This window comes from Paenibacillus sp. J31R30 (assembly GCF_059692115.1).
This window is the reverse complement of the sequence record NZ_JCAUAV010000002.1, coordinates 863,812-979,154: the sequence shown is the minus strand read 5'-3', so window position 1 is coordinate 979,154 and position 115,343 is coordinate 863,812. Positions and strand designations below refer to the sequence as shown.

Below are 115,343 nucleotides of genomic sequence, written 5' to 3'. Positions count from 1 at the left end.
GTCCGCGGATGAATTGGATCAACTGAAACGGTTGAGGGGGCACATGCTTCGGATCGTCCAAAAACTGACGGTGAATGAGTCCACGGACCCTATCGACCTAGAGGCGCTGAACCGAGCGCTGTCCGACGGACCGATGATTCTGCGCATCGCGGAATCGGCTTCGGTGTTTCGGTTGGAATCCACTTACTTACAATCTGGCTGGTCCCGTATTAGAGCGGAGATAGCCGCTTCCTTCGGTCACCTACTTGCGGAAGGTGACCCCTCCCGCTTGCGCATTTGCGGCAATCCGGATTGCCGTGCGGTTTACTATGACGAAACCCGTAACCGTACCAAAAGGTTCTGCGCCGATAATGTTTGCGGCAACTTAATGAAGGTCCGGCGGTTCCGCGCACGCCAAAAAGCTGCCAAAACCGAAGGCACCTTGACACAAGACTCGATCGAAACCTGAATCCATTAAAAGTGCAAGCTACGAATAGATAAATGTCAAAGATGCCTTGGTGGGGAATTATCCCTACAGGGCTTTTTTTTGTTAGAACGTGTAATTCACCTGATTCCGATTAGCGCTGCAATTTGAATGCCGCTGATGTTCGTTCAAGCCTTGATAGTCTGTTGATTCAAGAATTTTGTATTGGTGTCTATATACATATTTGTAGAATTTATGGTTCATATTATAGCTAATGTTAATTTCAGAGGTAGGTACTTACATGGTGCGCTTTCGAACAAAAATCAAAAAAATTATCCTAAAGGATACAACTACAGATATTAGGAATCCACATCATATGCATGAGTCGAATAATAATATAAAAGCTTCTAATGAAAAAACAAAGACAGAAGCTAATATGGAAAAGACACTTGCGAAATTCGAGGATAGTTTTGACCTTGTTCACCGTTCATTTCATCAAGCTACTATTCACCTTATATATTTAAATTCATTAGTAGATTCCAGCACATTAGAGTGGGAAATACTTTCACCATTAAGAGAAATGTCATTCCAAGATTTCGGAAAATCCCTTCAACAATCCCTTTATAAACGAGTAAATAATCAAGAGGAAATCATACAAGGAATATTAGACGGCAATGTGACCATGTTCACTGGGGAGTATATCTATTTAATAAATGTGTCTGGATTTGAAGAACGTGCCATTTCACAATCTGAAACAGAAACTGTAATCAGTGGGCCACATGACTCTTTTAATGAGGCATTAAAAACGAATGTATCGTTGATAAGAAGACGAGTCAGAAGTTCTCGCTTAAAAATGATTACGTTATCTGTCGGGGAAATTTCAAGAACAAAAGTTCTAATCATCTATATTGAAGGTATTGCAAAAATGGATTTTGTAAATCATCTGAAAGAAAGGATTCAATCGATTAAAGTTGATTCCATAACTGACTCCAATGTTTTGGTTCAAATGTTAGATGATCATCAAAACTCCCCATTCCCTCAATTTTATACCACGGAAAGACCAGATATTGCTGTGACAAAACTATATGCTGGAAAGATAATTGGACTTGTCGAGGATAGTCCAAACATTTTTTGTACGCCTTCCAGTTTCTCTGATTTTTTCGAATCACCAGATGACTATAATCAGCGTTGGACTATAGGAACAGCGGTTAGGATTCTACGATACTTCGCATTATTTATTACCTTAGTACTTACAGCTTTTTATGTCTCTATTTGTACATTTCATTACGAGATGATTCCACAATCCCTTCTACAAAGCCTTATGCAGTCTAGAAGTAGAGTGCCTTTTGCCCCTTTCGTTGAAGCTATGTTTTTAGAAATAGTAATTGAACTTTTAAGAGAAGCAGGTGCGAGACTGCCTACAAAAATTGGTCAAACAATTGGAGTAGTAGGCGGTATTGTGATCGGCCAAGCAGCTGTTGAAGCTGGGGTTACCAGTAATATCTTAATCATTGTTGTTTCTGTATCGGCCATAGCTTCATTCATAGTACCCAGTTATATTATGAGTTCTTCCGTTAGAATCATTAGGTTCCTATTTATTGTAATGGCAGGATTTTTGGGTAATATCGGCATTTTCTTTGCATTAGGAATATTTATCATCCACTTAACCGGGTTAACAAATTTATCAGCACCTTATGTTAAGCCTGTTTCTGCAACCTTCTTCAAAAATTTGATGAAGGGCATTGTGAGAGGGCCTTTTTATAAAATTAAAAAGGGGCAACCGGTACATTCTTTGATGCAAAACGATGGTGAAAATGAGAGGAATTAAAGGTGACAATATGAAAGAACGGCTCAATCTACTTCAACTGTCTTTACTTTTCTATAGCATCCAAAATGGGCTTGTCTTGTATACATTACCTCGAGTAACTGCCGAATATTTTGGAACAAATGGTTGGTTAAGTATTATTTTCATTTTCGTACTCGTAACTATGAATATTACGATGATTGCAATCAGTTATAAGCTGGGTAAAGGAAGGTCAATTTTTGAAATCATTGAGGAAACAGTTCCCAAGTGGGTAATGGTGCCCTTCTATTTGTTTATCATTTGTGTTTGGATTGGAATGGCAAGCATGATTATGAGGGAATATATCTTCATCATGAAAATAATGTTTTATCCAACATTACCTGCCATATTTTTTGTCATATTCTTTACTATTCTTAGTTTTCTATTATTAAGAGGTGGTATCTACCATATTTCTAAAGCACTTGTGGCGTTATTCTTCATCGTGATTCCAATGATTGTTTTGCTTTTTTATCTGATTCCAGAATTTGATTTTGCACGTTTCACGCCTTTCATTTTTAAAGGAGAAACAGATTTTTTCAAGGGGACTCTTCGTGTTTATTCAGCATTCTTAGGTATTGAGGTTGCCATTCTTTTTTTCCCTTTTGTTGAAAAAAAATGGACGAAAGCACTTTTTATTGGAAATATTCTCTCAACGTCCATTTATTTAATTATCACCTGTATAAGCTTTGGCTTTTTTAGCTTCGATCAAATATTAAATGATCTATACCCTGTTATGACATTGTTTGAATATACAGAAGTTTCTTTCATTTCACGCGCTGAGAATCTTTGCTTTTGTGTTTATGCCTTCAAGGTATTATCAACAACTATCATATATTATTGGGGAGCTCAGCAATTTTTCGGGAATATGGTAAAAAATGTAAAATCCAATGTTTGGATTATTATCATACTAGCAAGCGGTTTTATACTTGCATTGATTCCAGATTCTATGTTGGATGTTAAAAAAGCGTTGAACTTATTGAGTAATTATTCAATCGGAATTGCTTGGGCATTACCTATATTCGTATTATGCAGCCTGTCTATTCAAATTTATAAAAAAAAGATGACTAGGGAGACAGATCATGCATAATAAAAAACTTGTATTGATCGCAATTTGCTGTTTGTTAGTAACAGGTTGTGCAGAAAGAAATATTATTGAAGAATTGGCCATACTTGAAGCAGGTGCTTACGATTTGTCGGAAAGTGATGTAAATCCAATAAAAACAACAGTCCTTTTTCCCACTGTTACTAAAGCAGGATTGGTTGATACAATGACGCTTACTGCTAACGGTAAATCCGTTCATGATACTTTCCTAAAAATCCAAAATTTAACCAATTTAAAGTTAGTTGGAGGACAGGGTACGATTCTCTTTGGTGAGGAACTGTTGAAAAAAGATCTTATCAATGTTGTGAAGTCATTTACAAGGGATCCAGAAATCGGAACTCGCGTTAAATTTGCTATCGTGGAGGGAAATGCAGGGAATTTACTAAAAAAAAAGTTACCCTCTGTCGAAGATAATGCTGAGTTTCTTTACACGTTCTTGGATAAGGCAGGCAAACAAAATAAAGCTTTAGTTACAAATAAATATCGTTTTTTAAGAGATTATTATGACGATGGTATTGATCCGGTACTACCCGTTTTTTCATCTGAAGGCGAGAACATTGAATTAAAAGGATTGGGTATTTTTAAAGGAGATCACTATGTTACACGCCTAAACTTAAGTGAAACACAGATCTTTAATTTATTAATGGATGACATCAAAAATGGCAGATTAATGATTAATATGACGACTGAAGAGTCAGGAGAAAATTATCAGCTTTTGTTAAATGCTATTAATTCTAAAAATGATAAAAAAATGAACACAGGAAATATGTCGGTCGAAATCACTTTAGATGTAAAAGGAAGCGTCCTTGAATACACAGGCACCATGGATATAACTCAAGAGAAGTATCAAAGAGAATTGGAAAAACAGGTTGAAAAATATATAATAACCAGTTCAGAAAAGCTGTTAGCCAAATTACAAAAAGATCAAACAGATCCTATCGGAATAGGAAAGGTGGTACGCAATCATTTAACATATGAAAGATGGAACAACATGAACTGGAATATGACTTATTCAAACTTGAATATTAAAGTAAAAGTAAAGGTAGATCTGACTCATATCGGAAAATCAAAATGAACTGAAAAACCTTGAAATCATTTGATCGGAAAAAACATAAAATGCAGCCCCTATTTTTTCATTTTAGGGGCTGCCTTTAATCCGTTAAATTAACTGATAGGTACCTTGTAATTAGCCGATTCGATCCATGTCTGATCGGAAAACTCTCGACCACGAACCACCACTTCGTTGTTGTAGACCTGAACGTACATGCCTTGTGCTACATTTGGGTTGTCGCTACTACGTGTTTTGCCGACAGAAGCATTATTGAACCAGTGAAATGAGTTCTGTGTATTATAGTGACTCTCCGTCGCAAAGTTACGGTGGGTGTGCCCAGACAGCACATAAACATTCTTATACGGCGCTAAGATTGCCCGAAACTCCCTTGCTCTGAGCAATTGGGGCGGTTTCCCATCCGTATCCGGCGCCGGTAACGGCTGATGGATGAAGATGAAAGCGGGCTTTCCATCCGCATGGGATTTCATCGAATTCTCGAGCCAAGCAAGCTGCTCATCCGAATACCATGCGCCCTCCCCGACCTCTGGTTTCTCCTGCACATACGTCTCTTGGGACATCATAATCAGATGAACATCATTGATCCAGACATCCTTGTACGGCTTATCCTTGTAGCCGAAGAACTTCATGAACCGTTCACGGGCCATCGCATCGGTTTTCCCATTGGGCACCGTTTCTGCGGACCAGTCTCCCTTACCGTTTATCCAAATGTCGTAATAGTCGTGATTGCCCATATTTGCGTATAGTGGCGGCAGCTTGTAGTTATCCAAAACTTTTCGAAAAAGCTTATAATCCTGTTCCCGGCCTACATCTGTGATATCTCCTCCGAAAACAATCGTATCTACCGGCGACTCGAAGCGACTAATATCTTTCAACGCCGAATGAAGCTTATCCGTAATCGTAGAGGTTCCATTGTTGGAAATATGCACATCACTAAGAAGGAAAAAGGATAGCATTAGTCGATTGTCTTCAGAGGCGACCGGATCTGGTTGAGCGGATTCTTGGGGGATTGCTTCCTGTCCCGCAGCCTCAACTACGGGTCCGTTCGTCTCCCGGCCTTTCAAGATTTGCATAAGCAGAGTCCCACCACCGGTTAATGCAACAGCGGCTGCAAGTAATCTTTTGACAAACTGTCTTCTAGAGATCATATGAACCTATTTCCCCCTCTTTCTGTATGCCGTCATTGTTTACTCATAAAAGCACGCAAGCACGGATCGTCTTGTATATTAAGTTTATATAAATTTTATCATATTGTAATCTCAATTTTACTAAATTCATCAAATTTTCTACGATCATTCAATCCTGTTTTCAGACTTAGCTGCACTAAAGATAAATAAAAAAGACTGTCGATCGTGTCGACAGCCTTGACGCAATTCAAACGATCCCGACAGCTTCCCATACCTTCCAATCTTCAAAGGAGGTTTTTACACGGTCTAAGCATTCTTCGATCATTCGAATCTGTTCTTCCGTATTAGTGAAAAAATATCCACGAGCCTCTAACATCCTAAATCCACAGTAAAAAAGCGCAATAGAATAATCGCGGCGAAGCTCGTGCATGCTGTATCCAGTCACACCGCTATCTCTCAATTCGCTATGATAGTGATTTAGCAGGTTATGTTCGGTTTCTCGACGGAGCTTGGAGGGTATTGATTTGCCGAGCAAATTAGCCAAATCGTAAGCCCCTTTGATCCTTGCTGTCATTTGCCAGTCAATAACAGCGGCTAACTCATCGTTATCATCAAAGAACAAATTTCCAAAATTACAATCCCCGTGGATAAAGGTTACATGTGCTTCAGTCTCAGAACTTTGAAGACGCCTGGCCGCTGCTATGATTTTGTCGATATTCACTGATACATAATCTAAGAAATCATCTTGCACAGCTTGGGAGAGTTTCAGAATGCCGGGCTTGAAGTACTCGCGGGTTGCGATAGACAGTTGACTCACGTGCCCTTTTATCCATGGTGCATCTGGAATTGGCTTTTCCCACCACTTTCCGTGAAGCCGTGCAAGGAATGTGACCGTATTCATCAAGCGTTGCTCAATGACTCCATGTTCCGAGCTTCCAGAGTGATACTGACATAGGTCTTCAAGCACAAGAATGAAGGATCTCTCCTCTGGATTGCAGTAACTGAAGTAGCATTTAGCAAGCGGAAATAGGCTTGGTTCTGCAAGGTCGGATTGATAAAAGCCATGCTCAGATGCATAAAAGTAATGATGAATGAAATCAGGCACCGTTTGCGATGCGAATTTTACAATCACAGACTTCGGAGCTCCTGATTCGGCGTTCGAATCAAATGTTAGACGGACTCGTTTAAGCGGAGCTGTCATCCCCGTGTTTTCAAAAACAGGTTCAACCTCGAAATCAGAAAGCGTCCCATAATCACTAAAAATCTCCTGCAGCCACTGAGCAGTCAATTCTCTTTCGTTTTTTGGAATCTTCATGTACATGTCCTCCTTAAGCTCAGCTAAAGATGGCTAAGGTTTGCCACGATCGCAACATTATAGATTATTCGTCTGACTGATCGAATAGAATGGAAATAGCGGCTTACATGACTATCCACCTGAAGTATCCTAAAGGATCGATATAAAATCGCCTTCCGAATTATCTGATCTAATATCCACGGCTTACTTCCACCGAATGGCTAATTCGTTCTTGTCCGCTATCCATTTCTCCTAGCACGGCGAGCAATTCGTTCATCGCTTCATCCAATCCGGTAATGGCAGAAATATGCGGTGTAATAACCACATTCGGATGAGACCACATCGGCGATTGTACGGGCAGAGGTTCCTCACGAAATACATCAAGAACAGCTCTGCGCACCTGACCTTGTTCAATCGCCCCAAGGAGTGCATGTTCATCTACAGAAGCTCCCCGGCCTACATTAATAAAACCTGCACCATTCATGCAGGAAAACAATCGCATTTCGAATAATCTTTCGGTCATTGGTGTTAAGGGCAGCGTGTTAATAACCCAGTCGGCTTGTGTTAACACTGCGTGCACCTCGGTAATCGGAAGGACCCTATCAAAATGACAGTTCGAAGCGCCGCTGCGAGAAATTCCGTATACGGTTACCCCGAATGTTCTAAGCATCCTTGCCACTTCCGTACCGATCGTTCCGGTACCGAAAATGACAATGTTCAGCTGCTGCAGTAGCTTCTGCTGTGAAGGCAGCCATTGTCGTTGGGTCTGATACTGTTGAAAATTATCATGAAGCTGTACATCGGCAAGGATATAACTTAAGCAATATTCGCCTATTTTTCGTCCGAAGCTGCCGATCGTACGCGTCAATAATACATCCTTTTTCCATTCACGATTATATAAAAATGAGTCCACGCCAGCTCCGAGCGCATGAACCCACCGTAACCTACCAAAATGAAACGACTCCGTCGGTTTAAATGCCACATAACCATCAGCCCAGTCGAAGTGATTCGGACTTACCTGCGCCTCTGGAAGAAACAGATACTCCCTCTTCGTGTCTAATAAAGCTAGCCTCTCTAGATCTTTGTACATCCGTCCAGTCACGATAATTTTTTTAATATCCACAACCTTGCCCCCTCAGAATCCGTTAAACTCCGTGATAGTAATCTATTGTACCACGGTAGGTTCTCTTTTTTAATAGACCGAATATATATTGGGTTCAAGCAATTGAACGAAACTGGACTGGAGGTAATCGCTTATGGAAAATTCTATAACCGCACCATCTAAGCGGATATCAGATTTGATTACACTTGTTAAGAAGACCTATGATATTCTTCACCGAGAGTCGGATCTAACCCCTTCAAATCCCGCGATCACGAAAACAATTTCTAACCTGGCACAGGTGATCAGGCAACCATACACACCAGAAGAAATCAGGTATGTCATAGGTAATGTAGACATCGCCATTTTGCAGAAAAGTTTGCTTGAGAAGCTGTCTGAAGCCGAGTTCCAGATGGAGTTGTTCGACTCCCGTCACCTCTGCAATCAGTTCGAACTTGGATTAGCCAGTCTTTTCCGATATAAAAACTGGGGGAATTATGAAATTCTTGTTGGTGAAGAGCTAAAGCAACTCGGCAGGCTCAGTCGGCCGGAAGAGATATTTTCACCTATCGTCTTTGTCGGAAGTGGACCTTTACCGCTGAGTGCTGTGATGCTCCATTTGAGGCTGAATATGAGCGTCATTTGTGTGGATATTGATCCGTACGCATGTGAGGCTGCGCGTTTATTGTTGGAACGGATCGGCCTAATCGATAAGGTGCATGTTGTACTGGAAGACGGAGCGTTGTTCGATTATGCTTCGTACCAGCACGTGTTTATCGCAAGCCTTGTATCGCGTAAGGACAAAGTGCTTGAGCAAATCCGCCGCACGAATGCGGACACCTTGGTGGCAATTCGTACGGCGGAAGGCACTCGCCAACTGATGTATGAAGCGATAAATGAGCAGGATATGTCCGATGCCGGATGGCGTCTGCTTGGTCGGACATCGCCACTGGCAGACAGAGTTATCAATTCAACTCTGTTCTACCGCTAAGAATGCTGTAGGATTCTACTATCCTATACCAATGACAATCCCGTTGAATAACAATAATATCTGCCTTTCCACCTCAATAAACCAAGCAGGTCGCCGCGGCGCCTGCTTGGTTTGTCTGCCTTATTAAGCTAACGTTCCGCATAACTTAATGACTAACTAGCTTTACCAATTTATCTACATGTTATCAATCGTCCTCAGGGATAAGTTTGGTTATTGCTGCTACTTCTTCCGGCGCCAAACGGATGCTCACAGCTGCGAGATTCTCCTTAAGGTGATCAATACTGGTTGTCCCGGGGATTGGCAGCATCCGCGGCGAACGATGCAACTGCCAAGCTAGGGCGAGTTGCTGGATTGTGACGCGATGTATCTCCGCTATGGGGCCAAGAACGTCTTGGAACCTTTTGCCTTCCTCGCCCGATGGCACGGCAGCCGGATGCCGCGGCGAGAAGATGATACCGGCTTCATCTGCCACCTTGAGCAATGCTGCGCCGAGCCGGGTACCAATGTTGTAATGAGCCGTGACAGCGGCGATCTCGGTGATGCTCATTGCCGTCCGAAGCTGGTCAGCACTGATGTTGGACAGGCCAATGTGCCGGATTAGACCTTCCTTTCGCATTCCTGCAAGTGTTTCGATGATCTCCTCGAAAGGCACGTCTGTCATCGTCGGTGTATGCAAATAGTAGAGATCGATGTGATCGACACCCAGACGCCGCATACTCATGAACGCGCACTGACGTAAGTAATTCCGATTACCCACAGCGCTCAAGTCGGTGTACTCCGGACCGCCCCTTACGAAACCGCCCTTGGTGGCGATCACAAGATTCTTTGGATAAGGGTGAAGTGCTTCGCGGATGAGTTCCTCGTTAGAGTGTGGACCGTATACGTCTGCGGTATCAATGAAGTTGACGCCCTGATGGATCAACTCGTGCAGCAACGCAATCCCTTTATTGCGATCAGGATAGTCGCCCCAGACCTTCGGTCCGGTCAACTGCATAGCGCCATACCCAATCCGGTTTACAGTCAGTTCACCACCGATTGTTACCGTAAGCGGAATCTCATTAGGTGTTTTTTTCATAGTTCAAATTGACACCTTTGTGTAAAACCTTATCTGTGTCGAACGACTGTTTTTATTTTTTAGTCTCCCTCCATCTCACCAAGTTATTTGTTCTATTCTAATGAGAATCAATCGAGACTCCGAGAAATCGTTCCACGAGGAATGTGCAGCAGATCTTCACTGATCGTCCAAAGCTTTTCTGCCATCACTGGATCGATAGCCCACGAACGGACTCCACTTTGCAGCGGGCTATCGTCCGATACGACCTCCGCGATATCACCGTCTTCGCAATAAACGCCTCCTTTGCCGTTCAGCATCGGACTGACTGCGCACCATACGGAAGTAGCCGCGCCTTGCTCAGCGGTTTTGAAACCTCCAGAAGACTTATAGGTGCCATCTTCGTTCCGTTCTACTCCCCAAGCGGCTAAATCCTCATTGCTCAAGTGTCGGGCCAAACCCGATAGGATGGCACCAGGATGAACCGCAAAAGCGCGCACTCCGTGTCCTCTTCCTCGTTTGTCGAGCTCAATGGCAAACAACGAGCACGCGGTCTTCGATTCGCCATAGGAGACAACCTTGTCGTAATGCCTCCTATTGAAATGCAGATCGTCAAAATCAATAGGTCCTGCCATATGGCCGATCGACGAAAGAGCAACAACCCTAGCGTTCCCCGATCGCTTCAGCGATTCCCATAAACCGATCGTAAGTTGAAAATGTCCTAGGTAATTCGTCGCGAAATGGGTATCGAATCCCCGCTCATCTTTAATCGTCGGAGGGAAACTAACGCCTGCATTCAAAATTAAAATGTCGAGAGCACGATTGGAACTGCGGAATACGGCGGCAAACGCGTCGATTGAGGCAGGATCCGCAAGATCGAGTCGAATCACCTCGACATTTTTCAGCGGTTCGAGCACTTCTTGCGCTTTATTTATATCACGGGCGCCGACAATAACGGTTGCACCGGCTTCTACAAGTGCGCGCGTTGTTTCCAGCCCGATGCCTCCATGTCCGCCTGTGACGATTGCCAATTTTCCAGTAAGGTCTTGTCCAGCCAGTACCTCTTGCGCAGTCGTTTTGGGTCCAAATCCCGACAGCAACGGTTTTTGTTCGGTTGTCATGTTGTTTGCTCCTCTGAAATTTAATTAGACACAAAACATAAAATGTCTATGTGTCTATACTATACAACTGGACAAAGTTTGTAAAGTGTATAAAATGGATATATGGACAATAAAAAGAAACTGGATATTATTGCAACGGCGTTAGAGGTGTTCTTCAAGTACGGATACAAACGGGTAGCAATGAATGAAATTGCGGAGGCCGCGGGCATTTCGCGTGCAGGTCTCTATTTGTACTTTAAGAGTAAGGAGGAAATTTTCAACGCCGCGATTGTTCACCACGGCGATATCCTCATAGAGGAGATTGAGAAAGGGCTGTTGTCCCAAAAAACTACGAAAGACAAAATTTTATTTGCCCTTGAAGTATGGGCGATCCGTAATTTCGACGAATCGCTGCACTCTCCGGAATATAAAGAAATAACGGACAGCTCATACCAATTTGCCCGGGAGGCGCTCGACACAAGCTACGGCAAATTGGAAGTCTTGCTTGCCGCTTTGCTGGAAATGTATCCTACTACCGCAACCGCTATTCCTCCAGTGAGATTGGCACATCTGGTAACAAGCGCATTGCGCGGTTTTAAAACGGTCGCCAAGAGCTCGGTCGAACTTCGCCATATGATTCAGGATTTACTTAAATTCGTCTCTTCCGGTCATTAGGGAAAGTCATCGTTCATCACTCCATATGGAGCGCGGTATTGTAAGAGGTTAGCCAGTTTTTACTGGTTGACCTCTTTTTTTATGGTGAATTTATCCGTAGCCACATCGTTAAGACTCTGACCAATAGTCGGGTCCTTACATTGAATAACTTAAGTTCAACTAGTAAATACTCCCATTAAGACTTTGAATCACTCTGACTCGGCAAAGTGGAAACCAAATACAAACGGATACAATCGATCCTTCAGTTGCTCGGAATGTGACCAATCTTCGGCCGCGCGTTTCGTATGTAGGTGAAGATCCTCGTGAATTTTCGGGACAATATGTATTTATCCTTGGGTACACTAGGCTTTAATCTGTTCAAAATATCCTCGTTTCCTTTTTTTCAATCCATCCAGTTGGTCAAATTCGGAGAATACCTGGAACGAATTGAGATTATCATTATCAGCATTTGGACCATTTTTACACTTTTTGAGATCATTATTGTTCAATATGTTGTTATAAAAATATTGAGCAAAATATTCGGTTTAAAGGATACGAAATCCCTCATTTTACCTGTAGGAGCATTACTGTTTGCTATATCCATGAAAAGTTTTCTACACCTGACAGATTTGATTACTTATGACACTGAGATCCTTCCATTCTCAATTATTTTGCCGGTCATTAGCGTTAACCTTTTATTAGTGGTGCTATCCTGGATGAGGAAGCGCAAGACGAGACCGACCTTACAAAGGACAAGCGAGTGAGGTTGAGTAAAATTTTGTAACTATCTCCCGTAAGCGGAATAGTCAATTTAGTTTTACAGCCTCTGATTTCGGCTTGACAAGCTGGCCGGATATTTTCTGAGCGACCGCATCTGCGATCGCACGGTAACCTGCTTCATTCGGATGGATTGTATCCTGCATGAATGGATGCTCAGGCCGAACCTGACGTCCGAACACGAGGCTAGGGATATCGAGAATATCGACTCGCGGATCATAATCCTTGAAGCTACTATACACGTCCCAAAGCTGATCCGAGTAAAGCTGCGCTTTTTCAATGTCTATATGAATATAGCTCCAGCGATTCACTGAGAGGAATGGATTCGGTATACGCAGCAGAACCCCACCATGTGTTTCTTTCAAGAGCCTATCCACAACGAGCTTAAGATCGGTTTTAATCTGCGTAGGACTGCTTTCCCGAATATCGTTGATCCCATAAGAAATGACATACAAGTCTGCCTGGTCTCTTATCACATTGTCGAGCGTATTGCCGTGGGTGGCGATTTGGTTAACAAAATGATGCAGCGTATTGCCGCTTGAGCCGCGGTTGCGGATTCGTGCCCCTTCGAGAACGCCTCCGGGAGCCACATAGAACTCGGCCAGCTGTTCATATAGTCCCTGCGCGGCATCTGTCGTACTATCACCGACGAAATTGATCTGCTTACCTGATTTGGAACTCTGATAGAACGTTTGAATCGAATCGATCGTCTTCCCGAAGGATGAAACTGGGAGCAGAAGCGGCAGCGAGAAGAGCAAGGGGAACGCCAAACCAAGTTTCCACCAGTTGAGTCTGTAATGTATCATTCTAATCATTCCTTTCTGTGCAAAAGGTGAAATGCCATTATATTACTTATGTAAATATGCTTCCTCCATAAGGTTCCCAGTGTAACTCCCTTCATTCACTTCCAAGGTGATGCGAAAATCATTTAAAGAAGAAAAATGGCACCCATTTAGGTGCCATTTGTGCTTGTTATGTTTGAAGTAACTGTTCTTGATATTTTAATTCCTATAAAATGGAAACTACCCATAGAGACCTCCTGAAAAAGTAATCGGAATCATATATGTTGCTCACTCACTCCGGTAATGCTCTCCATAATGATTTCGTGTAAGCAGTCCGCAACCCTATACGCTCCATATTAGCCTTACTAATTGACCCAAAACTCGCCTGACTTACGATCAGATCACAGTCAAGTTGTGCTGCTTCATTTATCCGTGTAGACAGTAAAGCAGATTGACAACCTCTTCCCTGAAAATCTGGCAACGTTGCCGCAGCAGCAAGTGAGCCTACTCCATCTTGAACAAACAGAACTGCTATAGCTGCAGGTATGCCATTATAGCTAGCTAAATAAAAATGCCACCCCGTTTTGTTATAAAGAATATGATTGTTTTTAGCTACAGCAACTGATAAAAATTCAGGCATTTTGAAGGCTTTTGTGTATATTTTACCAAATATACTGAACTCATTTTCGTTAAGTTTCCGTACGGTCAATGCATCATTTAAATCGCTCATGTGCTCTTTAGCCTCTGCAATACCATATAACGATGAATGGAAACCATATTGATAGAATCCCCGTTCAGCCAATTTTATGAAAAGTTCTGAGTTAACATCACATGGAGTAATGTCAATTCTGCAAGAGGCGTTATAGTTACGATAGAATTTTATGATGTCATCTAGAACATCAATTGTAGAACTATCCAATCCCCTAACAGAATTGAAATAAGGATCCGGAATTCCTTTAACAATAAAGGCAGTAGCACTGCCAAATTTCTCGATATGTACATCCTGTGGGTTTCCATCTAGATTCTTAATGGCAGATAAACGTGATTGAAGTGTATTAGTTTCAGCTGTTTCCACTCTTTTTGCTGTAGAAATTGTAAAAGGTGTCATTTGCATCTCCCCCATCATTTATTACCTAAAGCTACTACAGATTTACCCTCCAAAGTCTCTCTGTTTAGTTAATATTCCTTCATCAATTTCCATCCACAATATTCCACAAAATTAATGAATTATCCTGCCCTTAACATGAGAAAAGGCCACCGATCTACCGGCAGCCTTGTCTGGTCGATTATTATGTTATAGTCACAAGTTTGGCAGAAGCTGATTAAAATCGCGTATCCCTCACGCCGCAAAACGCATCCACAGGACTGACTCCTTTGAAGGGAGAGTCCCCCATAATCTTCGATATCGTTTGACGGATGATGTTCCGGGAGGGCTCATAAGCGTTGATATAGGTTTTAACCATCGGCACATCATACAAATGGAAAGGATTGTGCAGCGAAACGAATACCGTCGGCAACGAGGCGACGTACCAAGGAATTTCCGATCCCATGGGAGAAAGCCATTTGATTCTGGCATAGTTCTCTTGCGCAAATTGCTGGACATTTGCAAACAATAATACCACATCGTACGACTCGATGAACTCCGTTACCTTTTGCCGTTTGAAGAACTGTACGGCAACTGGCTCGCCGGGTCTCTCCCGCTTTATTCGTTCCGCTTCAGCTGTCGGAGATTCATAAAGCGTAACCTCAAAACCAGCCCGCTTGAGCTCCTCCGCAATTAGCGTACGGACTCCGTCCTGCTTAAGTCCGAAAAACATCACCTCGTCCCCCAGAATGTATACCATAATCCGCGGATGCGTTTCCGGCCGGATTGGTAAGTCGGGGCGAGTTTGCTTCACCAATGTAATCGAGCGATCTGCCACTTCCTCCGCAACGGTCAAATGCTCGCCGCAGCCGATTCGGCTTAACGCCGACTTTGGAGGAACCAGCGTACCCTCCTGTTGTTTGCGATGCAGGCCGATAGAAGCCTTGAGCCCGAGGATACGCCGCAGGGCGTCATGCAGACGCTGTTCCGTAATGACGCCGTTCTTATAGCCGTCCATCATGAACTGATAATCCTCTTCCGGATCGTTAAAAAACAGGAACATATCGCAGCCCGCCGCAATCGCTCGCGGCAGTATATCAGAGCGTTTCATAGCGGAAGTTAAACCGATCATTCGTGAGGCATCGGTAAGCACCAGCCCATTGAACCCAAGCTTCTCCCGCAAAAGTCCCGTCACAAGTTCCGGCGACAGCGTGGCCGGAAGCAGATCTTCCTCCGCCAAATTCGGATTAAGCCGCATCGAATATGCAGGCAGCTTGATATGGCCGACCATCACGCTTTGCACGCCCTCTTCAATCATTCCCTTGTAAACTTTGCCGAAGGTTTGGTCCCACTCCTCGCAGGACAGGGTGTTGACACTTGTCAGCAAATGATGATCTCGTTCGTCAACCCCGTCACCAGGGAAGTGCTTCATTGCCGCCGCGAAACCGCTTTCACCAATGCCTTTGAAATAGGCTTTCGACATTGCCAACACATCGTCTGGATTATCCGCGAAACAGCGTGTCATCGTGACCGGGTTGCGCCAATTATAGTTAATGTCGACCACGGGGGCAAACGTCCAGTTGCAGCCTACCGCCGCCCCTTCAACCCCGCTTACATACCCCATTTGGTAAGCATAATTCGGATCTCCGGTTGCACCGATCTGCACATGCGTACCGATCATCGTTCCGTCTGTGCAAGCGCCATTGCCTCCCGATTCCATATTAGCTGCGATCAGGAGAGGAATTTTACTATGAGTGTGCAAATATTTATTCTGCTCATAGATCTTCTCCGAAGTATTCGGATTGTAGCGCACGCCTCCAATATGGTATTTATCCAGCAGCTCCTGCAAATAAACCGGATCATGACGATTTCCTAAATTAATAAAAAGTTGCCCAATTTTTTCTTCCAGGTTCATGGAGGCGATAGTTTGCTCTACCCATTGGATGTCTTCATCCATCAAATGAAACGGTGCCGTCTTTAAGTTCAACATATTCCGTAACCTCCCGGGTTCTCTTTTGATTTTACGCTTAAATAGTCCTCTACTTAAATTCTATTGAAATTATCTTATTTCCTTGTTGCATTCGTATAAAAATTCAGCATCATATTATTTTGCTGTATAAAGTAAACGCTTCTGTAATCCTATTTCTATTTGACTAAGCCATCCTTTATCATCAAATTAGAAATATCCTCCTGCGCATGAGAAAGTCCATCCTCGACTGTATATTTTCCGTACAACATACCGTTTAGGTAATTGCACAACGTATCGATGATTGCTGGATTGTTCGGATATGGAGCAAAAGCGTCTGCACCTGTTACCGCCTCTAGGCTACCTTTCCAATTTGGCGTTTGGGAGGTAAATCTCTCATCAGACCACAATTTGGTAATACCTGGACTGTGACGGCCATTTAGTTGAACTTTCAATTGCACATCTTCGCTGGTAGCCCATTGCACAAAGCGATATGCCGCTTCTTCTTTGTCCCCTTTGACGACTGAAAAAGACCATCCCCCAGTGTCGCCTGTACCATGTCGCTGAACATCCGGAGATGGGGTCGGGAAGGAAATCGAGCTGTATCCTTGTACCCAAAAGGCGGTTACTTCAAGCGCGAAGGCCACCTGCTTTTTTTTCATGTAGTCCATGACCTCGTCTCCCGTAATGTTCAGGGATTCAGGCGGCGCATACTTTTGAATAAGATCCACATATAATTGGGTCGCTTTTTGAGCCTGCTCTGTGTTTAGCTTGGGGAGATTCTGCGGATCAAAGCCTTCGACACCTGCCGAATAAAGTACAGGGATCCAGGTATGCGGAATCCAACCTTCCTTCGACGTAGAGGAAATGAAACCCCATTGATTTTTATTTCGATCTGTCAGCTTCGCAGCCATGTTCACAACTTCATCCCATGACTTCGGAGGTTCCAAGCCATTTCTCTTTAATAGCTCTGTGTTATAAAAAAGGACTCGTGTATCCGGTTGAAATAAGATGGAATAGGTTTTTCCGTCTTTTTTATATAAATTTTGATAACTTTGAATATAATCATCCCTATTTATTAGGGGCACATTCGGATATTTCTTCTCCAAATCATCAAAGGAAGCCAGCCAATTACCAGAAATAACCGTTTGGATCATTTGCACATAGGGCTGGATAACATCATACTCCTTGCTTCCATTGGAAAGCGCGGCAATCGAGGTTTGTGCCATGTTGACATAGGCTTCCTTTACAAAATGAACGTTTATTCCCGTATCCGGTGTAAATTTTTCTTTGGTCAATTTCTCCAAATAATCGCTGTCAGAAGATTGTAAGGCAAGGACATTAATCGAAATTGGAGCTGCACTCGACAGGCTTTCTGAAGGCACAGATGGATTTGATATCTGGCTAGTTTCACAGCCAATGGTTAGTGCCGCCAATCCAGCGATCAAGAAACATGCTGTAGTAGTCTTGACTTGGCCCATGCAATCCCCTATCTTTCATTTTAAAGTTAGAATTTAAGCACACTCCGCAGTTTTTGAGTCATCCACTTTTCGATTTCGAAGTAAGCACTAACCTCTGCAAAGTGGCGAACAATTGTGCTGGCTCGATTGGCTTTGTAAGGTATGCGTCCATACCCGACTCGAGTGCTTTGTCTTCTACGCCTTTCATAGCATCCGCAGTCATTGCTATGATTGTCGATTTGGGCAGTCCCTCTTCTTCTAATTGCCGGATTGCTTTTGTTGCCTCAAAACCGTCCATAACTGGCATTTGCACATCCATCAAGATAGCGTCGTAGGTAAAAGCCGATACTTTATCCACAGCTAATTTGCCGTTTTCCACGACTTCGACAATAATTCCGGCATCCTCGAGAATACTTTTAGCCACATATTGATTGATCTCGTTGTCTTCGACAAGCAGAATGCGAACCCCCGATAGAACGGTGGATGAACTCTCTCGTTTATCGTTTGTTCGGACTGATACATCTGTCATCAAAGGCAAATTAATTTTCGAAGCGATCGTGTCAAATAGCTGTGATGAGCTAACAGGATAGGGAATTCTTCGAATCTCTTCATTTTCGATAGATGCGGCAATTTGAGAATGCCCCCCGACTGCTTCGATCAAGAGTAACTTCCGTTCAGTTAGCGGCACGTTCTTAACATGATCCATTCTGGCATCGATCAGCGCTAAATCGAATTCGTCAGACTGCTGTATAATGTCGATAGCCTCAGCGACTGAATACGCCGGACGGACCACGAATTGAAATTGCTCCAATTGGTTCTTCAATACAAGCTGCATTTCTGTGTTCTTGCTTACTGACAAAATCCGCAAAATCCTCAGATTATCCCTTGGTATTTCCCTCAAAATGGCATCCGATCCAAATCCAAAGTTAGCGGTAAAGATAAATTTACTGCCAACGCCAACTTTACTCTCGACGCCTATGGTTCCGCCCATCATCTCGAGCAGTTTTTTGCTAATGACAAGACCAAGTCCTGTCCCTCCATATTTACGTGTAGTGGACATATCAGCCTGAGAAAACTCTTTGAACAGAAGCTCTTGCTGTGACTCCGATATGCCAATTCCTGTATCTGTGATTTCGAACTGGAGCATGATGTCGTTATCCGAGGGCGTTGCTGCGATCCGGTTCACATCAATCTGTATTTCTCCATCGGCTGTGAATTTCACGGCATTGTTCGCCAGATTTAATAGAATCTGGTTTAGACGGAATGGGTCTCCCTTTAACACTTGTGGCACATCCGGATGAACGAAAATGTGAACTTTCAATCCTTTATCCATCGCTTTCAAGCCAATCATGCTGGAAATGTTGCTCAATACCCCATAAAGATCAAAATCAATCTTCTCGATCTCGATTTTCTGTGCCTCGATTTTCGAGAAATCCAAAATATCGTTAATAATCGTCAATAAGGCTTTGGCGGTCTGTATCGACGCATTGACGTATTCCATTTGTTTGTCGGACAACGGTGTTTTTTGCAATAAATAGTTATATCCCATGATCGCATTAATCGGAGTTCGAATTTCATGACTCATATTGGCCAAAAACTCACTCTTAGTGCGGTTAGCCTTCTCCGCGAGTTCCTTGGCTTCATTAAACTGACAAGTTCGAGTGTCTACCAGTTCTTCGAGATGTTCTTTAAAATGATGAAGCTGTCCAGCCATTTGTGTTATCGCAGCCGCCATCTGCCCCACTTCGTTATGTGATTTGACATCGATTGTAACCTGCAAATTCCCTTTGGAAATTTCTCTGATTTTCGCCAAAATTGCCGGTATTTCCTTGAGCATCGACCTCATTAACCAATACACAACTGTTAAAAGCAGCAGCCCGGAGACAAGAAAATATAACAAGGTTAATCGGCTAAAGTGCGTGAGCAGCTGTTGTTCCTCGGATTGCGGAATAGCAACCGCTACAGACCAACCCGTGGATACGACTGGACCATAGTAAACAAACTCATTACGGTTATTAACATTCACCAATTGAAAGCCTTTGTCTCCAGCGAGCATTTGTTTGGCTAGAGCTCCCAATGCGTTAGGCATCTTGTCCACATCATCTTTCATCGACGTAACGGGATCTGGGTGATACACCATTTTCCCATTCGATGATAGCAGGAATGTGTATCCGTTTTCACCAGGGTTATATGACTCCATGATACGAGGAAAATCTTTCAACAATACTGAAATTCCGACATATCCGACAATGTGATCTTTATCATAGACTGGTTTGACAATATCAACGTTTAACTTACCGGTCGCTGCGCTGTACGCAGGGGATGAATAAAAAACTTCCTGATAGCCACTAAGCCGCGTTGCCGGATCGTACCACTCGCGATAATTTTTATTCCAGTCTGTGCCCGTGAGCAGTGAACCATTCGCTAACAAAAAGTTCCCACGATCACTGACAATCCAGACTGTACCTAGTGTATCGTCAGTTTGCATAATGCCATTCAGAGTTGACATAACTTCTTTGTAATACGGATTTGTTCGGGCATCGCCGCGTTCTTCAACGGTTTTCAAATAATACAATATTGTAGAGTTAACCCCCATTTGCCGTACAATCGAGCCTTTCTCTTTAAAAAAATCGTTGATCCGCCAAGCTATTGCATCCCCATCGCTAGTCAGCTGTTTTTCCAGATTGTTCAGAAACATCTCTTTCGTTTGCCAATAAGCAAATAGTCCGGAACCCGTGAACATCACAGCACTCACGAGTAAAATATACAAAATTAACTTTCGAACAATGCTTCTCTCTATCCAATTTACGATTACACGATACATTTCAAGCACTCTTCTCAAGTAGGTCCCCCCCACGCAAGTGCAAATTTTCCAAATAACTCGATGACCTTCATTTAATAAGCAGCTTCAATCTCAAGCAGGGAGCAGTTGCCTCGGCGATCTGCTCCCTGCTTGTTGCGAAATAGTTCTCTATTAGTTCGTAATTGTATGTTGATAAGGTAAAATAATTCGACAGATACTCACAAAAAACCTTCTCTGTTGGCGAAAATTGCCCCTCTGCTTATCGTCGAAAAGGCTACCGATTAACCCGGTAGCCCTTTCTGACATACATATTCAACTATCGTTCACAGTGAACACAATGGATTCACTTTACATCCATGTTCCCAGCTAATACTTCTAATTGAAAAATAAAGGAAAAGTAAATGCAACGAAAGCTGCCCACAGCCCGTAGATCGGCAAATACTTCGTAACGGCATCTTGGATGGCCAATAGTCCGGTTTTATTTCGCAGATACGGCCAATAGGAGAGCATGATCCAAACGAGATTGGCCCAGATCAGTAGGTTTACACCTAGAACTGCAAGTCGGTTGGGCGTAATCCCATAAGAAGAAAGCCTGAACACGATGGCGGATAAAGCAACACTGTCTATGATCAGAGCAAGGACAATGAGGGCAAAATGGATATAATCCGAAATGCTCTTTTTCTCGTCTGTGCCGCTTTCGGTAATGGAGAATATGGTAACGGCCAACACACCAAGGAGTATTCCGTTGAACGATAGAAGGAAATCTCGATCCAAGAATGGATTTTTCCCGACCACAATAACCGTTATCAGATAGACCAACAAGGTTGCCAGCACAAGAGGACTAAAAATTTTGGCTATATAGGGAATAATACTTTTGGCAAGTTTAAGGTTCCTTGATACTAGGTATGTAGCCACGATAGAGAGACCGGCAGCCCCGAATACAACAACATTTCTAAAATAAAAATCTTCTATATTCATACCGAGAAATGTAAATAACTGCATAGTTATTCCAAATAGCAGCATGCCGCAAACTGCTATGGGGGCATAGAGTATGCCGAATTCTCCGTTAAATTTAAGAAAGGCTACTCTTGTTCTGCCATTGCGATAGTCATTTCCTGTAAATGCAAGCCCCACGACTACCCATAAGAATATGGGTAAGTGTATATAGGCCAGAATAATACTGTCAGTCCACTCTAGTGGCAACAGATTCAGAAATATTCCGGAGAGTAGGAATGACGATGCTAAGGTGTACAGAACCTTTTTATTCGGCATATTCTTGGTTACAAAATAGATGGCAATGAAGGGAAGTACACCAAATGCAAGATTAATTGGGGCTATAGCTTCCTTTTCGACAAAATGAAATAGGATCCTTGTCATGATCCCGGCTAGAATGGCTAAGATGCCCATGGATATGAAATCTTTCTGAAACAAGGAAGCTTTCTCCTTATGTACCTTCTCCTTGAAATGCAACCTTTCATACCAAACGGCAAGTACATGCGAATCCGGATTTTGTTCCCAGGCGTGAGAAAATGATTTTTTAAAAACTTCGGGTTCTTCTCTAAACATTCTCTCCAGCTCATGGGGGTTAGCGATATTATCAATAATCGGATTATTAACGTCCATGGTTAACCCTCCCCTATTCAGGTATACTTTCCTCTCGGTATTCTAAAATATCACCAGGCTGACAATCTAATGCCTTACAAATCGCCTCTAACGTGGATAATCGAATGGCTTTTGCCTTTCCATTTTTCAATATAGATAGGTTAGCCATTGTGATTCCAACTTTCTCCGCGAGCTCTGTTACGCTCATTTTTCTTTTCGCCAACATCACATCAATATTAATAATTATCGCCATTGTTATTCACCTCAGACTGTCAAATCATTTTCAGATTTTATATCAATAGCCTCTTTTAAAAGCTTTTGGAGAACTGCAGCAAACACGGCAATCACCATGGCGGCAAAAATCATGACCATTCCGATTACTATGATACCTGGGGCATCATCTCTCTCCGCAAGGAGATAAAAAAGTGGCATCCCTAACACATACAAGCTGCTGATCGTGAGTGCACAGTACTTTATTATCTTTAAAGACTCTACAGATAAATCCGAAAAAGCTTTATTCTGGTCAATATACTTTAAAAGTTTAAACGCTTGATACAGAGCAATGTAAAAAGGTATCGCCGATGCATACAAATCGATGATAAAAAGATATTTTAAATACGTATGATCTGGATATAATTCAACTGCAAAATTCGCGATCTCAGGCACTGCAAATATGCACAAAGCAAGCACTGGGATTCCCATAAGAAAAACAGCTGCCTTTAAAAAAAGTGTTGATCCACGTTCCATAAAAAAGCCCCTCACTTATCATTTAATTTTGAATTGAATTTATCACATAATTTATCGTTTTGCAATAAATAAATAATGATATTTAACACATTGTTGTTGTTATACTAAACAAAATCGAAATACTTTCCACAAAAAAAGCTATCTCGTTGGTCTTTTCAGACCTTCTGAGACAGCTCCTTTGTTTTCTGTAATTTGTCTGAAAGTGTGGCTATGCCCAATTTATGAGCAAATGATCAAGATGCTACTAGAGCAGATTCCGCAATCGTGCAGGATAATCGGTAATAATCCCCGAAACACCCGCTGCAATTAATCTTTTATAATCCGCAGCCTCATTGGCTGTATACGGATAAATGGCCAACCCCGCAGCCGCGGCTGCTACTACATCCTCTTTTTCAATGCAGTGGTGATACGGATGCAAAGAATACACGTCTACCCCCAATTGCCTCGCATATGCCGCGTGATCCATTAAGTTGGCTGCATACAGCAGCCCTACTTTCGCATTTGGCTGCGCTTGCTTGATCCTGTGAATCACTTTGTGATCGAAGGATGAAATCACGGTATCCTCCCATCTGTCTACCTCGTTCAAAAAGGCCAATAGCGCCTTCTCCATTCGCCCTTCATAAGCATGCTTTACTTCCACATTGATGAGATAGCCTCGAGGTATAAGCTCAAATACTTGGCTCAATAATGGGATTCTCTCTCCCGTGAACGCTTCTGAAAACCAAGAACCCGCATCCAGGGACTTCACATCTTCCCAGTTTTTCTCACCAATAAACCCGGAGCCATTCGTCGTTCGATCCAATGTAAGATCATGACAGACGACAATTTCACCGTCTCTCGTTATTTGAACATCAAGTTCAATACCGTCAGCCCCTTGTTCTATCGCTAATGCGAAAGATGCCAGTGTATTCTCTGGTGCTTCCCCAGCTGCTCCGCGATGTCCAATCACAATCGGTTTCTGTGTGTTCATAGTTCACTCTCCTACAATTATTACTAGCAAAGTATCCACAAATTATAGAAGAGTTGACCCGATTTTGCCCAGTAGGTGAATCTATCTATTTTGTAAAGATCAATAAATATATACAAATTCTTCACCTGAATTTAACGTAGGTCAAATAAACGAGCGTTACGCTAGAAAGTATAGTACTTGCCAATATTGTTCATGGAGGAGCTTGGAATGAATGTCTTAGAAAGAGAATTACGTCAAGCAAGAAAAACAAAAACAAAGACAAAGGTAGAGCAGCCACGCAAGGCTATGCTCAGCCATACTTGGATGGAAACGATTTTGGGTTATGTCTTTTTACTCCCTTCCTTGTTGCTGTTTGCGATCTTTTTGTTTTATCCCTTGATTCAGACCTTTTATCTGAGTTTGCACGAAACCGATCCGCGAGGCAGAGTTGCCTCCTTTGTTGGATTCGATAATTTCACGGCGATTTTCACCTCAGAACGATTTTATCAGAGTTTAGGCGTGACTGGCCTTTTTACACTTTTAACCGTCCCTACTGTCATTGTAATCGCGCTGATGCTCGCCGCTTTTACACACAATCAGCTCAAAGGGATGCGTATCTTCCAATTCATTTTCTCACTGCCTGTCGTTCTGTCCGTAGGTACTTCCGCTGTGATCTGGATGATGCTGTTTCACCCGAGTGTTGGCATGTTGAATTATCTGCTGCACCTAGTCGGCTTAGAGCCTGTAGCTTGGTTGACCGACCCTAGATGGGCGCTGCTCTCCGTGTCCATGATGACCATCTGGATGAATCTCGGCTTTACTTACATTGTTCTGCTTAGCGGCTTGCAAGGTATTCCAGATGAAATCTACGATAGTGCCAAAATCGATGGATCTGGTCCCATTCGAACCTTTGTTCAAATCGTGCTGCCCTTGCTTTCCCCTACCGTGTTCTTCGTCACAATTGTGTCGATCATCGGTGCGTTTCAGTCCTTCGGACAAATCCATATTCTGACCAAAGGTGGTCCAGTAAACTCTACAGATGTACTCGTATATTCCTTGTATCAGGATGCTTTTATCAACTTCCGTTTCGGAACGGGAAGCGCTCAAGCACTTGTCCTTTTCACCATTATTCTTATTTTCACTGTCATCCAATTCAAAGTTTTTGAAAGGAAGGTGCACTATCAATGACCTCTCGTTGGCAAAATTCATTCGTTTACATCCTATTGATCGTTTGCGCCGCGATTGTTCTGTATCCCATCTTCTATACGTTCTCATCCGCATTGATGACACCAGAAGAAGCATCCGCTTATCCGCCCCGCTTCTTGCCTAGCAGCTTCTATCTGGGCAGTATAATCGCTGTCTTCAAGCTTGTGCCTATCGCCAAATTTGTTACCAATAGTTTAATTGTCTCCATCATTATTACCCTGGGACAACTCATTACTTCGAGCATGGCCGCCTATGCTTTCACCAATATTCGCTTTAAAGGGAAAGCATTCATCTTCGCGCTTTTCATGGCTACGATGATGATTCCATGGGAGGTCACCATTATTCCCAACTATTTGACGGTCAAAAAGTGGGACTGGCTTGATAGCATGCAAGGCCTAACTGTGCCATTCCTGGCAACTGCTTTCGGGACCTTCCTCCTGCGGCAATTCTTCTTGCAGCTGCCGAAGGAGCTTTTCGAAGCAGCTCGAATCGATGGCTGCGGACATTTTCGCATGTTCCTCCGCATTGTGCTGCCGCTCGGACGCCCAGCTCTTGCAACTTTAGCTGTTTATGCCTTCCTAAATGCATGGAACATGTATCTATGGCCTCTGCTCATTACGAATAGTGAAGCCATGCGAACCGTGCAAATAGGCATCGCGATGCTCCAATTCGAAGAATTAACGGTTTGGAACTTGGTGCTGGCGGGGGTAACAATCATCTTGCTACCTTCCCTCTTACTGCTTGTACTCGGATTAAAACAGCTCGTCCGCGGACTTACGGCCGGCGCTGTGAAAGGTTAGCCCCATCCTAGATGGCTACGCTATTCAGCCTAATAGCTGAAATAGATTTCCATATATTTTTAGAAAAGAGATAAGGGAGAGAAACGAAGCATGAAAACATTGAAAATGAGAAGCTCCGTCCTTGCAATGACCGCAATTATGGTGCTGTTAACTAGCGCTTGCGGCAAAGCAGAAACAACCACTTCAGGAAGCACGACTGAGAGTAAGCCTACCTCAAGCGCAGCTGCAGCAGATGTCAAAAAGCCAACTGAACCCGTTAAAGTGATCTGGTGGCACTCGATGAGTGGCGAACTTGGTAAAGCTGTCGATAAATTAGTCGCAGATTTCAATGCCTCCCAGAAAAATGTACAGGTTGAAGCCGTTTTCCAAGGCACTTATGATGAAAGTATCAACAAAATGAAAGCATCCATGGATACCAAAAGCGGCCCATCCCTCATTCAAGTTTACGAAATTGGCTCCCGCTTCATGATCGATTCCAAAGCCATTACCCCTGTCCAAAAGTATGTCGATGCCGATAAATTCGATCTTTCCCAGCTCGAAGAGAATATTCTGAACTATTACAAAGTCGATGGCAAACTGAATTCCATGCCGTTCAACACCTCTAACCCTATCCTTTATTACAACAAAGATATGTTCAAAGCAGCAGGTCTTGATCCTGAGAAACCACCGACAACCTATGAAGAAATCACGAAAGCGGCTGCGGCGCTTAGCAAAGATGGTAAATCCGGCTCTTCCTTTGCCATTTACGGCTGGTTTATGGAGCAATTCTTTGCTAACCAAGGTGTAGAATACCTCAATAACGGGAATGGCCGTACCACAGCTGCAACAGAATCCATGGTCAACAATGAAGCTGGCGTCAAAACGCTGACATGGTGGAAAGAGATGGTCGACAGCAAAACGTCAGCAAACCTCGGTCGTAAAACAGACGATACGAAAAAAGCCTTCTTAGCTGGTCAAATTGCCATGACCTTGGATTCCACAGCTTCACTTCGCGGGATTGTAACAGGTGCTGAAGGCAAATTCCAAGTTGGAACTAGCTCACTTCCGAAGCCCGCAGATGCCAAAGAAGGCGGCGTGGTCGTCGGCGGCGCGAGTCTTTATATCTTGAATAATAAGTCCGAAGCCGAGCAACAAGGCGCATGGGAATTCATTAAGTTTCTAACTACACCTCAAACACAAGCATGGTGGAACGTGAATACTGGTTACTTCCCAATTACGAAGAAAGCTTATGATGAACAGATTTTGAAAGATAACCTAGCGAAATACCCGCAATTCCAAACAGCCATCGATCAATTGCACAAAACAAAAGCAAACACAGCGACCCAAGGTGCTGTAATGGGCGTATTCCCAGAAGCTCGTCAAATCGTGGAAACAGCCATCGAAGAAGCTTTAACTGGCAAGAAGGCTCCAAAAGACGCGCTCGATAGCGCAGCAAAAAGCATTACAGAAAAAATCGGTGCTTATAACAAAACAGTGAAATAAAGCAACCGAATGATAGGAAGTAAAAAATAACCGATGTTTCCCAAGAAAATGGGACATCGGTTTCTTATTTATTATTGGAGACGCGAAGCAAGCCCCTCAACTATAGTTTGGAGTCTAGAACACCCATCTCAGAGAGGATCTGCCCCATTTTCATTTAAATTGCCTTGACGATTCTTGATACCATACCCAATTTTCTTAAGCAGCACAATAAGTTCCAGCTTCTCCTCATCTGTTGCAAAAGACAAATTGTCGGAAATGGTCTGCACATGCTTAGGGAAAATTGTATCGAAGTATCTACGTCCATCCCCAGTTAATGCTACATTTGTTTTACGACGATCACCTGGTATTGGAAGACGTTCTACGAACCCCTTTTTCTCTAGCTTATCTACTACATAAGTGATACTCCCGCTTGGAATTGAGAAAGTGTCACTAATTTTCTGAATGGATTGCGGACCTTTATTGTATAGAAACTCGAGAATTTGAAAGGTTTCCATACTGAGGCCATAGCTGTCTATGTCGCGCTCTAAACTCCCGTATAGAGCGTTCACCATGTTTCTAATTACGCGTGTTAGCCTTAAATCAAGAGCTTTACCCTCAGCATCGCGTTCAGTCATTCTTTAACCACCTTATCTAGCTTTATTATACAAAGGATAATCGACTTCGGTAGGAACTTCAATTAGAAAAATTCGAAGCGTCTTTGCTGCAGCACGGATGTTGATGTCTACCTCTTGATCAGATCGAACAATCGCAAAATCTTTATTCATAAATGAGACGGATTCTTGTTCCGTTGTAGAGATGGAACCGCCGTTACCTCTAATCGACAATCCGGCTAGCGTGCGGTTCGGTAATAGCCGGTGGACATACGATGCACCTGCCTCAACTTCGACGTCAAACATGCGTGCATCTGTCACGAGTTGGCGGACAGGTGAGCCTTCACCCAAGATCGTCTTGACGTTAACGCCATCCTGGCGTGTCTGCGGAAACTCCTCGTGTTTGAACAATGAATACATTGGCTCTCGCCTCACAGCTTCATTCAAATATGGTTCAAGCCAGATTTGAAAACTTTCGAAGCCTGCTTCAACTTGCTCGGCATGATGCATACCCGAGCCCGCTTGCATGAGTTGAATGTCACCTGGTTGAAGTATGCTTTCAGTACCAAGCGTGTCACGGTGAAATCCTTGACCGGTAATGCCATAAGAAAGGATCTCAAACCCTTGGTGAGGATGGAACCCAATCCCTCCTGCTGCCTCTGCCTTTCCCCAAGCCCAATAGAATAGCGGACCAAGTCTAACCGTAACTGCCCCTTGGCCCGAGAAACCTATAGGTTTCTGCGCCATTATTTTGCCTCCATCGAATTCTTCTTTCCCTTGATCTTCAGGGCCTAATATTTGAATATTCATTTGAATAGCTCCTTTTTATTATGGATATTTTAATTTTTAAATAATTCAATATACTAAAATTATTTAATCTAATAATATTTAATATAGTAATATTATAAGTAACAGTCAACATGTAAAAAATAGCAGGAATCTCTCCTAGGAGGATCCCTGCCTTATCGATTCACGCTTATAAATAGCTATTACACGCAAGAATCCCCCATGGTTGCATAGCTAATGATATGCTGCTGCAAGAATTCTTTACTTTGCTGCCCAACCCAAGTCTCTACTCTATATCCATCTTTAAACAGCATAAAGGTTGGAACGCTAGACACACCGTATTCAGCTGCGAGTTCTTTTTCCTGATTGATATCAATTTTAGTAATGGTAGCCTGAGATCTTACTTCTTGAGCCAACTTCTCATCAATGGGAAGCTGTTCTTGACATGATTTGCTGCTAGGCTCATAAAAGTCAACGAGTGTGATCCCATGATCGATCTGTCCCCTAAATGTTTCTTTACTTAATGAATGGATTTCCATCCCGTAACCTCCTCATAATTAATTTCATATCAATCTCATCCACTTCGGAGAATTTGCAGCTTTAAGACAATGAAAACCCCGCTTTCAGCAAGCGGGGTTTTTGAGAAATGAAACGTCAGCCAATCACATTCGATATGACTTCAATATTGCCATGAGTTGCTCTGGCATAAGGACATACATTATGGGCTTCATCGACAATTTCCTGAGCCACATTGATATCTACGCCTTTTACTGAAATGTCGAAATGGACTGCAAGTACATAGCCGTCATTCGCATCCTTTCCCAGTGAAACATTTGAAACTATCGCAATGCCTTCCGTTTTAATTCCTTTTTTCCTAATAATAGTTCCCATTGCACCTTCGAAGCATGCAGCAAATCCAGCAGCGAACAGCTGCTCTGGATTGACTCCGTTACCTGGGCCGCCTAGCTCCTTCGGATATCTCAAGTCTAAGTTAAGATTGCCATCGCTCGAAACTGCTTTACCATCTCTTCCACCTTCAACATTTACAGTAGCCGTGTACAATTTCTTTTCCATTTTAATAATAGTATCATCTCCTTTTGACTGGTATATTCTTTACACTTTGTGAGCAGCTTATCCTTACATTCTCTTCAAATTTATTATTGGTTTCTTTCATGGATCTTATGTCTTGAAACTTCCATCCTACCCCTATTCCTTGAATGAAAATATAGCATGATTAGATTTCTCTGCTTTTATCACTTAACGGAGCGTTGCTTGCGATATTCAAGAGCTGGTAGTCCGCCCCATCCCCAATTGTCCAACTCAACTTCCTCAATAATTACATGAGTTGATTCTAATGGCTTGTTAAGCACATTGAGAAGAAGCTCGCTGACACCTTTGATAAGTGCTGCCTTTTCTTCTGCCGTAACAGACTGATGATCAGGGGTGGTTCCCTCACGGGTTATTTTAATATTAACGATAGGCATAGTTAATGACCTCCTTGGAAATACTGATGAGCTAATGTCGTAATCGGCGTATATTTATCTTATTCCATATTAAATTTTAAGCCGTAAGATAGGTTTTCAATGTCTATCGGAACCCTCGTAGAAGTATATGCTTCCCCCTATTTTTGTTTAATATGTTTTCTATAACATTCACTTCTCTTATATATCGACAAAGGTAATTGTAAATCCTAATTGGTGATGCATATTCCATTTTGATGACAAAAAAAGCAGACCAAGTGTAATGGCCTACCTTATCTGTTGGACATCATTATGCTTTATTCAAGAAACGATTCACTTCTCCAGCAAATTCGTGTGGGTACTGGAACAAGAAGCCATGATTGGCATCTGGATAAATGATTAACTCCGCGTTAGGGATGTGACCTGCGAGTAAATATGAGTTCACGGTCGGAACCATAATGTCGTTGTTGCCATTAGCAACAAGTGTTAGTTGCGTGATTCCCGCAAGGCGTTTTAATTTGCCCATATTGGGAATACCCCAGCGAATAATAGCCTCGTCCTGCGCATCACGCGTTGCCAATGATGGCGTCTCATCTCGATCTTCTGATCGAGTAAAGATACGTCCCACGAATTCTTGGCCCTTGGCTTGACTGTTCTGCGTTTGAGCAAAAAATAGGTAGTAGATGTCTTCAGCACCTTGAACATCTTTAATCGCATGACGGCGAGTTTCATCCTTCCAACCATGCATGTCTCTACCGCCTTCCGGGCCAGTTCCAGCTAGAATTAAACGCCGAACAAGATGAGGACGTAGAAGTGCAACTTCTTGCGCAATAAAACCACCCAACGAGAAACCGAACAGGTCGACCGTAGTCAAGCCTAGAGCATCTATGAAACCCAATGCGCCCTGGGCCATTTCGGTTATCGTCCGCGGCGTCGTTCCTGTAGAACGTCCTACCCCGCTGTTATCAAAGAGGATGACTTCACGTTCAGCGGCAATGTCATCGACTAACGCCGGATCCCAATTGTCAATATTGCCGCGAAAATGCTGTAGGAACACGACAGGAGTCGTGCCAGCTTTGCCAAATCGGCGATAAGCATAGGTAGTTTGGTTATTAGATGTGATCGTTAAAGTTGGAACTGTGTATTGGGACATGGATGTAGTCTCCTTTATTTTGTAATAGATAATAGGCAAACTAAGCAATTGAGCGATTAAGCGATCGTAATATCGTGGATATCGACGATAATCGGGATAAAACTACGGTCTACAGTACCGTCTGGATTACGCGGGTAAACAAGGCGTAGGGTTGGAAATACCATTCCGTCGAACGTTTTGTATTCCTCAATGTAGTGAGCGATAACTGCATCACCGTTTACGTCAACTGTGTAGTCCATACGTTTTAGCATACCTTCGCTATCATAATAAAAAGTTTGTTCTGACGTATGTGTAGCAATGGATTTAGGGAAGGTTACGTGCAGTCTGCGCCATGTTTGACCATCCTCATCCCAAGGCTCGATCTCGTGTGTCTCTACACCTGGGAAAGTGAACAAGTATGGTGTAGTAAGGTAATTCCACATCGCGTAGCTAAGGAAATAACCGACTTGCAATTTGTCCCAAGGCGTGAACATGTCGTAGCCTTCGTATGAAGCACGTGGGTTAGTACGGCTTTCTACAGTCTGACCGTCGGCATACTGCAAGGTAACTCGATCAGCTTCACCGTTAAAGATTAATTTCTGGCCGAAATCAACCCATGGTGTAAAGATGCTGTGCTGACGTTGGACGTCGATTTCCAAAGTCTCTTCCAAGAAAGCGTCTTTGTATCCTTTGAGTTCCCAGAATGGGCCGCTTGCAGCGAGTTTTGTCGTAAGTGTTTGAATATTCGACCACCGTTTAAGTCCTCCAGATGCCTCGAGTACTAGTTCTAGTAAGTCATTTTTATGTGGAGTGTTGTTCTGTGGATTCGTCATGATTAATTTCTCCTTCTAATTAAAAAGTTTGTTGTTTCTAGAACGATCGGTCTACAATTGTCAAAAAAAATTTATTTCTTCTTTATCATAAACATTGTCGTTTCGATAATTTTATTTAGTTTCTCTTTGTCATCTATCGTCTTCGACATCACTAGCAGCCCGGTATACGCATTGTTAAAATAGTAGGACAACATTTCGGCATCTAGTGATTTATCTAATTCGCCCGACTGCTGACCTGCTTCAATTAATTCACGTATCAATTGTTCTGAGCTTGTAAAGTTCTGTGTTACCCATAATTTGGACTCAAGATCATGAGTTGCCATCTCTACGGCCGTATTTACCATTAAGCAGCCTTTAGGAAGTTCATTTTTATCCTGATTGACAGCCGTTTTTAATAATAAACGAATACCTTCTTCGGCTGAACAAGCGCTATTTACCAGGCTTCTTATGGATTTCTCTATCATTTCATTGTAGCGTTTTAACGCTTTGATATATAAAGAATGTTTATCGCCATAGGTGTCATACATACTTCTCTTGTGAATGCCCATTTGTGAGACTAGGTCCATCATCGATGTTTTCTCATAACCCTGCTCCCAAAATAATTGCATGGCTTTAAGCAAAACGGCATCTTCATCAAACTCTTTGGATCTGGCCATTCCAACGCCTCCTCCTTCTGAAGAGTATCTTAACATATTGAGAACAATCGGTAAAGAATTATTTTGCACCGATCGTTCTTAAAATATTTGCGTAAACAATTGGAAAACTCCATCATTCAAATGTTTAGTTCTTACCTGCTAGCAAGGGAGGACCAATGATCCATGTGTCATAGCTTTCCGATAATTCCTGCCAACCTTCTGGCGGAGTAAGCCCAATTTTGGTGAAGAAATCGTCTATCCCGCCAGGTGCAAAGGTAAATAGAATGCGTGCCGTTTCAGTTCCGATATTTGCCCATGTATGAGGAAGTCCGCGAGGAACAACGACGCTAGTTCCTGGAGTAACATCGAATTCTTCGTCGCCGCAATGAAAGCGGAATGTTCCTTCTAGTACTTCAAAAATTTCTTCCCGATCTTTATGAAAATGCTTAGGTGGTCCGCTTAAAGCTGGTACTCGTGCTTCCATTATCGTTACGGCCCCGCCAACCTGGCTGCTATGAATTCGTATTGCCATTTGCTCCCCCGGCATTGTAGTAAACCATTCTAAATCTTTACCATGCGTGATTGCCGCTTGCTTTGTTTCGTTGTTCGGATTCATAAAAAATAAGCTCCCTCATATTGCTGAATTTAAGTGAACCGAGGTTGTCTCGTTCGCTTGCCACACAATATAACTGGGTTTTCTAGCATCCGTCAACTGGGAGGAATTAACGCAAATGAATAACATACACTGAGTTTGATCGTTTTATTTTCAAAGTACATATAGTAGATTATCATTCAATTTCGATAGGTTTTCACTTCGTATTTTCCCATTATTTACAACCCAAAATACTTCTCTATCTGAGTAGAGTTTGACATTTGAGATATCAAGCGAGTACCGCGGAATTGCGGTATTCGTTTATTTTATTCATTGCTGACAATTACATGAGAATTGTTGCGTTATACCGAGTTTATTTGTATAAATTTGTAACGAAAAGTAAATACTTGGAGCAACCTCTGTGAGGTTAGGAGAGGGAGTGTACAGATGCAGCCTACAGAAAAAATTACGGTTAACCAGTTTGGTATTATCCTATTCTCTTTTGTCGCTTCTACGATCGTCTTAACGCTTCCCGGATTGATGGCGATGTATGCCAAGCAAGATGCTTGGATTTCAGTATTCCCATCCACGTTGACCGGATTATTAAGTATTTGGGTGATGATCCTACTTTCGAAACGTTATCCTGGTTTGACGATTATCCAATACAGTCAACGAATTCTCGGGAAATGGTTAGGAACATGTCTGGGCTTATACTACATCTATTTTTGGTTCATGTCGATTTCAGTTATGACCATACAGCATACCTTTTTCATTAAAGCGCTGTTATTACCAAGAAGTCCGTCCATCATAGGTAGTCTGACATTATTAATCCTTTGCGGTCTAGCCGTCTATATGGGAATAGAAGTCATAGCAAGATGTACGGAGTTTTTGACACCGATGAAATTGATTTTTTTGATTCCGCTCTTGATATTGACGATAGGTGCTGTAGATCCCGAACAACTCAAACCAATTCTAGGAGACGGAATTCTGCCGGTTTTACAAGGAGCAATCCTTCCGGGAGGCGCATTTATGAATCAATTGTTTATATTGGGGTGGCTTCTTCCTTATTTGAATCAGCCGAAAAAGGCATTCAAGGTCTCTCTCTTTGCACTTTTAGCCATATTCATTTTTATTTTTATCGTTGTCATATCGGCGATTATGATTCTCGGTACATTAACTGGTCAACTGAACTATTCGTATTTAAGTGTCATGCAATACATTGGCATTGAAGGTTCATTTGAACGTCTAGAGGCAATCGCTGTCATGATATGGGTTATTGGAAGTTTTGCAAAAGTGTCCGTGTCGTTGTTTATATTGTGTATTAGTATAAGCCAGATTTTCCGCATCCAAAACTATCGTGATCTCGTTGCACCGATAACCCTATTGTGCCTCATTGGATCGGTCTGGGTTTTCAAGAATGGTGCGGAACTTCAAACGTATCTGACTTTGATTTACCCTAGTGCTGGTTTTGTCACACAAAGTCTTATCCCACTGCTACTTCTCTTGATCGACACGATTAAAAGAAAAGTGAACCATTCACTGCATTAACAGCATGGTTCCAATGGGTTCAAATATGAATTTGAACGGGACAACCATGCTCGGCAGGTTGACCCGGCAAATTAATAAAGAACCGACAACTGAGGATACACCAATTAAAGTGCCGAATACAACCGCTTCTTTGTTTTTTTGCATACTCAGGAAAGTGCGAATTCTAACAAAAGACCACACAAGCAGGAAACCTACAAATACGATTGTATAGAAAATCATTTTTTGATCTCCTTTCTCTCCAAGTGTAAAGGAGGCCCTGCCATCCCGCTGCCTAAAATATTAATCGACACTTCAAGGGAAACGTCTACCTCTGGAAATCTATCGTTCCACCCAGCTTTCAACGCTTTCCACTGTTTTGGTTTATTGCGGTGAATTTCTCTGCCAAACCCTACACTATCAACCTTGTACTGCGATTGTATTTTCGTTAATGTATCTTTGACTTGGTTTTCGACGGAGGTCTCCAGTGCCTTCTTAATAAGCTTGATGTTCTCTGGCTTACGAATATCTAAATTAGTCGTATTTTCCCAAATGTTACCTTCCCCACGCATCTGGATCTTGAATGTAACCTTATCACCAGTGATCTGCGGGGTGATTTTTCGCTTTGCCTTTGCCAGAATCATCCCCACTGTTCCTTCAGTTTCAGGTATACTGGCGTTAAGACTGCCATACTTCATTCGATCTGTCACCCATAGGAGCCCATTGGTTTCACTCTCATTTAGAAATCCTACTAATTTGAAATCTTTAAAAATGGCTGACCCAGCTAACTTAAATATATGGCCTTCTTTTAAACCTTCCGTTATGCCATCTGGGGTTATAGCTCCCAATACGGGACTGATTCCCTCTCCAGACGAAGCTAGAAAAAAGTCGCGCAATGTAATCGCCAACTCGTTATTTAAAGCTTCCATTTCTTTAATTGCCTCGCTGGGTACTTGTTCAAAGGGGTATTTGACTTTAAATATGTCCCGTCCTTCTCCCCCCTTAACCACCATCATGTATGTTTTTAAACGTTGTTTCGAATCGTGCGTGTAAATGTCGAGAATATCTTCAATCCCACTTTTGGATAACCGCTCACCAATAAAAATAACAACGCGATGTGCTGTAAACAACCTCCGTGAACTCTTCTTCTGCAACCTATAGAATGCTTCGTTAATACTCTTTCCAACTGCTGATATCACAAAAAACTTCTCATTGCTGCTTCCACCACTCCCTGGCCCACCCTGAGAGGACGAAGGGATCGCAATTTGATGTGATAAGATATAGTCCCCATTATCCGCTATGTCAAATGCCGTCCCCATAATGAAGGCAAGATCATTAATCTCCGTACGATCCCAACATCCACTTGTGGTCAATAGTGTGAATAGCAAACCAATGTAAAGGAATGGTTTCATTCTGAATCCCCCTTTCCTTTCCGCGCATATGGACTTGGTTTTTGACCTGCCGGCTCACGATCCGGATTGTTAGATCCTGTTGATTGCGGACGCTGCGTTTTCGCCCATATCGGCAGCCGGATGAAGACATCCTTCAAATCCGAGAAATTCATCGGGGCTGCTGGCGTGAAATAGGGGATACCGAATGATCGAAGCGATGTGATATGTAGCACAATGGCCATAAACCCAATGACAATACCATAAAGTCCAAGCGTACCCGCCAGCAATAGCATGGGGAACCGTAGTAATCGGATGCCATTCGCAAAGCTATAACGAGGAATCGTAAATGCGGCAATACCTGTTATCGATACAATAATAACGACCGGAGCGGAAATAATACCCGCAAGCACAGCCGCTTGACCGATAACCAATGCCCCAACAATGCTGATGGCTTGCCCTATCTGTTTCGGTAATCGAATACCTGCTTCCCGTAAGGCTTCAAAGATAATTTCCATAATGAAGGCTTCGATCACAGCTGGCAAAGGAACAGGCTCTCTAGAGGAGGCAATACTTAACACCAGATTGGTCGGAATCATTTCCTGATTGAAGGTCGTAATCGCAACATAGAGCGGAGGAGCAAATATGGCGATACTGATGAAAAGGAATCGAATCCACCGTACGAAAGTTGCAATAGGCCAGCGAACATAATAATCCTCACTCGCTTGAAGTCCAGTCCAGAACGTCATGGGAACAATGAGTACAAATGGAGAGGTATCAACGATAATAGCTACTTTCCCTTCCAATAATTCGGCAGCAACAACATCTGGTCGTTCTGTACTGTGCACAAGTGGAAAAGGGGAGTAAGGACTATCTTCAATAAATTCCTCCACATACCCGGAATCAATAATGCCGTCTATTTGAATCCGAGATACTCGCTCTCGAACTTCCTCAATGACCGTTTCGGAAGCAATACCAGCGATATATGTAATGACAACTTCGGTTTGGGTAAGCTCACCGATCGTTATACATTCCACTTTAAGTCTTGACGTTTTAATTCTGCTGCGGATTAACCCAATATTCGTTGAGAGATTCTCAATAAAACCTTCCCGCGGACCACGAATGACAGGTTCAGATGAAGGTTCTTCAAGGCTTCGTTGTGACTTACTATTCACTTTTACCATCATGGCATCACTGTTCCCGATGGTAAACACAGCTGCTTGGCCTTTTAACACTTGTTTGACAATTTCACTTATTTTGGATGTAACACACGTCAACCCAATGGAGATAATATGATCATCCAGCGATTCTGTTGGCTCAATGACGACGTGTTCCTGATTGTCAGATTTAGCTATCATCGGTTTCAATACATAGTCATCAATCAGAACTTCATCAACAAGCGTTGCAATGTAGATCACCAGCCAATGATTTTGTCCACACATTTGGACTTTGCGAACAACAAAATCCTGACTGTTGTTAAATATACGTCTAAAAATGAGTTCATTGTGCTCTAAATCCATGGTTAATTCGGAGTTCTCTTCTTCTTCAGATAGATGATCCTCAGGTATAATGGGATACCCAGGTTTCTTGCGCAGCCATTTCCTGAACCATTTCACTGAATGAGCCTCCTAAAGAATACTAATATTACTAATTTTCCATTTTCTCACCAAAAATATTCGGAAGATCATGTTCTCGTTATCTGCGTCACATAAAAAAAGAAACCTGCCTCATGAGCAGATTTCCTTATCAGCTAACAACCCAACATGGTATGAATCCTCAGTTTTGAGCCCATCTATGAGATTAATGGTAGTGCATTCATTTTGATCTCACCGGTATTCACGAAGATCTCCACCGTTCGACTAACATAGCCGCCAATTTCTGTCTTGCACGGCCGAATGTTCAAGCTCCGTAGCACACTTTGCACACGCTCCAGGTTTTGACTCCCGATTTGGAAGAGAGAAAGCTTCTTCGAATTCGCGCCGCCATAAAGGTGAATCCGCAGATTTTCTTTTCGACATCCATACCGTTGTGTCATTTGGTTGATGAACAACGGAACACCCGTCGTTGCGAAATGCCCAGGCCGCGTGCGCCCTTCAATGTCTGAGCGGGGCACAGGCAATACGATATGTATCATGCCCGCAGTCTTTGTATAGGGACAATAGGCGGTTACCGCCACACATGACGAAAGTCCGAATGTCTTGATCGTCTCTGCTGTGTTGTTGCTGCAAGCCCACTCTCCGAGTCCGACAACCGTACTCATTTTATTCCTCCTACACGATATACGATGCAATTTTTCTCACTATCCTCAACCAACGGTTCGTTGGTGGTTAGCTAGAACAGCATCTCTCTAACTTTCATTTCCACATCAATTAGCGAGAACGGTTTAAACATATAGGCATTTGCACCCAGTTGTAGACCTTTGCTCACATCCTCCTCTTTGTTTCTCCCGGAAAGCAGTATAATTTTGGTTTTTGCAGGACGTGTTCCTTCCAGTCGCATACGTTCAAGAACTTCAAATCCGCTCATTCCGGGCATAATGCAATCCAAGATACACATATCTGGCTGTTTCTCTACTAACATCTGATAGGCTGAAATGCCATCTGCTGCTTCGATCAACTGATAGGGCTCTTTCCTGAACCGATCTGCGATCATTGTGCGAAGCGTACGGTCGTCATCGGCAATCAGAATGGTCTTGGTTTCTTGGGCTGGCGACTCTGCATCCGCATTCCTTTTGTCCGCAATTCTGAACGATGTCTTAACGATACGGTTTCGTCCGGTCTGCTTAGCTTTGTATAGAACATAATCTGCTAATTCCATCCATTTTTTAACTGATTTGCTTGGAATCCATGGCGCGATACCTGCGGAGAAAGTGATAAAATAATCAAGCTTTTCGCCGTGTGCGATCGGCTCGCGTTGGACTTGCTCTAGGATGCGTTTGATCATTTTTTCTGCTTCCTGATCCGTCGTGCCTGGCATGATGATACCGAACTCTTCCCCTCCCAAGCGGGCAAGAATATCTGTTTGACGCACACTCTTTTGAAGCAAATGTCCAAAGCTCTGAAGAACGAGGTCGCCGACTGGGTGACCATGCTTATCATTAACTTCTTTAAAGTGATCGATATCGATCATAACCATCGTCAGCGGCTCATCGAATTTCTTTGCACGATTTACTTCTACTTGAAGCTGGAGGTCAAAATATCGCCGATTATGGATACATGTCAACGGATCGTTAAATGCCACGAGAGCAAACTCCATATGTCGCACCAACAGTCGTTGAATACGAGCGCTTAGTTCCTCATAGCGAAATGGTTTGGTGACAAAATCATCTGCTCCCAGACGAAAACAACGCGTGACATCCGTGATATCGTTACGGCCGGATAACACGATCATCGGGAGCCATTTAATCATCGGATCTTCCTTCAGAACCTCGAATATTTCGTAGCCGCTATGCGGATACATCATAAGATCAAGGGTAATTAATTGATAGTCACGTTCCCTGAGGAGATTAATTGCAGTAACGACATCGGAGGCCTCATCTACTTGATATCCTTCAAGTCTAAGCTTGCGGGCCAGATAGGTCCTTAACACACTATCATCGTCAACGATTAGCAATCTGCTATTACGAAGATGATGGGGGAGAACCTCTCGGAACTGTTCCTGCTTTTGTTCCAAAAGGAACTCCTTACAGTTGATTTCATATTCCATTTCAAGTTCATTCATAATAGGACGACTGACCAAGATACAATCGTCATACCTTATCCGTATATTGCCTATATCTAAGACACTAACTTCATAGCTCCATTCCCAGCAATCGGCAACTTGGGCAGCGAGTACTCCAATCCGTGCCAGTCCCAGAATAGGAGCCGTACCTTTCATTGTATGAGCAATCCGATACCATTCCCTAGCTTGCCCGATGATTTCATCGCGCCCCTCTTTCAGAACATGTTGCTTTAAAATGTCAAGTTGCTGTCGCAGTTCGTCCATATATTGCTTTCTGCTTTCGAATTCCAAACTCATGTTAGCATGATAATAGTCATCCATACCGAACTCATCCAAGCTTGCTTCCTCCTCTCCGAACATACATTAATCTATCTATTCATCCTAACTTGTTCAATTTAGATAAAAGTTCTCCAATCCGTTCAGCTTCGACGGGAGGACTGAAATAATAGCCCTGAACGAGTCCACAGCCGTACTCTCTTAGCAGTTGCAGCTCCTCTTCTGTCTCCACACCTTCAGCAACGACGATAAGATCCAGATTTTTCGCCATTGTAATCATCGTATTGACGATCGCAGCATTCACAGGACTTTGCTTCAGCCCCTTGATAAAGGCCTGATCAATCTTCATTTTATCGATGGGGAAGTCTTTCAAATACCCGAGTGAGCTATATCCTGTGCCGAAATCGTCCATGGCTAGATGAACGCCTAGCTTCTTAAGTTCATAAAGCGTATCCAAGGCCACTTTGACATCCATCGTCATGCTCTCCGTTATTTCTAGCTCCAAATACTGAGGGGACAAGCCCGTCTCCTCCAAAATACGCTGTATCCCCCTGCTTAACCTCGGATCATAAAACTGGCGGCTGGACAAGTTCACCGCAACGAATAATTTGGGTAAGCCAGCATCCTGCCAGCTTTTGTTTTGCCTGCATGCTTCCTTTAACACCCATTCTCCGATCTCAATAATGAGTCCTGTCTCCTCAGCTACTGGTATAAAGTCTGCCGGTGAGATGTAACCAAGCTGCTCATTGTGCCAACGGATAAGGCTCTCCATCCCAACAATTTGTCCCGTGTTCGAATCGACAACCGGTTGATAGCAAAGACGCAGTTCCTTGTTTTCGATCGCCTTACGCAAGTGGTTTTCAAGCTCCATCCGTTTCTGAAACCGTTCATTCATTTTACTGCTATAAAATTGATAGCTGCTGTGCGCCTGCTCTTTGGCGTCGAACATAGCCATTTCCGCAGCTGCCATCAAGCCTTCAACATCGGTTGCGTCCTGCGGAAACTGGCTTATTCCAATGCTAAGATGCGTATGAATCTCTTGTCCGTTCAATTGTATCGGCATGTGAATGGCATTCGTAATTTGCTCTGCAGTCGCTGCAATTCGCTCCGGATTGGTGAATGGCAGGATCAAGACGAACGTATCTCCGCCTACACGCGCGACCCTTCGTCTTCCTGGATTGCAACGCTCAAGCCTACGGGCAACTATTTTTAAAATCCAATCTCCTGTCTCATGTCCCAGCTTATCGTTAATCAACTTGAAATGATCTAAACCTATATAGAAAACAGCTAAACTATGTATTGACGATCTCGCCATTTCCAAGTTTTCACTAAGAAGTTCAGAGAGGTACATGCGGTTAGGCAGACCTGTCAGTTGATCGTTATTCGTCAAATAGTTCATGCGCTCTTCCATTCTTTTTTGCTCCGTAATATCGACACTCAAGGAAATCACCTTCATTACTTTTTCATCCCGAACGACTGGTCTTAACAGGGTTAAATAAGTAATGTTATTCCAATTGGTCTCATACTGGATATTCGTTTGTTCGAACCATGCCTTGGTGTAATGGATCTCATGATGCTTTGCAATCTGTGCAGGATAAATGTCATGCAGCTCTTTGCCTATGATTTCATCCTGTTTCAACCCCATCCGAATCAGGAGTTCCCCCTCACAACTCGTATGTATGAAGTTACCCCGCTCCTCCATGAACTGAATGATCATGCCATTTTGCTGAGTAAGCACCTTTCTCAATTCTCGCTCTGCAAACCGCAAATCTTCTTCTAATTTAAGCGTATAATTCATCCAATGAATGAGAACATGTAAAGCCATTTCTTTGGACGTTGCGAATGTTCCACGGAAGCCGTCAACGCCGTTTTTGATTGCTATTTTGCAGCGATGCAGGAAATCTTCCGTTATCATCTGGTTACTCGGTTTTTGAAACAGCATATCTTTATGAAAAAAATCCGCAGCTCCTGTCCGCATGGCCTGAATCGTTTGCAGTGAGCCCTCCGAGGTGTAACTGCTGAGCATAACCACAGGAACATGACAATGGTTCATGATAAACTCAAGTGCAGTCAGTCCATCCATTTCCGGCATCTCGACATCCATGACAACCAAATCTGGCCTAAACTCCACAATGCAGTCCAACGCTTCCATACCATTCTCCGCAGTTCCCACGATAAAAAACTGTTCATCCTGCTCAAAAAGCGCCGTGACCATTTGTCTCATCAAGCTGGAGTCATCAACAACCAGAACGCCATATCTATCAATTGGATTCATCCCACATCATCCCCTACTGCAAACCATCTATTTACGAATCCAGAAATAAAAATATACCCACAATCAATGCCTACCTTCGCATTGCCGGGGTTATTATTCGACAATATTTTTAAAAATACCTGCAATTTTCGACAAAATATCGGATTTTCATTAATAAATGATCCAAAATAACTACTTCACCACTCGGAATTATTGTATAGTTAATATAGATGATAGTAAAACCAGTATATTTACACACTATGTACACTAATACTTAACGTATGAGGAGTGAACTAATGAATTTAGAGCAACTTGGATATCTTCTAGAGGTGGCCAAAGAAGGATCAATCCGAAAAGCTGCAAATAATTTACATATAACACCCTCAGCAATAAGTCAATCTATTTTATCCATAGAAAAAGAACTGGGTATTACCGTCTTCCAACGATCCAACAAAGGAACGATCCCAACCTTGGAAGGAAAACTAGTACTTGCCAAGTCACTGGAAATGCAAAACAAATATAAAGAATTATTCGAAGATATTTCGAGACTGAATAGCCAGAATAATTTACATTTAAAAGTTACCTTCTCTGGTGCTTTTGGCCATATTATCTATGACGCATTAGTATCCTTTAAAAGAGACAATAAAGATGTTCAAATTGAACTCCAAGAAAAAGTGCATCAACAAATTTGTGAAGATATAAATAGTAATAGTATTGATCTCGCTTTTATTGGTGAAAATAAGGAGCTCATGCTGAATCAGAATATTCATATTGAAACGATGTACAGGAGTTATATTTGTATTTGTGTTGGAAAAAATTCTCGTTTCCGTTACAGAGATTCTGTATCATCGCATGATCTTGCTAACGAAAGTATCATATTGTTCGAGTCTACTACGCATAAAGAAATGGTCAGAAGAGCAAATTTAGACAATAATCCAGTTTTTGCAACATCTATTAATTACTCGCTTGTAAGAGAGTTCATTATGGCAGATTATGCATTTACCATCATCGATGATTTCTCACTAAAAAACCATCCTGATCTTATGGAAGGTAATCTGATATTAATTCCATTTAAAGATCCGGATTATCTGTATCGAGATTTATGGTCTGTTCATTGCAGTCCCCATGGTATTACCGAACACGCCAAGGAATTCTCGAAATATGTTAAGGCTCAATTCAGGAATTAAATAGTTGAAGTACGAGCTGGCAAAAACTGGCTGTTTATAATATTCCTTAGATGAGTACATTATTTATGTTTCCAATTCCTTAGATGGGTAGGTTAATGTCATGAATACACACGATAAACAGCGGGAAAATCACGCGAAAGACCAGCAGGATAACAAACCAAATCATGGTAAAAGCAGGAAAAAGGGAAAGTAAGGAATTAGGTTTATAAAAGCACAAAAAAAGCCCTGGGATTCCCTTCCCTCAGGGCTTTTTTCTTTATTTTCATTGATGATACGCAAACGCTCGAAAGAACCTGAACTACTACTCGAAGAATAAACCCATAGACGCCCTAAACATCAAGCCGCCTCTTTTGCCCCTTTTTTCACTAAAAGGAAGTAAGACAGCATCGCAGCAGCGCTAGTGGATAAAATAATGACACCCAGCGGAACAGCCGTGTCTTCCCCGGCAATGCCGACTAGCGGCGATACGATCGCACCGAGCAAGAATGGAATAACGCCCATCAGTGCAGCCGCACTGCCCGCTCTATGCCCTTGGCTCTCCATTGCCAGAGGAAAAGCTGCCGTGGATGTAATACCGATGGCCCCTACAAAGAAAATGAGCGGAATCACAAGTGCATACAGCGGCCCGTGGAAAATAGCCACCAGTAAGACTGCGATACTAGCTGCGCTAGCAAGCAGTAGACCGAACAGCAAGAAGGCGTGTTCCGACACACGGTGAGCCATGCGACCGACCAACTGCGACCCGATGATTAAGGTGATGCCGTTCGAACCGAATAATAGAGCAAATACCGTAGGGGAAACCCCGTAAATATTTTGATAAATAAAAGGTGTTCCGGAAACGTACGCGAAGACCCCCGCGATCATGACCCCCTGTGCGAGCATATAGCCCGTAAATGTGCGGTCTCGCAGAAGCGATCCATAGTTTCGCAGCTGCTGAGCAGTATTGCTGGGACTGCGTCGATCGACCGGCAGCGTCTCTTTGAGACGCCATTTTGTCATGGCAAGAAGGAAGGTTCCTAGCAGCGCCAAAGCAATAAAGACGCCGATCCAGCTTGTGAGCGCGAGAACACCGCTTCCCGTCACCGGTGCCACTAACGGTCCCAAATTCCCGACTAGCAAGAGCATCGAGAAAAATTTGGTTAGCTCGTGTCCGCTAAACATGTCGCGTGCGATTGCCCGGGAAATAACAATACCCGCCGATGCAACAAACCCCTGCACGAGCCGTGCAAAGATCAGCAGCCATATACTCGGCGCGATCGCACAAGCTATAGAAGCAGCAACATATAGAGCCATGGAAATAAGCAGCGGTTTACGCCTGCCGTAGACGTCGCTGAGCGAACCCATGACCACTTGACCGATACCTAGCCCGAGTAAACAGGCGGTTAGGCTAAGCTGGACGAGAGATGCTGTCGTACCGAATTGTTCTACAATCTGTGGAAAGGCCGGTAAATACATATCGATGGTAAAAGGGCCGAGTGTCGAAAATAAACCGAGCAGCAGCGCTAGTCGAACGGTATGCTGTTTGTTCGTGTTGGTCATCGTATGAAGTTCTCCTATTCTTCATTCCATATCCGGAACTCTTCTCTGTTTTTGTTACACCATAACATAACTGTATTGTTTTTGACAACAGTTATATTGTGAGATCACAAATGTAAAAAGCAGTCGATCCAGGAGTTTCCTGTACCAACTGCTTCTCAACTGTTAAACCGGCAAGCTACTCTCGTTCTCTTGTTTGGATCAAAATAGTTTGACGATATTCATTTGGAGTTATGCCGTACTGTTTCTTAAATAACTTATAAAAGTTCGCTTCATTCGAGTAGCCGACCTTGAAGATGATGTCTCGAACACTTAAATTAGTATGACGAAGAAGATCCATTACCTTCTCTAATCTCATATCGTGGATATATTGTGCGATGGACTTGTTCATAGCTTCCCTGAAGATTTGCCCCAAATAACCAGGAGACATTCTAAACGCAACTGCGATTTCCTTTAGACCAATATCCCCCTTCTCATATTCTTCATGAATATAATCCAAAATCGAATTGACTAAAATGCTGTGCTTTTTGGAAGTGTCTACCTTTAGCTTCTCAGCGATATACAGTAATAAACTGTTGAATTGTTCTTGAATGCCATCCAATGTACCTTGATTCATCAACTCACTGCAAAAAGAACTGACATGAAACTCAATGGGCTCCATACGATTCAAATTTAATTCTTGCAAGGCTTTATTTATGCTGAATACAAGTCGAACCAGGAACAAAATAAGTTGATTACCATCTCCATTTGATACTAGATTTACGATCTCCTCAAATTGTGTCTTTGTGCTTTCGTAGTGTCCGATTTTCAAATTTTCGATGAATTTATTAATCTTGTCCTCTGGGATTTCTTCACGTACAGAACTGTCTCTCTGATTGATATTACTGGTTAAGAGTATCGCGCTATTCCCATGAAAGATCCGATATTCAAACATTTGCACAGTCTTCATGTAAACCAGATGTAATTGTGAAGGATCATGAATCAGATCACTTATAGCAGCAGAAATCGTAATTCCCGGCGTAATTCTCTTTGTTATGGAAAGCATACTTTGAATTTGCTCTACCCAATGATCAGAAGGATAAACAGATTCAAGTAGATAGACGAATTCTCCGTTCCCCATACTTGTTTTCATATAGGCGTGCTTACTGCCAAAAACCTCGTTAGCTATGTTGGTAAGCGCAAAATAAATAAGACGTTTTTCTTCTTTATTCATTCTATCGAACAACCGCATTTGATCAATCTTAAACACGATCAGCAGCAAGTCGGTTGGACCGCTCAGCCACTCATCCAGCTTATCGTTCGGGATATCACTGGATTTCTTATCATTGCTTTCTAGTAAAATCGACTTTAAATGATTATCCGCAACGATATCTAGTGTAGACGTTTTATATTTCTCGAAATCACCACTCATCGCGAAGCTTATATCCATGGCTCTGGTTAAGAATTCCGACTCACTATTAAAATGAGATTTCACCAGGTCGATATTGCCCCATTTCTGAGCCATTTTGACTAAATTTCCATAGGGTTTATAGATCCTGCGGGAAATATAAATAGCCAGAACTATTCCGATCGTTAGAAAGATTAGTGTAAAGCCTAGTGTTTGCGTTCTTATTTTACGAATAGGCTCGAATACCTGCTTATACGGTTCCTCCGCCACTAACATCCAGGTCGTTTGGGGAATTGAGAAATAACTAACGACTTTGTCGTCATGAATAAAGCTATTGCCGTTATCTTGATTCTCACGGATCTTGGTCATGTAGATTTCACTAAATGGGCTAAACATTTCTTGCTGACGGCTGCTATCTACAATGACCTTTCCTTCGTGATCAATAATCGTTAATTTCGTGCCCTTGCTGCTAGATTTAATCAAATTGTTTCGTAACCACTCCGATTTAACGTTGACAATCAACGCTCCATCAATATCACCATTGCTGGTCATATCGTCATAAAGAAAATAGGTAAAAACATCATTATCAATGCCATAAACATCCTTCGGTAATAAACGTGGTATGGGTTGGAGAACTTTGATTTGCTTAGGATTCTTAATTAAACTCTTTAACTGCTCATCATAATTGTCAGCGCTTCCATAAAATGTTGAAGCATATTCAGGAATTTGACGATTATACAAAACAGCACTCGAAATCATACTATTGCTGGTCACTGAATTTCGAAATTGGTTAATAAACTTCTGTGTATCAAAAAAATTATTATTTGCTTCGCGATGCATGATCTGCTGATTCCCTGGTGATTGAAATTGAACAATCATAAAACTTTTTACCATGTCATTCATATAACTAATATCATAGCTGAGCTGCGTTAATACTTTCTGATTGTAAGTATAGGCAATATTCAACCCTTCTTTCTCAAAACTTCGATACAGAATCTGAGAAAGAATAACGACGATGAGTATCATGGATATTGCTATGTAAAAGAAGATTTTGAACAAGATTTGGAATCGAAGCTTCTCTATTAATTTCAATGCTTTCAACTCGGTAGCCCCCAGAAGAATTTATTCTTCATGATAGCATAACTTATTCCCTAAGGGTGAATATATCATTCAGCCGCTCGAAAACTTCGAGCGGCCAAATGGCTTGTCACTTGAATGAATGAATTACTTGCCCGCTTTCCATGCATCTAGTTGCTTTTGTTTCTCCGCAATGATTTTATCTGCTCCCGCAGTTTGTAGCTTAGCTAGGAACTCAGGTAGGAATTTCTCAGGATCTACAAATCCGGTCCACAATCCAGGCAGATATTCATCGAATACAGATTGGCACTGCGCGATTTCCGTTTTCACCGGCTCTTGATCGAATACAAATCCTAGTAGTTTGGATGATGTTGCTTTTGCATTTAAGTCAATCGTTTGTTGCCAAACATTATCATCTTGACCTGGTTGGAGATAAGCATTGAATTGATTACCAAACGCCCAAGCTTTATTTGGATAATATGCGCTATCTTTAACCAACTCGATTCGATTGTCTGACAGCTTCTTATAATGTTTGTCTTGGATACCAAAAGTAATTAAATTATATAACTGCTTATCCGTGTTCATTAATTCAATGAGCATCATAGCTCTTTCTGGATTTTTAGACTTTTTGTTAATCGCCTGAAGCGTTGTGGAGACATTTTCGTTCGTAACAAAAGGTTTATCTAAGATCTTGTAAATCACATCATTACCGTTATTAAGCGCTTTACCATCAGCATCTCCACCCGGCTTCCAATTGGACCAGCCCGTCATGGTGTTACCTGCTTTGGTGTAAGTTGTAAGTGCAGAAGGAAGCGTTGCTGCATCTTTATTAATAAATCCTTTTTTAAACCAGTCATTCAACAAAACAATATGTTGCTTAAATGCAGGGTCAGCATACTGGTTAATGACTTTCCCATTCGCATCATCAATCTTCGTCATCCCCACAGTATTGGATGCACCGACAGGTTCAAGACCGTAATAGGTGAGCATATTATTCCAAACACCCAATTTATCCAAAGTTAAAGGGATTTTCGACTTTGGTTCGCCATCTCTAATTTTAACTAATAGCGTTTCTAAATCTTCAAACTTCGTTAGTTTAGTGATATCGACATTGTATTTATCAGCAATATTTTTCTGTGCGATAATCCCATTCTGACGGGCAACGATTTGATAGTTGGGAACTCCATACATCTGCCCTTTTACCGTGACCGATTTCCAAAATGATTCAGGAATCTGAGCATACGTCTTTGGCGCATATTTCTTAATCAAATCTGTTATCGGGAGGAACGCTCCTTTGGAAACGGATCCATAGAAATCACCATATACTAATGGACCTCCTGTAAACATAATATCGTAATCCTCATCAGCAGCGATCATGGTTTTCACTTTCTGGTCATACGGTGCGCCAGGATCGATGAAGGTTAATTCAACCTCCGCGTTAATTTTCTCTTTCAGGATTTTATTCATTTCATCCTGAACGAGCTGTTGATCCTTTTGAGGTGTTGAACGCAGTATCCATTTCAGCTTCACAGGGGCTAATTTCGCTGCCTGTGTAGCTACTGCGGTAGTGTCCTTTGAAGGAGTCGTAGATGTAGTGGAATCACTTTTCCCACAAGCGGCAAGCACTGATACCGAAGTCATTGCTGTTAATATTAAGAGTGAAATGCTTTTTACTTTGTTATTCATGTTGCAAAACCCTCCCTATTTTTCGATTATATGCTAACCCATTCGGGATATAGCCATGCCTTATTGTTACCCTTTAATTGCGCCAACCGTTAAGCCTTGCACAAAATACTTTTGGAAGAAGACAAAGATGAAAAGCATAGGTCCTGCAGCAACAACAGCCATTGCCATACGTGCAGATTCGGATGGAAACTCAATATTTTGCACCAACCCGCCATTTTGAGCTGCCTCGTTCGCGATCTCTTGAATATTGTTAATCATATTGCGCAGTAATAACTGGAGCGGAACGAGATTAGCCTTATCAATATAGAGTAAGCTCAGGAACCAATCGTTCCAATACCGCAATACACACAGCAAACCTACCGTTGCAAGTGCGGGTGTGGACATGGGAAAGATAATTCCCCATAAAACGCGATATTCATTACACCCGTCCATATGCGCTGCCTCAATAATTTCTTTGGGGATCGCCGAGAAGAATGTCCGCAGTAAGAGCGCATAAAACGGTAGTACAAGGTATGGCAATATGAGCGCCCATATGGAATCTTTCAAATGATAATATTGCGTAACCACGATGTAGGTAGGGATGAGACCCCCATTAAACAACATCGTGAAAAATACGTAGAAGCTTAATTTGTTTTTATACTTGTAATCGTTTCTCGATAGTGGGTAGGCAATCATCGACAGGATGATGACTGACATACTTCCCCCTACAATTGTTACAAAAATGGAGACACCGTAGGATTTCAATATTTTCGACGCGTCGGCAAACAAATAAATATAGGCATCCCAACTGATTTTGTGAGGAATAACAGAGTATCCATAATCATAAATGGACTTGAATTCGGTTATCGATATGATACTTATAAGAAGAACTGGATAAATACAGGCTAGTGCAATGATGATAAATAGCAAGTGAGTAAACACCTGGTTCGATTGATTAAGAGGTTTAGCAGCTTTCATGCATGTTCACCTTCTCCCTAGATTTAAAATAGCGCACTATCTGAATTCACCCTCCGAACAATCCAATTAACCGTGATGACAAGCACAAATCCAACAAAAGCTTGGTATAGGTTAGCAGCTGAAGCCATCCCAATATCACCTACAACACGTAATGAACGATATACATAAGTATCGATGACATCTGTCGTGGAAAATAAGGATCCTGAGCCCTGTGTAACTAAGTAAAACAATCCAAAGTCCGAATAAAAAATACGGCTTAGATCTAGTATCGTAATAATAATGACAATTGGCATTAACAAAGGAATGGTAATCTGAAGTCTCATCTGCATGCGTGATGCCCCGTCCACCTCAGCTGCTTCATAGTAACTGCGATCAAGCGCCATTAAGGCTGCATAGAAAATGATCATATTGTAACCAATTGATTTCCAGAAGTTTACGATGGTCAAAATATACGGCCAATAGGCAGCCTCAGCATACCATTGAATGGGTTCTACCCCGAACTTGATAAGCAAGCGATTCATCACGCCTAAATCAATATCCAGAAATGCGAGTACGATGAAAGCTACTACAGGCATAGAAAGGAAATAAGGGAAAAACATCGTCGTTTGGTACCATTTGACCCACTTTTTCTTCGTAATTTCACTGAGAAGAATAGCGAAGATGACAGCTCCTAAGATGACTGTAACAATAAAAATCAGGTTTAGGCCTACCGTATTTCGAGTAATTCGCCAAGCATCTTGGGATAAGAAAAAAAATTCAAAATTTTTGAATCCTGACCAATCACTCCCCCATATCCCCTTATCAATCCGATAGTTCTTGAATGCAAGGATAACGCCTGCCATAGGGATATAGTTAAATAGAAATAGCAACAATATGGCTGGCAGAGCTAGTATGGTTAATTGCCTTGTGTGCTTTGTATGAAACGTTCGTTGCTTTGACATTGCGTCACTCCTTTTTATCCAAGCTGTGTTTGTAGCCTTAATTTAGCATGTAAATACCCTGCCCGAACACTAATAAATAGGTAAATCCCTCTCCATTTTCACTATTCTTTTTATGAATTTCTGTGATTTTAACGGATTCTGGAACAATTCCTATGCTGTGTTGAGATTACAGTTGAATATTCATAAACGGATTATCAAAAAATGCCCGTAAAAGAGCACTTTTTAAAGTACATCTTACGGGCATTTTATCGTCAATATTGATCATAAACCAGTTCTTTGGTTGTGAACCCGCATAAGGAAGGAAAGTTTTTCAACAGCCGCTCAATTTCTGAATCTTGTACCCCTACATGGCGAAGTCTCCGGGCACGAACTTTTTCCTGAACCGATTTAGCCGTCTCAAAATCTTCTATATGTTCAAACAGCTTTGCCCCCCACTTCTGTCCAAAATCCACATGCATACGCTCATCTGATATATCAAATTCAGATTGAATAGCAGAAAGCGCATCACCGAATTTCCAGAAGGCGTCAATGGATTTACGTTTTTTGAAGAATGAGCATGGTTCGGCCACCATCGTCAAGGTTGCATAAAATTCCGGGAAAATAGTCGGAAGGTTCTCTGACGTCAGCGCCTGAGTTCCTGCCCAGAGAAACTGCTCTGTTTGATATCCGAGCTGTTTCAAGCGGCGGACCCCCATTTGGCTGTGCCTCACTTCATCCCAAGTATGACGGGCAACATCGATATAGAAATCCATGGGCATGTTTTGCACGCCGTAATACAGATAGGCCATAGATTCCGCCGAAGTCATTTCAGTCGCATTGATATAGATCATTTGCTTCACACTGTCATTGAGCGGGCTGCTAGAATCTCTAAGCAAATTGGCTTCCCCATGAATCTTTGGGTCATGTAGTGGAAATCTGGCATCCGGAGCTGCGACAGCCGGTACAGGTCCTATCGCTTCTAGGGCTAGCGGAGTCGGCCATTTCACCTCTTTATCCCCTGCATGCCGCAGCATGGTGAAGATGACTTGATTGGTGTAGATCGTCCAATTCGTATAACGTTGATTCAACTCTGGTTGTTCCGAGTAGGCAAATCGTATAAAACGTTCCGGCCACTTCAGGTGAGTACGGGTATCTCTTTCAATTGATCGAAAAACATCAATCGAAGGTGCATCCAGAATAGGATCCATTTCCAATTCAAGCTTGCTGTATGCTTCCAATAAGGCATGAACCAATGCTCGGTAAGCATAGGCAAATTCAGCTAATCCAGGAGCTAACGACAAGCTTTGAAACCCTTCGAGAAAGCAAGCAGGCGTTCGCGCACGGTCATTAATTCCACTACCAGCCAATTCACCAATTCGCTCTTTCAAAGCTTTCATATGAACAGTGTGCAGGTAGGCTAGCCGAATAAGTTCACCTTTGATATCCCAATCAGGGAAACAAGGTGCCCATCCCATGGCAAGCCTCGATAATTCAAACTCCAGCCAGAACAATTGCTTTAACCTGTGATTGGAATCAACAGGTCGTAAATAAACATGACCATGTTCAGCAACAGTTAGTGGTAATACTTTTTGATCAATATCAATATCGAAAGACTCTTGATCCATTTGCTCGGTCATATAACAACCTCCAATGAGTGGGTTTCATATTATATGCTAATCATAAACATATTTTAAGTTGTAATGTAGCTGATATCCCTGATAAAATACGGTTATTCTCAGATATGAGGTGAGCAGTTCTATGAAGCAGGTTCAACATATTGGTCTGCACAAATTCCCTTTCTATTGGAGCTTTCAGACAGATCAGCAATACGGACACGATATATTTCATTCTCATCAAGGCTTGGAAATCTTCTATCTCCACAAGGGCGGGGGATCCGTGATTTGTGATGGTGCTCATACGGTATTACAACCAGGAATGGTTCTCATTTTCCAGCCGTTTCAGCTTCATCGCATCCGCTTTGACATCGAGTCTGAAGCAATTAGATCCTTTCTAGTCATCGAACCCATAGCCTTTCAATCGATGCTCATTCCTTATCCAGTACTGCAGAATTACCTGAAGAAGCTGCTCACTTCCCCATTAGACTTCCCATTTATCACCTATCTAAATGAATACCATCCCCTGATTCAAAGTATTCAGCTATTGAATCCTCGTATAGAGTTCTGTAAAGTAACAACAATAGCCATGCTGCAATGGCTGGAGCAGCAAGTTCCTCTTTCTAGCGATAACAAGATAACATCTGCACGTGTAAAAGGCCATTCCGAAAGAGCAATGGAATGGATTGAGGATCACTTCATGGAGGACAGTACGATAGAATCTGCGGCTAAAGCCCTTCATCTTAACGCCAATTACTTATCCACATTGTTTCAGAAGGACATTGGTTGCAGCTATAGTGAATACGTAGCCACACGAAGAGTCAGCCTAGCCCGCAAGTGGTTATTGGAAACCAATTGGCAGGTCAATGAAATCGCAGATAAGCTTGGCCTTGCGAATGTCTCCTACTTTTGCCAACTCTTCAAGAAACACACTGGCGTTACTCCTTACCAATTCAAAAAACAAATGTCTTGCTTCTCTATTTCTGACTCCGAAAATTAAACATATAAAAGGAGGAAGGGCCTTTGAGAACAAAGCCCTTCCTCCTTTTATCAAAATGTATATACAGCAATGCGATTCTTATCCAATCGAATCGTGGTACTCCCCCCATTCGCAGGTACATAAATAGCTGCAGAATCGCAACCGATCCATTTCCTCATCTCGCTGCTTGTCGACATCTGGCATTCGACTTGCTCATTGCTGAAATTGGCAATGATTGCGTAATGCAGACCATCGCTTCCTTTCACTGTCATCCACCTTACCCCTGGAGATGATGTTTGTACCTGCAGATGTGATTGACTTGAACTAGCAGAAGCCATTGCTGTTTGTTGAGCATCCGCGTTCGCAAGTATAAAAAATCCATTGTCTAGTATCGTTTGCCCTTTATCTACCGCTTGAAGTGTGTTTGAAAATTCCTGTACAATTTGATCCGTTCGCAGTAAGCCAACGTCCATAGATTGATCCACCCAAGGATATTGCTTCAAATGTATATTGCGCTTTCCAGGGCAGTATAGTCCCAGCCTAGGGCCATATACCCGGCCAACGCCAATCTGATTGTCGATATTCAACCAGTTCGAATCCAACGCCTCAAAGCGCTCTACCGTTGATTGACCATCGATGTCTATCTCGATTGAATCCGTTGTGTATGTGCGGGAGTATTGATTATACACGTCGTTAGGAACATGTAAATGCAACCCGCGCAATTGCCGGACATAGGCTCTGTTTACAGCTACTGCATATTGCATGACAGCTACAGTCTGATCATCAGGCAAGGCCACATAAGCGATATGATGCAGAGCCGTCATGGCGGACGATTCGCCTTCCGCCACGAATCTCTCAGTTTTGACAGCTAATGTGCCGATTGTCGCGAATCCTCCTGGAAAGGCATAGTCATGAAACTGCGTCACTTCAGACTTATTCACCGATCCAAGTCCGACGATCGAGCCAGCAAGATTACATCTCCATTCAGCCAAACTGCTGGCCTTTGGCGGCAAACATAGGCCAGTTGGCTTCTCTGCTGATTTCCACACCCAGGAAGCGATGCGCTGATCTGACCGAATAAGAGAGGCGCCATGGAATTCATCATGCCAATAGGTAGGTTGCCTAGAAAGATCAACCCGCTCACGTTGACCACTCACATTCTCCTCTTTTGGCAACTCACCGACACAACGCTTCCAGGCTGCACCCATCGACAAAGTCACTGCCCGGTCAGATTCCAATCGGGTGTAATAGACAGGAGAGCGTTCAGCCAGTCGGTTCAAACGACCGGATAAAAACGATCCATCCCTGTTGGATTCCGCTTCTTCACTTAATTGAGCCAACCAGCCTGCTTCCATTTGCGAACAATCCTCTTGTAAATAATCCTCGATAAATAGCCACATCGGGATCGCGTAATCCTGACAATAGCAATACGGAACACGTGTATCACCACCTATCCGCAGCAAGCGACCGTCTGGAAATATCATTTGTTTCAAAACGCGCCATAAATCCGCGGCGTGATGATACAAGGATTCAGGCGCACGCTTGCCTTGAGCACGATAAGCAAAATGCAGCATACCGATATTGGACAGGCAAATAACCATATAGCCGACATTTAAATAGCTGTGATGATGAAGCGCGTAAGATTCAAAGAAGTTTGCTCCTTCATGCCATTCGGAAACGGGGCGCCCCACGTATAGGCGTGTAGATTCTGAATCGCTGGGAATAGAGATGCCATTCAAGAGAAAATGAGTCCCCTTCTCCAAGTATTCTGCTACTCGCTTGGCTTGTGGAAACAGCATTGCCGTGCGGTGCAGCAGCGCACCGTTCCATAGATTGCTTTCAGGCTTATTACGGCTTTTGCCATCCAACATATCAATAAGTCCAGCTACGACCGTGTAGTTATCCAGCAGCCAATCCGCTTCTGATATCAGCATGGATTCCAATCGAAGCTGATCTTCCTCGCTCATATATGGCCTAAGTGCTTCTACGCCATGCATCATGCGTTCAATGCCAAGCGCGCTAATCCAGGTGTGGCCCCACTTTCCTCCATCCAGACAGTGATAATCCCCTGTTTGATGCGAAGCCAGATTGAAGCGTAGCATCGCCAAGGCAAGCGAGCGTATTTCTTCCTGATCCATCGCGGTTTCAGGATTCAGATCGGGGGCGGTTCCCCAAACAGCAAATGCCGCCAATGCTTTCTGATGGGTCTGCACACCCCAATCATTGTAACCTGTACCGTAGCAAACCAGATCCGGACGATCCGGACAACGATACAACCATTTCTTCGCATCCCGTATCCAGGATCCAATCAATGTCAAATACGCTTGATCTGATGTTTGATGCATAGCTATCTCTCCTGTTAGTGTGATATATGGATTAGTATACTTTGATCGTATCAAAGTAAGCGGTTCCGAGATCGGATTGATAAATGCCTACGCCGATTTTGGCCAAATTGCTTGTATTCGCCATAAAACTGACTCCGGTAGTGTACAAAGTTCGATTAACATAGAGGTTATAGGTGTCAGTAAGGGTATCAAATATGACTCTGAAGTCATACCAGGTACCTGCCGTGTAACCAATCGTTGTATTTTGCCAGCCGCTGCTGTTTCTGTATTGTATAAATCCATTATTTCCAAAAGCGATCTGAATGGCTGAAGTATCGCTGCTATCCTTGGCTATGATGACGTAGCTAGTCGCATTGGTTTGCTCAGCTCGTGCCTTAGTTTCAATCGTTCCCGCAGTCAGGTTGGCTGTAAAATTACTGTAGGCTGTCATAGAGGATGCACTGGCTGCTGTCTTATTGGCCTTCAGGCTTTTATCTGCTGCACTTGGCATCGCCTCTACGGTCAGCGTCCCCCCGCTAGAAGTCGTTGTCCAGTCGGTTGGCGCTGAACCTGTTGTCATGGCATCAAAATTTTGATCCAATACACTTGACTCCAGAATGATCTTGTCAAATGACAAGTTGTAGCTTGAAGATGCTGCATTCTTACCCGTAACTTTAAATCTAAGTGTTTTATCGCCGGTTGTATCATAAACCTTATTACCTACAGTCCATACGCTGTAACCGCCTGGTGAACCATACATGTCTAGTGCAGCTCCAAAGTTCGTTCCAGTCGGACTTTCTGTTTGCATGACGCCTCTACTGGTGAACTGCTTGTAAACCAACTTAATGCTGTATGCGCCAGCAGCAACATTCGGTAAAGTAAAGTCAATGTAGTCTCCCACTCCGTCTGCGCTTAGCAATACCCACTGCGCACTGCTCGCTCCATCTAACTGCGTTTGCACACTGGCGCTTGCTCCTGACGGGGTATAAGCGATATTCTCGCTTTCAAATTCATACACAATACTGGGTTCTGCATACCCTGCAATTACTCCTGCATAGCTGATGACGGATGCGTCCGATGTTCCATTGTTTATCCAGGTGTTGTTCTGCGTGTGTCCACCTGGATTATAATGCTCACCTTTGTTAACATTTGCAAACACATTATGCTCTGCTGTAATAAATTCACTGTAGTTATCCAGATAAATAGCCGCTACCTCAAAGCTCATGGCCCAGGTACTTTTTACAATATCATGAATGTAATTCTCAAATATCTCGGTATTCGTTTGTCTGCCTAACGTATAAATGCCACCGCCATCATCGTGGTTCTGCATCACATGATGAACCTCATTGTATCGGATCTTATTATTGCTCATCCCAACCTCAATATTAGCAAATGCTTGATTCCCGATCTGCATCCCCATATAAGGACCATAACTGATCTCGTTATGCTCAATAATCGTGTCTTTGACAAAGCCCGCTAGAATCCCTATGCCGTTCGTATAGACCTGCCCATACCGAGAAATCGTATTATTGCCAACTAGAATATTCTTGGTTTGCTCCGCTGCAGTCGGGTTCTTCTTACTGTACCCATCCAGATTTATCCCATTGCCCGCCATATAGGTAAGGGTATTCCCCACAATTTGGCTTTCGCTAACGCCTTTGAAAAACTGCAGCCCATTGGCTCCCGCAAATCTAAAGGTATTATTGATAAAACGAAGATGGTTGGCGTAAGAAGCTCTGACCATTGCTGGAGGTACGGATGCATATCCGGTCGCTGTATCAAACGGTAATGGCTGAAGACCTTGCGTTGCGACCAGCCCGGCCGAGCTTGGGGTATTCCAGCTGGAATACTTAAAAGTAATGCCACTAAACTCAATATCGTGAATATTGGATCCGGAAGTTCCTACGAGGTCAAATAATACGTCTACTTTAGGAGCAACAACGGATACGGTAGCCATGTTCTCGCCGGTACGTGGTTTGTAATACAGGTAATCAGTTACCGTATTTAAATACCATTCGCCCTCAGCATCCAGAAGCTCATAGGCATTCTCAAAATAGTACGCATTGCCGACAAAGAAGCTGTCATCTTTTTTAAACGCAAGTGCTTTTTCAGATGCTTGAAATGTGACATAGGCATAATTGGCATCGGAAGTATAGGCTGCAACTCTTAGATTATTATGATACCAGTGGGGTTGAACGACCATTTCCACTTGTGTGGGGTTAGCCCAGGCCGCTATTTCTGCTTTATTAATTTTATATTTGCCATCAACGCGATCTGCCGGAGCAGGTGCAGGTGTTGTCAGCGGCTCATAACCGATCGTCTGGTAATAAGGCCCCAAGGTATCGAGGTTCGTAGCATTAGGAATGCGTGCCCTTGTCGTCTGTAGATCATTTACATACAGCTGACGGAATTCAAAACCGGCCGTGACACTTCTTCGGTATATATTTTTCGTTGCATCATACAGGGTCCAACTGCCACTCAAATTTTCCCCGCCAGATACGACAGGCACTTCTGATGCATATGGCTTGTAGTAAACTTTATAACCATTTGTACCCGAGTCGCTTGCATCGAACATCACGGAGCTGGTTAAAGTATGTGTGCCTCCGCGAAGGAAAACATAAATATCGCCTGTCATATTATCATTAATGATATCTACTGCTGCTCTTGCCTTTTCTATCGTTTTAAAAGGAGCTGCAAAAGTACCCGCGTTCGTATCAAGCCCGCTAGTAAAATCTACATAATAGCTTGCTTGTGTGCCTGCAAAAGCATGCTTAGTCGGTAAAGCTCCGAATAAAACAATTAGGATAGATGCAATTAGACTTACAATTACTACTTTGCGAAAATTAATTTCCGTTGTCATTGAATATCACTCCTTATATGTAGTGGTCATTTCAATAGCCATGTAGCAATACTTTTTCATTCCTTTTGTTTCGCTATATACCCCCTATTTGTAAGCGTAATCATTCAAGATTTATCACCACCTCTTCCGTCATAGTTCTCTACCTATTTCCTTTTCTCAAACATGCTTCAAGCCTTCGACTAATCCCAAAAGTGCCATCGACTGGCCGTAGGGCATAGGACAAATCGGGATATCCTTGTACGCCTGCAGTGTCAACCCCATTCCTGTTCCATACGAAACACCTTGCACGATACCCTGTTCATCAATTTGTCCAATAGCCGCTTGAAGCGCCTTTAAGCCAACGGTCTTAAACTGAGGATCCAAATATCCTTTACGGACTGCCTTAAGAATACCATAAGCAAAAGCTGATGTAGCGGAGGTCTCTTTATAGGAAGTAGCGTCATCGAGAAGCGTATGCCACAGCCCATCTTCCGCTTGCCAATCCTGGAGTGCGCTAACCTGTCTTTCTAATGAGGAAATAAGAAAGTCCTGAACACCTTGCGGCAACTCTACAATATCAAGATAATCGACCAACCCTGCGGTATACCAACAATTCCCCCTCGCCCAGAGCGCTTTGGCAAAGTGATGCCTCCCTTCGAAGGTCCAACCATGGAAGAACAACCCACTTACCGGATCGGTTAAATACTTAAGATGGACGAGAAATTGGCGAATACTCTCTTGGATATAGCGCTCATCCTCAAGAATTATGCCCATTCGTGCTACAAAAAGAACCGTCATGTAGAGCGTATCATCCCAGAGCTGGCCCTCATTCAGCTGCCCCGATACCGCATGCTGAATGCCAAATTCGACTGTTCTTGGCATCTCCTCCAGCACATAGCTGGCCCATTCCTTGCATATCTGCAAATATTTATCATCCTGTGTTTCATCGTACAAGTAGCTCAGCGTCAACATCGGGCACATCGTGTTGACGTTCTTTGGCGGCAAGCCTTCAGCTATACGCTTATCGAACCATTCCACCAGATAAGCAAGCAGCTGTGGGTTACTAGTTTCCTTGTAATACAAATAGAGCGAGAACAAACCGACTCCCTGCGGCCACTCCCAGTTATCCATTGAGATAATTCCAATCGGACATGACTCGTCTATCGAGCTCTTTAAATCCTTCATCTGCAGAATCAACTTGTCAATATGCTGCTCCATAGTGATTCTATCTAATAGTTGCATCGTATAGTTGGCTCCTTATGATTTATTGATTGAGAATGGGTCGACCATTAGCGCAACCGTATTACTCCCGTCTGTCATTTCCATTTGGTGAATCTCATGATAGCTGATTCGCGGAACCTCGCCATCTGGCCTGGATAGATCTGTGATAACCACCTTCATCAGGCGCTGCCGAATATCCCCTTGATCCGAGATATTATCAAGAAAGAGTATAGCCCAGGCCGCTTCCAGCCGTGGATGCTTCAGGGTCTTTTCTTCCCCGTTGTATAATACTTGCCGGATATACAAACTTTCTCCCACCTGCTTGAGTTGAATCCCTTGAGCTGCCCGCGCTAGCTGTGAATAGGAAATTCCACTCAAAGCTCTTATTGCAACAGCTGCTTGCTTATCTTGCAGAACCAGCCAGTCTTCGACGTGGATGATCTGCCCTTGAAAGCGATGGATAACCCATTCATCAGCTAGCTCAGCAACTTGATTGTTAATTCCGGTCATCGAACGACAGACAAGCAGCATATGCTCCAATTGTGCACTTTGGGTTTGCACATCGGGAAACCATGCCTCCCCAAATAGCGCAGGGCTTAAATACGTTTCTTTGTTTCTGGCTGGGTGAGTCCGCTGTCTTCCGTTTTCCATCACAGACCAACGAAGATACCCCAGCTGAGCGCCTTCAATACGGAAGCTGACCGGAAACGATTGCCAACCAAGCCCCCAGGTAGGCCATTGATAAGAACCCGGAATAACCGGAAATTGGTTAATACTGCCCAATCTGCCCGTATGTCCCACCCACGTGTACGAATAACTCTGATCAAATATGGGCTCTTTGCGAGCTCGCGGAGTTTCGAGCTGAACCGTATGCGGTTCTTTCCAGTTTTCTTCAAACAGAAGCAAGCTGATCATCGCAGTTAAAGACCAATGATTAACGATCGAATCCTGCTTGATTTCGTCCATAACATTGTGCTTTAAACCAGCAATGACCCATAAGAAGCTCGCCTTCTCCGCTTTCCCTTCGAAGTTGTAGCTTCTAATAGAAGGCACCAGTTCGCCTGGCCCTTGAAAGCGAATATACGCCAACAAAGCATCCATCTGCTTCTGTAATTTACACTTCAACTCAGCTTCTGCTGGCTTTAATGCCTTGCAAGCTAGACCCAAGGCGTTGAGAATAATTGGCAAATAATGCAGGCTGATGTTCTCGCCCCAGCCCCACCCTCTGCGAATCGTGTAATCTTCCCAATTCTCAAAGAAGTCTACCGCCTTGCGATAATATATTTCGTGGCTACGAATACGGCTCAGAGTGAGCAGCAGTGCGCCGTCACTAATTATTTTGTTAGGATAATACAGAATGGGGTCTGTACATTCATGGGCAAACCATTCCATACCCGCATCCATCATAGTATCGAGCATCCTAATATGGCTTGCCGGAAAGGATTCCGGGAATAAGAAACGTATCGTCGTTAAGGGCATTAGAATAAAAAAAGCCGCATTGGTATCATTAATGACGGTTTCTTCTTTATACCACCGCATCCCACCATACTGCGGATGCTGGGGATCACTTACCTGAAGCTTGCTTAATTCCGTTAGAATCTTCTTTCCCTGCAACTCTTCAATTTGTCCTAGGAAAGATCCAACCGCATAATAATCAGCTGACGTCCGCCCTTCATGGCATTCCGTATGCTGCGAAGCTTCCCTTGTATGTCCAGGTTGGGGTATCCGAACAAGCCCGTCACTCCAGTTAATGTTTTTGGCTAATTCATTATAAACATTGGAAATCACGCTTTTCTGATAGGCATGCATGCTATCTAACCTTCCATCTCCGTAATTTAAAATGCATCAATTCATTTGCCACATTTATCAAGTTCAATCTTTCTCATTCCCCCAAAGCGTACCTGAACCACCCCTAGCTTGGCGCCACTCATGTCGCCAAGTGTGCACGTCCTTTATACTGATTTCCGGCATATTGGCTCTGGATGCCTTCACTGGAAGAGGGGGGAATATCTTGTGCGGCTCCGTCTGGTACCAGTAAGAAACGGTGCTGATATCCAGAGCCAGATTGTTATCATGGCCATGTTCAATGCTGGCTCTCAGCGATTTTTCGAAGTAAATGGGGTCTTCCAGCAGAAAACGGTAGACATGAGTACGGCCCATCCATCCGAGCTTGTTCGGAACCTTTGCGCAGCCGAAATATGGATGGGTATACAGCTCATTAGGGCACCAAGCTGTATTAAAAAAATCCTCCGTACCGGTACCATGCAAGGATCCAGGCCAGTCTTCACCGTCTATCATCCACATGTCGTCACCTTCTCCATACCACATAGGTCCCGGACTATCGACATAGTAATTGATTCCAACAAAATGTCCTTTGCCTTCAATCTCAGCAAACAAGTAATTGTTGGCATCGGTCTGATTACGGCCAATCCACTCCATTTCACCTTCAGGTGGATGAACCTCTGTCGTTGACTCTCGGTTCCACCAGGCGTGGAATCTTCCCATGGATACCGGAATGGATGGGTGCACTTCATAATCCACATAGTAGAAGAAAGCACGGATATCGATATCCGACTGATTCTCAATGGAGATTCGGGCTCCATTGTTAAATGGCATTGGAAAGTAGCAGTTAAGCGCTTTGCCCTTATGAGGTGCTGCAGCAAGCGGAAGCGAAGTGAACGAATATTCCTCTCCCCAGCCTTGGCCAAAGAAATCTCCTAATGGCGCCTCTACACTCGGATGCTCTTCCCCGTCCCAATACATGCGAATAATGGCATTCCGCCGCATAAAAGCATCCTCTGAAGCGAGTGTAATCCAGATGTGTTTGATAATGCCGGCGCCTGATATATCAGCAATATCTGTCGTATCTCCTGCAGCAATACGCACGTAATCGGCGTTACCTCCGCTGCGATCGTAGCTAGACTCTCTTTTGGATTTAATTCCCTCACGCAATTGAAATAGCTGCCCCAGTAATCCACTCATTACGTTCACTATCCTTCCAGTTCCGATAAATTCCCCTTAAGTATAGTTTTGAAATAACAGAAAATATTTAGCCAAACAATATGAACATTTATCATTTATTGCTATAATCGTAAGTATCTTTTGCTCACCTGAAGGAGGAAAAGCTTATCATGAACACCATCTCTCCGTATATTCGTATCGCGATGGATATCTATCAGCTCCCGTACTGGCGGGTATTGGAGCGTGTCATTTGGGACTATGAATTCCTGTATTTAAAGGAAGGGGAATTACTGGTTACCGTGGAGGATCAGATATATCATGGTCTCCCGGGTGATGTGTTTATTTTCAAACCTAAGAAGAGGCATTCAATCAAGGTGAGTGGTGATAAGCCTGTCCGCCAACCGCATATTCATTTCGATTTGATAGAGCAAGAGGACAGTGTGGATGTGGGAACTTCTTTTATGATGGATACTCATATGTCAGAGCATGAAAAAACGTTATTCCGAACCGACCTCTTATCCGAGCCCCCCTATAATTTGCCTGATTTCGTGAGGTTAAACAATCCGGATTTGTTTGAGAAGCTGCTGTTTGAGCTTATTACCGAATTTCAATTAAAAGCTCCTCTCTATGAGATCCATATTAAAGGGCTGATGATTAAACTAATCATTCTACTTGTCCGCGAGCATCATTGGAACCAATCGCCACAACTGCAGTACAAATTAGACGAGCTGCAATTGATCCAACGATATTTAAATGACATTACCGATCGGGAAGTTAGCCTCGAGGAGCTTTCCAAAGTATTCAACATAAGTAAATATTACCTCGTCCGCTTATTCAAAACAGCCTTTCAGATGAGTCCAATCCAATTTCACCGGTTGGTTCGGTTTGAGAAAGCCAAGCAGTTAATCCAATATACCAATCTCCCAATAAAGCAAATTGCAGATCAGACCGGCTTCCAAAACATTCATGCTTTCAGCCGCGCTTTCAAGAAAATAGCCGGGGCTGCTCCATCTTCATATCGTCGTTAGAGCATTTATGCAAAAGAGAAAAACCGAGCAGCCGCGCTAGTCTAACGGCAAAAAGCAGCCAATCCAGGAGTTTCCTGTACCAGCTGCTTCTCGACTGTTAGTTACGGTAGATCACCTGAGACGCTCAATACGAATCGCGTGGTGCAGCCCGATGTAATATCCTAATGAAGCCGCGTCTTTGCCGACTACCTTGAAAGCAAGCGTATGTTTGCCATTACTCAGTGATAGCTGGCCAAGGGAAATGCGTATAACAGGTACAGAACTCTCCGTATCACAATATTGATTACACGGATCGCCAATGGGAGTACCGTCTACATACGCTTGAACGATTCCCCTGTCCCGTCCCATCGAATAATCCGCAAACAGCTCGACATTACATGTGCTGTCAGGCCAGTCGAAAGCCATCTCAACAAATTGTCCCACTTCAGTAGCCTTACAAACCCGACCTTCCCCGATATGCTGCTCTGGCTCAAACGGCAGTCCACTTGTATGCCATGGGAATAAGCTTTGAACCGGGTACACACACAAGGAAGATTCCGCACCCTTCATTTCTTCCTGCACATAGGATTCCGGCTCAGGCCATGGACTCTCTATCACTTTCGCCGCTATATCTTCTGAAAATGGAAACAGCAGTCTTGCTCCGAAAGAAAGAAAATTGGAGCTATTCAACTGTGATTGTAAAGATAAGGGCAGCGCATAACTATGGGGACGGTCACCAAAGCTTCCTGTTGTTGTACGGACAAATACGGATTCCTCTTTGACATGAAGCCAACACTCCAATTCGCTATCTGGATTCACTGCCTCACTCCGATCAAAAGTCTGATCGCAATGTGCCCCGTAACAAATTTGATAGGTTTCACCGGTTTGCAACTCAAATGGCAATCTGATGCCTTCCATCAGCTGCTTCCTTGTGATCAGGATCGTTCGGTTCGTTTCGGGATCAGGCCTCCAATCGGAAATATGTTCATCCGGAGGCAACAATCGGCTTACCCGAATAGGGAATTCGTCCGACACGGAAAGACCCGCTGCTAGGTTATCCTTGAAAAGAACGTTCTGCAAAGATGGGCCCGTTACGTGGAAAAAGGTGCTGAACATCAGCTGATTTCCTGGCGCAGGCTGACCATCGTAAACTTTAGCCATTTTCAAAAAAGCTTTGCGCTGAAAGAGCCCGGACATGACCGCGTATTTGGCCTCCATATCCGTCAGACTGCTTACGAACGGAGAGATGTCGGCACCTGCTTTGTAGAGATACACCAGCGCAATCATGCTACACACGATACAGACGATATCATGGGATCTGTATTTCCGCTCGTTCATCGGATTCTCCGCCCCATCGTAAAACCATCTTCCGTCCGTCTCCCATTCCCGGATCATGTACCATAACAAGCCACGAGCGTATTCCAACAATTGGCCCTTCGTTAGAGGATCAGATTCGTGGAATCCGGCTTTTGCGACAGCCATAGCGACTAAAGCGACTACATTATCGGTAGCGTCTACGACCGGATTTCCTTCCGAACTACCCGTAGGATTATACTCGGTCCAATAATAAACGCGGCCCTTCCAAACCCCTTTATGAAACCCGTAACGGGGAATTTGGTTCATGACAAAAGACTTTGCGTCATCCAAATAGTGACGTAGACCGGTTCGCTCATACATATGGATATGAAGGGAGGCGATGGCTGAGCATACGTGGTGATCGGGCTCGTGAAGACTCCAGTTATAGCCGTATCCGTCTAACCATTCCCAATCGAACACATAATCCCACCCTCCAGCCCAGTCGGGACGTGGGTTTGACTCCTGCGGATAGAACTGCTCCACAAATTCATTTGTTCCGTCTTCTTTCCAACGCGTAAATCGGAGAAAGGCGAGAAGTTCTTTAGCACGACTCCAAATGCGTTGATCCTCGGTCAATACGTAAGCCGGCAAATATTCCTGCAAAATATAATCATGCATGCGTCTTGGATAGTAACGATTGCTGTAGGTGAGGGATTGCTTGTCATGACCCGTCATGAACGGTTGGAATGGCATCGCTTCATCAATGATTAAGCGTTCCTGGACAGTCTTTCCTATGACATTCGAGACGACTGGTGTTTCCGCATCCCTATTAAGGGTGTCATCTGCCACTTGGAACGTCACATGCTTTTCTTCCATTTCCGTCAAACCCCAAAAAAACGAGCGAAACAATGGAGTCGTCCATACCTTTTGATTGGATGGTTGCAGATGGAGAACAGGCAGCTTATTCCAAAATTCCTCTGGAGAAAGAACCTCATTGATATCTTCCACATCGAAAACTAAATAGGATTCGCCATATGCGTTCTTTAATACTGAACTTTTCATTCCCTCTCCTCCGCATCGTTTATCACATCAATATCATGCCTAATACTTGTATCATACTTGTATTTTATTTGTGTCGCAGTTAAATTACTAGTGAAAAATGTTATTTATTTTACTCTATAATGAAAGCAAGAAAATAAGAATGGAAGAATGATAAAAGTTTAATCGAGAACAGACTCTCCCGGCTTTGGAGGAAGCATAAGCGCTTGAAATTGTTTTAAAAATTGAACGATTGTTAATATTATAGATATATAATTAAGTTTGTGGAGGGTTCTTATGAAGGCGGTTGAGGAGAAAGCAAGATGCATACATTATCTGCACCAGATTGATATCATTGGAGCTGATAAAGAGGGACAGCTTCTGTTTGCATGTGTCCAACCGGAAAGACAAAAGCTGCTTTCCAACACGTTGCTGATCTTGAAAGAGATGATCGAGGAGATATCGCATGTTGAGCATCCATACTTCACGTTTTGGACACCTGACTCATGTTTGTTTCATGCTTTATCGGTGCAAAATGATAACGAGAAGCTCATACTCATTTTAGGGCCTATTGGATTGACATCCCCTGAGAGCAAATTCGATAAGCTGATCCCTGCCAAAAATAGAAAAGATCTCGAATATCTTGGCCGATTATTCTACTGGCTGTTCGTCAAAGATGAAGAACATCGTATTCCTATACCAAAAACGTACAGTATAACATATACTCCTTCTCCCCTCGTAATCCCACAGCTTTCTCTGGTCAACCTGTACTACGAGCAAGAGGCTTTGCACATTACGCTAGAGGAATACAAAAGGTTAAAAGAGAAGATGCAGACCGGCGACGTCTCCGTCGTTCAAAGCCACTTGGACACACTGTCCAGCTTCCAAGAGGGGGTCAACCGATTCGAGCTTGCGAGCGGGGACATCCTTCGATCTGCCAAAAATCATTTCATTTCCACATGCGCGATCGTTTGCCAAATTGCGGTGGAAAGCGGTGTAGAAAATGAATATGCAAGAACAATTGCCTACAAATTTATCGTACGAGCTGAGAATCTAGGTACAAAAGCAGAAATTGTACTACTCATGAAAGAAATGATTTTACAATTTACGGCTGCCGTCAAACAATTTGCCAATCCACAATACTCGACATTAGTGAGAGATATTATTCACTATATGAATTTACATTTTTTCGAAAAAATCACTTTGAACGAAGTGGCAGTTAAATTCAGTAAGCATCCTTCCTATATCTCGAATAAGATCAACATGGAAACAGGACTTTCTTTTAGCGATAATTTGAATGAAATTCGCATAGCCGAGAGCAAGCGACTGCTAACTGACACTCAAAAGTCGATGAATGAAATTGCCATCGCAGTCGGCTTTGACTATCAGAACCATTTTTCGAAGGTGTTTAAGAAAATAACGGGTGTCACGCCATCCGAGTATCGGAACAGAGGGTGATTACTCCTGAACGCTCTAACAAATGAAAAAGCGGGGCAATATGCCCCGCTTTTTCATTTGTTAGAGTACCTGTGCGTCCGCTTCGTAACCATTCCTTCACGGCTAATTGTGCTGTTCGGATCGAATGTATGCCTATCTTCACCAGCAACAATTATTGTAATTGCATTTGTAATCCTCAGCAGTAGCTTTCGGATTTTCGTTAACCTCGATGATCCGGATCTCGTCGACACTGTCTTTTTCGCTCCAGCTGCACAGCATGGAAAATCCAGCAATAACCGCTTCGATCTTATTTCTTGCTCTCACGGAAACGCCGTGAACAATTCCTTTAACAGTTAACTCGATCGTATAAAGTTTCATGATGATTCACGTTCCCCCGATATTCTATCCACCCTCTTGATCATTGAGAGCTTTTACTGTGAATATTATCACCATATAGATTTCAATATTGATGAAATATTAAGACTTTAGAATTATATTTAACGTCCTTTGAAATGAAACACGCCTTGTCAATTAATAACGAAAAAACAGAACACGAAATAGCCCCTTCACGCGATAAGGGGCTATTCAGCATGTCTTTGATTCCATCTGATAAGACTCAAATTCGTTTCAATTCATTCCTATATTCCTCTATCCCAATAACCCGGCTTTCCAAACGTGACTTTTCGGCAGCGAACGCCATTAGATGGCTTTGTACGGAATTCCGTGCGCCAGTAATTCCAACCTCATCCCCATTTCGGCTCACTAACCGAACGAAGTCCCGCATGATGCCGTGGTCGCCACCGCCATGCCCTTCCAATGGCGCGTTGATCTCAATTGTTTCGGTCACACCTGTAATAAAGCTGCTCACCTCAATGACGTTCTTCTCCATATCGGCTCTGATCTGACCGCGAGTTCCCATCAGCTTCATCGATCTGCCGCCTTCTTTCGTGAAGGCGCACATCGTAAAGGCTACAGTAACCTCATTCGCGAACTCCAAATTGACGACCTGATGGTCTACCACATTGTTATCGCAATAATAGACACATCTGCCGTAAGGTCCATTTTGCAAAGCTTGAAGGACCCCCTCATCGCTCGGATCATTGCTGACGACATTGCGCAGCACAGACCCGACCCAGTCGTCTCTCTCCAAATACATTTTAGGCGCATAATATGGGCACTCATCCTGTACCGGGCAGCCGTCCAAGCAATGCAATGGCGCTCCTTCTGGGGCACTTTCTGAACGAAAATGCGTTAACGAGCCGAAAGATGACACCTTCGTACAGTCAGCATCCGCTAGCCACAGCAAAATATCCATGTCATGACAGCTCTTCGCCAAAATCATGGGACTAGAAGTTTCAGAGTTTCGCCAGTTCCCTCTCACGAAGCTGTGCGCTTGATGCCGATGTTCCACATTTTCCGTATGCTGGATGGAAATGAGTCTGCCTACCGCTCCATCTACGAGCAATTGCTTAAGCTTTTTATAAAATTCTGTATACCTAAGCACATGGCAGATGGAAAACACTCGCTTATATTTTTCCGCGTATTCCCCCATGAGGACACATTCGGTCGGGCTTGGAGACATCGGCTTCTCCAGCAGGACGTGATACCCTTTTTCCAAAGCTCGAATGGAAGGCTCAAAATGCATTTGATCCTGCGTGCAGATCAAGATCGCATCAGCGAGCTTGGGCCCTTCAAGCAGTTGCTCCCAGCTTTCGAAAACATGAGAATCTTCGATAGCGTGTGCCTCCTGGAAACGCATCCTTCTTACAGGGTTAATCTCAGCTACTGCCACAAATTTCACTTCATCTGGATAGTCTAGCGCGTAGGAAGCATAAGCATCCGCGCCTCTTTGTCCCGCTCCTATTAATACGGCAGTCATGGTTGCCATTTAGACATTCTCCTTCGACTCTTAATAGAGAGCTCCCTACCTATCCCATATGAATAGAATAAGAGGGAGTTCTCAATTTTAAAATTGATTTATTTAGCTGTCGCTTTCCAAGCATCTAATTGCTTTTGCTTCTCGGCAATAATCTTATCTGCGCCTGCACTCTTGAGCTTATCAAGGAAAGTTGGCAAATACTTGCTAGGATCTACTGATCCGGAAGCTAAGGCGTTATAAAGTTCCGCAATGACTGCATCCGTATTCGCCTTCTCAGCCTTCACTGGCGTAAAGTCAAAAACAAAGCCCAGTGCGTTGGATGGTGTTGCGTTTTTATTCAGATCTACCCACATTTGCGTAAACTTCTGATCGTTCCCTTTTGGATCACCTTCAGACAAATAGGAGAGCGCCATGTTGCCAAATTCCCAAGGGGAAAAGATTTGATAGCCGCCATCTTTGATTGTTTCAATGCGGGTATCAGAAATTTTCTTATAATGTTTGCCCTCGACGCCCCAGACAAGTGTGTTGTAAATTTGTTTGTCCGTGTTCAACAGATTAAGGAACATCATTGCTCTTTCTTTATTTGGCGAATTAGCAGATATTGCCGTCATTGTCGCTGCAGCTTTATCGGTTGTCAACAGCGGCTTCACAAATTGGAAGTCGTATGACTGTGTTTCTGGACTTGGGCCGGACATTCTTCCTGTAGCGTCCATACCTGCTGCTGCGAACGCCACGGAGTCAATATCAATTTGACCCAATTGAAGGGCATTCTTGCCAGCCTTTTTATCTGCATTGGTATCTTTTAATGTCGCTGCGTCTTTCCGCAAATATCCTTTGTTATACCAGTCTCTCATCATTGTCAGATAGTCTTTGAATTCTGGTGTTTCATACTGATTAACAACCTTGCTGCCATCTTTTAAGTAAAGATCTCCAGGCGTTTTCGAATCACCTAGACTTTCAAGGCCAAACATAGGTGGAGCAACCGTAAACGCATCGTTAAATTCCCAAGGGATCAGGTTTGGCTCGTTCTTCTTGACTGTTTCCAGGAAAGGCGTCAGATCCGATAATTTGGTCACAGATTTCCAATCCAGTTTGTATTTATCCGCTACTGCTTTCTGAATAATGTAGCCGTACCCTGCGGTTGACTGTTGGAAGACAGGCACGCCATAAATTTTCCCTTTTACCTTCACGGCATTCCAGAACATATCCGGGATACCTTTCTTCATATCTGGATATTTGGCAATCAAATCGTCCAATGGCGCATAAGCCCCATTCGCTACATTTTGAAAGTAATTGTTAAAGCCTGCCGCTGTCCATACGAGATCGTAGGGCTCGCCCGATGCCATGACGACTTTCATCTTCTCTTCATATGCGCCCCAATCAATCAGTTTAAGTTTAACTGTGGCATTGATTTTTGGCTTGATGAGCTTATTCACGGCATCTTCTACGGACTGCAGATCCTTTTGAGGTCCATTCGGGAAATAGTAAGTAAGTTCTACAGGTGCTAATGGAGTTGCTGTTGGTTGAGCAGTTTGAGCTGCAGCCGTACTTGGGGCGGGAGTTGCAGAAGGCGTTGTCTCGGCCTTTGGAGTACTACATCCCGCTACTACGACAGTAAAACCAATACTCAGCATAGCAAGCGAACGTTTCATTTTCATTGATTTGTTCATTGTTTGACCTCCACATTTGTTTTTATATGCTTAACGGGTTGATGCCCGGTGAAGCCGGTGAATTACGATTTCACTGCACCTAAAGTAAGGCCTTTGACAAAATACCTCTGTAAATAAGGGTAAGCGAGAATAATTGGGCCTACGGATAAAACGCAGGTTGCCATCCTAGCCGTTTCGTCTGGTTGTACAGCTGCGATTTTCTGAGTCAAAGCATTTCCTTGGAGAAATGCGATGTTGTTCATGATTGACTGTAGAAGAAATTGCAGCGTATACAACTTACCGCTCTCAATGTATAAAGCAGCAGTAAACCAATCGTTCCAAAGAAAGACTGCTGTAAAAAGACCTATGGTTGCGAGCACTGGCGTCGATAAGGGGAGAACCAACTTCAAAAAGGTATGAAACTCGCCTGAACCATCAATTCTTGCGGATTCTATAATGGATTCCGGAATTGTAAATGTAAAAAAATTTCTCATGATCAGCACATTGACCGAAGAAACCAAGTAAGGAACGAAAAGTACAAATATCGTATCTTTGAGATGAAGGTATTTTGAGAGTAGAATGTACGAGGGCACTAATCCTCCACTGAACAATAGGCAGAATACGACTAAGAAGGACACGATGCTTCTGTATTTCACTTCTTTTCTTGAAAGACTGTATGCAAACAAGGACGAAATGATCAGGTGGAGCAAAGTGCCGACGAGAGTTACGATGATGGTAACGGCATAGGCTCTTAGAATAGGTGAATTCCCGTTCAGAATATAGGCATAGGCATTCAAACTGAATTTCAATGGAATCAAATTATAGCCAGACTGAAAGATAGTCTGCTCATCGGACAATGACACGGAAAGTACAATGAGCAAAGGTATCAGGCATATTCCGCAATACACCATAAAAACAGCGTTTAGCATAAAGTTAGGAAACGTAAGTCGTTTGATCATCTTGTCATCCTCCTAGAACAATGCACTGTCACGATCGTATAGTCTAATCAAAAAGTTCGATACAAGAACTAGGATAAATCCAACACAGGCTTGATACAGTCCAACGGCGGAAGACATGCCGAAATCGCTCATGCTTTTCAGAGATCTGTAAACGTAAGTATCGATGACGTTCGTAGCACTGAACAAGACACCTGACTCCTTCGGCAGGTTATAAAACAATCCCCAATCGCCAAAAGCGGCGTAAAAAATTTTTCCTGCCTGCAGCAGCAGTAAAGTAATCGTGATCGGGGCCAGCATCGGAATCGTAATTTTGATTGCTTGCTGAAACTTATTTGCGCCATCCATTTTCGCAGCCTCATAATACTCGGAGGAAATCCCCGCAATTCCTGCTGCAAAAATAACGGAGAAGTAACCAACATTCTTCCAGACATAGCTCGCTGGTAAAATAAACCACCAATAGAACGGTTCGGAATACCACTGGACAGGCTCGATATTGATTTGTGCTAGTAATGTATTGATAATGCCTTTGTCCATACTCAGGAAAGTGAAAAGCAAATATTCAGCTACCACCCAAGACAGAAGAAAAGGAAGCAGTAAAATGCTTTTGTAAGCACTCGCAAGATAACGATTGCCTATTTCATTGATGAGAATGGCAATCACGAGCGATAAACCAATACCGAGTATAATGAAGACTAGGTTGTAAGCGATCGTATTAAAGGTGATTTGAAACAGGGCATCAGATTGAAATAGAAACTTAAAATTTGCGAAACCTACCCATTTACTCTTAAAGATCCCTTTTATGGGGTTATATTGTTGAAACGCAATAACAACCCCTAACATGGGTAGATAATACATGACGATGATGTAAAGCAGTCCAGGAAGCATCATGAGATAAAAAATTTTGTTTTTCATGAGTTCGCTTATGACGGGTATGACTGGCGCTCGCTTGTTTATGGTTGTTTTCGATTCCACAAGCATTCTCCTTTGCGTGGTGGCGATGAATTGGATGTCCCTATCATAAATCGAAAACAAACGATCAGAATACAGAGAAAAAACAGAGAATCACCGATTTTTAAATGAATTAGGTCTACAAAAATGAATTAATTCTCTGAAAAATGAACCAAAATTGAAAAAGTTCATGCAAAAAGAGCATTCACCGAAATAAATGGCGAATGCTCTTTACTAGTTTAATTTAAATTTCCTACTTCGTTGTTGCTTTCCAAGCATCCAATTGCTTTTGCTTCTCAGCAACAATTTTATCGGAGCCTGCCTTTTTCAACTTATCTAGGAATTGTGGCAAGTACTTCTCAGGGTCGACAGAACCACTCGCGATCGCATAATAAAGTTCATCGATAGCAGCGTCAACATTAGCCTTCTCTGCTTTAACCGGTGTAAAGTCAAATACGAAACCTAATGCATTGGAAGGTGTTGCGTTTTTATTGAGATCTACCCACATTTGCGTATACTTCTGATCGTTTCCTTTGGGATCACCTTCTGACAAATAGGAGAGCGACATATTGCCGAACATCCACGGAGAAAAGTTTTGGAAGCCTCCATCTTTGATGCTCTCAATCCGATTCTCCGCAACCTTTTTGTAGTGCCTACCTTCAACGCCCCATACAAGTGTGTTATAAATTTCTTTGTCAGTGTTCAAAAGATTGAGGAACATCATCGCTCTTTCTTTATTTGGCGAATTGGCTGAAATAGCCGTCATTGTTGCTGCAGCTTTATCGGTTGTTAAAAGTGGCTTCACAAACTGGAAGTCATAAGACTGTGTATTCGGATTGGAAAAGGACATTCTGCCTGTTGCATCCATGCCTGCAGAAGCTAAAGCCACAGAGTCAATATCGATCTGACCCAATTGAAGGGCATACTTTCCTGCCTTACGATCGGCCGAATTTTCTTTGGTTACCGCTGCATCTTTCCGTAAATATCCTTTGGTGTACCAGTCTCTCATCATCGAGATATAAGCTTTGAACTCTGGTGTTTCGTACTGATTGACAACCTTGCTGTCATCTTTTAAGTACAGATCACCTGGCGTTTTCGCATCGCCTAAACTTTCAAGGCCAAACATTGGAGGGGCCACCGTGAAAGCATCAGAAAACTCCCAAGGTATCAGATTTGGCTCGTTCTTCTTAACGGTTTCCAGGTAAGGCGTCAGATCTGATAACTTGGTGACAGACTTCCAATCCAGTTGGTACTTATCCGCTATTGCTTTCTGTATGACATAGCCGTACCCTGCGGTTGACTGTTGGAAAACTGGCACAGCATAGATACTCCCTTTTACTTTAACCGCATTCCAGATCATATCCGGAATACCTTTCTTCATGTCAGGATATTTGGCAATCCAATCATCCAACGGCGCATAAGCGCCATTCGCCACATTTTTAAAGTAATTGTTAAAGCCCGCCCCTGTCCATACGAGATCATAGGGTTCGTCAGAGGCCATGGTAACTTTCATTTTTTCTTCATAAATGCCCCAATCAATTGGTTTCAGGTGAACCGTGGCGTTGATTTTTGGCTTGATAAGCTTATTCACAGCATCTTCTACAGACTGCAAATCCTTCTGAGGCCCGTTCGGGAAATAATACGTAAGTTCAACTGGCGCTAATGAGGTTGCTGTAGGTTTAGTTGTTTGAGCGGCGGCCGTACTAGGCGCAGAAATAGAAGTCGTTGGTTCAGTCTTTTGAGAGCTGCATCCAGCGAGTGCAACAGAGATACCGATACTCAGCAAAACAAGCAAACGTTTCATTTCCTTTGATTTGTTCAATGTTTGACCTCCATGGGTAGGTAATAAGTCGTAAACACGTCTACAATAATTGATCAAATCTCCAAATAATGAACTAAGATGGGAAAATAACACTTTTTAAATTGAGTTTCAAAGGGGGATATAATAAAATTGATTTGCATCGTACATCATTAGATAGAGGTGGTTATATGTACAAAAAATTACTCATAACTTTCGTTGCGAGTATCACTGCCTTGATTATAATCCTTTCCTCGCTGTTGTACTACAACTACACTTCTTCTTCGATTGAAACTGTAAAAGAAATGAAGGGAAATATTTTATCTAATATCAGCTACAGTTCTGTATACATGGATAATATTGCGAAAAAGTTTTGCCAATCCTTAATGCTTAACAACTCCATTATGTCTTTCGCATACAGCAACGAACAGGATATTTTAAATATTAGCAGTGCTATGAAGACATTGAATAATTTAACAATCCCCAATAGTTATATTTATTCTACTTATATATACAATAAAAAAATCGATACCTTCCTCACAACGAACACGTTCTATGATAGCCATGATTTTTTTGATAAAGAAATCGTTACCCTGTTAAAAAGTCCTCAAGCAGCCCAATCGCCAAGTTTATACCCAATCCCAAGAAAAATCCCAGTAACAAATGACTCAAAAGTAAGCGAAATTAATGTATACACCTATCTTTTGTTCGATACCAATAATAACAAAGGCGACTTCGACAGTGCGATCGTATTGAATGTGGATGCGGACTGGCTAAGACTGACTATTTCATCCTTGGATAACAAAATGGGCAAAGATGGGAATGAAATTTTCGTCTTAGATGAGAAAGGCGATATCGTAAGCCACTACTCTCCTGCTATGTTCAAGCAAAATATTTCAGATCAGAGCTATATTCGTGACGTTCTTCAAACAGCAGCCCCATCGGGAACCTTCTTTGAACAGCTGCATAATAAAAAATACGTAGTTTCCTATGTTTCTTCGGATGAATTGAAATGGAAATTTATAAGCTTAACGCCTTATGAGACATATTTTTCGAGTGTCAAAAAGAATGGCTTCATTACTCTTGCCTTTTGTCTAATCGTTCTTATACTGGGACTATTATTCGCATTCCTTGCCTCAAAGAAGCTTTACCATCCTATCGATACGCTGACGAAAGGGATCAAACAAAAGCTGGGCCAGGATAGCAAACCTGAGAAAAACATCGACGAGGTTAGCTTTCTCTCAACTGCTTTCAATGGCATGATCGATAAAACCATCCTGTTGGAAAATATGAAACGAAATACAGCGCCACTTCTTAAAAATGATTTTCTAAAAAATTTAATCATTGGCCAAACCTATCTGCCTCTAGAAAAAATATTGGCCAAAGGAAAAGAACTTCAAATCGATCTGAATCTTAAAAATAATCTGTTCTTGTTTATGTTAAAAATAGACTTTTATAAAGATTTCGTCGACCAGCATAATGAAAAAGATCGATCCTTATATAAAATAGGGGTATCAAATATTGCCCAGGAAATTACCAACGAGTATTTCAGAAATGAAGTTATCGAGACTGGATTCGATCAATTCACCCTATTGGTTGACATTGGAGAACTTTCTGAGGAATCGGATTCGAACATGGACATCTTCCATGACATCGTGACTAGAATACAATTCTGTGTCAAAAAGTATATAAACATTTCATTAACTGGAACGCTTGGCTATGTGATCGATTCGCCGGATCAAATTAAATATGCGTATGAAAAAACGCTCAACTTGTCCATGTATCGAATTAAATTAGGGCATTCTAGCCTGATTACCTCGGAGATGTTAAACGACTTGGATGACAGCTCCTTCCAATTTCCCGCTTCTAAAGAAAAACAGCTCATTGATTCCCTGAAGTTAGGGAACAGTGAAGCTGCGAAGGAAGCCTATACTGACATTATTAAAGCCATGGAGCATTCATCTTACGATACGATCTTAACATCTGTTATCTATTTATTTTTCTCCATTTACAATTCGCTAAATCGGATCGTCGAAGGCTCACAATCTACATTCAATGCGATTTCGATTGATTTTTTCAACAAAGTAGCAGGGTTTGAGACCTTAGATGAAATTGAAAAAACATTTTTCACGTTATTCGATGATATTATTCTTTTAAAAGATGGCGCAAAAGATAAGAAAAAGAATATGATCGTCGATACCGTTATCGACATGATCCATGCGAACTATTCGGATAAAAACCTTACATTAACAAGCATCGCAGAAGCTTTGTCCCTTTCTTCCGTGTACCTCGGCAAGCTGTTTAAGACTGCAACCGGTAAATCAGTAGCCGAGTTCATTACTACAGTTCGTATGGAGAATATCAAGGACTTACTGGGTCAAACACAAATGCCGATCAATGATATTTTAGAAAAATGTGGAATCGAAAAATCGAACTACTTTTATACCAGCTTTAAAAAGTACTTTGGCGTGTCGCTTACTGAGTACAGATTGCAAAATGTGAAGTTAAATAGTGAGAAAGAGATTTTGTAAACTCACGAAAATGTGGAACCAATCCTCCACCTTATAAGTCGCGTAGTATTTGCTTTGGTCTGACCGATAAATCGCAAACGTACGATCTTTATGATTGAATATATAAGAATATTTATTTAACTAGTCACAATCAAACGCTGAACGAAGAAACGGCATCTTTGCTTATCACACCGACTGAGATACCGAAGAAAGTTTTCGATCATTCACCTTCCGACTTTCCGCAAATTCACGGTACCTGGGAACGACATGGGTATGATCTTTCCGCGCTTTCCAAATAGCGGACCAGGTCTCGCGGACAGCGACCTTGAAACTCGGGGCTGCCGCAGGACAATCATGCTTGATCTCTTCATGCAATGCAGGCAAGTTATAATACGGAACCATCGGAAACATATGGTGTTCCATGTGATAATTCATGTTCGTATACAGAAACCGAAGTAATCGGTTCGAATAAAACGTCCGCGTGCAAAGCCGATGATCTAGCGTGTCTTCGTAAAGACCCATGTGCTGTGTTGAAACTAGCATGCCGTTAAGATGAGCGCCATAGAACGAGGGCAACCCAATGAACATCAATGGCAATATGCTACCTATATAAAAGCACAAGCCGATAATAAGGCTATAAACAAGTATAAAAACGCGTGCTTCCCAGAACAATTTGCGGTGCTCACTCGCAGGGATGAGTTCCTTCTCAACGGCATTTAGACGTCCGATCGCATGCTTGAACAGGTAAGGCCCAGTACCATGAATAAACGTTTCTCGGAAAATGTAACGGATCACACGTCGCAACTTCGGTGGTCGCGGTTCCATAATCTCGGGATCGCTGCCCACGACGATCGTATCCGTATGGTGGCGGGTATGTGTCCAGCGATAGTTCGTCGCTTGAATCAAGATTAGAAACGAACAGAACTGATACAAGGCTTCATTCATCCACGCGGTTCGAAACATCGTGCCATGGCTGGATTCATGCCATTTGGAGACAGCGGGCGTTGTATAGACAGCACCGTATAGGATAAATGCGGGTATCGTCCACCATGTTCCCCATGACAAGTAGGCGGTATAGCCCAAGACAACCATCAAGGCTATCCACAACAAGGTATCCCGAATTGCAGGTCCATTCTTGCGTGCCATAAGCTCCTTCATACGTTTTCGGGAAATGGGGCATTGATACCATTCCCCAGAAACGAGCCCTTTGTCGATCGCTTTTTGCCGCTCTGATCCTAGAATACTGTAGTCCCGTTGCAACGAATTACCCATATGCTCTCTCCTCGTCCGCTAATATTTGGCTTCAGTTCTGAATATTCTTATCGTATCAAATGGGTTGACACTTGACTTCCCAGAACTTATTAAATAGGATCAGACACATAGGAGTAATCCGAACTAATCGGAGGCGAACTTAAGAATGCCAAATTTACACTCATCTGTTTCCATGCGATGGGTCTACCCTCCACATGATGAACATCCAGAGGATTTAGAAAGCACGATCAACATCAGACTCGTTCCGGAATTGCTCGTCGTTGGATATCAAAAATATGCAGAAGCGTATCCCATTCCCCTGCACTGCCATCATCACGGATATGAATTCGTCTATGTGCAAAGTGGCAGCGCGACTTGGGAAATAGACGGCATTCCTTATCCAATGAGCGCTGGGCAATGGTTTTATACACGTCCAGGAGAACTTCATAAAGCACGCTTCAATCATTTGGAGCCTAGTCGGATTTGGTGGTTGATTGTACAGGATCCGGAGGACGCCCCGAACTGGTTTCGCTTTGACGGCTCTGATCGCGAGTTCGCCATCTCCCGTTTGCGGCAGCTTCCACGGGTATTTCGTGCTGGTCATCGCGTTCGTGACCAATTCGTACGCTTGAAGGCAACTTTGGAAGTTGATAGCCCTGATCAGGCTTTTTTTGTCCGTCATCAGGTTTTGGACATCATAATGGGACTTCTCCAGCCTGTTTCATCCAAGATGATCGAGCCCGGAATCAAAGACCTAGTAATCCGTTCTGTGCATCAAATGACGCAATCACCAAATCATCGATATTCCGTTGCGGAGTTGGCCCGTGCATCTCAGATGAGCGAGTCTCATTTCTATAAAGTGTTTCACGACATATTCGGTCAGTCACCTGCTGCATTTATGGAACGCATAAGAATGGAACGTGCTTGCTCCCTGCTGCATACAAGTTCCTCCATCACGGACATTGCATTTGAACTGGGCTTTAAAACCAGCCAGCACTTCACGACTGTATTCCGGAAACATATCGGCAGTTCGCCAAGCGAATGGCGAAAAATAAATACAATTGGTAGCCCTGCCTTTACATGAATAGCCTATCTTCCTGTCATAACAGGGAGGTAGGCTATTTTCGACTTCGAATTATTTCCCAAAATTCTCACAGCCTCGGAAGCTCATGTGGCGAGTAGAATCAAATTTCGGAAGCGGCGCATAATTGTTCGGAACGTCACCTTTATCGCCTCGAAGGTGGAAGATGGCGTGACGTTCATTCAATACCTTCGTACTAGAAGGGATATAGCGAATGGTCAATCCGCAACGGCGATTAGGAGAGAGATTCTCCTTGGAACCATGAATGATGTTCGGATGGTGGATGGAGACACTCCCCGATTTCAAAACGAGATCCACGGCTTTCGACTCGTCGACGAATTTGTTCTCGATTTCCGAGCTCAGCACGTTTTCGACCTCAAAGCTGCCTTTCATCTCCTGCAGCTGTAGACGATGCGTCTCGGGGATGACTCTCAAGCAGCCGTTCTCTATCGTAGAGTCATCGACCGCAAGCCAAAGCGTGATGACATTCATGGGTTCCAATGGCCAATAGCTCCCATCTTGATGCCATAACACAGGCCTGCCGGTAAAAGCTGGTTTACAAATGTAATGGGAAGCAAACAAAGCAATGTCTGGTCCGATAAAGGCTTGCGCGATATCCAACAGCCGATCGTCGCTTACGAGCCGCAGCCAGAATGGATCATCGTGAACTAGATTGGTATGGAGCTGCTCTGGACGAAGATTCGGGTTTTTATCGATCAGCCATTGCACGTGCTCCTTAGCTTCCACCATTAGGTCCGTATCGAGGACATCTGGAAAAGTTAGGTACCCTGTACTCTCGTATTTATTTTGTAAATCTGAGGTTATGAACGCTGTCATTGTCATCTTCTCCTTTACCCTTAATTGGATACCCTTTCTCTTTAATCTACTTCAAGTTCATCTTCCAGTCTTTGTACTTTCATGCCTTTGTTTTGTATCCGTACGCCATCTTATGATTGATGGCATAACCTTAGCAAAAAAAGACGTGACGGCATTATGCCGTTACGCCTTTTTTGAATTTGTTTGTACCTATCTGTTCTCTTCTCGATACTCTCGTGGTGATAGCCCGTTTAACTTACGGAATAGCTTCGAAAAATAATGCACGGACGAAAAACCATGCTTGTCTGCGATCTCGGTAATGCTCAGATTGGTATGCAAAATGTCTTCTTTCGACCGATTCATCTTAAATTGAATGACATATTGGGTAGGTGGCATACCAGTAGCATCCTTAAACAAATCAAAAAAGTAACCACGGCTGATACCAAGCGCTTTATAATAGACCTCCAAAGGCTGTACATTCCCATGTACAAGATCCTGATCCAATTGATCGAGCAATTTGGACATGCGCAGATGTGGGATATGCTCCTCTTTCAAGGCAAAAGTTAGAAAAAACTCGATAAACTGCTGAAAGCTGCTCTGGATCTTTAAATTTCGGACATAGGTCCGCTCGTTAATGTAGTAATTTTCAGTATAAAACTTTTTGAAAAAATCCACCCACAGCTGCAGCTTCTCCACTTTCACGTGCTCGGGTAAAGCATAAGGAAATGCAGGTCCAATCAGTGTAGAATCAAGCACAGACGCCTCATTATAGATCCGGCTCGGGTGGGTATGCTCGCCCCGACGATCTATGTATGACCAATCGAAATAACAACAAACATGAACCATCGGGTCTTGGCTGTCGGCAATCCAATGGTGGAGTTGCCCCGCTGGAATGTATACAAGTGAGCCGGATACCGTTTCATACGTGTGACCATTTGTCTGAATGACGCCTCTTCCCTCGCTGATTAAATATAGGGAGGACGTATAGCAGATTCGATTAATACTAGTCTGTCCTTTGGAGAAAGGGTAACGGGTTGCAAAGTATACATAAGGATGTAAGTTGGCGAAATCCATCCTCGATCACCACCTAACCAACATGAGATTGATTAACAATTGATATGACGATTGTACAAATAATTGACGATTTTGCAAATACAAAATACGCCAAACCATATAATATTTATAAGTGAAGACGATGATTTCAAGGAGGATTTAACATGTTGGATAGCCATTATTTGTTGACGGATGAGCAAATGATTCAATTTATTACAAAAGGATATCTTGTACTTAAGAACGACATGCCTGATAAGCTGCATCAGAGCATTATGAAACAGATCCATTACGTTATGCATAATGAAGGCAATCCTGGCAATAACATTCTCCCCCGTATTCCAGACATTCAACAGTTGTTCGATACGCCAATCGTCAAGGGGGCCTTAAGCAGTGTTCTAGGTCCGGATTATTACATGCATCCGCATCGCCACTGTCACTACAACCAGCCTGGAAATTCGACGCCAGGCGGCGGACAATGGCACAAGGATGGCTATTGGTCTTCGATGCGCAGCCACCGACCGTGGTGGGCGATGTTGTTCTATTACACGCATGATATTACTGAAGATTTAGGACCGACTGCTATTATGCCAGGTACCCAATACTACGAAAAATTTCTTGGCGATCGAGGCGAGACGCTGCTTCCAACAGGCAAGGCGGGTACAATGGTGCTTGTACATTTCGACTTGTGGCATAAAGCTTCCCTTAACGTATCAGAACTAGATCGCTATATGCTTAAGTTTCAATTTCTCCGATTGAGCGCACCAACATATCCGAGCTGGAATCATCAAAGCAGTGAGATGGTTGTGCCGGAAGGAACGCCAGCTATCCATATAAATGTATGGCAAGACGTTTGGAATTGGCTTCGTGGAGAACATAGGCCTCAGCAAGCTGATACAACAACGACCGAGGAGCAATTGTTCGCGTTGCAGCAACAGCTTGAGTCAGAAAATGCGACCGATCGTGGTCAGGCTGCTGACGAATTAGGACGGATCGGAGCGGCGGCAGCTGCTTGCGCTCCTGCGCTGGGATTTTTATTAAACGATCAAATGGAAACAACCGCTTTGAACGCAGCCTACGCACTTGGAAATATGGGAGCACAAGGTATCCAAATGCTGATTGAGCAATTATCGGAGGGGTCGAACCTGGCAGCAGAACGTGCTGCTTACGGATTACAAAGTGCTGGCATAGAAGCGAGTTCAGAACTTCTCCGTGTAATGCAGCATAAGGATGAGAAGCGCAGGGCATTGGCTGTTTTCGTACTTGGGATGATAGGATCTGCGGAAGGTGAAGTTGTCTCTTCGCTGATTGCTAGTTTGCAGGATCACAGCGAATGGGTTCGCCGAAATGCCGTTGAATCGTTAGGGATGCTCAAAGATGCAGGAGATGAGGTTGTTTCTGCATTAGCGAGCGCACTGAAAGATTCATTACAACATGAAGCTGACAATGATTCAGAACTGAATTTTGTGGAATCGAATAAGTCGTATGCCAAAAATCAGCCATACATTACCAATAAAATTGGCTATACGGCTGCACTTTCACTACTTCGCACCGGTAATGCTGGCGATGTGAAGGAAGTTGTCCCTTCCTTGGAGCAAGCCCTTTACAGCAAGGATCGTTACGTCAGAGCTTATGCGGCAGAAGCTCTCACCCATCTGCGAACCGAGGAAGCCGTAGATATCTTGATCCGGTATTACCGCGCTTCCCGCTGGTGTCAGGATACAAGTAAAATTAGTACGTTCTAGACTTCCTTATCGAACATTTAGCTGAATTCAAGTTAAAAAGAGCAACCTGCCCCCACCTATGATTATAGGGAAGACAGGTTGCTCTTTTTAGCTTTCGAACATCTCTGGCAGCAGCTCCTTAGCGATAGGCCGAAGCCGTTCTGCCTCGGATTCAGGTATCCATCGATACGGCCAACGAAGCCGTGTTCCAACGTTCCCCCACCCGCCGATGGCTGCAAGCAACTTATCACACGCCGCATTGCAATAGCCATGAACGGTAATATAGGGAGTAATGTACCCTCGTATGAACTGTACGATTCGCTTCTCCTGCTCGAGCGCACGGTCAAGGTCACTCGTAATCTGTTCATACCAGCGCTGCGCCCCTCTCGGGCTTAAGCAGGCTACATTAGAGTAAGCCCCGTGTGCTCCTCGCGCATAGCCCGTCGCCAGGAAGTGGCCCGGGACGAAGATGGAGATTCCCTGAGCATGGAGGTTCATCGCTTCATACCATGCATCATCGCCGCCAGCCACCTTAATCCCAACGATACCCGGTACTTCCTTGCGAATACGGGCATATAGCTCCGGAGGTATAATTCTCTTCGCATGAGTCGGGTTGTACAATACGATACCAATGGGATCAGCCGCATCGACAAACCGCTTCAAGCAGTCGATTACTTCATCATCCTTGAGGGGGAACCAATCGGACAGGATGATCTGGATGGAGCTGGGCTTCCACTGTACCGCTCGCTTAATTCTTGCCAGCGACAGCTGCGGACTCATCTGACTTGCACCGATCTGGAAGGGCATTCCCGCTTTCTCACAGGCCTGTGCCAATGTCTCGTTCACACGGACGAACTCTTCCTCTGTCTGAGTATGGAACTCCCCTGCTGTTCCATTGGAGTAGATGCCGCTCACGCCCGACGCGATCAAATAATTAATTTCTTCTTGGAGTCTGACGTAGTCAATCGAGTCATCGTCTTGAATAGGAAGAAGCAGTGTGGCATAACTGCCTGCAATTTCTTTCGCCGTCATCGGTTTCATAGGACAGTCCCTTCTGAGCCTGTAAAAAGGCCCTCGTGGATTTTTACAACCAATTTCACGAAGTGTCCTTCATCAGAATAGCTGCAGCCCGGACGATGTACCTCGCCTGGCCAGAACACGACAAACATACCGGATTTCAACATCAGACGCTGCTCATTCATCATATATCCAAATAGGATGCAATCTTTTTCCGCCAGCAGATCCGTCACTTTCTCGTGATTATCTGAAGCAGGAGCATAGCCAATACCCTCCTCGCCATCTAACAAGATGTGAATATCGGCATATTTGGCGTGGCACTCTCCCTTACGGTTCTCCCACGCTTCTGTCTTCCCTTCCGCTCGGGAAACAAACATTGTCCCCTCTTCAATTTCGATTCTGCCTTGAATTTGACTCATATCCTGCCCAAGAATAAAATCCAATGCTTTTCGGATCGCATTGCCATATTGGCTCTTATTCGTCTTCCAATGTTCCACGCTATCAAGTATCATATCGCAGGAACTCCTTTGATCTTGACGCCGCCGCTGAGCAGGATATTCCGCAGCTGTTCGTAGCCTGCCGGGGTCAGCGGTGACAACGGATAATGAGGAATCCCTTCTCCGAAGCCAAGCAGTTGTGGCATCGCCTTTAATACAGGGAGCGAATACCCTTCGATGGCGAACGACTCCTCCAGCTTCACGATGAAATCCTGGATGCGCATTGCTGTCTCCAAATCGTTATTCTTCACCGCGTTATACAAAGTAACCATTTGGTCGGGAATCACATTCCCAACTCCGGGGATGATGCCGTCTGCACCCATTTGCAAGCTCGAAACACTAAGTACCTGAACGCCTTGCATCACCGAAAAATACGGAATATCCCTCGTCAAGCGGATGGTTTTCTGGAACTGCGGGATATTTCCTGAGCTATCCTTGAAGCCAATGACATTCGGAAACCGTGCGATCTTGTTGACCGTCTCCGCCTCAATCGGGTTACCGGTATACACCGGTACGTTATAGATAATGATCGGCAGCTCCGTCGCCTCGCGGATGGCTGCGAAATGCTGGATGATCTCATTTTGCTTCACTTTAAAATAATAGGGCGAGACAGGAACGATCGCGTCTGCTCCCATGTTCTCCGCTTCCTTAACTAACTCCAACACGCGGTCTGTACTTGTTTCCATGACACCAAATAACAGCGGTACGCGTCCTTTGCACACCTCGCTCAACGCCAGCAACGCCTGCTCGCGCTGTCCGCGCGTCAACATCGGCGACTCCGCCGCCGTTCCCATGGCAAAGATACCGCTCACGCCACTAGCGATCATATGTTCGGCGAGACCTTTCAAAGCTTCTGTATCTATGCTACGGTCCCGCTTCAACGGGGTAATAATGGGGGGAATAATTCCTGTTAATTTCGTTTGATTCAAATTCACTGATAATCTCTCCTCGTATAAGTAGAATAATTGCGATTATGATGATGTTACCATTCGCCTTTTCGGGACGAGAACGCTTTCGTTGCGGCGCCAAAATTTCGGGCCTCAATCAAGAAATCATCGACGATCTGCGTGCCGGACTTGCCATATGCCCCACGAGCTGCAGGGATGATCGTATTACACTCATTGTTGTCCATAAAAATCGATGCCTCCAACAGCCCGGCTTCATCCTCCTTCGGTACGACGAGAAAGCCGTGTTTGTCGGCATGAATCAACTGCCCCGGCTTGACCTTACAGCCGAACACCTCCACTTCGCAGCCCCAGCGAACCGGGATGCTCCAAGCATGGCCGATGCACAGCCCGCTGGCGATCGCCTTAAATCCGGCATTGGTCATTTCATCCGTGTCGCGAATGCAGCCGTCCGTAATCGTACCCACACAGCCAAGTGCGCGATGGATATTACTGTTCACTTCGCCCCAAAAAGCGCCGACATGGTTTGGTTTGTCCAAATCCTGCACCACGACGATTTTGGGTCCTTGGATACTCGCCACATATTCCCTGTACTGATGAGAGGCTAGTGGATTGTTTTCTTTGTGTTCTTTCTTGCTAGGTTCGATGACAACCGTAATGGCGTAGCCGACCATCGGCCCCATTTGCGGCATATAATCAGTTACCTTCTCACGGTTAAAGCATTCCTTGGCAATGTCATGCTGCGTCACTTGCTCCCAGCCATTATATATGGTGGGGGTGTTCCACCGTTTCAATTTCAATAATTCGCTGTGTGCCAATCGCTCCTCATTCATGCCTATTTCCCTCCTTCTCCCGATTTCAACTACCCTTTCACACCGCTTGAAGCGATGCCCTGAATAAAGTATTTTTGCCCGGCGATAAATACGGCAATAATCGGAATAATGGCGCAGGTAGCCCCTGCCATAACCAGATTATATTGGCCCCCTTCCATGTCATTTAACGTTTGTAGACCAATCGGAATCGTGTACAGCTTTTTGTCCGTAATAAAAATAAGCGGGTCCAAGTAGTTGTTCCAGTTCGACACGAACGCTAAAATAATGAGCGATACGAAGCCTGGGACCGCGAGCGGAATAATCATTTTCAAAAATATTCGGAAGTGTCCCGCACCATCCATATAGGCCGCTTCGGTTATTTCCTTCGGAATGCTGACAAAAAACTGCCTTAACAAGAAGATGCCAATCACATTGAACATCCCTGGTAATATGAGCGCCCAATGCGAATTGTACATCCCGATCCAATGAAACAGAATAAACCGAGGCACAAGTGTGACATGGGGAGGAATCATCAAGGTGGATAAATACAGCAGGAATACCACGTTTCTCCCTCTAAATTCGATCCTTGCGAAAGCATAAGCCGCCATGGCGCTGATAATAACCGTACCGCCAATCGTAAAAAGCGCAACTTGGATGGAATTCCAGTAAAATAAGTAAAAGGGATACGTCTTGTTGAACCAAACGGTGTAGTAATTACTAAACATCCATTCCTGGGGTATCCACTGAATTGGAAATTGAAAGACCTCAATAGGTTTTTTCAACGACGTTGAAACCATCCAAGCAAAAGGCATTAACATCAACATGCCGATACAAGCCATGAGAATCGTTAGCAACCATTTCTGCAGATCAATTGGAACGACTTTAAGGGAACGTTTGACCTTTACGCTTGATTGTGTGATTGGTAAGTTATCCATATGCTCTCCTTCTCCAGCCTCTTAGGTATAAGTGACCCATTTCTTTTGACGATTCCATTGAATTAACGTGATGATAAAAATAAGGATGAACAATACCCAAGCAATCGCCGATCCATAACCGAATTTATAAAACTTAAACGAAACGACATAGATGTAGTATACGAGTACAGAAGTCGATTCTCCCGGTCCTCCTTGGGTCATGATATTGACGGGAGCAAATACTTCGAACGAATGAATGATCCGAGTAATGAACAGAAAAAACGTCGTCGGTGAAAGCATCGGAATGGTAATATGAAGAAATTGTCTAAACTTTGCTGCGCCATCCATTTCTGCAGCTTCGTACAACTCCTTCGGAATTCCCTGCAGACCTGCCATATAAATGACGAGGTCATAGCCAAGTCCCACCCAAACCATCATAATCATGAGCGAAGGAAGAGCCCAAGTCGGACTAGCTAGCCACTGGGGTGGATTGACCACTCCAAGCGCATGCAGCATTTGGTTGATTGGTCCTTGGGATGGATGATAGAGCTGCATCCAAACAACCGAAACGGCAACGATCGTTGTGATATATGGCAAAAAATAGATGAGTCTCAAGCCATTTTTCATATATACCCTGCTGTTGAGCGTAATCGCCACAATCAATGAAATGAACAGCGTGACCGGCACAACAAGGACAGAATAGATCATATTGTTTTTAAGCGAGATCAGAAACGATTCATCGGTCCACATTTTAATAAAATTATCAAACCCAACAAACTTAATGTGCTTCAAGCCAGACACTAGATCCCACTCGCTAAATGCTAATATAAGTGAGAACACAATGGGAAAAAGCAAAAACAGCACATAACCAAGCAGGCTCGGCAACAGAAACATATAGCCCGTCAACATATCTTTTTTACGATTCATACAATCACCTTCACCTTGTCTAATGTCCAGATTTTAGTATATTTTGATTGTAACCGCCCTCCATGGTTTGTTGAATCAACGAAATTATTGAGATTCTTCACTTTTCACTGTGATTCTTTCGATATTCAAAATTTTTGGATCGGCTTTCAATTTCTTTGATTCAGACCAAAAAAACACCGAAAACGACCGGTCAAGCCGGCAATTTTCAGCGTTTTCACTTGAAATCGGTTCAATTTCGTTATTTCGCACTTTTAATCGCTTCGTCCATAGGAAACCTCGGCTACATATATTTCACACTTGTCTAAGAAAGCGGTATTCCCACCAATGCGATACATATCAGGCATTTCATCAGAAAGCATAAATAAGGCATTACCGACTTGTACCCATTCATTACCAACCTTAAAGCGAAACCGAGTTCGATTGTCAATCCAACATTCCATCACCGTCCATTCTCCAGTCTGCAGTTGTTTACCAGTGTCGTGCCAACCACCATTGTGGCGGACCCAGATAGAACTGTTGATCTCAGGCCTAAGCGCTGCTGAGAGCAACAATGTACGACCATGATTGCAGAAAATGCTCAAAAGAGGAAATTCTGCTTGAAAAGGAGCTTGATCCACTTTCAAGGTCTGCCGAATGACGATTGGGAGTTGTTGCAGTCCCATGAATTTGGGTGCGTCCGCACGACTTCTCACGTTCATGAATTTCAAACAGCGGATTCTCATATCATCACGATTTTCCTCTACAAGAGATGGAACATGGTCGCCATACCGATCACTGACCCCAGTAGGTTCCATGACTGTTCCTTCCAGCCACTTCCGCTCAATTTGTGCAAAGTTGAGGTAGTTGTGGCCGTCCGCAAAACTTACGTACGCCACATAAATGCCTCCTAGTGGACTCTCGTCCGCTGAACCGTAACATGAACCTTTCCAAAGACTTTCGCACTCCGTTCCAATTACTTTGCACAGCTTCCAGCGATTCATATGAATCCCCTCTTCATCGGTAACAAAGATCGACATATTCGTTCTATCCGCGCTACTGTGTTCGTTCGTTTGGAGCAGCACATATTCTCCGTTGCTAAGCTTAGTTAGGAATGGCTTTGTTCCTGAGGTATCCGTATTCGGTAGTCCAGAAGGTTCTGGCACAGACCAGGTTTGCCCGTAGTCGAAGGAGACGCTTCGATACAACTGATTTCCGGTTCCATAGCCAATACGCATATAAGCGATCACATATCCCGATGCGGCCGTCTCGACAAGAGTCGGTTCGCATAAACACATGCTGTCGCTCCCGCCTATAAAATAGGAATTTGTCCACGTCTCCCCCCCATCAACAGACTCTAACACCCAGCATCGATTCATTTTCCAGTAAGCACCATTTGGATGATCCACTGTTGTTCTTCCCGCCACCGGCATTAGCAAACGACCGTTTGACAACTTCACGATCTTATTTAAACAGACACACCGTATATCGTTCCAGCTGCCTCCTTTACCGTTAGCGATAGGCTGCATAAACCCCCATACGATCTCACTATCTCCGCTGGTCCGCCAAGTTTCCCCATCAAAAGCGATAAGGATTTTGCGAATTTCCCCACCTCCAGTAGAGCGGTCCGGTCTGCCACTTCCCCAGGTGTAGGGCTGGTTAATCGTATAATAGAGCCACAAATGACCTTCGATCTCAAAAAGAAAAGAATGCGTGATGGATGACGGTCGATCGAAGCTCGTTCCATCCCGTAGGGTAATGATCGGCTCGCCTCCATTTGCCATTGTCCAGGATAGACCATCATCTATGCTGAAATACAAAGCCTGCTCGTTCGTATCATCCCCTTCAGCCGACAGCTCAAGGTGCTCACCGAAGTTGTTATGGAACGCAGAACCCGGTCCCGCTTGCTGTGATTTTGCCGTTTCATCCCATCGGCATGAGATTAACAGCTGCCCGTTGCTGTGCCGTTGCATGCATGCGGCCTGTTGATGCTTGTTGCGAGACGTCGGATCGGCTGTGTTGACACGAACATGATCTGCAAAAAAGTCTCTACTCGTTTCCGTCTCGAATAGGGTTGTGAACATGGAAGTAGACATCGTTCTTAGCATAGAAGGTCCCACCTACTTTCCTCAGATGTATTCACCGGAATCTACTCGGATTACATTGCCCGTTATGTGTTTGGCCGAATCCGAGCATAGAAAAGCCGCCGTTGCCGCCACCTCTTCCGGTTCTACAAACTCCTTGATGGCACATAAGTTCAGAATCGTTCTCCGATAAGCTTCCGAAACTTTAATTTTGTTCTTTTCCGTATTGAGATAACCTGTTGCTATCATATTGACATTCACGTTATAGATGCCAAGTTCTTTTGCGATCGTCTTGGTAAATGCCGTCACCGCTCCTTTAGCCGCCGTGTAGGCTGGTTGACCTTCCCTGCCCCTTAATCCGTTAATCGAACCGATGTTGAGAATTGTTCCGCACTTTCGGTTCATAAAGCTAGGTACGACTGCCTTCGTGTAATTAAAGCAGCTTTTCAAATTCATATTAATGACCGTATCCCACTCTTCTTCCGAGATAGACCAAATGGGACTCTCCTTGCTTCCTGCGCCGCCGACATTATTAATTAGAATATCGAGATGTCCGAAAAACTTCAACGCTTGATCGACCGTTTCTCTGGCGGCAGTAAAACTGTTAGCGTCTGAACACACCGCATAGACATTCGATTCACCATCGTTCAAATCGTTCACAATCTGCTCCGCCTCATCCTTGCTTTTGGAGTAAGTGAACAAGACATGAGCACCTTGCCTTACAAACTCAGTTACAAGGCTTTTGCCCAATCCACCACTGCCCCCAGTAACTAGTGCGGTTTTCCCGATCAAATTCAAACCCAGTCCCCCTTATTGAAAAAAATCCATCTTAGGATGGATTTTTTTTTTGATTATTTCGCGTTTTTAATCGCTTCGTCCGATTTTTTCTTCATAGCGGCAATGGCCTCATCGACACTTTGCGTCTTAAACAACGCTTTTTCGGCTTCATCCTGAATAATTTTAAATATTTCACCGTTGGCTTTCATATTCGTGTCATTGTACCCTTGTGAATCGTAATCGAGCATAACCCGTTTAAACGCCTCGACATCAACCTTCTTATCCACATCGTCGCCGAACATGATTTTCATCACTTGATCCTTGTTCGTTTTCTTCCATGTAGGCAGATGGCCGACCTTCGCCAAATACGGCGAACCCTCGGTAGCGAGCCATTTGAGGAACGTCCATGAAGCCTCTTTTTGAGCTGATTTGGCATTAATACCTAAATATCCGAAATAATGAAGACCTTTATTATTGTTCACCTTTTGATCTTTTTCCAAGGTTGGCAGCGGAGCAACGGAAGCTACAAAATCTCTTGGGTATTGTTTCGTGTCATTAATAAAGCGCGCCATCGCATTCGAGGCTACGACCATGCCCGCTTTCTGCTGCATGAAGACATCGAAGCCCTGCAATTTAGTTGCTTTGTATTCCGTATATGGATATTGAATCTTATCTACGACTTCCATATTGTACTTGAAATCAAGCGACTTCTTGAAGGCTGGATTGTCGAAATTAGACATCCCGTCTTTATTAAACCAGAAATCAGTCCCTAGCAGACTGCGGGCAGGCATCGTCCAGTAATAATTGGCATGAAAGTCAGCAGAACCATATACTTTGCTTGCTCCATCACCTTTTGTCAGCTTTTTGGCATAATCCTTGTACTCATCGATGCTCCAATCCTTCGGAACGGCAAGGCCCGACGCATCTAACAGCTTTTTGTTCAAGAACACGCCGTCCTGCAAGGACGAAACGGGAAGGGAAACATACTTGTTATCCTGTTTAAAAATACCTTTGCCGAGCTCGCCCTCTACATCAAACTTATCCTTCTGAATAAATTCTGATAAATCCGCCAACAGGCCTTTAGCCGCACGAGGCTGCAATCGGGATACATTGTAGTTAAAGAATACGTCGATGTCCTGTCCAGCCAGCAAGGATACGTCAACTTTCACGTTACCTTCGTCTGAGTTTAGAAACTTCACGTGCTCCACTTTAATATTTGGATATTTTTTGTTGAATTCTTGAATGATTTCTAGCGGACCTGCATCATCATTCCATGCGGTCCACCATGTAATCTTTGCTTCCTTTGGAACGGCTACCGGAGCTTGGGTCGGTGTGGCCGCCGCTTTGTCCTTCACTGATTCTGGAGTCGGGCTCCCACCTGCCACTCCTCCTCCGCAAGCTGTAAGAAGTGAAGCGATCATGGTCATCGAAACGAGCAACGCTCCTACCTTTTTTTGTTTCATATTCAATCCCCCCGCGAGTTATTCAAACACCTACATGAATACTGTACAATACTATGTTTTTCAATGATATGAACGAACTTTGGAGGATGTTTCATTAATTTTTGCTAGTTAACCTGCATCTTCACTTTATTCTTATCCTGTTTCATTATTTTTTCCTGCCCGTTCATCTCGGTACTGGGTAGGGCTTAAGCCCATCACCTTTTTGAACGTTCGACCAAAATAATTGATGTTTTCATAGCCGATCTTTTCGGCGATTTCATAGCTAGCCATATCCGTTGATTTCAACAAATCTGCTGCTTTCTTGATGCGAATTTCCGTGAGAAATTCCACAAAACCTTGATTCGTTTCTTTCTTGAACAAATAGCTGAGATAACTCTCGCTCATATGGGCGACTTTGGCTGCACTTTTTAACGTGATGTCTTCCATGTAATTATGTTTCATATAGTCGATTAGACTTTGAATCTCCTCACGGTAAGTCTCTTTTCTTTTACGGCTCAACACTTCAATCATTTGATCAAAAAGACCCCGCAGCCAACTTTGCAATTGTTCTATATGCTCCAGTGATAACACTCGCTTATAGAGTGGTGTTTCGTCTTGCATAACTTGCTCCCAATAGATCGATTGACGCCTCAAATTCATCTTTAAACTGTGTAATAGATCCATGACTAACTCGGCATTTTTATCTGCAGGCAGCTTTCTTTCAGCTATCCTGTCAATGAATTGTCCGACGATCTGATGCATAGAGCTGATGTCACACGTATCCATTGCCTGTGCGAGTTGTTCCTCATCGGCTAATGAAAAGATGCCTTCCGAGTTTGCACTAAAAAAATCCGATGCATAGACATACGATTGACCACTGCCTTTGTAGTAGCTGTATTTGGCAGCTTCTTTGGCCTGCATGAATGCTTGCTTAAAATCCTTTAAACGCGAAAACGAATGCCCGATACCAACACTGATCGTCACATTAAGAAACCTGCGAGTAGATGTAATGATATCCCGTGCTAGCTCCGTGAGCGCAAGCTCGCTTAAAGGTTCAATAGCGGACAAAAGCAGTATATATTCATTTTCTTTGTAAGGGAAAATCTCGTTGCTGTGAGTCCGGTTTAACTGTTCTTCCAAGATGTGAATAAGCGACTTTTCAATCAATTTACTGTCTTTTCCTAACTGATCATATCCATGCAGTTTAATCAACAAGACGACCCGGAAGCCCACATGTTCATCCCAGTCCAATTGTTGTCGATACGTTTCCAGCAGCGGTTCTTCCAACTCATTTTCACAAAGTAAGGATAGATAGTGCAGCTTTTTTTGCTGATTTTTGACGGCTTTGGACGACTCTCCTTCATCCGAAGGATGCGCCGCTTTACCGCGTTCTAACCTAATTTTGTCTGCCAAATCCATCAACAGTTTTAACAGTTCCTCGGGCTTTACTGATGCTTTCAAAATATAGTCATCCGCACCAAGCTTCAAAGCCTCGCGAACATACTCATAATCGCTATGACTGCTCAGCATCACGAAACGGATAAAAGGAAATTTCCTCTTCACTTGCGCAATGAGTTCCAGGCCCGTCAAATGGGGCATGACGATATCCGTAAGCACAATATCCGGAAGATGGGTTTCAATTAATTCGAGCGCTTTCTGCCCGTCTGCAGCATCCCCCACCAGCTCGAAGCCATGCTCTTCCCAGGCGATCAACGATTTCATACCCAGCCGCACGAGCATTTCATCATCCGCGATCACTATTTTTAACATCAAGTCGTTCCTCCTGATTATCGGTATAGGGAATGGTGATGATGACTTCCGTACCCTGATTCTCTTGAACACTTTCTAAGCTTAATCCATATCCACTGCCATAATGAAGCTTGAGCCGTTCGTGAACATTAATCATTCCGACGCGCTTATAACTCTCTGCCAATGCGGAGTCCGCCATAATCCGCTGTAATTCCTCCAACTTATCCGTCCGGATGCCGACTCCGCTATCTTGTACGATAATGAGCGCATGGCTTCCTTCCCGACGAGCCCCAATGTGGATAGTCCCTTTGCCTTCAAGTGGATCTAATCCGTGGTAAATACTGTTTTCAACAATCGGCTGCAGCGTGAATTTGATGATCGTGCAGTTAAGAAGTTCTTCAGGTACATCGATCGTCAGCTTGATTCTGTCGTTGAATTTAATATTCTGCAAATGAACATAACTGCGAATATAGTCGAGTTCAAGGGAGAACGGTATGAAGTTCTCTCCCCTGCCGATGCTCGATTCCATGATGACCGCAAGGTGCGACAACATATCTCCCACTTCTCGATCCTGCCGCATATACGCCATCCATTTGATGTTATTCAGCGTATTCAGTATAAAATGCGGATTAATCTGCGCTTGCAGCGCGATAAATCGCATGTTCTCCTTTTTCCGGTGCTCTAGCTTGACCTTGTCGATCAAACTCTTAATTTGCCCGATCATTTTGTTATATGTATCCATGAGATCTGCCACCTCATCGGAGCCATGCACCTGAATAAAGGAGTTAAACTGATCTTCGTCCAATTTGGCCATTTTTTTCTGCAACAACTTCAGCGGGTGTGAGACCCGGAATGAGATCGTCATCGTAATGAGCATAAAAATAACAAAAATAGCGAGCACGATCCACACGTTAATTTTTCGAAGTCGAAAAATTTCTTCAAAAACGGAGTCATAGGGGATATATTGCACGATTTTCCAATTCGGCTTCGAGATTGACGAGTAGTTAATCATATATTTATGACCGCCGATCTCATCGATCAGCTGCCCTTTAGACCCCTGCATACGGTTGTCATTGATTCCCTGCACGGAAAACATATTGTCGATCGGCAAGCTGCCGGAATGCGCCAACACGCTACCCGCTGCGTCAATGAGAAATACGTCACCGTCCAATTCCTTCAACATTTTCTGTGCCAACTCGGAGGCCGATACGCTAATCATGGCAATGCCTGTCGGGGAATTGAGCCTAAACACTTTCATGGGACGGACGACGGATATTAAAGGACCCGTATTTCGTTTCCCAAGGAAATCGCTTTCATGATAAAGCCACATAAACCCGTCGTTTATCTCCGACACGTTCTTATACCAATTGGAAGTCCGGATGATTGTGTACGCCTCTCCCTGAATTGGCCAGGACGTATACAAATTTCCATGCAGATCCATAATCGTAAAATGATATTCCAGCTTCCTTAAATACGCGCTATTGATACTCCCGATCAGTTGATCAGCCGTGCGGTATCGGTCATAATCGCTCCATGCGGACGGTTGATCAGTAATCGAGATCATATTCTCATTGGTGGAAATGAGTGTGACCGCAGACATCATCTCACTCGCCATATCGTTAAATTGTGTACTAGTCAAATGCAGCGCCTCCTGAATGGACGCGCCTATCTTTTCTTCGATATTACGCTCAAGCGGTTTATCAATGAAATAGAAGGTAAGACAAAACGGAATAACGAGAAATACCAAAACAGATATGAAAACCTTGTTCTGAATGGTCCTAAATCCTTTTCGGTGTTTACCAACATACATGTGAACCCCTCACCCTTCATTCTGGCTGTCAATTTCCCATCCATTAGCATTCGCTCTATCCATTATACTACATGGCCTAGTTCCAAAGAGATCGATTATTTCAGTCAAACTTTCACTATTTTACTGAAAAAGACCACGCTTCACTATTTTGAGTCGCTTGTTCACCATTTTAAGTTATATGCATAGAAAAGACCGCCAGTAAAACCGACGGCCTCTCTATATGAATCTTGTTCTATTATTGCGGGATTAAGGTGATGCTATCCGGGAACAATCCGTAGCTCGTGCTGCTTGCATTTTTTCCTGTTACTTCAAAACGGATGACTTTATCGCCGCCCGTACTCAAAGTAACGTTGCCGATCACGTAATCTTGGTACCCTGTTGTCGCGCTGTAAGAGTCGAACGAGCCGACTGAAACGCCATCGACCTTGACTTGCGCGATCGCGCGATTCGTAGCGGTCCTGGCGTGAATCACCACTTTGTACGTTCCCGCATAAACAACGTTTGCTTTCAGAGAAACCTGATCGCCAACCGCGTCAGAGAGATATTTCAATACAGAGCCACCGCTTGCCGCAGAGTCGTCGAACTTATCCAACGAATCGCCGGACGAGGATACTACGGGTAGCAATTCAGCCTCGTAGGACCGCTGCGGCGTTAATATAATGGAATCCGGGAACATACCGTATCCGGTGCTGCTTGCGTTTTTGCTAGTCGTTTCGAAGCGAAAACCTTTATTTCCCGTGCTGCTGAAAGTAACCAACCCTAGGTTATCATCTTGGTAGCCTATTACTGCATTGTACGGATCGAATACGGTGCCCTGACTTACCCCGTCAATCTTCAGTTGAACCTTTGCCCGATTGTCTGCGGTTCGTGAGCGAACACGAACGTTATACGTACCCGTGGACGGTACATTGACATTCAAAGATACATAGTCGCCAACTTGATCCGCCAAATATTTCAGTACAGCGCCCCCGCTTGCGCCTGTATCCGTGACTGTTCCTATCGAATCTCCCGATGATGCTGCAACTGACATGCTCTCCGCTTCAAACGTCAACATATTGAGAGGTACGCCGTTCAAACTATCCGCTCCATTGGTCAGCCATTCCACATTAAAGTGTGCGGCAGCCACGTTATCTGGAAAAGCGGTACTCGTTCCATCTCTACCGTACAGCAGAATAATGCTGTTATCCGGCATAATGGCCATATCGGAGTAAAAAGAAGTGCCGCTATTGATGACTTTGCTGTATGTCCACGATGCTGTCTCATCGTAACTGATATCAACCGTCATATTTTCTCTGGCGGTTGTACTTGCTGGTCGGCTGAACAATATACGGTTCGCGTTTGCTCCTTCGCTTTTTTTCGATAAACGAGTCAAACTTGCGTCTACAGCCGTGAATAATGGAATGGCCGTGTCCAACTGCGGGTTGCTCCAAGTTGCTCCACGATCCGTACTTACTGATGTTATTCGATGATTCGTTCCCCCGTTTCGTCCATTCATCACGATATTGCCATTATCCAATTGCACAATTCGGGACTCGTTGACCGGATAACTGCTGTTGACTGGAATCTCCCCGCCGGTATGCCAAGTCGCTCCTTGGTCATCGCTATAAATGACAGATACGCCGTAATTGCGTTGAGCAAACGGGTAGGTAATGCTTTTACGATGCCATACTTGCAGCAGCAATCTGCCGTCGCTTAATTGAATGCCATGGCCGGGACCCGGCATGTGAAACGTCCAGCCATTCGTATTCCCGCTGAACAAAGACGAGATTTCGTTTCGTGCCGACCAGGTCGCGCCATGATCTGTACTCGTTTTATAGAATACACGGGTCGATGCATTCGATCCATCATTGAGTGCATAGAAGAAAAACACCTTTCCCGTGCTGCGGTCAACGATTGCCGCCGCGTTCGTCCAGCTCTCCCCAGCCGTGCTTTGTTCGATATATTGCATCGTTCCCCAGGTCGCTCCGCCATCCGTGCTCCGCTTCATCACGAGATGATGAGCCCCATCATCGGATGAACTGACCCGACCTTCCGCAAAAGCGAGAATCGTACCGTTCGTCGTTACCGCTAAGCCGTAAACGTGGAACGGCCACAGCCCTACTTCATTCTTCGACCAAACTGTCGTTTCTGAAAAGAACGGCGTTGCCGCTTCAACCCTGCCAGGCAAAGTCACCAAACATACCGATAACAGCAGCATCATGCTGAGTAGTGCTGATAGGCTGGCCACATCCATTCTTTTCCATTTTGTATTCATTACGTATCCCCTTTCAAATTGAAATCATTTTTATGGTAAGCGCTTACACATATTTTCGCAATGAACTTTCTTTTGAAAAGTCTTCATTTTATATGGATTATGCATTTTCTTCAGATTTCAAAAAGGAAAAATGTGATATTCCATATTTAATTAGAAAACGGAGCCCGCAAACCCGCGGCGCTCCGTTGTAGTTGTTTCAGAAATTAGTTAACCTTTCCAAGCGTATGTCAGCCGTGAAAATTCCCGACTCTACAACGTCTCCGTATTAAGCGTAAATCCTTCAATCACGACGTCCTCGTCAACCTCGATCAAGATACATCGTTTTCCTTGATAATTCACCTGTCTCACGTACTTTAAATCTTGCGGACTAACCGTAATCGTGGCTACCTTCGTATCAATCTTAATTGATTTCGAAGTGAACTTCGGCATGACACTGCTCGCTTTGAGTTCATAGTTTTTGTCGTCCACGACGTTTTGGAACGCTCGTTCCACCTTTTCCATCGTCACTCCCTCTACACCACTCACCGACAGCATGCGTTCCACATCTTTATAATCCAGCTTTGGAGGCTCTTCCTCTTCGTTGGACTCGATAACCCGATGAATTTCCTCGTACACATGAGCGATCGTAGCGGCATCAAGCTGATCGCCCGCCACTTCCTTCACGATGTCTTCAAAAATAGCTCTTTCTTCTAACGCTGTCACGGTTTTCTCGGCATTTAAAACTTGCTCGATGAACTGCCAGTTCGGTTCATGCGCTCTCCCCGAGCAATACAGAATGCGATTCACGTCGGAATAGTTGTCCGTCACGCTAGGGTAGAAAAAACCTTGCTCCGGCGTGTTCAATTTGATGATCGGATCTACGAAGACATTATACTTATATTCCCTCTCCACATAGTCGAACATGAGCGTTTTCTTTTGTTGTTCCGTAGAATTCACGCTGCACAGTATGAATAGATTCGCGAACATCTCGTTCTTTTCGCTCTCCATGGCATCTTCGTTCCTACTCTTGGTTGGTCGTGAATATTGTCCGCGAACAAAAGTAACCACTGTATCCTGCTCGTATGTGGTATCCACCAACATTTTCTCCACCAACAAGAGCATTAGATCTTGCCATTCTTCCGAATTACCAGTCACCAAACCTTGATGGAGAACCACCTGTGTAGGCTGCTCCGCTTCCTCCTGAAACCTTAACTCATACATCTTCTGATCTAATTCGCCGGTCAGCAGTTTTTTGAAATTGAGCATATATAGCTCCTGTTTTTCCCTGTCCACTAGGGCGAACGGTTGGCGCTCATAATGGTAGATCTCGTTGGTTTCCTTCATGATATACACGTTTAAAATCTCGTGAATTTTAAGCATTTCGTTATCCAATTTAAAATGCTTGCGAATATGCCCGATTTCTTTCTTTATCATAATCCGTCAGTCAACTCCTAAGAAGTGAATTAGCCTTACAAGAATAAACTATGGTACAAAAAATTGTAATGAATGATCTACCTTCTTGAGTATTCACATCACAACAAAAGCCCTTCATGAGAAGGGCTTCCACCGTTACTCCCCTTTATATCCGTGCCAAACTAAGTGTAAACTGCTCTCCACATGTCTCGGAATTGCATATATAGTGTTAATTATCACTACTTATAAATCATAAATGTACTTTCCTATTACTTGAATGAACTACTTCCTGTATGTTAATTCATTATTATAGATTTCTCAACAATTTTGAGGATTTATCCAAAAAAACTCTGATATTCCATAATTAATTCGAAAATGGAGCCCGTAAACCCGCTGTAATCTCGTTTCCCTCTTTGTCCATTCCAATGGTAATACTTACAAATTCCCCATTGAATGGTAAAAACCCAGCACCATCAAGGCTTTTCATAACGTACTAAGTCGCAGTTCATAAAAATACTGCACAATTGGATGCTTTAATTTTATCATCTCGCTCATGTTTAAAATCCGCTTTTTTCCAACTCGTCTGTCCACCAAGGCTAGAATATTTAATAAGATCTCCTGGCTCTCAATGCTTTCCTCAATAGACAGGGATAAAAACTTATTAGCCGTAACAGTAAAGTTTGATTTACTTAATGATGACTGTGCTGACAATAGTTCCTTTGCATATTCTGATATTTTTCTACCTCTTGCAATTACTTTTAGACGATCCTCCGGAACTAGCCCCTTGGTATCTTTTCTGACCGCTTCAAATTCTTCATTGCTGATAGGAATTTGGATATCGGAATCATTCTTAATCTCCAGCTCCGTCTGATACCATTTGATTAATGTAGTTACATCACTCATATTGAGTACGTTTTTTTTATCTACAGCAATATAACAAAGCCCTGCTTTATCGGGTAAATAACGGTAGCCGGTTGCACGGTATTCGACCCTACCAATTAACGCAGGACAGAGAAAGCTCTCCAGTTGTTGCTTTAATTTGCTCCAGGACATGTAATCCTCCTATGTTCTAGATTTTCATACCAATAAAGGCAGGCAGTCATACTATTACCCATAATACAATAACCAACACATCGATCATACTAAGTACAGCATTTCTCAATTTTGTTCTTCTTCAGCGAAAGCATGTGCAATAATTAGCCACTTTTATTGAATAATCTAAGCGTTTTTCATCTCAAACTTAATGATTGAATCTTATACTTCGTGATACCCTCTTTTGTTCAATTCAATTAATGCTGCTTTCAGATAATTGCTAGAATGTTTAAATAGTTACTCTGTATCCATTTTTTTGAAGGTTTTCTCCACATTTTGTCGAATATACCATACGAAATAACCATTACAAAGGAGTGGCATCTTGCTTGCTTAAAAAGCTTTTAAGAAAATTGAGTTGTGCTTTACTTGTTTTACTGCTTTTATGCTGTGCAATTACAAATTCACTTGCTCAGGCAAATGAAACCTCAAGTGAACCCTCGAACACCGAAATCAAAACAGCATCTTTTCAAAACGATGAGTTAACTAACTGGGTGATTGATGAGCCAAATGGTTACATCTACGCAATCTCCAGGGAGACTAACAAATTATTTTTTATTCAAATGAGCGACCTGTCCATAAAACAAACACTTGCTATCGGCTCATATCCCTCAGATTTATACCTTGATCAAGACAAATTATATGTCGGGCTTTCTGGTGCTTACCAAATAAAAGTTGTTCAAGTGAGTTCACAATCTGTTATACAAACTATTTCCACCACTAACCCTGTCATTCACTTAACAAAAGACGATTCATTTATTTATTACACGACTGCTGCAAACAACCTCAATAAAATTAACAAATATGACTTATCTAATGGATCCAACAGTGTCATGTCTTTACCCGCATCCGAACTCAATAGTGGCATAAGAGATATAGACTATAACAAAGAAAAACAGTTATTATATGTCGCGGGAAAAGACCTATACGCTATCCATACAGCTGACTCTACGAATAAAATTACTTACCATGATTTAGGTTCTTATAATTACGGAGCACCACTCATCACTTCAGGAGACGATATCTACTTCGCAGGTCGTCGTTTCAACTCAGATAACCTTGATATTATAAAAGGCTTATACAGCTCTTTTTCGGAATACCATGTCGACCAAGTTGTTCAATCGAATGGGAACCTTATTGTAACGAACAGAAATATTTATGATAAACATACTTTCCAAATTTTAAAATCCCTTCCTCAACAATCATTGTTAAATGCAGTTGATTCTCAAAACAACTTATATTCATTTCTCTATCGAACGTTATCTAAACAAAAAGTTACACTCCCTACCTCGCCAATCATTGGTGGGCATAATGCCACATTAGATAGGATTGAACTAAGTCAACCTATCAAAGATTTCGTTTTGAATGGTGACTACATATATGCGATTTCAACAAATAATACATTAACCCAAATTAATAAAAATTCCATGACGGTAGCTAGTGAAGTCCCCATTGGATCAAAACCTTGGGACATTGCTACATATGGAAATACATTGGTTACAGCCAATAATGGGTCTTCACAACTTGGTATAGTTGACCTCAATCATGGACTCACTCCATCTTATTTACAAATTAATAAATCTCCTCAACTTGTTCAAATAAATAAAGATCAATTGTTTATTTCAGGAAGCGATACCTTAAATGGTACTAATACGCTAAGTGTCTATGATTCTGTTTATAAAGCTGTCTATGATGTTCATTATGCAAATAATGCGTTTTCCACAGTTACACCAGATAGATTAGCGCTCGCACCCGAACAAGGAAAATTATACGTTAAACAATACACATACTTAATTAGTGTTGATTTAAAATTCCCTTATGAAGCTACTTCAATAATCGGACAACAATTCGTTACAGGAAATTTATTTGTTGAAGGAAATTATATCTACTCGGGCAACCAAAAATATTTAGCAGCAGAGAAACCACAACTACCTCAGTTGCTTGCGACTTACCCTGAGCCCATTTTATATGTAAAAGGAAACTATGTTTTCAGTTCTACTGCCGTTTATGACAGCGATACAGCAGTTAAACTTTTCGATCTTCCCTTTCAAACAGCTATTATTGCCTTTGATAATGATGGTACCTTGTACTTGTGTAAAGGCGACCCAGGTTATTATTCCAATTCTTTTGAGAATACAAGAACTCTTTATAAATTTGCTTCTATTGATAAATTAAAAAACTATATGAGTTCTTTTGTTCCTGGGAGAGCTTACTTCTATGACGACAATTTCAAAACTGGATTAGTAAGCGGCAATGTTATTTTTGAACCTGCTGCCAACGATATTGATGTGGCCTATTATGATCTTGTACTCCTTGATCGGGATTTAAAAGAAACAGGCAGACTTGACAAAGTTAACAAAGATAACTTTGATAATGGTCTATACTACTTCAATATCTATGGATTGTATCCGCAAACAAACCAATACTATATAGCCATTTATGCGTATATCAAGAATAATGACAATGGTTCTTATAGACGTTCCAGTACGTATGGTTTAATTCCTATGTGGGACACACCAACCTTTATACCTAAAAACGCTTCTTTCAATGATAGTGATTCCAATCCAAACAGTGTTGGAGGTAGCGTTACATGGGCACCCGCAGATAAGGAATTACCAGGTGATAGGTATGAACTTTATTTCCTTAGTAAACAAGGAATTGTAGGAAATCGGATTGCATCTATAAATACATTACAGTCAAGTTATCGCATTGATATTCCAGTCGGAACAGTGATACCTGATAATGCAATGGCTATTGCTGTCATTTACACAGATAAAGGCGGTTATCATTCACCATTCCCCTTGTATGCAATAACTCCTGTTCTTGATCGGATGACACGGACTCCTGTTGTCAGCGAAATTATCGTAAACAATAAAATGGGGAAAGATTCTGATACTATCCAATTATTAAGAATGAAACCTAGTGAAACGGTCAGAATTTACGATGACAACAAAGTTATACTAACTGGTACAGTAGCGAACGGTTCAACTGAGTTAACGTTGCCTATCTCTACACTAAATTCAAGAGGCGGATACTTCTACATCTCTTACCAAGCTCCTGATAAAGCCGAAAGTTTACTCGTAGCAAAAGATTATCCTATGGAATCTGCCGGCGGTAGCGGCGGCGGTGGTGGCGGTGGTGGCGGTGGTGGTGGCTTTTTTGGAGGCCTTCCATCCGAAAAGCTATCCACAGAAGAATCTACTACCAAAGACGAAAACGGCCGAAATAAATTAATAGTTAAAGTTAAAAACTTAAAAGAATTTGTTACAGCGAACGCATCCACAAGTGTGATCCCTATTGAAATACAAAGCAGTACAGAAAATGACTCATACGAAGTGCAGATTACGGGAAAAGATTTGGTCGAAACTGAAGAACTTAAGGGTAAAATCATTGAGTTTACTTCACCACAAGGTACTTTGCAAGTTGATTTCAAAGAAGTGTTACCTTATGTAACTAACCAATCAACCCTAAAAGTCATCATAGGTAAAGTATCAGAAGTGCTCCGTAGTGAAATTGGGAAGAAAGCAACTGAAATGGGAATGACTATTTTGAATAATGGCATTGATTTTCAGATTGTCTCAATGACTGGGAATGAAAAAAGGGAAATTAATACGACTTCTAGCTTTTTAGCCCACCAAATAAAGTTGGATAACAGCAAAGAAGATTTGGAATTAAACCAACTTGCCGGTGTGATGTTTGATCCGATTAGTCATGAACTTGTACCTGTCCCATCTAAATTTGAGAAGAAAGAGAATCAATTGACGGGAACCATGTGGAGAAAAGGAAATTCAATCTATGCCATTGTAAAGAAAACTATTAATTTTACAGATCTTCCCGCAGAGAAGGAAAAACAAGATGGCATAAAACAAATGGCAACACAGCTAATCGTTAACGGTTATGAAGATGGTACTTTTAAACCGGATCAAAGTGTAACAAGAGCAGAATTTGCCGCTTTATTGGTAAGAACACTTGGTATTATTTCTGCTGATACTACTAAGATACAGTTTACTGATGTAAAGGCAGACGACTGGTACAATAAATTCATAGCTGCTGCATCAGAAGCTAGACTTATTGATGGTTACGAAGACCAAACTTTCAGACCTCAGAAAACCATTTCGTATATAGAAATGATTGTAATGCTGAGTAACGCATTAGAATATGCAAATGAAATTAGTTCATTAAGCGGTGTGGAACAGCAAAGCGCAATTAATACTCTAAATGTAAAAGAAGCAGCACCTGAATGGGCTTCTGAATCTCTTGCCTTTCTGTCAAAAAAAGGAATAATAACATCAAATGATGAAATTCTTCATTCATTGAACATTAGTACTACCAGAGCTAACAGCGCAGTATATCTCAATCGTTTGCTGAATAGCTTTTCATTTATGAAGTAACTTACCCATATGTTATACTTCACGTTGATTAATAACCCCGTCCTCAAATTTGAGAACGGGGTTATTTTTTATTTAGAATTTTGAGTACTTTCTTGTTAAATTCGATTTTACTTTATAGACGCGTTGCTTGTTGTTCACAACCACTTGAGGTTGTGGACACGAAGCAAGGAAAATTTTTCCTTCAAATACACCCAATAACAGAACAAAGAGCTGCCGCTTGGCAGCCCTTTCACAAAATTAAAGTCTATCGTGGGAGTTACTTGTTTCAAATGATACCAGTCCACACTAACATTCTCTTACTTTTGGTCTTCACCTTTCATCCCTTTTAATGTTTTCATAACCGTATTTTCACCACGCCCAAAATAATCATAAAGCTTCGCGTATTCCCTGTATAATTGGTCGTACATGGCTACATTTGCAGGTATCGGTACAAATGTCTCTTCCTTAATATGTGCCATGCGAGCAGCGGCTTCGACAATATCATCGTATCCCCCTGCCGAGGATCCCGCCGCTAGTGTGGCGAACATCGCCGCGCCAAGCGCCGCCGTCTGCGTTGAGGCCGCGATTTTTATTTCTCTACCTGTAACATCCGCATATATTTGCATGAGCAGGCGATTGCGCTGTGGCAAACCACCGCAAGCATAGAGCTCATCTACAGCGACTCCTTGCTCTACAAACGATTCGATGATTTTCCTTGTTCCGAATGCCGTCGCTTCGAGTAATGCACGGTAGATTTCTTCCGGCTTAGTCAGTAGAGTACATCCTACAAGAACTCCCGATAAATCCGCATTAACGAGTACCGAACGATTACCATTCCACCAATCCAATGCCAGTAATCCGGTTTCCCCTGGCGAATACGCCGCAGCTCGCTTTTCGAGCCATGCATGTACGCTCACCCCATCTTCGGTGGCTGCTTTGGATACGTATTCCGGCACCGCATGCTCGACATACCAAGCGAAAATATCACCTACTGCTGATTGTCCCGCTTCATAACCAAAGTAGCCCGGAACGATGCCGTCTTGGGCGACACCGCATATTCCCTCAACGATGACTTCCCGCTCACTCAGTAACAAGTGACAAGTCGATGTCCCCATCGCCATCAATAGTTTACCGGGCGTAACTGCACCGACAGCGGGAAAAGCTGCGTGCGCATCGACATTGCCGACAGCTACCGCCGTTCCCGGACGAAGACCCATCATTAACGCCATCTCTTCAGTAAGGGCACCCGCTTTAGACCCTAAGGGCAGAATGTCTCCGCGAAGCTTGGTCTTCGTTAAACCATCCAAGCGAGAGTCTAAGGCTAAGAAGAACTCATTCGAAGGAAATCCTTTTTCTTTATGCCAAATCCCTTTATAACCTGCTGTGCAGCTATTTCGGACAAGGTTGCCCGTCATTTGCATGACGATCCAATCCGCTGCCTCCATGAACAAATCCGTGGCGACGTACACGTCCTCCGACTCATTCAAGATCTGCCAAATCTTCGCGATCAACCACTCCGAAGATTGTTTGCCGCCATAACGAGCGGGAAAAGATTCATCACGTTGTTTGGCGATTTCGTTCAACCGATCTGCTTCTTCCTGTGCCGCATGATGCTTCCATAGCTTTACCCAAGCATGCGGATTGTCGCGCCATTGTGGAATCATGCATAGCGGAGTTCCTTCCGCGTTCAGTGGCATCATTGTACAAGCCGTAAAATCAATACCTATTCCCACGACATCATCCGGACTTACTCCCGACATATGCAGCACCTCTGGGACTGACCTGCGAAGCACATCTACATAATCATCCGGATACTGTAAGGCCCAATCTGGCTCTAACTTCCGTCCGTTTCCCGGCAAGATCTCATCGATCACGCCATGGGAATAAGGAGTTACATGTGATGCCACTTCCCTCCCGTTGCCAATATCAACTAGCAAAGCTCTACCCGATTCTGTTCCGTAATCTACACCAATGGCATATTTGCTTCCCATACTTTACTCTACTCACCTCCCTTACTTGTCGTCATATTTTCTGTTTTCTGTACATACTCGACATACTTAATAGGAATAGTGCCTGATTTCACATCGAGATATGGTTTCCCGTCACGTACACCTGAAATACCGTAGCCAGTGGCTGTGCACAAGAAACTATGATAATTTTCGGATATATTCGAAGACACATAGAGAGTTTGGTTACAAGCGTCATAACGAATTCCGCTCCATCCTTGAATAAGTCCGTAAGATGCCATTGCTCTCGCGTACCAATGTCCACACTCGTATTCATTAAACGGATTTCGTTTGCTGCCGTCATAACGATCTCTGCAAATCCTTACAATTTCAAGTCCTTCCTCGATGCATCCTAGTGCTAGTAAATGTGAAGCTACCTGATATTCGATTCCCGTCCAAACTTCGTCGCTATATACGAACGGAAGTGATAAGCGTCCGCCTCTGGGCCATGTGCACAGTAACAATCCGCCATCGTTGCCGAGCGCATATCCAGGACGCTGGGGGTTCGCATGTTTGGATAAATCGTGCTTCAAGTTGTACTTGTAAATACTTAACAGGTGGCTCTTCACCATATCACGGTCGAGTATATCGCCAAGTCCGCACATTTCTGCAAACCATGCGCCAATTACTCCGTCTGATAGACAGCCTTTCCCATATTGATATTTGGGCCCTTCTTCTCTTAGCAGCATATAGGCTTCCTGGGAGTACTCGATATTCCATGCTTGGTCGGACAGAGTCGGGGACGGTGTTCGCAGCCCTTCCCAAACGATCTTCTGCTCGAAATATTCCCCGTTGAAGAGCTCCTTTTCCAAATACTCTTTGCCCCTAAGATAGACATTCTCGTATTCGCCGATATTCTCACCCAACACGACTGCCATAAGTGAAGCAGCCTTGAGCGCGCCAAGATAAATGGAAGAACACATGCCATCCGGACCCCAAAACTCGATGTCATATGTGTTATGATGCGGTTCGACGAGCACACCTAATCGATCGGGATCCCACGTCTCCATGCAGTAATGTAAGCTTTGTTTGGCCTTAGGCCAAATCCCTCTCAACCATTCCGTGTCTCCGCTAACTCTCCATTCCCTGTATAGCTTCATAATTCCGCCGAGTTGACCATCGCTTGCCGCATGAAAGGAATGATCCACTGGGCGAATCGGCAGGGGAATACGGAAATTCTGATGCCCCGCATCATTCTGTCCTTCGCCGAACTCCGTCGTTCGCAGGCTGCGTTCCAGCTCCGGAAACAAATGTGGAATGGCTTGCGCGTAGTTCCATACATGCGTGCAGGAACCATGGCAACAACCGCCCTTATCGAAGCAGCCTTCCCATCCCCACAATCTTCCATCTACTTGCCGTAGGATTGTTGGTGATTTCAGGATCGCCAAATTGGCAGCGACAGCCTCCAGAGCCTCGGCCGGCATCGTTGTTTCATAAAATGCATCGCTAAAGTTCTCGCTCTGCTCGCGTAAACGATCATAGCCATTAACCCAATAGTCTGATACCGCGGAAATATCGTTAAATTTACCTGCATACCAAGGCTTGTAGTATGCATTCTCGTCCAAAAGAGTCTCATCCTCTGCAGCGTCTTTTACGGATAAATTCGTTTCAGGGACGAACCAAGACAACATCAACCGGATCGTATTCCGTTCGTGAGGCCCTAACGTAAGCGGTACGGAAATACTGCCTCCCGGACTTGGCTTGCCTTCTTCCAAGGACTTCTTCTCCAAGCTCTGCCCGCTTTCAATCGAATTCCATACCATCGTCAATGGGTCGAACCATCCTCCTCGGAACCAAGCGCAGTTCACCTTAGCCTCAGCCCGGTCAACAACCGCACTGAATGATCCCTGCTCCCATGGCTTCCCTTCAATCGGTGGTTGATGAAGGACAAACCCATTCTTAGCATTCAGCACCTGGTGATCGCTAGCACCCGACGACTGCATGAAGTTTGCCGCATGAAAAGAATAGACCAGTTCGATCGTCTCATCCGTCTTATTGGCAAACGTAAACTCGAGTCCTGCAACTGGTAAACTTGAGTCATCGGCATGAAGTGGAATAAAAGGACTCCAACTGGTTATCGTAGCATTCACCGGGAGCTCCGGGTCCCAAAGTTTGACGGTTCCGAAAGGAAAACGCGCTTGAAACGTACTTTCCGTGAATCGAGGAAGCCCGTAGTGCTTACCAACAAGCCCATTGCCCGGCCCAGCGAATCCATCGGCACGATTGCTGAATACTTTCCATTCGGGAACCGGCCCTTCAAGAACTCTGGCAATATTGCCTTCCTTTCGTTTAATGCAAACAGCGGAAAATACCATGGGTTCGTTATTAATATCCGGCGTATTACGCAATGAAAAGTGCGACATCGCCCCCGTCCCTTCCAATGCAAACATGCCGGCACCGATGCCCCCCAGCGGAAACGCGACGCGCACGTTGCGGCTCCCCGAATATACGGAATTATAAGTTTTGTTTTCCATCCGTTCTCCTCCTAGTAGCAAATCTATTTATCAATCCATTCATGTAAAAGCGATGAAGCTTCTTAATGCGTGCGCATTGGGAAAGCCTGCATGAGCAGGCTTTCCCGCTTAGATTTATGGCGTTGTAAGATTAAAATAATCAAAATCAGTCGTGATTGCGTTAGCGGTTATCCAACTTTTTGCAAATAATCCTACCGATTGGACAGCATTTGTGGCGCTGTAAGTTCCAGCATTCGTCCATGCATCCCCGGAATTAGCCTTATAGTAGAATGTATATGTGTTCCCAGTCTTATTTACCTTCAAATAAACCGAAGGATTGGTATAGTTTAATACCTCAATGATACTATTCGTTCCAGAGCGCTCTAGTCGCAGGGCATTGCCTTTATACGAACCCCAGAATAAATAATCATTTGTCCCCAACTTCGTTAGCAAACCTGTAGTAAAACCATTATTTGCTGTATAAGTCACAAGGTTCAGCTTGGTCTCCATTGTCCAATTCCCTGCCCCCATATCCGTTCTTGTAAGTTTGGGCATATTATCAATACCAGTCCATGAATCGTATACATTGGTATTCGGTACAGCCAGCTCAAAATTACCGTTTGTGAACGAATATGTCGGTCCTGACTGAGGAACGATCCAAGTCCAAGATCCTCCCAACGGTCCGTTAAAGTCATCCGTATTGCCAGAAACTAAAGTTGTTGCACTCGATGAACTGCTCTGTGCAGAACTATTTCCTGCCGCATCATAGGCCGAAACTGTAAAGGTATATGATGTGCTCGGATTTAGACCTGTGTCGTTGAATGTTGTCCCGGTTGAAGTGCCAACTTGTGTGCCGCCCCGATAGATTTTATACCCCACCACTCCCACATTGTCGGTGGAAGCCGTCCAACTTAAAGCGATCTGGCTAGATGATACTGCCGTTGCTCCTAAGCTTGCAGGTACAGTCGGTGCCTGGGTATCGCCTCCCCCACTTGCTGAACGGTCACGCAGTTGTACAATCTCAGACCCGCTTAACGCTCTATTGTAGAGAACAAAATCGTCTATCTTTCCATAGGTAAACCCAATATTGCTCCTACCTATTGCCTTTGGAGTAAAAGCCCCCGTCCATGTAGCCGTCGCGTCCTGCGCACCGTTCACATATAGGGTTAGCGTGCTTCCTGATCTGGTTAATACATAATGCGTCCAAGTGTCCGCAGATAATGACGTGTTCGCGACTATGGTATCCGAACCGTTATATAGTCTGATTTTTTGTGCGTAGAAATTGAGGTCCTGACCTGTCCCCTCTTGTCCTACAACAGCATCATTGTTGTCGATGGTATTCGGCAGTTTTACCCATGCCCCCAAGGTGAAATCTCCAGTAAAGTTCATATCGGGGATATTCATCCATCCATCAGTGCCATTAAGGCTTATGGACCCACCATATCTACCATCGGTCGACCAAGCAGCGCCTCCTATTGCAGTACCGTTATTTCCACTACCTGAAGAGTCAGCCGCATTAGTCCCGCTAGTCTCATCAAATTTAAGCCACGATACCAGGCCACTTGTCGGAATGCTGCCTGGTGCCAGTGATGTCGCAGTAGCCGCCGTAGTTTGCGTAGAATTGTTACTTGCTGCATCATAGGCTGAAACAGTGTAACTGAACGATGTACTTGGATTCAATCCGATATCACTGTATGCAGTCCCGGTTGCAGTGCCAATCTGCGTTCCGTTCCGATATACCTTGTACCCTGTTACGCCCACATTATCCGTAGATGCCGTCCAACTCAGGTTAATTTGGCTCGACGATACAGCTGTAGCTGCTAGGCCAGTAGGTACGGTTGGTACTTGAGTGTCGGACGAGCCTGTACTTACTACATTAGACGAAGTGGAATCTCCGTAAATGTTATATGCCTTTACCCGATAGGAATATTGATTCGTATTGGTATCGATATTCGTATTTAGATAGGTCGTGACGCCATTCACCGTATCTGCAACTACCACCCATCCCGTTAATCCATTCATTCTCTCCAGCTTAAAACCTGTAAGTCCACTAGTGGCATTATTGGTCCACGATAAGGCAACTCTGTCACTTGCTGTGGAAGTAATGGCAAGCCCACTCGGTGCTGCAGGGACACTTCCCGTCACCGAACCTCCCCAGAATAGGCCCGACAGATTGATATTGCCTGTTGTATTACTGAATTCGAATCGTATCTGTCCAGTTAAGTTGTATTTGACATAATAACCATTTGTACCCGTTGTTATTGTTCTCGTATCCAGTACGGCATTCGTTACATTGTCGTAGGCAGTAATTGTGGCCGTAGCACTGTTATTCCACCCCAAGAAATAGAGGGCGAACGGGTGACTTATGTTGTCATTTTGTTGAACAATCAGCTTACCTGTCTGCCCGGATTGAAGCTGCCTTGCCGCCGCTGTTCTCATAAAGTACCCGTTGTAGAGACCATCCGGATCCTGAAGCGCCCGCGTATCCGTTGTCGCCGTGTTCCATAAACTATGATCCCAAGGCGTATAATTACTGCTCGGGTACTCATACATATACCCGATAAGAGCCGAATTGTTCACATAAGACGGATAAGATATCGCATCATCGTTTTTCCGACCCCCGTTTTGTCCTTGTTCATAATCGAACAATCGGAACCCGTCGGTGCCATAAGCGCTCTTCCAGTTTCCTTGCGTTGTGCTGTCTGTGCCAACAAAGGTCAATGCCGAGGAAATTTTTTGCGTCCCTTGCGTAGGACTGCTGTTTGCACTCTCCAGCCCGCTTCCGTCTAACGCGGACACTTCGTAATAATAAGTCGTTCCCATTGCCGCCGTAGTATCGCTGTACGTTTGTTCCGCAGCATTGGCTGTATGCGATATCGTTGCTACCGTGCTATAGGTACCATTTACGCTTGTTGAACGCTTGATCTTATACTGGGATGCACCGCTTGGCGCAAGCCAGGACAGATTGATAGCTCCCGAAGTGGAGGTGGCATACACACTGGTCGGGTTCTGAACGCTGACATCGTTGGTTACGAAAGTCGTAACGCTGGATGCGAGCAGGTTAGTGGAAAACACGTTGTTGCTAACGGGAATAGCCGCAAGTTCGGCCAAATTCTCTCCGTTAGGATAAGCGCTTCCCGATGTTCGATACGGAACGACCATAGAGGCACTTACATTGGATAAATTAAACGTATAGCTTTGATCGGACGTATTCGTATTTACCGCTACAATGGTAACCTTGCCTGTGCCTGGATCCTTAAATGCCGTAGCATAGACACCGCTTCCGGTTCCACTAAGCGCGATTCTTTGAGAGCCGGGTCGAACGAAGCGGCTGAAGTTACCGAATGCCCATCCGCGTTTAGGAACGGTATATTGTCCCGGACTCGGATAGTTAGGTCTAATAAGCCCCGAAGCATTCGGTTCTCCGGATATCGTGAGCCAGTAAAGATAAGCGCTTACATTATTTAAATTAATAAAATCAACCATGTCATGCGCATAGACAAGAGCGGAACTCATACTCAAGTCTTCAGGGGTAGTAAAGTCGCTTGTTTCCGTAATCCAGTAGGGCTTGCTATAACTGTTGCTATGAGACATGCCATAGCCATGACTGAACAGTTTGTTTACATTGTTGTTTGTCGTGAACATAGTCGGAATGACCGAGCTGGAATACGCGAATTCCGGTGCATAGATTTCGGTATTCATCCCGCGCCTTGTAAATTCAGGCTTAAGATTATTATTAATAAAATTATTTATTGCATTCAGGAAATTGGGAGTCCAATCCGGCGGTTCATTGGTAATGCTTACTCCTTGTACAGCGATACCGTATCGATTTTGCATATTTTGAACAAAATCGGTGTAGTAGTTGGCCATTTGAGGGAATTTGGAAGTATCCGCTTCTGGCATCTGAACGCGCGAACCGGAGGCGCTAGCCCATACCGGCATTGTCCACGGCGTATACACAACCTTCAACGAGGGATTTCGTTTTTTGGCTTCAAGCAAAAATTGCACTTGATCGTCTGGCTTGCCATACTGTTGGCCTAATATTCCCTCATGCGTTAATGCATTCATATAATTGTTATCTCCGGAACCCAGTTCTCCACGAATGACAGACAAGCCCAAACCTGTTTTCTCTGAAAAAAGAAGATCGAACAATTCCGTGCGATAGGGTTCCGGGTGATTACTTGCAATCGAATACGCATGAAGTGCTGAGGAAGCGCCAAATCCATCCATTGTTTGATACGTGGTATTGCCATCCACTGAAACAGTTGTGGCTGCATACGTATGTGTGAATGGTAACAAAATCATACCTGCCCCCAGCATAAGTAAGCAACCCATTATTTTCTTCATGTTCATTTTCATTAATTCACACTCCTTTGTAAGTAAGAATCGGAGAATGCTTACTTTTTAACATCATCCGATTCTCTAATTCGTAATTATTTAAGATTGCGTTAAAATTATTTATTAGCGCTTTGCACGATATCCCAAAATTTTTCTGACGTCAATTTCCCAGCAATTAATGATGATACATTATCGGAAAATGCCTTTTGTACAGCTGGCTTCGCGCTAAATAGGATTGTACTTGCAGTAAAAGCAGCTGTCTTGGATGCGTTTAGCATTTTCACTGCTAATGGATCTCCTTCACCATCTTTAATATCGAAATTCACCGTAAATTGTGCTCCGCTATCCAAAAATAATCGTTTCACATTTGGGGAGCTGGTTAAATATTTAGCAAATTCAGCTACGGCTTTTTCCTTATTAGGATCGGTCTGTTTCGCAGCTGCAAATTGAGAGTTCACACTACTAATCCATGCTCCAGAACCAGGTGCTCCTGCAAATCCTGTTTTATCGTTGAGTTGGTTCTGACCATTCGATTTAATGTCACCTAGCATCCAAGGTCCATTTCCAATCATGGCAGCTTGACCACTCGTAAAGTAACCTACCGCTTTTCCGTAGTCCGCACTGAAAACATCTTTTGGAAAGTAAGCAGCTGCTTTTTGTAACAGTTTACCTGCTTCAATGAAAGCGGGATCATTATAAGGCACTTTATTTGCAGCTGCTTCATTAATAATGTCACGCTTAGCAACGGATACCGCAAAATCAGTTACAAGTTGATTTGCAAACCAGTTATCTGGTCCCTGATTGAGCGCCATGGAGAAGG

87 protein-coding genes (2 of these 87 only partly in view) are annotated in these 115,343 nt (G+C 43.4%); 19 read left to right on the top strand and 68 right to left on the bottom strand.

What is annotated here, in order from left to right; genetic code table 11:
* The 4 genes from AC58QO_RS10145 to AC58QO_RS10130 form a co-directional block, all read left to right on the top strand.
* Positions 1-448, top strand: partial view of a CGNR zinc finger domain-containing protein gene (locus tag AC58QO_RS10145; RefSeq protein ID WP_497265173.1) — the 3' portion only. The gene continues 134 nt to the left of window position 1, outside the view; 448 of the gene's 582 nt are visible here — the last part of the coding sequence; its start codon lies beyond the left edge, outside the window; its stop codon occupies positions 446-448.
* A 256-nt stretch (positions 449-704) separates the two neighbouring features.
* Positions 705-2,231 (top strand): spore germination protein, encoded by a 1,527-nt coding sequence (locus AC58QO_RS10140; RefSeq protein ID WP_497265172.1) that lies wholly within the window; start codon positions 705-707, stop codon positions 2,229-2,231.
* Positions 2,218-3,333 carry a GerAB/ArcD/ProY family transporter gene (locus AC58QO_RS10135; protein ID WP_497265171.1) on the top strand — a complete coding sequence of 372 codons (1,116 nt, stop codon included), beginning with the start codon at positions 2,218-2,220 and terminating at the stop codon, positions 3,331-3,333. Before AC58QO_RS10140 ends, AC58QO_RS10135 begins: the two co-directional genes overlap by 14 nt.
* Positions 3,326-4,423 carry a Ger(x)C family spore germination protein gene (locus AC58QO_RS10130; RefSeq protein WP_497265170.1) on the top strand — a complete coding sequence of 366 codons (1,098 nt, stop codon included), beginning with the start codon at positions 3,326-3,328 and terminating at the stop codon, positions 4,421-4,423. Before AC58QO_RS10135 ends, AC58QO_RS10130 begins: the two co-directional genes overlap by 8 nt.
* Positions 4,424-4,512: 89 nt before the next feature.
* On the opposite strand, the gene AC58QO_RS10125 is transcribed toward AC58QO_RS10130, so the two are convergent.
* The 3 genes from AC58QO_RS10125 to AC58QO_RS10115 form a co-directional block, all read right to left on the bottom strand.
* Positions 4,513-5,565 carry a metallophosphoesterase family protein gene (locus AC58QO_RS10125; RefSeq protein ID WP_497265169.1) on the bottom strand — a complete coding sequence of 351 codons (1,053 nt, stop codon included), beginning with the start codon at positions 5,563-5,565 and terminating at the stop codon, positions 4,513-4,515.
* A gap of 226 nt (positions 5,566-5,791) precedes the next feature.
* Positions 5,792-6,859, bottom strand: coding sequence for a phosphotransferase (locus AC58QO_RS10120; protein ID WP_497265168.1), 1,068 nt, complete (start codon positions 6,857-6,859; stop codon positions 5,792-5,794).
* Between the two features lie 169 nt (positions 6,860-7,028).
* Positions 7,029-7,961, bottom strand: a complete 933-nt coding sequence (locus AC58QO_RS10115) for a D-2-hydroxyacid dehydrogenase (RefSeq protein WP_497265167.1) — start codon at positions 7,959-7,961, stop codon at positions 7,029-7,031.
* Between the two features lie 133 nt (positions 7,962-8,094).
* Here AC58QO_RS10115 and AC58QO_RS10110 point away from each other — a divergent pair, with 133 nt between their 5' ends.
* Positions 8,095-8,928: a nicotianamine synthase family protein gene (locus tag AC58QO_RS10110; protein WP_497265166.1), complete on the top strand. Its 834-nt coding sequence runs from the start codon at positions 8,095-8,097 to the stop codon at positions 8,926-8,928.
* Positions 8,929-9,112: 184 nt separating this feature from the next.
* Here AC58QO_RS10110 and AC58QO_RS10105 read toward each other — a convergent pair whose 3' ends face one another.
* Both AC58QO_RS10105 and AC58QO_RS10100 read right to left on the bottom strand, forming a co-directional pair.
* A complete protein-coding gene (locus AC58QO_RS10105) occupies positions 9,113-10,003 on the bottom strand; it encodes an aldo/keto reductase (protein WP_497265165.1) in 891 nt (296 codons plus the stop codon).
* Positions 10,004-10,110: 107 nt separating this feature from the next.
* Positions 10,111-11,100, bottom strand: coding sequence for an SDR family NAD(P)-dependent oxidoreductase (locus tag AC58QO_RS10100; protein WP_497265164.1), 990 nt, complete (start codon positions 11,098-11,100; stop codon positions 10,111-10,113).
* A 102-nt stretch (positions 11,101-11,202) separates the two neighbouring features.
* Here AC58QO_RS10100 and AC58QO_RS10095 point away from each other — a divergent pair, with 102 nt between their 5' ends.
* Complete coding sequence (locus AC58QO_RS10095) at positions 11,203-11,754, top strand: TetR/AcrR family transcriptional regulator (RefSeq protein WP_497265163.1); 552 nt, start codon at positions 11,203-11,205, stop codon at positions 11,752-11,754.
* A gap of 320 nt (positions 11,755-12,074) precedes the next feature.
* Complete coding sequence (locus AC58QO_RS10090; RefSeq protein ID WP_497265474.1) at positions 12,075-12,497, top strand: GerAB/ArcD/ProY family transporter; 423 nt, start codon at positions 12,075-12,077, stop codon at positions 12,495-12,497.
* Between the two features lie 42 nt (positions 12,498-12,539).
* Here the strand turns inward: AC58QO_RS10090 and AC58QO_RS10085 are convergent, their stop codons facing one another.
* The 9 genes from AC58QO_RS10085 to AC58QO_RS10045 form a co-directional block, all read right to left on the bottom strand.
* Positions 12,540-13,316 carry an SGNH/GDSL hydrolase family protein gene (locus AC58QO_RS10085; protein WP_497265162.1) on the bottom strand — a complete coding sequence of 259 codons (777 nt, stop codon included), beginning with the start codon at positions 13,314-13,316 and terminating at the stop codon, positions 12,540-12,542.
* 268 nt (positions 13,317-13,584) lie between these two features.
* Positions 13,585-14,400 carry a GNAT family N-acetyltransferase gene (locus AC58QO_RS10080; RefSeq protein WP_497265161.1) on the bottom strand — a complete coding sequence of 272 codons (816 nt, stop codon included), beginning with the start codon at positions 14,398-14,400 and terminating at the stop codon, positions 13,585-13,587.
* 214 nt (positions 14,401-14,614) lie between these two features.
* Positions 14,615-16,366 carry a glycoside hydrolase family 3 protein gene (locus tag AC58QO_RS10075; protein ID WP_497265160.1) on the bottom strand — a complete coding sequence of 584 codons (1,752 nt, stop codon included), beginning with the start codon at positions 16,364-16,366 and terminating at the stop codon, positions 14,615-14,617.
* 155 nt (positions 16,367-16,521) lie between these two features.
* Entirely contained in the window at positions 16,522-17,823 is a 1,302-nt protein-coding gene (locus tag AC58QO_RS10070) for an ABC transporter substrate-binding protein (RefSeq protein ID WP_497265159.1), read from the bottom strand.
* Positions 17,824-17,881: 58 nt separating this feature from the next.
* Entirely contained in the window at positions 17,882-20,635 is a 2,754-nt protein-coding gene (locus AC58QO_RS10065) for a hybrid sensor histidine kinase/response regulator (protein ID WP_497265472.1), read from the bottom strand.
* Between the two features lie 345 nt (positions 20,636-20,980).
* The gene (locus AC58QO_RS10060; RefSeq protein ID WP_497265158.1) at positions 20,981-22,228 is read right to left on the bottom strand and encodes a DUF4153 domain-containing protein; all 1,248 of its coding nucleotides are present in this window, start codon (positions 22,226-22,228) and stop codon (positions 20,981-20,983) included.
* A 13-nt stretch (positions 22,229-22,241) separates the two neighbouring features.
* A complete protein-coding gene (locus AC58QO_RS10055; RefSeq protein ID WP_497265157.1) occupies positions 22,242-22,460 on the bottom strand; it encodes a helix-turn-helix domain-containing protein in 219 nt (72 codons plus the stop codon).
* Positions 22,461-22,471: 11 nt separating this feature from the next.
* On the bottom strand, positions 22,472-22,954 hold the full coding sequence (locus tag AC58QO_RS10050) for a DUF2975 domain-containing protein (RefSeq protein ID WP_497265156.1): 483 nt from the start codon (positions 22,952-22,954) through the stop codon (positions 22,472-22,474).
* Between the two features lie 244 nt (positions 22,955-23,198).
* Positions 23,199-23,924 (bottom strand): glycerophosphodiester phosphodiesterase, encoded by a 726-nt coding sequence (locus AC58QO_RS10045; RefSeq protein WP_497265155.1) that lies wholly within the window; start codon positions 23,922-23,924, stop codon positions 23,199-23,201.
* A gap of 285 nt (positions 23,925-24,209) precedes the next feature.
* Between AC58QO_RS10045 and AC58QO_RS10040 the strand changes: the two genes are divergently transcribed.
* From AC58QO_RS10040 to AC58QO_RS10030, 3 genes are all read left to right on the top strand, one after another.
* Positions 24,210-25,091: a carbohydrate ABC transporter permease gene (locus AC58QO_RS10040; RefSeq protein WP_497265470.1), complete on the top strand. Its 882-nt coding sequence runs from the start codon at positions 24,210-24,212 to the stop codon at positions 25,089-25,091.
* Positions 25,088-25,909 carry a carbohydrate ABC transporter permease gene (locus AC58QO_RS10035; protein ID WP_497265154.1) on the top strand — a complete coding sequence of 274 codons (822 nt, stop codon included), beginning with the start codon at positions 25,088-25,090 and terminating at the stop codon, positions 25,907-25,909. Before AC58QO_RS10040 ends, AC58QO_RS10035 begins: the two co-directional genes overlap by 4 nt.
* 90 nt (positions 25,910-25,999) lie before the next feature.
* Positions 26,000-27,391, top strand: coding sequence for an ABC transporter substrate-binding protein (locus AC58QO_RS10030; protein WP_497265153.1), 1,392 nt, complete (start codon positions 26,000-26,002; stop codon positions 27,389-27,391).
* Positions 27,392-27,519: 128 nt separating this feature from the next.
* Here the strand turns inward: AC58QO_RS10030 and AC58QO_RS10025 are convergent, their stop codons facing one another.
* The 9 genes from AC58QO_RS10025 to AC58QO_RS09985 form a co-directional block, all read right to left on the bottom strand.
* Complete coding sequence (locus AC58QO_RS10025; RefSeq protein WP_497265152.1) at positions 27,520-28,005, bottom strand: MarR family winged helix-turn-helix transcriptional regulator; 486 nt, start codon at positions 28,003-28,005, stop codon at positions 27,520-27,522.
* 12 nt (positions 28,006-28,017) lie between these two features.
* Positions 28,018-28,791, bottom strand: a complete 774-nt coding sequence (locus tag AC58QO_RS10020; RefSeq protein ID WP_497265151.1) for a pirin family protein — start codon at positions 28,789-28,791, stop codon at positions 28,018-28,020.
* A 179-nt stretch (positions 28,792-28,970) separates the two neighbouring features.
* Positions 28,971-29,306, bottom strand: coding sequence for a thioredoxin family protein (locus AC58QO_RS10015; protein WP_497265150.1), 336 nt, complete (start codon positions 29,304-29,306; stop codon positions 28,971-28,973).
* Between the two features lie 115 nt (positions 29,307-29,421).
* Positions 29,422-29,841, bottom strand: coding sequence for an organic hydroperoxide resistance protein (locus AC58QO_RS10010; protein WP_497265149.1), 420 nt, complete (start codon positions 29,839-29,841; stop codon positions 29,422-29,424).
* Between the two features lie 179 nt (positions 29,842-30,020).
* Positions 30,021-30,251, bottom strand: coding sequence for a tautomerase family protein (locus AC58QO_RS10005; protein WP_497265148.1), 231 nt, complete (start codon positions 30,249-30,251; stop codon positions 30,021-30,023).
* A gap of 286 nt (positions 30,252-30,537) precedes the next feature.
* Positions 30,538-31,380: an alpha/beta fold hydrolase gene (locus AC58QO_RS10000; protein ID WP_497265147.1), complete on the bottom strand. Its 843-nt coding sequence runs from the start codon at positions 31,378-31,380 to the stop codon at positions 30,538-30,540.
* A 56-nt stretch (positions 31,381-31,436) separates the two neighbouring features.
* Positions 31,437-32,192, bottom strand: a complete 756-nt coding sequence (locus tag AC58QO_RS09995; RefSeq protein WP_497265146.1) for a hypothetical protein — start codon at positions 32,190-32,192, stop codon at positions 31,437-31,439.
* A gap of 71 nt (positions 32,193-32,263) precedes the next feature.
* Positions 32,264-32,848 carry a TetR/AcrR family transcriptional regulator gene (locus AC58QO_RS09990; protein WP_497265145.1) on the bottom strand — a complete coding sequence of 195 codons (585 nt, stop codon included), beginning with the start codon at positions 32,846-32,848 and terminating at the stop codon, positions 32,264-32,266.
* 124 nt (positions 32,849-32,972) lie between these two features.
* A complete protein-coding gene (locus tag AC58QO_RS09985; RefSeq protein WP_497265144.1) occupies positions 32,973-33,443 on the bottom strand; it encodes a cupin domain-containing protein in 471 nt (156 codons plus the stop codon).
* A 423-nt stretch (positions 33,444-33,866) separates the two neighbouring features.
* Between AC58QO_RS09985 and AC58QO_RS09980 the strand changes: the two genes are divergently transcribed.
* Positions 33,867-34,967 (top strand): GerAB/ArcD/ProY family transporter, encoded by a 1,101-nt coding sequence (locus AC58QO_RS09980; RefSeq protein ID WP_497265143.1) that lies wholly within the window; start codon positions 33,867-33,869, stop codon positions 34,965-34,967.
* On the opposite strand, the gene AC58QO_RS09975 is transcribed toward AC58QO_RS09980, so the two are convergent.
* The 6 genes from AC58QO_RS09975 to AC58QO_RS09950 form a co-directional block, all read right to left on the bottom strand.
* Positions 34,956-35,186 (bottom strand): hypothetical protein, encoded by a 231-nt coding sequence (locus tag AC58QO_RS09975; protein ID WP_497265142.1) that lies wholly within the window; start codon positions 35,184-35,186, stop codon positions 34,956-34,958. The two genes, AC58QO_RS09980 and AC58QO_RS09975, sit on opposite strands and share 12 nt — an antisense overlap.
* Positions 35,183-36,355: a Ger(x)C family spore germination protein gene (locus AC58QO_RS09970; RefSeq protein WP_497265141.1), complete on the bottom strand. Its 1,173-nt coding sequence runs from the start codon at positions 36,353-36,355 to the stop codon at positions 35,183-35,185. Before AC58QO_RS09970 ends, AC58QO_RS09975 begins: the two co-directional genes overlap by 4 nt.
* Positions 36,352-37,947 carry a spore germination protein gene (locus tag AC58QO_RS09965; RefSeq protein WP_497265140.1) on the bottom strand — a complete coding sequence of 532 codons (1,596 nt, stop codon included), beginning with the start codon at positions 37,945-37,947 and terminating at the stop codon, positions 36,352-36,354. Before AC58QO_RS09965 ends, AC58QO_RS09970 begins: the two co-directional genes overlap by 4 nt.
* 176 nt (positions 37,948-38,123) lie before the next feature.
* Positions 38,124-38,591 (bottom strand): chemotaxis protein CheD, encoded by a 468-nt coding sequence (locus AC58QO_RS09960; RefSeq protein ID WP_497265139.1) that lies wholly within the window; start codon positions 38,589-38,591, stop codon positions 38,124-38,126.
* A 71-nt stretch (positions 38,592-38,662) separates the two neighbouring features.
* Positions 38,663-40,387, bottom strand: coding sequence for a response regulator (locus tag AC58QO_RS09955; RefSeq protein ID WP_497265138.1), 1,725 nt, complete (start codon positions 40,385-40,387; stop codon positions 38,663-38,665).
* A gap of 40 nt (positions 40,388-40,427) precedes the next feature.
* Complete coding sequence (locus AC58QO_RS09950) at positions 40,428-42,602, bottom strand: EAL domain-containing protein (RefSeq protein ID WP_497265137.1); 2,175 nt, start codon at positions 42,600-42,602, stop codon at positions 40,428-40,430.
* Between the two features lie 275 nt (positions 42,603-42,877).
* On the opposite strand from AC58QO_RS09950, the gene AC58QO_RS09945 reads away from it, so the two are divergent.
* Positions 42,878-43,768 (top strand): LysR family transcriptional regulator, encoded by an 891-nt coding sequence (locus AC58QO_RS09945; protein WP_497265136.1) that lies wholly within the window; start codon positions 42,878-42,880, stop codon positions 43,766-43,768.
* 336 nt (positions 43,769-44,104) lie between these two features.
* On the opposite strand, the gene AC58QO_RS09940 is transcribed toward AC58QO_RS09945, so the two are convergent.
* The 6 genes from AC58QO_RS09940 to AC58QO_RS09915 form a co-directional block, all read right to left on the bottom strand.
* The gene (locus AC58QO_RS09940; RefSeq protein ID WP_497265135.1) at positions 44,105-45,307 is read right to left on the bottom strand and encodes a multidrug effflux MFS transporter; all 1,203 of its coding nucleotides are present in this window, start codon (positions 45,305-45,307) and stop codon (positions 44,105-44,107) included.
* A gap of 175 nt (positions 45,308-45,482) precedes the next feature.
* Positions 45,483-47,792, bottom strand: a complete 2,310-nt coding sequence (locus AC58QO_RS09935) for an AraC family transcriptional regulator (RefSeq protein ID WP_497265134.1) — start codon at positions 47,790-47,792, stop codon at positions 45,483-45,485.
* 123 nt (positions 47,793-47,915) lie between these two features.
* Positions 47,916-49,454, bottom strand: coding sequence for an ABC transporter substrate-binding protein (locus AC58QO_RS09930; RefSeq protein ID WP_497265133.1), 1,539 nt, complete (start codon positions 49,452-49,454; stop codon positions 47,916-47,918).
* A gap of 66 nt (positions 49,455-49,520) precedes the next feature.
* Positions 49,521-50,411, bottom strand: coding sequence for a carbohydrate ABC transporter permease (locus AC58QO_RS09925; RefSeq protein ID WP_497265132.1), 891 nt, complete (start codon positions 50,409-50,411; stop codon positions 49,521-49,523).
* A gap of 23 nt (positions 50,412-50,434) precedes the next feature.
* A complete protein-coding gene (locus tag AC58QO_RS09920) occupies positions 50,435-51,352 on the bottom strand; it encodes an ABC transporter permease (protein WP_497265131.1) in 918 nt (305 codons plus the stop codon).
* 251 nt (positions 51,353-51,603) lie between these two features.
* On the bottom strand, positions 51,604-52,968 hold the full coding sequence (locus AC58QO_RS09915; protein WP_497265130.1) for a DUF455 family protein: 1,365 nt from the start codon (positions 52,966-52,968) through the stop codon (positions 51,604-51,606).
* Positions 52,969-53,089: 121 nt separating this feature from the next.
* On the opposite strand from AC58QO_RS09915, the gene AC58QO_RS09910 reads away from it, so the two are divergent.
* Positions 53,090-53,944: a helix-turn-helix transcriptional regulator gene (locus AC58QO_RS09910; RefSeq protein ID WP_497265129.1), complete on the top strand. Its 855-nt coding sequence runs from the start codon at positions 53,090-53,092 to the stop codon at positions 53,942-53,944.
* 50 nt (positions 53,945-53,994) lie between these two features.
* On the opposite strand, the gene AC58QO_RS09905 is transcribed toward AC58QO_RS09910, so the two are convergent.
* From AC58QO_RS09905 to AC58QO_RS09885, 5 genes are all read right to left on the bottom strand, one after another.
* Positions 53,995-56,268: a hypothetical protein gene (locus tag AC58QO_RS09905; RefSeq protein ID WP_497265128.1), complete on the bottom strand. Its 2,274-nt coding sequence runs from the start codon at positions 56,266-56,268 to the stop codon at positions 53,995-53,997.
* Positions 56,269-56,299: 31 nt separating this feature from the next.
* Positions 56,300-59,107 (bottom strand): right-handed parallel beta-helix repeat-containing protein, encoded by a 2,808-nt coding sequence (locus tag AC58QO_RS09900; RefSeq protein ID WP_497265127.1) that lies wholly within the window; start codon positions 59,105-59,107, stop codon positions 56,300-56,302.
* A gap of 156 nt (positions 59,108-59,263) precedes the next feature.
* Positions 59,264-60,328 carry a beta-galactosidase BglB gene (gene bglB / locus AC58QO_RS09895; protein WP_497265126.1) on the bottom strand — a complete coding sequence of 355 codons (1,065 nt, stop codon included), beginning with the start codon at positions 60,326-60,328 and terminating at the stop codon, positions 59,264-59,266.
* A gap of 15 nt (positions 60,329-60,343) precedes the next feature.
* Complete coding sequence (locus tag AC58QO_RS09890; RefSeq protein ID WP_497265125.1) at positions 60,344-62,116, bottom strand: hypothetical protein; 1,773 nt, start codon at positions 62,114-62,116, stop codon at positions 60,344-60,346.
* Positions 62,117-62,179: 63 nt separating this feature from the next.
* Positions 62,180-63,289, bottom strand: a complete 1,110-nt coding sequence (locus AC58QO_RS09885; protein ID WP_497265123.1) for a glycoside hydrolase family 172 protein — start codon at positions 63,287-63,289, stop codon at positions 62,180-62,182.
* A gap of 149 nt (positions 63,290-63,438) precedes the next feature.
* Here AC58QO_RS09885 and AC58QO_RS09880 point away from each other — a divergent pair, with 149 nt between their 5' ends.
* A complete protein-coding gene (locus AC58QO_RS09880; RefSeq protein WP_497265122.1) occupies positions 63,439-64,296 on the top strand; it encodes an AraC family transcriptional regulator in 858 nt (285 codons plus the stop codon).
* Between the two features lie 111 nt (positions 64,297-64,407).
* Here AC58QO_RS09880 and AC58QO_RS09875 read toward each other — a convergent pair whose 3' ends face one another.
* The gene (locus AC58QO_RS09875; RefSeq protein WP_497265121.1) at positions 64,408-66,633 is read right to left on the bottom strand and encodes a hypothetical protein; all 2,226 of its coding nucleotides are present in this window, start codon (positions 66,631-66,633) and stop codon (positions 64,408-64,410) included.
* Positions 66,634-66,906: 273 nt separating this feature from the next.
* Between AC58QO_RS09875 and AC58QO_RS09870 the strand changes: the two genes are divergently transcribed.
* The gene (locus tag AC58QO_RS09870) at positions 66,907-68,067 is read left to right on the top strand and encodes an AraC family transcriptional regulator (RefSeq protein WP_497265120.1); all 1,161 of its coding nucleotides are present in this window, start codon (positions 66,907-66,909) and stop codon (positions 68,065-68,067) included.
* 138 nt (positions 68,068-68,205) lie between these two features.
* Here the strand turns inward: AC58QO_RS09870 and AC58QO_RS09865 are convergent, their stop codons facing one another.
* From AC58QO_RS09865 to AC58QO_RS09840, 6 genes are all read right to left on the bottom strand, one after another.
* Positions 68,206-68,424 carry a hypothetical protein gene (locus AC58QO_RS09865; RefSeq protein ID WP_497265119.1) on the bottom strand — a complete coding sequence of 73 codons (219 nt, stop codon included), beginning with the start codon at positions 68,422-68,424 and terminating at the stop codon, positions 68,206-68,208.
* Positions 68,425-68,662: 238 nt separating this feature from the next.
* Positions 68,663-69,934 carry a Gfo/Idh/MocA family protein gene (locus AC58QO_RS09860; protein WP_497265118.1) on the bottom strand — a complete coding sequence of 424 codons (1,272 nt, stop codon included), beginning with the start codon at positions 69,932-69,934 and terminating at the stop codon, positions 68,663-68,665.
* A gap of 89 nt (positions 69,935-70,023) precedes the next feature.
* Positions 70,024-71,595, bottom strand: coding sequence for an ABC transporter substrate-binding protein (locus tag AC58QO_RS09855; protein ID WP_497265117.1), 1,572 nt, complete (start codon positions 71,593-71,595; stop codon positions 70,024-70,026).
* 62 nt (positions 71,596-71,657) lie between these two features.
* Entirely contained in the window at positions 71,658-72,533 is an 876-nt protein-coding gene (locus AC58QO_RS09850; RefSeq protein WP_497265116.1) for a carbohydrate ABC transporter permease, read from the bottom strand.
* 12 nt (positions 72,534-72,545) lie between these two features.
* Positions 72,546-73,511, bottom strand: coding sequence for an ABC transporter permease (locus tag AC58QO_RS09845; protein ID WP_497265115.1), 966 nt, complete (start codon positions 73,509-73,511; stop codon positions 72,546-72,548).
* A gap of 223 nt (positions 73,512-73,734) precedes the next feature.
* Positions 73,735-75,303 (bottom strand): DUF3502 domain-containing protein, encoded by a 1,569-nt coding sequence (locus AC58QO_RS09840; RefSeq protein WP_497265114.1) that lies wholly within the window; start codon positions 75,301-75,303, stop codon positions 73,735-73,737.
* Positions 75,304-75,470: 167 nt separating this feature from the next.
* Between AC58QO_RS09840 and AC58QO_RS09835 the strand changes: the two genes are divergently transcribed.
* Positions 75,471-77,810 (top strand): helix-turn-helix domain-containing protein, encoded by a 2,340-nt coding sequence (locus AC58QO_RS09835; RefSeq protein WP_497265113.1) that lies wholly within the window; start codon positions 75,471-75,473, stop codon positions 77,808-77,810.
* 165 nt (positions 77,811-77,975) lie between these two features.
* Here AC58QO_RS09835 and AC58QO_RS09830 read toward each other — a convergent pair whose 3' ends face one another.
* A complete protein-coding gene (locus AC58QO_RS09830) occupies positions 77,976-79,061 on the bottom strand; it encodes a fatty acid desaturase (RefSeq protein WP_497265112.1) in 1,086 nt (361 codons plus the stop codon).
* Between the two features lie 145 nt (positions 79,062-79,206).
* Here AC58QO_RS09830 and AC58QO_RS09825 point away from each other — a divergent pair, with 145 nt between their 5' ends.
* On the top strand, positions 79,207-80,124 hold the full coding sequence (locus tag AC58QO_RS09825; protein WP_497265111.1) for an AraC family transcriptional regulator: 918 nt from the start codon (positions 79,207-79,209) through the stop codon (positions 80,122-80,124).
* 51 nt (positions 80,125-80,175) lie between these two features.
* Here AC58QO_RS09825 and AC58QO_RS09820 read toward each other — a convergent pair whose 3' ends face one another.
* Positions 80,176-80,958, bottom strand: coding sequence for a phytanoyl-CoA dioxygenase family protein (locus AC58QO_RS09820; RefSeq protein WP_497265110.1), 783 nt, complete (start codon positions 80,956-80,958; stop codon positions 80,176-80,178).
* Between the two features lie 189 nt (positions 80,959-81,147).
* The gene (locus AC58QO_RS09815) at positions 81,148-82,011 is read right to left on the bottom strand and encodes an AraC family transcriptional regulator (protein WP_497265109.1); all 864 of its coding nucleotides are present in this window, start codon (positions 82,009-82,011) and stop codon (positions 81,148-81,150) included.
* 143 nt (positions 82,012-82,154) lie between these two features.
* Between AC58QO_RS09815 and AC58QO_RS09810 the strand changes: the two genes are divergently transcribed.
* Complete coding sequence (locus tag AC58QO_RS09810) at positions 82,155-83,732, top strand: HEAT repeat domain-containing protein (protein WP_497265107.1); 1,578 nt, start codon at positions 82,155-82,157, stop codon at positions 83,730-83,732.
* Between the two features lie 87 nt (positions 83,733-83,819).
* On the opposite strand, the gene AC58QO_RS09805 is transcribed toward AC58QO_RS09810, so the two are convergent.
* The 14 genes from AC58QO_RS09805 to AC58QO_RS09740 all read right to left on the bottom strand — a co-directional run bounded on the left by AC58QO_RS09805 (position 83,820) and on the right by AC58QO_RS09740 (position 101,320).
* Positions 83,820-84,752 carry a dihydrodipicolinate synthase family protein gene (locus tag AC58QO_RS09805; RefSeq protein WP_497265106.1) on the bottom strand — a complete coding sequence of 311 codons (933 nt, stop codon included), beginning with the start codon at positions 84,750-84,752 and terminating at the stop codon, positions 83,820-83,822.
* A complete protein-coding gene (locus AC58QO_RS09800; protein WP_497265105.1) occupies positions 84,749-85,240 on the bottom strand; it encodes a NanQ anomerase/TabA/YiaL family protein in 492 nt (163 codons plus the stop codon). The genes AC58QO_RS09805 and AC58QO_RS09800 overlap by 4 nt, the downstream gene beginning before the upstream one ends.
* The gene (locus AC58QO_RS09795; RefSeq protein WP_497265104.1) at positions 85,237-86,160 is read right to left on the bottom strand and encodes a dihydrodipicolinate synthase family protein; all 924 of its coding nucleotides are present in this window, start codon (positions 86,158-86,160) and stop codon (positions 85,237-85,239) included. The genes AC58QO_RS09800 and AC58QO_RS09795 overlap by 4 nt, the downstream gene beginning before the upstream one ends.
* A 47-nt stretch (positions 86,161-86,207) precedes the next feature.
* Positions 86,208-86,963, bottom strand: coding sequence for an RraA family protein (locus AC58QO_RS09790; protein ID WP_497265103.1), 756 nt, complete (start codon positions 86,961-86,963; stop codon positions 86,208-86,210).
* Between the two features lie 29 nt (positions 86,964-86,992).
* Complete coding sequence (locus tag AC58QO_RS09785) at positions 86,993-87,877, bottom strand: carbohydrate ABC transporter permease (protein WP_497265102.1); 885 nt, start codon at positions 87,875-87,877, stop codon at positions 86,993-86,995.
* 21 nt (positions 87,878-87,898) lie between these two features.
* Positions 87,899-88,783: a carbohydrate ABC transporter permease gene (locus AC58QO_RS09780; protein ID WP_497265101.1), complete on the bottom strand. Its 885-nt coding sequence runs from the start codon at positions 88,781-88,783 to the stop codon at positions 87,899-87,901.
* A 251-nt stretch (positions 88,784-89,034) separates the two neighbouring features.
* Positions 89,035-90,867 (bottom strand): sialidase family protein, encoded by a 1,833-nt coding sequence (locus AC58QO_RS09775; protein WP_497265100.1) that lies wholly within the window; start codon positions 90,865-90,867, stop codon positions 89,035-89,037.
* A 21-nt stretch (positions 90,868-90,888) separates the two neighbouring features.
* Complete coding sequence (locus AC58QO_RS09770; protein WP_497265099.1) at positions 90,889-91,641, bottom strand: SDR family NAD(P)-dependent oxidoreductase; 753 nt, start codon at positions 91,639-91,641, stop codon at positions 90,889-90,891.
* Positions 91,642-91,694: 53 nt separating this feature from the next.
* A complete protein-coding gene (locus AC58QO_RS09765) occupies positions 91,695-93,083 on the bottom strand; it encodes an extracellular solute-binding protein (RefSeq protein ID WP_497265098.1) in 1,389 nt (462 codons plus the stop codon).
* Between the two features lie 132 nt (positions 93,084-93,215).
* On the bottom strand, positions 93,216-94,832 hold the full coding sequence (locus tag AC58QO_RS09760; RefSeq protein WP_497265097.1) for a response regulator transcription factor: 1,617 nt from the start codon (positions 94,830-94,832) through the stop codon (positions 93,216-93,218).
* Complete coding sequence (locus tag AC58QO_RS09755; RefSeq protein ID WP_497265096.1) at positions 94,807-96,621, bottom strand: sensor histidine kinase; 1,815 nt, start codon at positions 96,619-96,621, stop codon at positions 94,807-94,809. The genes AC58QO_RS09760 and AC58QO_RS09755 overlap by 26 nt, the downstream gene beginning before the upstream one ends.
* 235 nt (positions 96,622-96,856) lie before the next feature.
* Positions 96,857-98,875 carry an exo-alpha-sialidase gene (locus tag AC58QO_RS09750; RefSeq protein WP_497265095.1) on the bottom strand — a complete coding sequence of 673 codons (2,019 nt, stop codon included), beginning with the start codon at positions 98,873-98,875 and terminating at the stop codon, positions 96,857-96,859.
* Positions 98,876-99,124: 249 nt separating this feature from the next.
* Positions 99,125-100,288 carry a DUF4317 domain-containing protein gene (locus tag AC58QO_RS09745; protein WP_497265094.1) on the bottom strand — a complete coding sequence of 388 codons (1,164 nt, stop codon included), beginning with the start codon at positions 100,286-100,288 and terminating at the stop codon, positions 99,125-99,127.
* Positions 100,289-100,750: 462 nt separating this feature from the next.
* Positions 100,751-101,320: an SF0329 family protein gene (locus AC58QO_RS09740; RefSeq protein ID WP_497265093.1), complete on the bottom strand. Its 570-nt coding sequence runs from the start codon at positions 101,318-101,320 to the stop codon at positions 100,751-100,753.
* A gap of 365 nt (positions 101,321-101,685) precedes the next feature.
* On the opposite strand from AC58QO_RS09740, the gene AC58QO_RS09735 reads away from it, so the two are divergent.
* Positions 101,686-105,747 carry an S-layer homology domain-containing protein gene (locus AC58QO_RS09735; RefSeq protein WP_497265092.1) on the top strand — a complete coding sequence of 1,354 codons (4,062 nt, stop codon included), beginning with the start codon at positions 101,686-101,688 and terminating at the stop codon, positions 105,745-105,747.
* Positions 105,748-106,043: 296 nt separating this feature from the next.
* Here AC58QO_RS09735 and AC58QO_RS09730 read toward each other — a convergent pair whose 3' ends face one another.
* The 4 genes from AC58QO_RS09730 to AC58QO_RS09715 form a co-directional block, all read right to left on the bottom strand.
* Positions 106,044-107,717: a ribulokinase gene (locus tag AC58QO_RS09730; RefSeq protein WP_497265091.1), complete on the bottom strand. Its 1,674-nt coding sequence runs from the start codon at positions 107,715-107,717 to the stop codon at positions 106,044-106,046.
* Between the two features lie 8 nt (positions 107,718-107,725).
* Entirely contained in the window at positions 107,726-110,206 is a 2,481-nt protein-coding gene (locus AC58QO_RS09725) for a GH116 family glycosyl hydrolase (protein WP_497265090.1), read from the bottom strand.
* A gap of 114 nt (positions 110,207-110,320) precedes the next feature.
* Positions 110,321-114,544 carry a fibronectin type III domain-containing protein gene (locus tag AC58QO_RS09720; protein WP_497265089.1) on the bottom strand — a complete coding sequence of 1,408 codons (4,224 nt, stop codon included), beginning with the start codon at positions 114,542-114,544 and terminating at the stop codon, positions 110,321-110,323.
* A 95-nt stretch (positions 114,545-114,639) separates the two neighbouring features.
* A protein-coding gene (locus AC58QO_RS09715) for an ABC transporter substrate-binding protein (RefSeq protein WP_497265088.1) crosses the window boundary here: on the bottom strand, positions 114,640-115,343 show its 3' portion. The gene runs 652 nt beyond the window's last position; only the last 704 of its 1,356 coding nucleotides appear in the window; its start codon lies beyond the right edge, outside the window; it ends in the stop codon at positions 114,640-114,642.

What these genes read in the sequence shown, in the direction of transcription:
- AC58QO_RS10140 (WP_497265172.1), top strand. Translation starts at nt 705, where the DNA reads ATGGTGCGCTTTCGAACAAAAATCAAAAAAATTATCCTAAAGGATACA.
- AC58QO_RS10135 (WP_497265171.1), top strand. Translation starts at nt 2,218, where the DNA reads ATGAGAGGAATTAAAGGTGACAATATGAAAGAACGGCTCAATCTACTT.
- AC58QO_RS10130 (WP_497265170.1), top strand. Translation starts at nt 3,326, where the DNA reads ATGCATAATAAAAAACTTGTATTGATCGCAATTTGCTGTTTGTTAGTA.
- AC58QO_RS10125 (WP_497265169.1), bottom strand. Translation starts at nt 5,565, where the DNA reads ATGATCTCTAGAAGACAGTTTGTCAAAAGATTACTTGCAGCCGCTGTT.
- AC58QO_RS10120 (WP_497265168.1), bottom strand. Translation starts at nt 6,859, where the DNA reads ATGAAGATTCCAAAAAACGAAAGAGAATTGACTGCTCAGTGGCTGCAG.
- AC58QO_RS10110 (WP_497265166.1), top strand. Translation starts at nt 8,095, where the DNA reads ATGGAAAATTCTATAACCGCACCATCTAAGCGGATATCAGATTTGATT.
- AC58QO_RS10105 (WP_497265165.1), bottom strand. Translation starts at nt 10,003, where the DNA reads ATGAAAAAAACACCTAATGAGATTCCGCTTACGGTAACAATCGGTGGT.
- AC58QO_RS10100 (WP_497265164.1), bottom strand. Translation starts at nt 11,100, where the DNA reads ATGACAACCGAACAAAAACCGTTGCTGTCGGGATTTGGACCCAAAACG.
- AC58QO_RS10095 (WP_497265163.1), top strand. Translation starts at nt 11,203, where the DNA reads ATGGACAATAAAAAGAAACTGGATATTATTGCAACGGCGTTAGAGGTG.
- AC58QO_RS10090 (WP_497265474.1), top strand. Translation starts at nt 12,075, where the DNA reads ATGTATTTATCCTTGGGTACACTAGGCTTTAATCTGTTCAAAATATCC.
- AC58QO_RS10085 (WP_497265162.1), bottom strand. Translation starts at nt 13,316, where the DNA reads ATGATACATTACAGACTCAACTGGTGGAAACTTGGTTTGGCGTTCCCC.
- AC58QO_RS10080 (WP_497265161.1), bottom strand. Translation starts at nt 14,400, where the DNA reads ATGACACCTTTTACAATTTCTACAGCAAAAAGAGTGGAAACAGCTGAA.
- AC58QO_RS10075 (WP_497265160.1), bottom strand. Translation starts at nt 16,366, where the DNA reads ATGTTGAACTTAAAGACGGCACCGTTTCATTTGATGGATGAAGACATC.
- AC58QO_RS10070 (WP_497265159.1), bottom strand. Translation starts at nt 17,823, where the DNA reads ATGGGCCAAGTCAAGACTACTACAGCATGTTTCTTGATCGCTGGATTG.
- AC58QO_RS10060 (WP_497265158.1), bottom strand. Translation starts at nt 22,228, where the DNA reads ATGGACGTTAATAATCCGATTATTGATAATATCGCTAACCCCCATGAG.
- AC58QO_RS10055 (WP_497265157.1), bottom strand. Translation starts at nt 22,460, where the DNA reads ATGGCGATAATTATTAATATTGATGTGATGTTGGCGAAAAGAAAAATG.
- AC58QO_RS10050 (WP_497265156.1), bottom strand. Translation starts at nt 22,954, where the DNA reads ATGGAACGTGGATCAACACTTTTTTTAAAGGCAGCTGTTTTTCTTATG.
- AC58QO_RS10045 (WP_497265155.1), bottom strand. Translation starts at nt 23,924, where the DNA reads ATGAACACACAGAAACCGATTGTGATTGGACATCGCGGAGCAGCTGGG.
- AC58QO_RS10040 (WP_497265470.1), top strand. Translation starts at nt 24,210, where the DNA reads ATGCTCAGCCATACTTGGATGGAAACGATTTTGGGTTATGTCTTTTTA.
- AC58QO_RS10035 (WP_497265154.1), top strand. Translation starts at nt 25,088, where the DNA reads ATGACCTCTCGTTGGCAAAATTCATTCGTTTACATCCTATTGATCGTT.
- AC58QO_RS10030 (WP_497265153.1), top strand. Translation starts at nt 26,000, where the DNA reads ATGAAAACATTGAAAATGAGAAGCTCCGTCCTTGCAATGACCGCAATT.
- AC58QO_RS10025 (WP_497265152.1), bottom strand. Translation starts at nt 28,005, where the DNA reads ATGACTGAACGCGATGCTGAGGGTAAAGCTCTTGATTTAAGGCTAACA.
- AC58QO_RS10020 (WP_497265151.1), bottom strand. Translation starts at nt 28,791, where the DNA reads ATGAATATTCAAATATTAGGCCCTGAAGATCAAGGGAAAGAAGAATTC.
- AC58QO_RS10015 (WP_497265150.1), bottom strand. Translation starts at nt 29,306, where the DNA reads ATGGAAATCCATTCATTAAGTAAAGAAACATTTAGGGGACAGATCGAT.
- AC58QO_RS10010 (WP_497265149.1), bottom strand. Translation starts at nt 29,841, where the DNA reads ATGGAAAAGAAATTGTACACGGCTACTGTAAATGTTGAAGGTGGAAGA.
- AC58QO_RS10005 (WP_497265148.1), bottom strand. Translation starts at nt 30,251, where the DNA reads ATGCCTATCGTTAATATTAAAATAACCCGTGAGGGAACCACCCCTGAT.
- AC58QO_RS10000 (WP_497265147.1), bottom strand. Translation starts at nt 31,380, where the DNA reads ATGTCCCAATACACAGTTCCAACTTTAACGATCACATCTAATAACCAA.
- AC58QO_RS09995 (WP_497265146.1), bottom strand. Translation starts at nt 32,192, where the DNA reads ATGACGAATCCACAGAACAACACTCCACATAAAAATGACTTACTAGAA.
- AC58QO_RS09990 (WP_497265145.1), bottom strand. Translation starts at nt 32,848, where the DNA reads ATGGCCAGATCCAAAGAGTTTGATGAAGATGCCGTTTTGCTTAAAGCC.
- AC58QO_RS09985 (WP_497265144.1), bottom strand. Translation starts at nt 33,443, where the DNA reads ATGAATCCGAACAACGAAACAAAGCAAGCGGCAATCACGCATGGTAAA.
- AC58QO_RS09980 (WP_497265143.1), top strand. Translation starts at nt 33,867, where the DNA reads ATGCAGCCTACAGAAAAAATTACGGTTAACCAGTTTGGTATTATCCTA.
- AC58QO_RS09975 (WP_497265142.1), bottom strand. Translation starts at nt 35,186, where the DNA reads ATGATTTTCTATACAATCGTATTTGTAGGTTTCCTGCTTGTGTGGTCT.
- AC58QO_RS09970 (WP_497265141.1), bottom strand. Translation starts at nt 36,355, where the DNA reads ATGAAACCATTCCTTTACATTGGTTTGCTATTCACACTATTGACCACA.
- AC58QO_RS09960 (WP_497265139.1), bottom strand. Translation starts at nt 38,591, where the DNA reads ATGAGTACGGTTGTCGGACTCGGAGAGTGGGCTTGCAGCAACAACACA.
- AC58QO_RS09950 (WP_497265137.1), bottom strand. Translation starts at nt 42,602, where the DNA reads ATGAATCCAATTGATAGATATGGCGTTCTGGTTGTTGATGACTCCAGC.
- AC58QO_RS09945 (WP_497265136.1), top strand. Translation starts at nt 42,878, where the DNA reads ATGAATTTAGAGCAACTTGGATATCTTCTAGAGGTGGCCAAAGAAGGA.
- AC58QO_RS09940 (WP_497265135.1), bottom strand. Translation starts at nt 45,307, where the DNA reads ATGACCAACACGAACAAACAGCATACCGTTCGACTAGCGCTGCTGCTC.
- AC58QO_RS09930 (WP_497265133.1), bottom strand. Translation starts at nt 49,454, where the DNA reads ATGAATAACAAAGTAAAAAGCATTTCACTCTTAATATTAACAGCAATG.
- AC58QO_RS09925 (WP_497265132.1), bottom strand. Translation starts at nt 50,411, where the DNA reads ATGAAAGCTGCTAAACCTCTTAATCAATCGAACCAGGTGTTTACTCAC.
- AC58QO_RS09920 (WP_497265131.1), bottom strand. Translation starts at nt 51,352, where the DNA reads ATGTCAAAGCAACGAACGTTTCATACAAAGCACACAAGGCAATTAACC.
- AC58QO_RS09915 (WP_497265130.1), bottom strand. Translation starts at nt 52,968, where the DNA reads ATGACCGAGCAAATGGATCAAGAGTCTTTCGATATTGATATTGATCAA.
- AC58QO_RS09910 (WP_497265129.1), top strand. Translation starts at nt 53,090, where the DNA reads ATGAAGCAGGTTCAACATATTGGTCTGCACAAATTCCCTTTCTATTGG.
- AC58QO_RS09905 (WP_497265128.1), bottom strand. Translation starts at nt 56,268, where the DNA reads ATGCATCAAACATCAGATCAAGCGTATTTGACATTGATTGGATCCTGG.
- AC58QO_RS09900 (WP_497265127.1), bottom strand. Translation starts at nt 59,107, where the DNA reads ATGACAACGGAAATTAATTTTCGCAAAGTAGTAATTGTAAGTCTAATT.
- bglB (WP_497265126.1), bottom strand. Translation starts at nt 60,328, where the DNA reads ATGCAACTATTAGATAGAATCACTATGGAGCAGCATATTGACAAGTTG.
- AC58QO_RS09890 (WP_497265125.1), bottom strand. Translation starts at nt 62,116, where the DNA reads ATGCATGCCTATCAGAAAAGCGTGATTTCCAATGTTTATAATGAATTA.
- AC58QO_RS09885 (WP_497265123.1), bottom strand. Translation starts at nt 63,289, where the DNA reads ATGAGTGGATTACTGGGGCAGCTATTTCAATTGCGTGAGGGAATTAAA.
- AC58QO_RS09880 (WP_497265122.1), top strand. Translation starts at nt 63,439, where the DNA reads ATGAACACCATCTCTCCGTATATTCGTATCGCGATGGATATCTATCAG.
- AC58QO_RS09875 (WP_497265121.1), bottom strand. Translation starts at nt 66,633, where the DNA reads ATGAAAAGTTCAGTATTAAAGAACGCATATGGCGAATCCTATTTAGTT.
- AC58QO_RS09870 (WP_497265120.1), top strand. Translation starts at nt 66,907, where the DNA reads ATGAAGGCGGTTGAGGAGAAAGCAAGATGCATACATTATCTGCACCAG.
- AC58QO_RS09865 (WP_497265119.1), bottom strand. Translation starts at nt 68,424, where the DNA reads ATGAAACTTTATACGATCGAGTTAACTGTTAAAGGAATTGTTCACGGC.
- AC58QO_RS09860 (WP_497265118.1), bottom strand. Translation starts at nt 69,934, where the DNA reads ATGGCAACCATGACTGCCGTATTAATAGGAGCGGGACAAAGAGGCGCG.
- AC58QO_RS09855 (WP_497265117.1), bottom strand. Translation starts at nt 71,595, where the DNA reads ATGAACAAATCAATGAAAATGAAACGTTCGCTTGCTATGCTGAGTATT.
- AC58QO_RS09850 (WP_497265116.1), bottom strand. Translation starts at nt 72,533, where the DNA reads ATGATCAAACGACTTACGTTTCCTAACTTTATGCTAAACGCTGTTTTT.
- AC58QO_RS09845 (WP_497265115.1), bottom strand. Translation starts at nt 73,511, where the DNA reads ATGCTTGTGGAATCGAAAACAACCATAAACAAGCGAGCGCCAGTCATA.
- AC58QO_RS09835 (WP_497265113.1), top strand. Translation starts at nt 75,471, where the DNA reads ATGTACAAAAAATTACTCATAACTTTCGTTGCGAGTATCACTGCCTTG.
- AC58QO_RS09830 (WP_497265112.1), bottom strand. Translation starts at nt 79,061, where the DNA reads ATGGGTAATTCGTTGCAACGGGACTACAGTATTCTAGGATCAGAGCGG.
- AC58QO_RS09825 (WP_497265111.1), top strand. Translation starts at nt 79,207, where the DNA reads ATGCCAAATTTACACTCATCTGTTTCCATGCGATGGGTCTACCCTCCA.
- AC58QO_RS09820 (WP_497265110.1), bottom strand. Translation starts at nt 80,958, where the DNA reads ATGACAGCGTTCATAACCTCAGATTTACAAAATAAATACGAGAGTACA.
- AC58QO_RS09815 (WP_497265109.1), bottom strand. Translation starts at nt 82,011, where the DNA reads ATGGATTTCGCCAACTTACATCCTTATGTATACTTTGCAACCCGTTAC.
- AC58QO_RS09810 (WP_497265107.1), top strand. Translation starts at nt 82,155, where the DNA reads ATGTTGGATAGCCATTATTTGTTGACGGATGAGCAAATGATTCAATTT.
- AC58QO_RS09805 (WP_497265106.1), bottom strand. Translation starts at nt 84,752, where the DNA reads ATGAAACCGATGACGGCGAAAGAAATTGCAGGCAGTTATGCCACACTG.
- AC58QO_RS09800 (WP_497265105.1), bottom strand. Translation starts at nt 85,240, where the DNA reads ATGATACTTGATAGCGTGGAACATTGGAAGACGAATAAGAGCCAATAT.
- AC58QO_RS09790 (WP_497265103.1), bottom strand. Translation starts at nt 86,963, where the DNA reads ATGAATGAGGAGCGATTGGCACACAGCGAATTATTGAAATTGAAACGG.
- AC58QO_RS09785 (WP_497265102.1), bottom strand. Translation starts at nt 87,877, where the DNA reads ATGGATAACTTACCAATCACACAATCAAGCGTAAAGGTCAAACGTTCC.
- AC58QO_RS09780 (WP_497265101.1), bottom strand. Translation starts at nt 88,783, where the DNA reads ATGAATCGTAAAAAAGATATGTTGACGGGCTATATGTTTCTGTTGCCG.
- AC58QO_RS09775 (WP_497265100.1), bottom strand. Translation starts at nt 90,867, where the DNA reads ATGCTAAGAACGATGTCTACTTCCATGTTCACAACCCTATTCGAGACG.
- AC58QO_RS09765 (WP_497265098.1), bottom strand. Translation starts at nt 93,083, where the DNA reads ATGAAACAAAAAAAGGTAGGAGCGTTGCTCGTTTCGATGACCATGATC.
- AC58QO_RS09760 (WP_497265097.1), bottom strand. Translation starts at nt 94,832, where the DNA reads ATGTTAAAAATAGTGATCGCGGATGATGAAATGCTCGTGCGGCTGGGT.
- AC58QO_RS09755 (WP_497265096.1), bottom strand. Translation starts at nt 96,621, where the DNA reads ATGTATGTTGGTAAACACCGAAAAGGATTTAGGACCATTCAGAACAAG.
- AC58QO_RS09750 (WP_497265095.1), bottom strand. Translation starts at nt 98,875, where the DNA reads ATGAATACAAAATGGAAAAGAATGGATGTGGCCAGCCTATCAGCACTA.
- AC58QO_RS09745 (WP_497265094.1), bottom strand. Translation starts at nt 100,288, where the DNA reads ATGATAAAGAAAGAAATCGGGCATATTCGCAAGCATTTTAAATTGGAT.
- AC58QO_RS09740 (WP_497265093.1), bottom strand. Translation starts at nt 101,320, where the DNA reads ATGTCCTGGAGCAAATTAAAGCAACAACTGGAGAGCTTTCTCTGTCCT.
- AC58QO_RS09730 (WP_497265091.1), bottom strand. Translation starts at nt 107,717, where the DNA reads ATGGGAAGCAAATATGCCATTGGTGTAGATTACGGAACAGAATCGGGT.
- AC58QO_RS09725 (WP_497265090.1), bottom strand. Translation starts at nt 110,206, where the DNA reads ATGGAAAACAAAACTTATAATTCCGTATATTCGGGGAGCCGCAACGTG.
- AC58QO_RS09720 (WP_497265089.1), bottom strand. Translation starts at nt 114,544, where the DNA reads ATGAAAATGAACATGAAGAAAATAATGGGTTGCTTACTTATGCTGGGG.